Consider the following 85,171-nt stretch of genomic DNA (forward strand, 5'->3'; position numbering starts at 1 on the left):
TGCCCCGCGTCGGCGACGAGGAGGTCGGCGGCGTCGAGATCGAGCAGCAGGCCCGCTGCGCGGAGGCCATCGAGCACCTCGGCCACCTCGGCCGGGTCCAGTCCGTCGCGCGCGGCGTCCGCCAGCACCGCCCGCTGTGCCCGCCGGCCGTCGAGACCGCGCAGGAGCCCCCGCAGGCCCGCGTCGGCCGGGGCCACGAGCAGGCCGTCGGTGGAGTCCACGCCGCCGACACGGAGCGCGCCTCGGCCGTCCCGGAGCAGGGGGGTGGCGGCGGGCAGCAGGGGATGGGAGGTGTCACTCACCCGGGCAGGGTGGCAGCGCGAAGGCCGGGGGCGCTGTCGCCGTCCACAGGGCAGGCAGGGGGCGGAACGACGACGGCGGCGCCCCCACTCGGGGGCGCCGCCGTCGATCCGCTCGGGGGCTCAGGCCTTGCCGAGGATCCGGTTCATCTTGGTGCCGCACACGGGGCAGGTGCCCTGGGCCATGCGCCGTCCGGACTCGCTGACCTTGACCTCGCCGTCGAAGTCGCGCTTCTCCTTGCACTTCACGCAGTAGCCGTTGTAGCTCTCCGCCACGGGATCTCCTCGTTGTCGGGGCGCCGCGGCACGCACGCCGGTCGCCGTTGCGCAGGCACGCTACCCCCGTCGGTACCCCGCGGAACCGCGGGCGTCCCGCCCTCCGGCCGTCCGCCGCCCCCGGCTACCCACAGCCTGTGGACAGACCTGTGGAGCACGTGGGGACGGCGTGGCGTGTCCCTGTGTGCGGACCGGGGGAGGAGCCGTGGACAGTGCTCCGGAGGAACGAGCCGGCGGGCCTCCCAGCAGCGCGGATCCCCGGGCGGAGGGCTGTGGACGGCGCTCCCGCCGACATGGCGTCCCGCCGGAACACGGCCGTCGTGTCCACCGTCCGTGCGACCTGTACCCGAGTGGGTGCCTCCTCGGAGGCGCGGGGTCGCTGCCGTGCCTTACGGTGCCTGCGTGCCCGGATCGACGCCCGACGCCAACGCGTCCCCGAAGCCGGCCGGCCCTCCGCCGGGAACCGGCGGGGACGGGCGTGCGCGGACCGCTGCCCGTGGGACGCACGCCGGCCCCGGGGACGTCGCGGACACCGACGTCGTCGAGGTCCGCCGCAGTGCCCGGCGGCGGCGCACCGTGACGGCCTACCGCGAGCTGGGCCGGACCGTGGTGCTCATCCCGGCCGCGTTCAGTCCCGCGGAGGAGCGCCGCTGGGTGGCGCAGATGGTCGCCAAGCTGCAGACCCGCGAGGAGCGTCGTCGGCGGTCGCTCGGCGGCGACGACGAGCTGATGGCACGCGCACGCGCGCTCTCGGCCGCCCACCTCGACGGCGCGGCCGAGCCGGCCAGCGTCCGGTGGGTGGAGAACCAGCACCGCCGCTGGGGGTCCTGCACCCCGGCCGACCGCAGCATCCGCCTGTCGGGCCGGCTCCGGTCGATGCCGGAGTACGTCGTCGACTACGTGCTCGTGCACGAGCTGGCCCACCTGCTCGAGGCCGGCCACGACGAGCGGTTCTGGGCGCTCGTCGCCCGGTACCCGCGGGCGGAACGGGCCCGGGGATTCCTCGAGGGCGTCGAGCTGGCCAACACGGCCGGGGAAGCCGGCGGGTTCCACGCGCCCGACCACGTGGACTGACCGCCGTTCAGCCCTTCTCGCCGTCCTCCGGCTCGTCGGCGGGCTGCGCGGGCGGCTCGGCGTCGTCGGCCGTCAGTGCGGCGAGCTCGTCGTCCATCCCCTGACGGGCGACGAAGTCCAGCGGCTCGTCGAGGTCGTCGGACGTCGGCAGCAGGTCCGGGTGGCCCCAGAGGCGGTCGCGGTCGGTACTGCCGTGCTGCTGACCCATCGCCGCCCACACCGTGGCGGCGTCGCGCAGGCGGCGGGGCCGCAGCTGCAGGCCCACGAGGGTCGCGAAGGTCTGCTCCGCGGGGCCGCCCGAGGCCCGCCGCCGGCGCATCGTCTCGGCCAGCGCCGAGTGCCCGGGCAGCCGGTCCTTGGCCGCCTCGGCGACGACGGTGTCGACCCAGCCCTCGACCAGCGCGAGCAGCGTCTCCAGGCGGCGCAGCGCCATCTGCTGCTCGGGGGTCTCCTCCGGCTCCAGCACGCCGCTGCCCAGCAGCTGCTGGATGCTCTCGGGGTTGCTCGGATCGAGGCCGCCCTCCATCCCCGACATGGCCTCGGTGATGCCGCGCTCGATCGCCTCACGGTCGATGGTGATGCCGCGCGCGTAGGCGTGCACCGCGTCCTGGAGCTGCTGGCGCAGCCACGGGACGTGGGCGAAGAGCCGCTGCGAGGCCGCTTCACGCAGGGCGAGGAACAGCCGCACCTCGTCGGCCGGCCGATCGAGGCCGGCGGCGAAGTCGGCGACGTTCTGCGGCACGAGGACGCCGGTTCCGGCCGGCGCCAGCGGCAGGCCCACGTCGGTGCTGGTCACGACCTCGTCGGCGAGCTTGCCGAGCGCCTGGCCGACCTGCGCGCCGAACATCAGCCCGCCCATCCGGCCCATGATCCCGGCGATCGGCCCGAAGGACATCGCCGCTTCCTGGGGCAGCGCGCTGGTCATCGCCGCCACCACCTTCTCGGCCAGCGGATCGATCAGCGCGCCCCATGCGGGCAGGGTCAGCTCCACCCACTCCACCCGCGACCACGCAGCGGTCCGCTCGATCCCCGAGGGCAGCTCGGTGACCTGGTCGAGCCACAGGTCGGCCAGCCGGAGCGACTCCGCGACGGCGGTGCGCTCCGCCTCCGACGTCGGCTGGGTGCCGGTGGCGAGGGCACTGATGGCGCCCTGGCGGGCGAGGTCCCAGTTGACCGGGCCGCCGGACCAGTTCATCAGCTTCTGCAGTTCGGCGAACAGCGGCATCTTCCCGAGCAGGTCCTCGGGGGAGCCACCGCCGGCGACGCCGCCGAAGAGGGCACCGAGGCCGAAGGGGTCACCGGCGGGGTTCGGCCCGCCCGGCTCCCTGCGCTCGGGATCGCGGTCGGGGAGCCCGAAGCCGAACGGCGGCACGTCACTCATGCGTCCACGGTAGACGCGTGATCTTCGTGCTGCGGTCGCTCCTGCCCGGGAGGCGTTCGCTCTCCGCGTACCGCCCCGACCGGCCAGGACGCCCCCGACGCCCGCGCGCCGCGTCCCGATCCGGCCGCGCGACATAGGCTCGCCCATCGTGACCCGTCGGACCGCCGTCCTGACCGCCGGTGCGGTCCTCCTGCTGCTCTTCGGGTTGCTGGGGGCCACCGTGCCGGTTCCGTACGTCTCGCAGGTGCCGGGCCCCATCTACGACACCCTCGGCGACATCAAGGGCGAGCAGATCATCGAGGTCCAGGGCCGCTCGCCGAACGAGGTGAGCGGCGAGCTCAACCTGACCACGGTGGGCATCAGCGGTCGCGGGCTGAGCCTCGTGCAGGCGATCCGGGGCTGGTTCGACGACGAGGTGAGCGTCGTCCCCGAGGAGTCGGTGTACCCGCCCGATCGCAGCGAGGAGGAGACCCGCCAGGCCAACCTCGACGCGTTCCTGAGCTCCGAGCGGGCCGCGGAGACCGTCGCACTGGGCCATCTCGGCTACCCGGTGAAGGTCGTGGTGCAGGGCCTGGCGGAGGACTCCCCGGCCGAGGGGCAGCTGGAGGAGGGCGATGCGCTCGAGGCGGTCGACGGGCAGCCGACCCCGGACGCCGACACGCTCGACGACGTCCTGAGGTCGATTCCCGGCGGCTCCACGGTGACCGTGTCCTACACCCGGCTCGGCGAACCCGGCAGCACGGAGATCACCACGCGGCAGGCGGAGGACCGGAAGGGCTCGCTGCTCGGCGTGATGATCCTGGAGCAGCCCTCGGCACCCTTCGACGTCGACATCCAGGTGGGGAAGGTGGGCGGCCCGTCCGCCGGGCTGATGCTGACCCTCGGGATCCTCGACCTGGTCGGCGACGAGGACCTGACGGACGGCGCCGTCGTGGCGGGAACCGGGACCATCGACCAGGAGGGCAACGTCGGGCCCATCGGCGGGATCGCGCTGAAGATGGCGGCCGCCGAGGACATCGAGGCCGACCTGTTCCTCGTGCCCGCCGGGAACTGCACCGCCGCCCTGGCCGCTGCGGACCCGTCCTTCCCCCTCGCCCGGGTCGCCACGCTCGACGACGCGCTGCAGGCACTGGCCGACGTCCGGGCGGGCCGGGACCCGGCGGGCTGCTGACCCCCCCGGCCGCTCCGGCGCGCCCGGTCGACGTCCCCGCCCGCCGGTGGGGGAAGCTGTCGCCGGCGGGACGGCGGGGAACCCGGTGCCCCCCGGTGCGTTGTCCACAGTGAACCGGGGCTCGCGCCGGGTCCGTCGCACCCGGCACGTCCGCCGCGGTCGACCGACCCGTGGCTCCGAGTCTTGTAGTGCCACCCCGTAACTGAAGGAGACCGTTCGTGTCGATGCGGCCGCCCATGCCGGTGCCGACCCTGTCGCGGCGCGCGAAGCTGGTGCTCGGCGCCGTCGGCGTCCTGCTGGTGCTGTTCACGGCCATCGGGACGCTGACCAACGTCTACGTCGACTACCTCTGGTTCGACGAGACCGGCTACACCGAGGTCTTCTGGACCGAGCTCCAGACCCGGTCGCTGCTGTTCGCCGTGGCCGGCATCGCCGTCGGCGGCCTCACCGCCCTGTCGATCTACCTCGCCTACCGCTTCCGGCCGACGTTCCGTCCGATGTCGCTGGAGCAGCAGAACCTCGAGCGCTACCGGCAGTCGCTGGAGCCGCGGCGGGGTCTGGTGCTCACGGCGATCGGAGTGGTGCTGGGGCTCTTCGCGGGCTTCACCGCGCAGAGCAGCTGGGAGACGTGGCTGGGCTTCCGCAACAGCACCGAGTTCGGGAAGACCGATGACCAGTTCGGCATCGACCTGTCCTTCTTCGTCTTCGACTACCCGTTCTACCGGCTGGCGCTGGGCTTCGGCATCGCCGTCGTCCTGCTCTCGCTCATCGGGTCGCTGCTGACCCACTACGTCTTCGGCGGGCTCCGGCTTCAGACGCCGGGACAGAAGCTCTCGAGCGCGGCCCGCGTGCAGCTCTCGGTCCTGCTGGGCCTGTTCCTGGCGCTCAAGTCGGTGGCCTACTGGCTCGACCGCTACGGGATCGTCTATTCCGACCGCGGGGACGTCTTCACCGGAGCCAGCTACACCGACGTGAACGCGCTGCTGGTGCCGAAGATGATCCTCGTCTTCGTCGCGGCCGTGTGCGCGGTGGCGTTCTTCGCGAACATCTTCGTCCGCAACTTCCTGCTGCCGGCCGGTGCGCTCGTCCTGCTGCTCGTCTCCAGCCTGGTCATCGGCGTGGCCTACCCCGCGATCGTGCAGCAGTTCGTGGTCAAGCCCAGCGCCGACCAGAAGGAAGCGCCCTACATCGAGCGGGCCATCAACTCCACGCTCGCCGCCTACGGGCTCGACGAGGTCGACTACGTCAACTACGCCCAGGACGCCACGGGCGACGAGGTGGACACCGAGGCGGCGCAGGCGGAGCTGCGCAACGACACCGAGACCATCCCGAACGCCCGCCTGCTGGACCCCAACGTCCTCGCCGCCACGTTCACCGCCCGCCAGCAGATCCGCAACGTCTACGGCTTCCCCGAGAAGCTCGACATCGACCGGTACACGCTGCCCGACGAGAACGGGGTGCCGCGGACCCGCGACTACGTCGTCGCCGTCCGCGAGCTCAACAGCGCCGGGCTGTCGGAGAACCAGGACACCTGGATCAACCGGCACACCGTCTACACCCACGGCAACGGCTTCGTCGCCGCCCCGGCCAACGAGGTCGTCGCGGGCCAGGAGGGCGGCGAGCCGAGGTTCACCACCCGGGACCTGCCCACGACGGGCAACATCGACGTCGAGCAGCCGCGCATCTACTACGGCGAGCTGATCCAGCAGGGCGGTCAGGACGTCTACTCCGTCGTCGGCGCGCCCGAGGGTGCGTCGCCGCGGGAGTTCGACCGGCCCGAGGACGGCTCGGACGAGGGACAGATCAACAACGTCTACGACGGCGACGGCGGGGTCGAGATCGGCAGCTTCTTCCGCCAGCTCACCTTCGCCATCTACTACCGGGAGCGGAACTTCCTGCTCTCCGGCGCCGTCAACGACTCCTCGAAGGTGCTCTACGTCCGCGACCCCCGCGAGCGCGTCGAGAAGGCCGCCCCCTTCCTCGAGATCGACGGCGACCCGTACCCCGCGGTCGTCGACGGCAAGGTCACCTGGATCCTCGACGGCTACACGACCTCGGACGCCTACCCCTACTCCGAGCCCCGAGACCTGGGGACGACGGCGCAGGACTCGCTCACCGGCGCCGGGACGACGGCACTGCCGAACGACCAGTTCAACTACATCCGGAACTCGGTGAAGGCGACGGTCGACGCCTACGACGGCACGGTCACGCTGTACGAGTGGGACCAGGAGGACCCGGTCCTCCAGACGTACCGGAAGGCGTTCCCCGGAACCATCAAGGACCGCGAGGACATCCCCGAGGAACTGGTCAGCCATGTCCGCTACCCGGAGGACCTCTTCAAGCTGCAGCGGGACATCCTGACCCGGTACCACGTGACCGACCCGGGCAACTTCTACAGCCAGAACGACCGCTGGCAGATCCCGGCCGACCCCACGCAGGACACCGAGGACGCGCAGCCGCCGTACTACATCCTGGCCCAGCGGCCGGGGGACGACGAGGCGACGTTCCAGCTCACCAGCGCGCTGAACGCGTTCAACCGGGACAACCTCTCCTCGTTCATCTCCGCGTCCAGCGATCCCGAGACCTACGGGGACATCCAGGTGCTGCGGCTGCCGGGCAACACCCCGTTCCGCGGGCCACGGCAGGTGCAGCAGTCGTTCAACACGAACGACGACGTCGCCCGTGACCTGAACCTGTTCCGGGGTTCGGACTCGCAACCCGTGTTCGGCAACCTGCTGACCCTGCCGATCGGCGAGGACGGTCTGCTCTACGTCGAGCCGCTCTACGTCGAGGGCACCGGCCAGAACTCCTTCCCGCTGCTGCGGAAGGTGCTGGTCAACTACGGCGACCGCGTGGGCTACGCCGACACCCTGGAGGAGGCGCTCGACCAGGTCTTCGGCGCCGGGGCAGGGGAGTCGGCGACCGGCAGCGGCAGCACGCCGCCTCCCGGCGACGGGACGGCGACGCCCACGTCGCCGGCTCCGCCGACCACGCCTCCCGTCGGCGGCGGGACGCCGGCGAGCCCGGAGATGGCCGATGCCGCGGCCGACATCAGTGCCGCGATCGACGCCCTGAAGGCCGCCCAGCGCAACGGTGACTTCGAGGGACAGGGCCAGGCGCTCGCCGACCTCGAGGCCGCGGTCCAGGCCTACCAGGCCGCTCAGCAGGCCGCCGGGGCGTCCGCGACGCCGGCGGGCGCCACCCCGACGGGGTGAGCCGGAGGGAGGGCGCGGCAGCCCCGCGCCCTCCCTCGGTCCGCGGCTGGTAGGGTCGTCCGTACCGACGCGGGGTGGAGCAGCTCGGTAGCTCGCTGGGCTCATAACCCAGAGGTCGCAGGTTCGAATCCTGCCCCCGCTACCACGACGGGGCGGCCCTCACAGTCACTGTGAGGGCCGTTTCCGTTCGGGCGACCCTCGATCTCTCCCAGGTCCAGGGAGTCGCGTCCCGGAGCAGCCAGGCGGCCGTCTCCGCGCGACATCCATCGACCCGACCGCGGGACCGTGGGCGGAACTCCGCCGCGGCGACAGGAACGGGCATGCCAGAGGAGGAGTCCTTGGCTCGACGAGGCCAGCGCCAGGCAGGCGCTCGCCGTGCGGCCCCGCGGAACCAGCGACGCGTCCGCGAGGGCGACGACGTCATCACCGTGCTCGCCCGTACCGTCCGTGAGGTCGAGGCAGCCGCCCGGCGCGGCCCCGTGACGCCCGCCGTGCGCACCAAGTTCCAGGTGGTCGCCCAGCTGGTGCGCGAGGAGCACGCCCGGGTCCGGGCGGACGGGACCAGCAGCCAGAGCCACCGGGCCGAGCAGCTCAAGCGCCTCGACGGCATCGGGACGATCCTCGCCAAGACCGCCGTACGCGATCCCGCCCTCCTCTCGCTCCTCACCGGGGACGCCGTCGTCTCCGAGGCGGCCAGGTCTCTCAAGCGGGACATCCTGACCGCCGTCGGCATCGAGGCGGCCCCCGACGAGGCTCCGGCGGCACAGCCCGCTGCCGCCTCCGCCGCCCCCGAGCGCCGGGTCGTGCCGCAGTCGGTCGTCTCACGCCAGCTGGCCAACCCGTTCCTCGCCCCCGACTTCTCGTCCGCCCGGCCGACCACGACCCGTCCGCGCCGCCTCGCCGGGTGGGAGCTGCTCGGCCCGCTCCTCAGTTCCTTCGAGCGCGCCGGCAGCGGTGCCTCGACGTCCATGGCTCTGCCCACGCCGTCCTCCCTGCACGCGCCGGCCGGCCTCGAGCTGATGCCGCACCAGGCACAGGTCGTCGCCGCTGCCGCCGCCGGCCACCGGACCTTCCTGCTCGCCGACGAGCCGGGCCTCGGCAAGACGGCTCAGGCGCTGCTCGCCGCCGAGGCGGCGACCGCCTACCCGCTGCTCGTGGTCGTGCCGAACGTCGTCAAGACCAACTGGGCACGCGAGGCCGGCCTCTGGACGCCGCACCGCGCGGCGACCGTGATCCACGGCAACGGTGACACGATCGACGGCTTCGCCGACATCGTCGTCGTCAACTACGAGGTGCTCGACCGCCACGTGGGATGGATCGGCGACTTCGGCTTCCGCGGCATGGTCGTCGACGAGGCGCACTTCATCAAGAACAAGACGTCGCAGCGCTCGCAGCACGTCCTGGAGCTCTCCGAGCGGATCCGGTCCCGCATCGCGCGTCCCCTGCTGATGGCGCTCACCGGCACCCCGCTGATCAACGACATCGAGGACTTCCGGGCCATCTGGCAGTTCCTCGGCTGGATCGACGAGACGCAGCCCCTGGCCGAGCTGATGGACGCGCTCGAGGAGACCGGCCGGACGCCCGCCGACCCGGGGTTCTACCCGGCCGCCCGCCAGTGCGTGGTCGACCTCGGCATCGTCCGACGCCGCAAGGTCGACGTGGCCGCCGACATCCCCGCCCGGCGCATCGCCGACCTCCCCGTCGAGCTCGACGAGAAGGCCGGACGGTCGATCCGGGCGGCCGAGCGCGAGCTCGTCCGCCGTCTGGTGTCGCGGTACGAGGGCGCACTCGCGAGGCGCGCGTCCGGTTCCGTGGCCGAAGGCATCGACCACGACCTCGTGCGCAGGGTGGCCAGGTCGGAGCTCAAGGACACGACCACCAAGAAGACCGGCGAGAACGTGTTCGGCATGATGCGACGCATCGGCCAGGCGAAGGCCGAGCTCGCCGCCGACTACGCGGCCCAGCTGGCCCGGAGCGCGGGCAAGGTGGTCTTCTTCGCCAAGCACGTCGACGTGATGGACGCCGCCGAGGAGAGCTTCGCCCGGCAGGGGATCCGCTTCTCGTCGATCCGTGGGGACCAGACGTCGACGTCGCGGCAGAAGCACATCGACGCCTTCGTGAACGATCCGGACGTCGCCGTCGCGGTCTGCTCCCTGACCGCGGCCGGCGTGGGTCTCAACCTGCAGGTGGCCTCGAACATCGTGCTCGCCGAGCTCTCCTGGACCCACGCGGAGCAGACCCAGGCCATCGACCGCAGCCACCGCATCGGTCAGGGAGAACCCGTCACCGCGTGGCGCATCATCGCCGCGCAGACGATCGACACCCGGATCACCGAGCTGATCGACAGCAAGGCGGGACTCGCCGCCAGGGCGCTCGACGGCTCGGAGGAGGAGGTGTCCTCGTCGGCCGACGTGCAGCTCGAGGCGCTCGTCGGGTTGCTGACGGACGCGTTGTCGGCGTCGCCCTGACCACCCGCAGCCTCACCGGCCGGACCGACCGCTCCCGACGCGGGAACCGGCCGCGGTACGCGGGATCGGCAGGAGCGGAATGTCGCCGGTGGCGCCGTCCTCGGGCGCAGGGCTCCCGGAACGCACCGGCCGCAGCAGGACGACGAGGCCCAGGGCGGCGACCCACAGCCCCCAGCCGGTGCTGCCGATCAGGCCGCCCAGGTCCCAGACCGGGAATCCCGGGACGGCGGTGGCGAGGATGTCGCCCTGGTTGGTCAGGTAGAGCGCGCTGACGACGAGCCCGACGGCGCCGAGCCAGCGGGGCAGCACCCCGGTGCGCAGGATGATCACGCTCACGGTGACCGACCAGACGATCACCAGCAACTGGCCCAGGTGCTCACCGAGCAGCGCGCCGCCGAACTGGTGCTGCGCGACCCAGGCGGCATCCACCGCGGCCCGCGTGGCGGCGTCTCCGGTGACGTAGGAGTCGGCCAGCGGCGGCACGACGAACACCCAGCGCAGGAATCCGATGAGGCTGAGCACGACGGACGTGGCGCCCAGGTACGTGGCCACCCGCAGCGCCGGATCGCCGCGCCGGCCCAGGGCCCCGGGCAGCAGCAGGATCGGGACGACCAGGATCGCGTAGGTCCAGGCGGTGGCGAACCAGGTCCAGACGAGGCTCGTCCCGCCGGCGACGAAGGCCGGCAGCACCACATCGGCGGGTTCGCGGAGGATGTCCGGCCAGTCGAAGGTCGAGGAGAGCACCGTCGCCGCCCCGGCGAACGCGAGGGCGCCGGCCACGAAGAGTCCGCCGGTGGTGCGGCGGAGACCGCCGGTGGGGATGGACGTGGTCATCGAAGACCTCCTGTACGGCGTACAGAGTTTGTACGGCGTACAGGGAGCGTCTACCCTGTGCTGAGCCACGTCAAGGGGGAGCGCTCACCGATGTCCGAAGCCATGCCCGAGCCGGCCGAGCGGCGGCGTCCCGGTCCGCGACGGGCCCTCGCCGAGGCCGAGATCCTCGATGCGGCGCTGGGCCTGCTGGACGAGGGCGGACCGGATGCGGCGTCCGTGCGCGGTATCGCCGCGCGGGTCGGGGTCGCCCCGAACGCCGTCTACACCTACTTCCCCGACAAGGCCGCCGTGGTCAGGGCGCTCGTCGAGCGACTGCTGGGGGAGGTCGACCACGACGTCTTCGCCGACCGCGAGCAGCCGTGGCGGGAACGCGTGGAAGCCCTGGCCGTCGAGCTGCGGACACGACTGTCCGCACACCCGGGTGCCGTCCCCCTGATGATCGGCGGGCCGATGGACGGGCCGAACGCGCTCGCGCTCAACGAGCGGCTCCTGCAGCTGCTGTCCGACGCGGGACTCGACGGCGGTGACGCCGCGCGGGCGTCCTACCTGCTCCTCGTCTACGTGTTCGGGTCGATCGCCCTCGAGGTCGCCGACGTGCACGGGCCCGGCCCCCTGCCGCCGGAGGCGGAGCGGATCACCGTCCGTCGCGGTGTGTTCGCGGCGATCCCGGCCGACGCCTATCCCCGCAGTGCGGCAGCAGCGGCAACCATGGCCGGCTACATCTCCACCGAGCAGTACCTCTGGGGCCTCCGCCGGACGCTCGACGGCATCACCGCGCCGGGGGCGAGCCGGCGGACCCGCGCCCGGGACGTGGTAGGCCAGAACTGACCGCGCCGCGCGGGCGTCACCGCCGCAGTCAGACGGCGCTGAGGTACGCCTTGCGCCGTTCGGGGTGATCGGTGGTGAAGCGCCGCTCGGGCGAGCTCTCCGGAGCGGGCCGCCGGGCCGGCTCCCAGCGCGGGCGCTCGGGCTGCTCGCTGCGGCCCGGAGGCGGCGTGCGGACGTGCTCCGGCGACCGCGGGCGGGTGCGCAGACCGGCAAGGAGCACGTGCGGGCGGGTGGCGTCGGCCTCGTCGGGGATGGCCGTGGCCGGCAGGGAGTCGCCCACCGTGCGACGGGGCGGGTTGGCCGGGTCGGGGAGGCGCAGCTCCGCCAGGTCCTTCCAGGCCGAGTGGCGCAGGCGGTCGACGACGCAGCGGACCCGCGCGACCACGCGCCCGTCGGCGTCGTGCCGCCAGCCCAGCAGTTCGCCGGAGTACCAGATGCCGCGGTGGTGGATCTCCACCGGCTGCGGCTCACCGGCGAACGCCCTCGTTCCACCGTCCCCAGCCACGTGCCGGACTCTAGGCGGAGCGCCGCCGCCCGCAGGGGAAGGCGCGCGCGCCTGGGACTCGTGTGACGGGGCTGTCACACCGACCCCACCGGAGGCCCGTCCGGGGCCGTGTAGGCTGGTGCTACCGACGCGGGGTGGAGCAGCTCGGTAGCTCGCTGGGCTCATAACCCAGAGGTCGCAGGTTCGAATCCTGCCCCCGCTACTCGACACGGTCCGGGATCCGGTCCGTAGCGACGGGAACCGGCGCAATCGCGCCGGTTCTCGTCGTTTCTGCGGCCGGTATCCGTAGGTCTCACCTCGCGGCGGCCGCTGGTCAGCAGTGGGCCTGAGGCTGCTGGGCGGTTCGGGGTGGAGACACGGTAGCCGCGCCCCGACGATCCTCGACCTGTACCGGGACATCCGTCCTGACGCTCTACTCCCGGCCGCCCCCCGGCGGGAAGGCGTGGAACGACACGGTTTCACTCACCAGCATCCCCACGGAGATGAGGTTGGCGAGCGGCGCCCCGCCGGAGAGCGACACGACGGTTGCCGTGGCCGCTGCGGTGAGTCCCCCGGAGGAGATCTGCGAGGCGTACACCCACACGACCGTGGCCGCGATCAGCTGCAGGTCCGCCACGAGGCTGGTGGCCAGATGCACTGCACCGACATGAGTCCGGTCGCCGAACTTGAGACACGTGGCGATCAGGTTGATCACCACGGCTGCGAAGAGTTCGTACTCGTTGTGGACCGCGGGGTCGGAGATGTCACCGACGAAGAAGCCGAAGTTCATCGTCGCGGCGAGCAGTACGAAGAAGCCGAAGACGACCTTGCCGAGGTTCATGCGACTCCACCCGGCTCCGGAACTCGGCGCACGACGGCCGTCGAGCACGGTGCCCGCGTCGGGCCTTCGGCAGCAGCCCGGGCCGGCCCTGCGTGCCCGCCGCGCCCTTCTCGGGCCGGACGCGGCTCGCTCAACGGAGGATCCCAGCTCCCAGCAAGGCCAGGACGAGCCCGGCGACGAACAGGGTGGTCCGGATGATCACGTGTCTCGGGGCGTGTTCCGCGGGCAGGGCGACGTAGTGGAGGTAGCCCGCATAGGCCACGAGCGCCAGACCGGACGTCATCATCGCGATCGCGAGGAAGGCGCGAAGGCTCTCATCCACGTCGACGACCTCGCCCGAGGACGTCGTTCACTGCAGCTCCACGAAGCGTTCGACGTCGGCGGGGCGGCCGGCGATCACGATCTCGGCCCCGTAGGAGAGGACCGTCTCGTACCCGGCATGTGAGTACGACGTCTGGTTCTCCGGCTTGACCGAGACCACGGTGACGTGGTGCTTCTTGCGCAGGCCGGACTCACCCAGCGGCACGCCGACGAGCTCCTTCGGCGGCTTGGTCTTCGCGAACACCCACTGCGGATCGAGCTCCACCCAGTCCAGCAGCCTTCCGGAGACCAGGTGGGCGATCCGTTCCCCCATGTCCTGCTCGGGGAAGACGACGTGGTGAGCGCCCACGCGTTCGAGGATGCTGGCCTGCTGGCGGCTGACGGCCTTGGCCCAGATGTCGCGGATCTCCAGCTCGGCCAGCAGCGCGGTGGTGAGAATGCTGGCCTCCAGGTCGTTGCCGATCGCGACCACGGCCCGGTTGAAGTCGCCGATGCCGATTTCGCGCAGCGCGTCGGGGTCGGTGGAGTCGGCGACGACGATCTGGCCGAGCTGTCCGGAGAGCCGCTGAACGATGTCGGGGCGGCTGTCGACGGCGAGCACCTCGGTGCCGCCGCGGGCCAGTTCCAGGGCGAGCGCGGTGCCGAACCGGCCGAGGCCGATCACGGCGACGGGTTCCTTGTGGCTAGCCAACGATGGTCCTCTCCTCGGGGAGCTGGTGGCGGCGAGCGCGCTCGCGCAGCGCCAGCCCCGACGCCAGGGTGAGCGGCCCGATCCGGCCGATGTACATGAGCAGCACCAACAGAACTTGCGCAGTTGTCGGCAGGTCGGCGGTGATGCCGGTGGACAGCCCGACGGTGGCGAACGCGGAGATCACCTCGAACAGCACCTGGTCCAGGCTGAAGTCGCTGAGCGCCTCCATCAGGAACGTGGCGACGGCGACCAGGCCGATGCCGAGCAGCGCGATGGCCAGCGCCTGACGCTGGTTGGTGCCCGGCACCCGGCGGCGGCCCACCTCGACGTCGGGGTCACCGCGCATCTCCGCCCAAAGCACGTAGGCCAGCAATCCGAAGGTGGTGACCTTGATGCCGCCGGCGGTGCCGGCGGAGCCGCCGCCGATGAACATGAGGGCGTCGGTGAACAGCAGCGTCTCCGGCGCGAATGCGGCGATGTCGAGGTTGTTGAAGCCGGCGGTGCGGGGCATGACCCCGGCGACGAAGGCCGCCAGCAGGCGGTCCCCAGTCCCCAGCCCACCGAGCGTGTCGGGGTTGCGTCCCTCGAACACCAGCATCCCGGCCCAGCCGAGCAGGAGCAGGACGACGGTGACGACGACGGTGATGCGGGTCAGGACCGACCACGTCTTCGGCCGCCGCCAGTTGCGGGCCAGTTCGAACACCACCGGGAACCCCAGCCCGCCGACGATGACCGCCGCGGCGATCGGCAGGCTGATCCATGGATCGCCGGCGAACCCGATGAGGTTGTCCCTGTACGGGGAGAACCCGGCGTTGTTGAAGGCCGAGACGGAGTGGAACACGCCGTCGTAGAGCGCGGCCGACAGTGAATCGTGGTAGGCGAGCGCGAAGCGGACCGCCAGCACCGTCGCGATCACCGCTTCGGTGGCCAGGCTGAACATCACGACACGACCGACGACCCGGCGGACGTCCGAGGGGGACAGTGCCTTCGTCTCCGCCTGCGCGATCAGGCGCGCCCGCAGACCCAGCCGCCGCGAGAGCAGCAGCGCCAGCAGGGTGGCCAACGTCATGATGCCCAGCCCGCCGACCTGGATGCAGAGCAGGATCACGGCCTGCCCGAACCCCGACCAGTAGGTGCCGGTGTCCACGGTCACCAGCCCGGTGACGCAGACCGACGACGTGGCGTGGAACAACGCGGTCAGGAAGTCGGCTCGTCCGGGGCCGGCCGTGGCGATCGGCAGGGACAGCAGCCCGGTGCCGATCGCGACCGCCGCGGCGAACGCGGCGGCGATCACCCGCCCCGGGTGCCGAAAGCCCCTGGCGGTGCGGGATCGGCTGTCTCGACGGTGCAGCGCCTGGGTCACCGCGGTCCCGCGCGTGGCCTGCGGAACACGCTCAGCCGCCCACGTGAATGCCGGGACGGCACGCAGGGTCCGGCTCGACCTCGCGGATGACCTCGCGCACGACCGGTGGGGTGTCGCCGCGGCCCAGCAGCAGATAGCGGAACAGGTGCCCGACGGGGTTGCCTTCAGACCACTCGAAGTAGCAGTGCGGTCGCACCCCCGTCGCTTCCTGGAGTGCCAGCAGGATTGCCGCGATCGCGTTGGGGGCGGCCGGGGCGTCCGCGCGCAACACCCGGTGCCCGTCGATCTCGACACCGCGGACGCACAGCGCCCCACTGAACTCCGACGGGTCCACCACGTCGATCTCCAGGAAGAGGACGTCGGCCGCCCACGGGACGGGGTTCATCTCGCGCTGGGTCGCCTCCTTGTCGTCGTACTCCGCGCGGTCCCCGACCTGACGGCGATTGGCGACCAGGTGCAGCTGCCCGTCGTGCTCGAGGGAGTCGGTGACGAACCGGCGGGCGGTGTCGTCGAACTCGATGTGGTCTGCCCGGAGCTCCGTGGTGCGGGTGACCCGCGAGATCAGGGAGATGACCACGATTCCGAGGATGAAGAACATCGAGATGGTGAGGCCGTCGGGCTTCTCGATGACATTGGCGCTCAGTGCGTACAGCAGTATCAGGGTCAGCACGCCGAAGCCGATCGAGGCGGGCCGTCGCCGTCGGCGCATGGCGGAGATGGTGACCGCGACGGCACCGGAGACCATCATCGCCAGGATGCCGGTGGCGTAGGCGCCGGCCTGGGCGTTGACGTCGGCGCCGAATGCGATCGTGATGACGATGCTGACGGCCGTGTAGACGAGGACGACGGGGCGTACGGCGCGGCTCCATTCCGGAGCCATGCCGTAGCCGGGCAGGTACCGCGGCACGATGTTGATCAGGCCGGCCATGGCCGACGCGCCGGCGAACCACAGGATCAGCACGCTGCTGATGTCGTAGGCGGTGCCGAATCCCTCGCCGATGCGTTCGTGGGCGAGGTAGGCCATCGCCCGGCCGTTGGCCGCGCCGCCCTCCTCGAACTCGGCCGGCGGGATGAGAACGGTGGTGACGAAGCTGGTGGCGATCAGGTAGACGCTCATGATCAGCGCCGCGGCGGTGAGCAGTGCGCGGGTGTTGCGGATCCGGGCGGCGAGGCGCTCCTCGGGCGTGCGGCCGTCTGCGGAGACCAGCGGCATCATGCTGACGCCGGTCTCGAAGCCGGACAGCCCCAGCACGAGCAGGGGGAAGGCGGCGACCGCGGGGCCGATCACGCCTCCCAGCCCGCCGCCGGAGGTGAGCCGGTCGGTCCAGTCCGACAGCGCGCCCGGGTCGGCGAGGAGGTCACCGATCCCGACAGCGACGACCACCGCGTTGAGTGCCAGGAAGGCGCCCACGAGCGGGATGGCGACGACCACGGCCTCGCTGAAGCCGAGCAGGAACACGCCGCCCAGGACCAGCAGCAGCCCGACGGTCAGCGCAACGGCATGACCCTCCAGGAAGTCCGGGAAGAACGGGTTCTCGAGAACGTGGACCGACGCGTCGGCCGCCGAGAGTGTGATCGTGATGATCCACGAGGTGGCCACGAAGCCGAGCAGGACCAGGACGAAGATCTTGCCCTTCCAGAACGGCAGCAGCCGCTCCAGCATCGCCACCGAGCCCTGCCCGTTGGGACTCTCCTTCGCCACCCGCCGGTACATCGGCAGCACGCCGAGCAGGGTGAGGGCCACGATCAGCAGTGTGGCCAACGGCGAGAGCGCCCCGGCGGCGAGCGCCGCGATGCCGGGAAGGTAGGACAGCGTCGAGAAGTAGTCGACGCCGGTCAAGCAGAGCACCTGCCACCAGGGGTGGCCCTTCCCGTGTCCTGCGGCCGCGGCCGGCCCCTCCGGCGCTACCCGGTGCTCCAACAGCCAGCGGGCCAACCGGCCGGACGGTTCGCTACGTCTGCTCGGGCTGGGCACGCGCGCAGGGACGGCCAACTCGGACGACGCCGTGTGCTGGGTCCCGTGGCCGTGAGGACCGTCATCGGTGCGTGGGGCAGAGCCGGGCGCGTCCACCGTCAAACCCCTCCGCTGCTCGTCGATCGCCACGACACCGCTGGCCGACATGGCCCGCCGTGCATGTCCGCACGGTCACCGGCAGACGCGGGCCGTCGTAGGCAGACCCGGCTCACGATGCGCGCCCGAGGGCCGGGAAAGCTGCGGGCAGGCCGGATCTTGACGACTTCTTAGCGCCGGTGAGTCACCCCGACGGCACCGGATCGTGTTCTTGCGGGAGGAGCCGGGCCGGCCGTTCGCGTGGGTCTCACCGCACCGCGGCTGGGCGCTGCAGCCGTCGCTCGTCCCGTCGGCCTCAGGGGGTGAAGCGGTATCCCATCCCCGGCTCCGTCCGTAGGTAGCGCGGGTGGGCAGGGTCCGGTTCCAGCTTGCGTCGCAGTTGGACGAGGTAGACGCGCAGATAGTGGGTCTCTTTCTCGTAGGCAGGGCCCCACACCGAACGCAGCAACTGTCGCTGGCCGATCAACCTCCCTGGATGGCGGACCAGCGCGTCCAGAAGTGCCCACTCGGTCGGGGTCAGGCGGACCGGGGCACCGCCGACGGTGACCTGACGGGCGGTCAGGTCGACGGTGAAGTGGTCCGTCGTGACGATCGAGTCGGTCGCTTCGCTGGGCCCGCGGCGGAGCGCGGCGCGGAGCCGGGCGAGCAGCTCGCTCATGTCGCACGGCTTGGTCACGTAGTCGTCGGCACCGGCGTCCAGTGCGCGCACTTTGTCCTGGCTGTCAGCGCGGGCGGAGAGCACCAGCACGGGACCGGTGTAGGAGGGCCGGAGGCCGGCGAGCACCTCGGTGCCGTCGAGGTCGGGGAGTCCGAGGTCCAGCAGGATGAGGTCTGGGGGCAGCGCGGCGGCCTGGTGCAATGCGGTCCGCCCATCGGGGGCGGTGTCCACCTCGTGTCCGGCAGCGCGCAGCGTGATCCGCAGCGCGCGCAACAGCTGCGGATCGTCGTCGATCACGAGCACCCGGCTCATCGTGCTGCCGCGGTGACCGTCGCCGGAACGGCGCTCGAGGCGGCGTCGGCCACGGTGAGTGCCACCACCATCGTGACCCCGCCGCCCGGGGTGTCCTCGGCGGTAAGGGTGCCGCCCATCGCCTCGGTCAGTCCCCGAGCGACAGCCAGACCGAGCCCGACTCCCTGACCGGACGGTGAGTCACCCAGCCGCTGGAAGGCGACGAACACCTGCTCGCGGTCGGCGAGGGGAATCCCCGGTCCCCGGTCGGCCACCCGCAGCTCGACATGGCCGCCTACGGGCCCGGCCGACAGCGAGATCGGCCCGGTCGGTGCGTGCCGTGCCGCGTTGCAGACCAGGTTGGCGACCACGCGCTCGAGCAGACCGGGGTCCGCGGTCGCGGTGGGCAGGTCGTCCGACCAGTGCAGGTGCACGCGGTCCTGCTCGTCGGGATCCAGCCAGGTCAGCGCCCGGGCGACGACTTCGGGCAGGTCCGACGGGCTCAGCGCGGGAGTGACCGCGCCTGCCTGCAACCGGCTCATGTCCAGCAGGTTGTCCACCAGCGCAGCGAGCCGGTCGGCCGAGGCGTCCACCGTCTCCACCAGTTCCGCCCGGTCGGCCTCGGACAGCTGCAGGTCCGATGATCGGAGCGCTGAGGACGCCGCCTTGATGCCGGCCAGCGGTGTCCGCAGGTCGTGACTGACCGCCGCGAGCAGCGCGGTCCGCATGCTGTTGGCGGCGGCCAGCCGCGCGGCCTCGGCGGCCTGTGCCGCGAGCCGGCCTTGCTGGAGGGCGACCGCGGCCTGCTCGGCGAAGGCGACGAGCACCCGGCGGTCGCTCGCGGACAGCGGGCGCCCGCACAGTCGCAGCGCCAGGGCGTCGGTGATGGCGACCTCGTCGGTCGTCTCGGTGGTGGGATCGCCGCACGAGACGACTGTTCGCTGACCGGTCTCGGTGCGCTCCACCATGGACACGGATGTCAGGCCGAACGCCTCCCGGATCTGCTCCAGCAGCCTGGGCAGCCCGTGGTCGCCCGCGAGCACCGATCTGGACAGCGAGGCGAGCATCGCCGTCTCTGCGCGGGACCGGGCGGCGTCGGCGGCTCGGCGAGCAGACCGGTCCACGACGGTGGCCACCGCGATCGCGGTGAGCAGATAGGCGCCGAGCGCGATCAGGTTGTCGACGCGGTCCACGTGCAGCCGGCCGGTGGGTGGGGTGAAGAACCAGTTCACCGACAGCCCGCTGACAACTGCGGCAATCAGGGCCGGCCACAAGCCGCCGACCAGTGCGACGGCGAGCACCAGCAGCAGGAACACGAGCATCAGCCCGGCCAGCGAGAGAGCGCCGGAGGCGGCCAGGCACGCCGCTGTGAGCGCCGGGATTCCCACGACCGTCAGGCCCAGCCCCAACCACCGGCGGCGGGGATCGAGAGCCCCCGTCAGCGGCGGCAGCCGAAGCCCATGCCCGCCTGCGGCTGCATGCGTGACGATGTGCACGTCGATCTCACCTGAGCGCGCCACCACTTCCGCGCCGATTCCCGCGCGCAGCGCTCGGGCCAACCGGGAGCGCCGGCTGGTGCCGATCACCAGCTGCGTGGCCGCCACGGTCCGCGCGAACTCCAACAACGCCTGCGGGATGTCGGTCCCGACCACCTGGTGGAAGCTGCCCCCCAGGCTCTCCACCAGCTGCCGCTGCCGCTGCAGCGCGGTGGTCGACGCCCCGTCCGGCGCGTTCGCGGCCAGCACGTGCACCGCGAGGAGGTCGATCTCGCTGCCGCGGGCGGAGCGGGAGGCGATCCTCGCGCCGCGCCGGATCAGGGTGTCGCTCTCTGCGCCCCCCGTCAGGGCCACCACCACGCGCTCCCGCGCCTCCCAGATGTGGTCGATGGCGTGCTCGGTCCTGTACCGCCGAAGACCTTCGTCGACCTGGTCGGCCAGCCACAGCAGGGCCAGCTCACGCAGTGCGGTGAGGTTGCCGATGCGGAAGTAGTTCCGCGTCGCTGCGTCGATCTCCTCGGCGGGGTAGACGTTGCCGTGGGCCAGGCGGCGGCGCAGTGCCTCGGGTGACATGTCGACCAGCTCGATCTGGTCGGCCCGGCGAACGACCGCGTCGGGCACCGTCTCCCGCGGCGGTACACCGGTGATCTGTTCGACGACGTCGCTGAGGCTTTCCAGCTGGTGCACGTTCACCGTGGTGAGCACGCTGATGCCGGCGTCCAGCACCTCTGCGATGTCCTCCCACCGCTTGGCGTGGCGGCGACCGGGAGCGTTGGCGTGGGCGAGCTCGTCGATGACGACGACCTCGGGGCGGCGGGCGAGCACCCCGCCGACGTCAAGCTCCGTCACCGAGGCTCCATCGCGGGTGACCGCATCGCGGGGGAGTATCTCCAGGCCAGCCAGCTGTTCGAGGGTGTGGGCACGGCCGTGGGGATCGACCAGCCCGACCACCACGTCGGTCCCCCGGGACAGTCGCCGGTGCGCCTCACCCAGCATGGCGTAGGTCTTCCCGACACCAGGGGCGGCGCCGAGATAGATGCGCAGGATCCCGCGGGGCATGCGTCCATGATCGACCCGAGGGGGCCCGACGCGCCGCGGCAGCGGCAGGCCGCGTTGTCGGGTGACGGTGTCCGGCTGGGGTTTCTGTGGTGCCGCCAGTCGTGCCGGCGCGTCGAGGAGCCGCTGCACGGCCCGGGAGGCGCCGGCCAGGTGTGCGGTCACCCGCGTCGCCGCGGCGAGGTCCCGAGCGATCGGGCCCGACGTCGTCCCTGCCGTCGCCGGTGTTCTGCGTTCGATCGACCGCAGCATCGGGCGGTGGCGTCGCCGGATGCGGCTCTTGCGCTCTGCGTCGTCAGGATGCTGTACCTGACGGAACGTCGAAGGCGATGAGCGTGGCGTCGACGACGGAGTCGACGTAGCCGCGGGTGATGGGGTCGCGGGTGATCAGCAGCCGTGTCCAGATCGGGCCGATGAGCAGGTCGATGAGCAGTTCCTGGTCGACCGTCGGGGAGAGCTCGCCCCGGGCGATCGCGAGCGCCAGGACCCTCCGGTAGGCCTGTCGGCGGGTGTGGATGACGGTGAACAGCAGATCGTTGATCTCGGGGTGGTGCCCGGCCTCGCGCAGGAGCCGGGGGACGAACTGGCCACTACCGCGCGCGAAGGTCTCCGCAGCGCCGTGCAGCAGCGCGTGCAGGTCACCGCGCAAGGTGCCGGAGTCCGGCACGTCGACGCTCTGCAGGGCCAGCCGCTCGACTCCCGCCGCGGCGACCGCGGCCTTCGACGGCCACCGGCGAAGGATCGTCGTCTTGGCCACGCCGCTGCGTGCGGCCAGCTCGTCGAGGGTCAGGCCGGCGTAGCCGCGCGAGGCGAGCAGGGCGAGGACCTGCTCGAGGATGCGGGCGTCGAGGGTGGGGTCTCGTGGCCGTCCGGGGCCGGGCGCCGATGGGTCCTGGACGACGCTCATGCTGATCGACAACCCTTCGTCGCGAAACGTGCTGCGAGGAAGCAGCGACGCCCTCATCAGAGGGTCAACGCGTTGACGGCATTACGCAACTGGTGGTTGTGGAACGACCGATCGCGGGTCTACGGTGCGGTCAGCGCAGCCGCCTCAGCCACGGGCCGGCTCGCGACACTCAGGGAGGCGCGGCGTCCCGGGCGCCCGGCGTACCGCCGACCTCCCGACCCGGGCGGGTGTCTGCTCAGCACGATCCGGCAGCCGGCGGATATCGAGCACTCCCGCTGAGACGGTGCGGGCGCCGAACGGCTCGGGCCCGGATCACACGCTCGGGAGCCGCACCGCGCAGCAATGCCAGTCGCACGGGGTCAGCGAGCCCCGGTGGCCCGCGCACATCACGGGGGAACGGCACCTGCCTGTGAGGAGAAGACGTGACGGAGAACCGAACGCCCTACCCGGTCCGCGTGGACGCGTCGATGGACGCCCCTTCCCGTGCGCTGTGGCTCATCAAGTGGCTGCTGCTGATCCCGCACCTCGTCGTGCTCGTGTTCCTGTGGGTGGCCTTCGTGGTCGTCGGCCTGATCGCGTTCTTCGCGATCCTCTTCACCGGCAGCTACCCCCGGTCACTGTTCGACTTCAACGTCGGCGTGCTCCGCTGGTCCTGGCGGGTGCACTACTACGGCTACGGGGCGAACGGCACCGACCGCTACCCGCCGTTCTCCCTCGCCGAGGTGCCGGACTACCCGGCGCATCTGGACGTCGCCTACCCGGAACGGCTCTCCCGCGGACTGATCTTCGTGAAGTGGCTCCTGGCGATTCCGCACTATCTCGTGCTGGCGGTCTTCGTCGGTGGCGGACTGTGGCTGGGCACCCGCGGCGGAACCGACAACGGGTGGGACAACGGCTGGAGCGCCGGCGGCGGCCTGGTCGGCCTGCTCGTCCTGATCGCCGCGGTCGTACTGCTGTTCACCGGCCGCTATCCCCGCCCGCTGTACGACTTCGTCCTGGGGATGGACCGCTGGGCACTGCGGGTGGCGGCCTACACGGCGCTGATGACCGACCGCTACCCACCCTTCCGGCTCGACATGGGCGGCACCGACCCCGGCTCGTTCCCCGTCGGGCCCGTCGGACCGCCGCCGGTCGGGACGCCGACCGCGCCGCCGACCCCGGCCGCCCCCGTGCGCTGACCAGCCCCCACTGACGCTCCGCCACCGGGAGCCACCCCTCTCACGGAAGCCGGCCCGTCATGACGACCTCCGCGCACCCCACCGAACGACCGCAGATCTCCGCCGGCCCCGGCAGCGCCGGGCGCGGATCCCGCATCGGGGCCATCCGCCTCGTCATCGCCGGAGCGCTGGTGACGGGGCCGGTGGCTGCCGCCGTCCTCATCCTCGTGTTCGCCGGGGCCGGCGAGCACGCCGTCACCGGGTCGGCGCTGCTGGGTTTCGCGGTCGGCTGGGCGATGCTGGCGGTGCTCTCGATCCGGATGACCGGCCAGCCCCAGCGCTGGGCCCTGGTCCCGGCGGCCGGACTGGCCGCGACCGGGCTGGGGCTGCTGGCCCTCGCCCCGGACGACGGTGCGCTGACCGCCGCCGGCTGGGTGTGGCCACCGGCCCTGTTCGCGCTCGCGATCTGGATGGGGGTCCGCGTGCGCCGTTCGCTGGCCGCTGGCAGCGGCCGCTGGTTGCTGTACCCGGTCGTGACCGTCATGGCCGCCGCCGCGGTGGGCGGCGCGGTCGAGACGGTCGCGCTCGCTGCCGACGAGCGCCGCTACCCCATGCCCGGGCAGTCCTACGAACGTCGGCGGCTACGAGCTGCACCTCAGCTGCACCGGCTCCGGCGGCCCGACCGTCGTGCTGCTGAGCGGGCTCGGTGAGTTCTCGGCGTCCTGGGCTCGCATCGTCCCGGCCGTCGCAGGCACCACCCGGGTGTGCGCCTACGACCGTGCCGGGCAGGGCTGGAGCGAGGACGCACCGCAGATCCAGGACGGCCTGCGGGCCGCGGCCGACCTGCACACGCTGCTCGACCGTGCCGGTGAGGACGGCCCGTACGTGCTCGTCGGACACTCGTCCGGCGGCAGCTACGCGATGACCTACGCCTCCCGCTATCCCGAGCAGGTCGCAGGAGCGGTCCTGCTGGACGCTTCCGACCCCTACCGGGCGACGGCCGCCGACGGCGAGACCGAGCCGAGCGCCCCCGCCGAGCTCGCCGTGCTGCCCGGTCTCGCCCGACTCGGCATCGGGCAGCTCGTCCCGTCCACGTCCGGCCTTCCCGAGCCGGCCGGAGGGCAGGTCCGGGCCTTCGGCAGCAGCCCCCGCGGCTTCCAGAACATGGCCGACGAGGCGGCCGCCATGCCCGCGGTGTTCAGCCAGGCCCAGGCGCTCACCACCCTCGGCAGCACGCCGCTCGTCGTCCTCAGCGCCAGCGAGTCGATGCAGACGCTCGACGGATGGTCGGCCGCCCAGGACCGCATGGCCGCACTGTCCACCGACACCAGCCACCGGGTCGCGGACGCGACGCACGCCGGCCTCCTGGACGACGAGCGAGGCGCCGAGGCCTCCGCACGCGCTATCGCCGACGTCCTCGACGCCGTGCGCTCCGGTGACCCACTCCCGACCGACTGATCCCCGGGCTGGTTTCCGGTCGCGATCCATGGAGTGCCCCGGAACAGCGGCCGGACCCACGGGGTTGAGCGTCGGCATGGAGCCCACCGTCCGGGACGTCCCGGAAGCCGACCGCTTCGAGATCCGCGACGGCGAGCGCGTGCTCGGCGTCGCCGCGTACGAGCGCCGCGGCGACACCGTCGTCTTCACCCACACCGAGGTCGACCCCGACGCGGGTCGGTCCGGCCTGGGCGGCACCCTGGTGCGCGCCGCGCTGGACGACGTCCGCGCCCGTGGGGGCTCGGTCGTCCCGCGCTGCCCGTTCGTGCGCGGCTGGATCGACCGGCACCCCGAGTACGCCGACCTCGTCGTCACCACCGACCGGTGAGCGACCCCGTCGAGCACGTGCTGGGCAACCCCGACGCACCGGTCACCGTGCTCCAGTACGGCGACTTCGAGTGCCCGTACTGCGCGGCCGCCGCGCCGGTGCTGCGCCAGCTCGTCGAGGAGTCGCAGGGCCGGGTGAAGCTGGTGTTCCGGCACTTCCCGCTGGCCGACAACCATCCGCACGCGCTCACCGCCGCGCTGGCCGCCGAGGCAGCCGGTGCGCAGGGCGCGTTCTGGCCGATGCACGACCTGCTCTTCGCCCGGCAGGACCGGCTCAGTGACGTCGCGCTGCGGGCCTACGCCGAGGAGCTGGGTCTGGACGCCGGCCGGGTCGTCGGCGAGGCCGCCCAGCAGTTCGCCGCCAAGGTGGCGGCCGACTTCGCCGCCGGCCTGGAGGACGAGGTGGCCGGCACCCCGACGGTCGTCGTCGACGGCGAGCTCTTCGCCGGTCGCGTGGAGCTGGCCGCGCTGCGCCGGGCCGCCGGCCTCAACGGCTCAGGCGCGGACGGCGGGGTCCACCCAGGGCAGCGGCGGCAGCGTCGGTGGTCCCTCGGCGTCCGGCGTGCAGAGCGGGAACCGCTCGCCGAGCACCCGGAGGAGGACGACGCCGAGGAGCGCCGCGAGCACTGATCCGGCGAGGATGCCGATCGTCGCTTGGTCCTTGAGCGCGCCGTCGCCGAACGCGAGGTCGGCGATGAACAGCGAGATCGTGAAGCCGATGCCGGCCAGCGTGGCGCCGGCCATCAGGTGCGACCAGCGCACGCCGCCGGGCAGCACGCCCCATCCGGTGCGCAGCGCCAGGGCGGCGCCGGCCGTGATCCCGACCGCGTTGCCGACCACCAGGGCCACGCAGACGCCGATGGTGACCGGGGAGGTCAGCGCCGCCCGCAGGCTCTCGGCGCCCAGCGCGACCCCCGCGTTGGCCAGCCCGAACACCGGGACGACGGCGTAGGCGGTCCACCGGTGCAGCGCGTGCAGCAGCCGGGCGTTGGCCGGCACGGTCGCGGCCACGGCGAGGCCGGCCAGCCGGGCGCGCTCGGCGTCCGGCTGCTCGCGCAGCGCCCGCCCGTAGGTGCGGGTGCGCTCGACGTCCTCGGGGTCCGCCGGCCGCGCCGGCAGCAGCAGACCGAGGACGACGCCGGCGAGGGTGCCGTGGACACCTGACTCGTGCACCGCCAGCCAGAGTGCGATCCCGGTCAGCACGTAGGGCGTCAGCCGCCAGACCCCGGCCCACCTCAGGCCCAGGAGGACGGCGATCAGCGCCGCCGAGACCAGCAGCGCGGGCACGTGCAGCTCGCCGCTGTAGAACAGCGCCATCACCGAGATCGCGCCGATGTCGTCGACGATCGCGAGCGTCAGCAGGAACAGCCGCATCCGGTCGGGGCAGCGCGGTCCGAACAGCGCCAGCACGCCGAGGACGAACGCGGTGTCGGTCGACATGACGATGCCCCAGCCGGCGCTGGCCGGGCCCGAGGGGTTGACGGCCAGGTAGATCAGGGCGGGCACGACGAGACCGCCGAGCGCACCCAGGGCAGGGGCGGCGACGTTGCGCCGGTCGCGCAGCTCGCCGGTGGTGACCTCGCGGGTGACCTCCAGCCCCACCACCAGGAAGAACAGCGCCATGGCGGCGTCGTTCACCCAGTGCCGCAGGTCCAGCGACAGCGCCAGGTCGCCGATGCCGATGGACGCGGTAGTCGACCAGAACGAGTCGTAGCCGTCCGCCCAGGGCGAGTTCGCCCAGGCCAGGGCGAGGAGGGTAGCGGCCAGGAGCAGCGCCGAGCCGCCCGCCTCGGTGCCCATGTAGAGCCGGGAGGACGGCGAGAGCGTCGGCATCGACACCCGCGGCGCCGGCCCGGGGCGGGGAGGCTGGGTCACGTGTGGGCGCGCCTCAGAGGACGTGGTGGCCGTACATCTCGCCGAGCGGATCGGCGATCAGCTCGATGCGGGCGCCGTCGGGGTCCGTGAAGTAGACCGAGACGCCGCTGTGCACCTCGTGCGCCACCCCGGCCTCGGTCAGCCGCTCGACCAGCTTCTCCCAGCGGTCCGGGGCGACGCTGATCGCCATGTGGTGCAGCCCGCCGAGCACCTCGGCGTACGGGCCGACGTCGAGCCCGGGGAAGTCGAAGAAGGCCAGCAGGTTGCCGTTGCCGATGTCGAAGAAGAAATGCGAGGACCCCGGGTAGTCGCGGTTCTCGATGAGCTCGGTGAGCGGGAAGCCCAGGACATCCTGGTAGAAGCGCACCGTCCGCTCGACGTCGCTGCTGATCAGCGCCGTGTGGTGCAGGCCGCGAGCGGTGGACTCGGGGCGCTCGCCCGCGGGCCTGAGGTGCGCCTGCCGGATCCGCTCCCGCTCGGCCTCGATCGCGGCGAGGTCGGGGCTGTCGGTCGTGCTCTCGGTGGTGCTCACGGGGGGATCCTCTCGCTGGGTCCGGCTCCTGGCGACAACCCTGGTGCCCGGCCCATGCTTCCCGCGGGAGTTCTGGGGCTCAGACGACGACCACGGTCGCCTTGGGGAGGCCGTTGAACTCGCAGGCCGTCACGCTGGTGTAGGCCCCCATGAAGGGCGCCACCACCAGATCGCCGACGTCCCGGGCCGGCAACATCGCTCCGGTCGCGATGAGGTCGGTGCTGTCGCAGGTGGTCGCACAGAGTGGGCTCCGCGCAGGCGGGATGCAGCGGCTCAACGGGAAAAGGGGGACGGCACGTGACCGGGGTGCGATCCGGAGGATCACAGTGTCATTGCCTGGTCCAGGTCGGCGAGCAGGTCCTCGACGTCCTCGATCCCGACCGACAGCCGCACCAGGTCGCCGGGCACCTCGAGCGGCGAGCCGGCGGCGCTGGCGTGGGTCATCCGGCCGGGGTGCTCGATCAGCGACTCGACCCCGCCGAGGGACTCGGCGAGGGTGAACAGCTGCGCCCGCTCGCAGACCTTGAGGGCGGCCTCCTCGCCAGCGGCGAGGCGGAACGAGATCATCCCGCCGAACCCCGACATCTGGCGGGCGGCGATGCCGTGGCCGGGGTGGTCCGGCAGCCCCGGGTACAGCACCCGGGCGACCGCGGGGTGCCCCTCCAGGAAGTCGACGATCCGGGCGGCGTTGTCCTGGTGCCGGTCCATGCGCACGCCGAGGGTCTTGAGGCCGCGCAGGACCAGCCACGCGTCGAACGGGCCGGCGACGGCGCCCATCGCGTTCTGGTGGTAGGCCAGCCGCTCGCCGAGCTCCGCGTCCGCCACCACCAGTGCGCCGCCGACGACGTCCGAGTGTCCGCCGAGGTACTTCGTCGTCGAGTGGACGACGACGTCGGCGCCCAGGGTCAGCGGCTGCTGCAGGTAGGGCGAGGCGAAGGTGTTGTCGACGACCAGCAGGGCCCCGGCGTCGTGCGCCACCTCGGCGGTGAGTGCGATGTCGGCGATGTTCAGCAGCGGGTTGGTCGGCGTCTCGCACCAGATCACCCGGGTGGTCGGCCGGACGGCGGCCCGCAGGGCGTCGGCGTCGTTGAGGTCGGCCGGGGTGTGCTCGATGCCCCAGCGGGACAGCACCCGCGAGATGAGCCGGAAGGTCCCGCCGTAGGCGTCCCCGCCCAGGACGATGTGCGAGCCGGGCTCGCACACCGTGCGCAGCAGCGTGTCCTCGGCGGCCAGGCCCGAGGCGAACGCCATGCCGGTGGTGCCCTGCTCGAGCGCGGCCAGCGCCTCCTGCAGCGCGGTCCGGGTCGGGTTGGCGCTGCGGCTGTACTCGTAGCCGCCGCGCAGCCCGCCGACGCCGTCCTGCTTGTAGGTGGTGGTCAGGTGCACCGGCACGATCACGGCGCCGGTCGCGGCGTCGGGCTCCTGCCCCGCGTGGATGGCGCGGGTGTTGAAGCCGGGCAGCGAGTCCTTCATCGGGTCACCCCCGCGAGGTGGCCCAGCACGTCCTGGCGGGTGACCACGCCGGCCGGCTTGCCGTCGACGTGCACGAGCAGCGCGTCGGCCGCCCCGAGCGCGGTGACGGCGGCGCTCACCGGCTCGCCCGAGCCGATGATCGGCAGCGGCGCGGACATGTGCTTCTCGACCCGGTCGGCGAGGGTGGCGCGGCGCGCGAACAGCGCATCGAGCAGCACCTTCTCGTCGACGGCGCCGACCACCTCGCCCGCGGTCACCGGCGGCTCGGCCCGGACGACCGGCAGCTGGCTGACGCCGTACTCGCGGAGGATGTCGATCGCCTCACGGACCGTCTCGTTCGGGTGGGTGTGCACGAGCGTCGGCGTCTCCCCGCTCTTGGTGTGCAGCAGCTCGCCGACGGTCTCGCCGGTCGCCGACTCGAGGAAGCCGTAGTCGGCCATCCACTTGTCGCTGAAGATCTTGTTCAGGTAGCCGCGCCCGCCGTCGGGGAGCAGCACGACCACGACGTCGTCCTTCGTGAGCTCCTCCGCCGTCCGCAGCGCCGCGACCACCGCCATGCCGCAGGAGCCGCCGACCAGCAGGCCCTCCTCGCGGGCCAGCCGCCGGGTCATGGCGAAGGAGTCGCCGTCGGACACGGGGATGATCTCGTCCGCGATCTCGCGGTCGTACGTGGACGGCCAGAAGTCCTCGCCCACGCCCTCGACGAGGTAGGGCCGGCCGGTGCCACCGGAGTACACCGAGCCCTCGGGGTCGGCCCCGACGATGCGGACCTTCCCCCCGGAGGCCTCCTTCAGGTAGCGGCCGATGCCGCTGATCGTGCCGCCGGTGCCCATGCCGGTCACGAACGTGGTGATCCGGCCGTCGGTCTGGGCCCACACCTCCGGGCCGGTCGTCTCGTAGTGCGACTGCGGGTTCGCCGGGTTCGAGTACTGGTCGGGCTTCCACCCGCCCGGGGTCTCCCGCGCCAGGCGGTCGGACACCGAGTAGTAGGAGCGTGGATCGGCGGGGTCGACGGCGGTGGGACAGACGGCGACCTCCGCGCCGTAGGCCCGCAGCACGTTGATCTTCTCCAGACCGACCTTGTCGGGGCAGACGAAGATGCACTTGTACCCCCGCTGCTGGGCGACCAGCGCGAGCCCGATCCCGGTGTTCCCGCTGGTCGGCTCCACGATGGTGCCGCCTGGCTGCAGCGCGCCGCTGGCCTCCGCGGCGTCGACCATGCGCACGGCGATGCGGTCCTTCACCGAGCCACCGGGGTTGAGGTACTCCAGCTTGGCGAGCACGAGCGGCGCGTCGGGGCCGAGGTCGCGGGTCACCGAGGTGAGCCGCACGAGCGGGGTGTTGCCGACCAGGTCGACGACGGACTCGGCGTACTGCACGGGGCCTCCTCGCACGCCACCGACCATCGGTGTCGTACCGCCATCCCATCAGATGGACCGTCTGGCGGCCGCGGATCACGGCGGGGAAGGATGCGGGCATGACCTCACCGGTGGGAACCCGAACGCTGGGCCGCGACGGTCTGACCGTCTCCGCACTCGGGCTGGGCTGCATGGGGATGAGCCAGTCCTACGGCCCGGCCGACCGCGACGAGTCGATCGCGACGATCCACCGCGCGCTCGACCTCGGCGTCACGCTGCTCGACACCGCCGACCTGTACGGCAGCGGGCACAACGAGGAACTCGTCGGCGAGGCCATCGCGGGCCGGCGGGACGAGGTCGTGCTGGCGACGAAGTTCGCGATGTCCCGCCGTCCGGAGGGCGGAGCGAACAAGATCGACGGCCGGCCCGAGTACGTGCGGCAGTGCATCGACGCCAGCCTGCGCCGGCTGCGCGTCGACCACGTCGACCTGTACTACCAGCACCGGGTCGACCCGACGGTGCCGATCGAGGAGACGATCGGTGCGATGGCCGAGCTCGTGCAGCAGGGCAAGGTGCGCCACCTCGGCATGTCCGAGGCCAGCGCCGGCTCGCTGCGCCGGGCGGCGGCCGTGCACCCGATCACGGCCCTGCAGAGCGAGTGGTCGCTGTGGACCCGTGACCTCGAGGAGGAGGTGCTAGGGGTCGCCCGCGAGCTCGGGATCGGCATCGTCCCCTACAGCCCCCTCGGGCGCGGCTTCCTGACCGGCTCGATCACCAGCCGCGACCAGCTGCCCGAGGACGACTTCCGCTACACCCACCCCCGCTTCCAGGCCGACACGCTGCCGGCGAACCTGCGGCTCGTGGCGGCCGTGCGCGAGATGGCCGAGGACAAGGGTGTGACCGCCGCCCAGCTGGCGTTGGCCTGGGTGCTCGCCAAGGGTCCGGACGTCGTCCCGATCCCGGGCACCAAGCGCCGGTCCTACCTCGAGGACAACGTCGCGGCGGCCGCGATCGAGCTCTCGGACGACGACCTGGCACGCCTCGAGGCGATCGCCCCGCCCGGCGTCGCCGCCGGTGGCCGCTACCGCAACTCCACGCCCGGCTACGGCGAGAGCCCCGAGAAGGTCGCATGAGTGCCGATCCGAACTGCGGCGTCGCGCACGGGGACGGCCCGGCCGACGGTCCGGCGGACCGCCTGCTGGTCGCCGTCTTCGCCTCGCCGGTGTCGGCGTTCCTGCTCCGCTACGGCGCCGACCTCGGCTTCCGCACCGCGCTGGTGGAGCCCGACGCCGCACGGGTGCCCGCCGGTCAGGCCGCGGTCCGGAGCTTCGACGACCTCGCGGACGAGCTGGCGGGCGGGTTCGCGGACGTCGTCGTCACCGACCACCACCGCGACGAGCTGGGCGAGCTGCTGCGGGACGCGCTGGCCCGCCCCGCCCGCTGGGTCGGCGTGATGGGCAACCCGCGGCACGAGGGACCGCACGTCGCGGCGCTGACCGCGCTGGGGGTGCCCGCCGAGGAGATCGCCCGGGTGCAGCGGCCGATCGGTCTGGACATCGGCTCCCGCGCCCCGGCGGAGATCGCCGTCTCCACGCTCGCCGGGCTGCTGGCCGACCGCAACGGCCGCACCGGCGGCTTCGCGCACGCGCGCTGACGCAGGGCGCCGGTGTCCGATCTGCTGCTCGGCGCCGACCTGGGCACCAGCGGTCTCAAGCTGGTCGCCCTCGACGAGGCGGGGACGACGGTCGCCGAGGCGGAGGCGGCCTACGAGCCGGCCCGACCGCAACCGGGGTGGGCCGAGAGCGACGTCGGTACCTGGCGGACGGCGCTCGAGGAGACCTTCACCGCGGTCGCACCGGCGCTGAGCGGCCGTCGCGTGCGGGCGCTGGGGCTGTCGGGCCAGATGCACGGCGCCGTCCTCGTGGACGCGCGCGGCGCCGCGCTGCGGCCGGCACTGCTGTGGCCGGACGGCCGGGCCGCGGGGGAACTCGCGCGATGGCGGACGCTCGGGGCCGCCGACCGTGCCGCGCTGGCCAATCCGCTGGTCGCGGGGATGACCGGCCCGATGCTGGCGTGGCTGGTCCGCTCCGAGCCGGCCACCCTCGCCCGGGCCGCGGCGGTCCTCCTGCCGAAGGACGCCCTCCGGGCGGCGCTCGTGCCGGGTTCCGGTCCGGGGATCACCGACCGGAGCGACGCGTCCGCGACCCTGCTGTGGGACGTCTCCGTAGACGGGTGGTCGCCGGCCGCGGTCGCCGCGGCCGGCATCCCTCCGGAGCTGCTGCCGGAGATCCGGCCCGCTGCCGAGGTCGTCGGCACGAGCCGCGACGTCCCCGTGGTGGTCGGCGGCGCCGACACCCCGCTGGCGCTGCTCGCGGCGGGCTCGGCGGCCGGCCTGCTCGTCAACGTCGGCACCGGCGTCCAGGTGCTGCGCCCCGGCGCGCCGCCGCGGCCGGTCGAGGACCCGGTCGTGCACTGCTACGCCGACGTCGAGGACGGGTGGTACGCCATGGCCGCCCTGCAGAACGGCGGCTCGGCGTGGGCGTGGGTCCGCGGCGTGCTCGGCCTGTCGTGGGGCGAGCTGTTCGAGGCGGCTGCGGCGGTTCCGCCGGGCGCCGGGGGAGTGGCCTTCCGGCCGTTCCTCGCCGGGGAGCGCGGCGGCGTGGCCGGACCCGCGGACCGGGGTGGGTGGACCGGCCTGCAGCCCGGGACCACCCGCGCCGACCTCGCCCGCGCCGCCGTGGAGGGAGTGGTCTTCGCCGTCGGCGCGGCGGTCGGCCTGCTGGAGGCGCCCGACGACGGCGGGCCCGTGGTTCTCACCGGCGGTGGCGCGCGCTCCGCCGTCGTCCAGCAGTTGCTCGCCGACGTGCTGCGGCGACCCGTCCGGCACCTGCGGCAGCGCAGCGCCTCGGCGGTCGGGGCGGCGGTGCTGGCCGGTCGCGGGATCGGTCTCGACGTCCGCCCACAGCGGGACCTGGGCCCGCTCCTGGAACCGCGACCGGGCGCCGGGCTGGACGACGCCTTGGAGCGCTGGCGCTAGAGGTCAGTCCTCGTCGGGCAGGCGGACGTGGCCGAGCGCCGCCTCGTGCAGGGTGCCGTTGCTCGCCAGGGCGCTGCCGCCGCCGGGCCCGGGGTTGCCGGAGAGGTCGGTGAACCGGCCGCCGGCCTCCCGCACGATGACGTCGAGGGCGGCGAGGTCCCAGACGGAGACCTCCGGCTCGCAGGCGACGTCGACGGCGCCCTCGGCGACCAGGACGTAGCTCCAGAAGTCGCCGTAGGCCCGGGTACGCCACACCGAGCGGGTGAGGTCGAGGAAGCCGTCGAGGCGGCCCCGCTCCTCCCAGCCCGAGAGGCTCGAGTAGGACAGGCTCGCGTCGGAGAGCTCCCTGACGTCGGAGACCCGGCAGCGGGTGGCGTTCTCCAGCCGCCGCCCCGTCCACGCGCCGACGTCCTTGGCCGCCCACCACCGGCGGTTCAGGGCGGGCGCGGACACCAGGCCGACAACGGGCTCGTCCCCGTCGAACAGGGCGATCAGCGTGGCCCACACGGGCACGCCGCGGACGAAGTTCTTGGTCCCGTCGATCGGGTCGAGCACCCAGCGGCGGGGGCCGTGGCCGGTCGTCCCGAACTCCTCGCCCATGACGGCGTCGCGCGTCCGGGCCCGGCTGAGGGTGATGCGCAGCATCTCCTCGACCGCCCGGTCGGCGTCGGTCACCGGGGTCAGGTCGGGCTTGGTGTCGACCTTCAGATCCTGGGCCCGGAACCGGTCCAGGCTGATCGAGTCGGCCTGGTCGGCCAGCACGTGGGCCAACCGCATGTCCTCGGAAAAACCCCGGCCGGATGTCATGGACACCGAACCTACTGTGGGAACCGCCCAGGACCGCTGAACCGGAGCCGTTCGGGCGCCGATACCGTCGCGGAGTGGACGCCGCGACGATCGTGGGGCTGCTCGCCGACCCCGCCCGGCTGAAGGTCGTCGCCGCGCTGGCACTCGGCGCCGGGACCATCGAGGACGTCGCACAGGCCTCGGGTCTCCCGCTCAAGGACGTGGCCCTGGCCGCGCGCCGGCTGGGCCGCGCCGGGCTGGTGCACCGCGACGGCCACGCCCTGGCGCTGCACGCCGAGCTGTTCGGGGTGGCTGCGCGGGCGGCCGCGGCGGCGGCCCCGCCGCCCGAGCCGCTGTCCGACGACCCGGCGGAGGACGCCGTCCTGTCGGCGTTCGTCCGGAACGGCCGGCTGACGTCCATCCCGGCGCAGCGCAGCAAGCGGCTGGTGGTGCTCGACCACCTCGTGCGGGTGTTCGAGGCCGGGATCCGCTACCCCGAACGGGAGGTCAACGCGCTGCTCGCGGTCTGGCACCCGGACGTCGCGGCGCTGCGCCGTTACCTGGTCGACGAGGGGCTGCTCACCCGCGAGGCCGGCGTGTACTGGCGCACCGGGGGCTGGGTCGACGTCTAGCGCGCGGGCACCGCGTCGCGTCGGACCGCGCGCCAGGGTCGCGCGACCGCGACGAACACGAGAACACCGACGGCGACGGGGAGCCAGCCCACGCTCGAGGAGATCGAGAAGCCGTCCGCCAGCGGCGCGTACTCCATGGACGACCCCGGGAGCAGCGTCACCGAGCCGCGGACCGGCTCCGTCGGGTCGGCGCTCATGACGCCGTCCGCCCAGGCGGTGCCGGCCAGCAGTGCGACGACGAGGGTTCCCATCAGCGCGGTCAGTCCGCTGTAGATCCCCACCGCCCAGCGTGGCCTGGTCGGGTCGGCCAGGACGGCGTCGGCGGCCATCTGCCGGGTGCTGCCGAGCGCGGCCACGGCTGCCCTCGCCCCGGTGTGCGCCGCGGCCTCGCGCACGTTCGCCCGCAGTTCGCGGCGCAGCTCCCGGCGTCGTCGCGCGGGGGTGCCCCGCAGGTCGAGCCACCAGTCGTAGGAGAGCACGGCCCGCTCGATCCGGACCCGGTCCAGGACGTTCATCGTTGGTTCCTCGCTGAGGTCGCGGGGGACAGGACGGAGTGCACGGTGCGGGCGAGGGACTCCCACGCCGACACCCCGCCGGAGAGCTCTGCGGCCCCGGCGGGAGTGATCTCGTAGTACTTGCGTGCCGGCCCGGTGGTCGACGGGACGAGCCGGGAGCCGAGCAGCCCCCGGCTCTCCAGCCGGCTGAGGGCCGGGTAGACCGTGCCCTCGTTCAGGTCGGCCAGGCCGAGCTCCTGCAGCCGGAGGACCAGCGAGTAGCCGTAGTCCTCGGCGTCGGAGACCAGGCGCAGCAGCAACAGGGGGAGCACCCCCTTGAGCATCTGCGGGTCGTGGCCGGACACCGCAGCAGTATGTGACCCGGTACCTGGCAAAGTCAAGTAGCTGCCCAGGCGGGTCGTGCCCGTCAATACGCTCGGATCGAGGCGGCGGTCAGTAGCCGGGGCCGAGCTGACCGACCGCGCCGAGCAGCACCCGCAGCCCGGCGAGCTGCTGCTGGCGGGCGGCCGGTCCGGTCGCCGCCCAGGCGTCGAGCGCGCACTCCGGATCGGCGGTGGTGTGGCCGCACCCGGGCGGGCAGTCGACGGCGGCCTCGGCGATCTCCTCGAAGGCCGCCAGGACGTCGTCCGCGGTGACGTGCGCCAGGCCGAACGACCGGATCCCCGGGGTGTCGATCACCGTGCCGCCGGCCGGCAGGTCGAAGAGCACGGCCGAGGACGACGTGTGCCGTCCTTTGCCGATCTTGCTCACGTCAGCGGTGGCCCGGAAGGCGTCGGGGACCAGCCGGTTCACCAGCGTCGACTTGCCCACCCCGGACTGCCCCACGAACACGCTCATCCGCCAGGCGAGCCGGTCCAGCAGCGGGTCGAGAGGCGCCTCCCGCGACATCGGCACCGCATCGATGCTGAGCCCGGCGTAGCGGTCCAGCAGCGGCTGGGGACTGGCCAGGTCGGTCTTCGTCAGGCACAGCAGGGGCTGGAGACCCCCGGCGTACGCGGCGACCAGGCAGCGGTCGAGGAAGCCCCATGCCGGCTCGGGGTCGGCGACGGCGGTGACGATCACCAGCTGGTCGGCGTTGGCGACGACGATCCGCTCGGTGGGGTCGGTGTCGTCGGCGGTGCGCCGCAGGGAGGTCGTCCGCTCCTCGATGGAGACGATGCGGGCGAGGGAGTCGGTGCGCCCGCTCGTGTCCCCGACGAGTCGCACCTGGTCCCCGACGACGACGCCGTGCTTGCCCAGCTCCCGCGCGCGCATCGAGGTCACGTCGACGTGGCCGCCGTCCGGCCCCTCGACCCGGACGGTCATCCGGCCGCGGTCGACGGCCACGACCAGGCCGGGGACGGCGTCGGCATGTGCGGGGCGGGTGCGGGTGCGTGGGCGGGAGCCGCGGCGGCTCGGCCGGACCCGCACGTCGTCCTCGTCCGAGCGGCTGTCGTGCCGTCGGCCGCTCATGCGTGCGCGCTCAGGAGCCGGCTCCGACCGGGTCTCCGACGAGGCCGGCCCAGCGGTCGACGAAGTCCGGGAGGGTCTTGGTGACGGCGTCGGCGCCGGTGACCTCGACGCCGTCGATCGCGAGCCCGAGAACCGCGGCGGCGTGGACCATGCGGTGGTCCGCGTAGGAGTCCAGCCGGGCGGCGCGGTGGGGGCCCGGCTCGATGACCAGGCCGTCCGGCAGCTGCTCCACCCGGGCGCCGACCGCCGTCAGCACCTCGTCCAGCGCCTGGAGCCGGTCGGTCTCGTGACCGCGCAGGTGGCCGATCCCGGTCAGCCGGGACGGCCCGTCGGCCAGCGCGCAGAGCGCGGCGAGGACGGGGGTCAGCTCGCCCACCTCGCCGAGGTCGGCGACGAGCGGGTGCACGGTGCCCGCGCCGGTCACCTGCAGGCCCTTGGCGGTGCGGGCGACGTCGGCGCCCATCTCCGCGAGCAGCCGGTCCAGCTGGGCGCCGGGCTGGGTGGTGACGTCCGGCCAGTCGCGGACCGTTACCCGCCCACCGGTGGCCAGCGCCGCGGCGAGGAAGGGAGCGGCACTGGACAGGTCGGGCTCCACGACGCGGTCGAGTGCGGCGATCGGGCCGGGGGACACCCGCCAGCCGCCGTCGGTGGCCGCGACCTCGACGCCGTGCTCGTGCAGCGTGGTCACGGTCATCTCCACGTGCGGCATCGACGGCACGCCGCCGGTGAGCGAGAGGTCGATCCCCTCGTCGAAGCGGGCCGCCGCCAGCAGCAGGCCCGAGACGATCTGCGAGGACTCGCTCGCGTCGACGGCGACGGTGCCCCCGCGCACCCGCCCGGTCCCGTGCACCGTGAAGGGCGCCCGGCCGCGGCCGCCGTCGTCCACCTCGACGCCCAGGTCCCGCAGCGCGGCGAGCAGGCCGGCGTTGGGGCGGTCCCGCAACCGCGCATCGCCGTCCAGGCGGACCGGGCCGGTGGCCAGCGCGGCCACCGGCGGGAGGAAACGGAGCACCGTGCCGGCCAGCCCGGCGTCGACCTCGGCCGGCCCGCGCAGCTCCCCGGGGGTGACCAGCCAGTCCGGGTGGGCGGGGGAACCGATCGCCTCGATGCGGACGCCGAGGGCCCGGAGGCCGCCGGCCATCAGATCGGTGTCGCGGGCGCGCAGCGGGCGCACCAGCCGGCTCGGCCCGTCAGCGATCGCCGCCAGGATCAGGGCGCGGGCCGTGAGGGATTTCGAGCCGGGCAGCGCGACGACGGCATCGACCGGTGCCGAGCGGTGCGGCGTCGTCCAGACCGGATTCACGGGCTCATTCTGCCCGGTCGGAGTTGCCGCACCGCTCGCGCACCGCTCAGCCGGCCTGCGGCTTCTGCGCCTTCTTGGCAGGGAGCACCCGCGTCAGCTTGCGGTTGGCGAACTCGAACATGCCCAGCTCGGAGAGCTCCCGCCCGTAGCCCGAGCGCTTCACCCCGCCGAAGGGCAGCTCGGGGGACGAGCCACTGGGCTGGTTGACGAAGACCATCCCGGCCTCGAGCCGATCGGCCACCGACCGGGCCTTGTCGAGGTCGCTGGAGAAGACGGCGGCGCCGAGGCCGTACGTCGTGTTGTTGGCCAGCTCGATCGCCTCGTCCTCGTTGCTCACCTTGTAGACGACGGCGGCCGGGCCGAAGAGCTCCTCCGAGTAGGCCCGCATCTCCGGGGTGACGTCGGTGAGGATCGTCGGCTCCACGAACGCGCCGGGGTGGTCGGGGCGGCCGCCGCCGGTGACGACGGTCGCGCCCTTGTCGATCGCGTCCTGGATCTGCGCGTGCAGGTCCTTGGCCGCCTGCTCGCTCGACAGCGGGGCCAGCGTCGTCGACGGGTCGCTCGGGTCGCCGGGGGAGAAGGTGGAGAACGCCTGCTTCAGGCCCTCGACGAACGGCTCGTAGATGTCCTCGGGGACGATCATCCGCTTGGCGGCGATGCAGGCCTGGCCGCTGTTCTGCATCCGGCCCATCGTGGCGGCCTTGACCGTCCGGCCCAGGTCCTCGGTGTCGAGGACGATGAACGGGTCGCTGCCGCCGAGCTCGAGCACCGACTTCTTGAGGTGCTTGCCGGCCAGCGAGGCGACGGCGCTGCCGGCCCGCTCGCTGCCGGTGAGGGTGACGCCCTGGACGAGCGGGTGCGCGATCACCTGCTCGACGTCGGGGATGGCGAGGAAGACGTTGGTGTAGACGCCCTCGGGGACGCCGGCGTCGAGGAAGCACTTCTCGATGGCCAGCGCCGTCTGCGGGTTGAGCTCGGCGTGCTTGAGCAGGATCGCGTTGCCGAGGACGAGGTTCGGCCCCGCGACGCGGACGACCTGGTACAGCGGGTAGTTCCAGGGCTCGATGGCGAGGATGACGCCGATCGGCTCGTTCTCGACGACCGCCTCGCCCTGCATCACCTCGATCTGCCGGGGCTCGAGGAAGCGGGGGCCGTTCTTCGCGTAGTAGTCGAGGATGCTGGCGGCCAGTTTCACCTCACCGCCGGCCTCCTGGATCCGCTTGCCCATCTCGCGGGTGACCAGGGCGGCGAACTCGTCCGCGCGCTCCAGCATCAGTTCGGCGGCGCGGCCGACGATCTGCGCCCGCTCCTCGACCGGTCGGCCGCGCCACTCGAGGAACGCGGCGTGGGCCTTCTCGACGACGCCGTCGATGGCGTCGGTGGCGAGGAAGGGGAACTCCTTCTCGACCTCGCCGCTGTACGGGTTGAGCGTCCGGTACGGGCGGGCGCCGGTGTCACTGGCGGTCTTCGGGTGCTCTGTGGGTGCGTTCTGTGTCGCGGTCACGGGGTGATCCTCGTCTCTCGGCATCGGAGTCCGTCAAGGGCCCCTACCCATCGCCCCGGACGCTCGCACGGGCGCCGGGCTGTCACACCGCCCACCTAGAGTTCGAGGCACGCCAGCCAGGGAGGACGCACCATGTGCGGTCGCTACGCCGCCAGCCGTCGCGCGGAGGACCTCGTGCTCGAGTTCGAGGCCGTGCGCGCCGAGGGCCAGGGGCCGCTGCCCGCCGACTACAACGTCGCGCCGACCAAGGACGTCCACGTCGTGCGGCACAAGAAGGAACGCGACGCCGAGGGCGCGCCCACCGGCGGCGGGCACCGGGAGCTGCGCACTGTCCGCTGGGGCCTGGTGCCCTCCTGGGCCAGGGACGTCTCGGTCGGCAACCGGATGCTCAACGCCCGCGTGGAGTCGCTCACGGAGAAGCCGGCGTTCAAGAAGGCCGCCGCCTCCCGCCGCTGCCTGATCCCGGCCGACGGCTGGTACGAGTGGGCCAAGCGGCTGGATTCCCCGACCAAGCAGCCGTACTTCATCACCCCGGAGGACGGCTCCGTCCTCGCCTTCGCCGGCCTGTGGGAGGTGTGGGGCCGCGGTGAGGACCGCCTGTACACCTGCACGGTCGTGACGGCGCCCGCGACCGGCGCGCTCACCGAGATCCACGAGCGGATGCCGCTGGTGCTTCCCCGGGACCGCTGGGCAGCCTGGCTGGACCCGGCCCGGGAGGACGTCGGGGAGCTGGCCCTGCCCACCCCGCCGGAGGTCGTCGAGACGCTCGAGATCCGGCCGGTCAGCACCGCGGTCAACAACGTGGCCAACAACGGTCCGGAGCTGACGGCTCGCGCCGAGTCGGTCAGCGAGCCCGTCGACCAGCCTGCGCTCTTCTGACGGTGGCCGCACCCGTCCCCACGCCGCTGCCGAACCCGGTCGCCGCGGCGGTCACCTTCCTGTGCTCCGGCGCCGTGCTGGTGCTGGAGATCGTCGGGCTGCGGCTGATCGCGCCGTACGTCGGCGTGACGCTGCAGACCAGCACCGCGATCATCGGGTTCGCGCTCGCGGCGATCGCGCTGGGCGCCTGGACCGGGGGCGCGACGGCCGACCGCACCGATCCCCGCCGGCTGCTGGCGCCGCTGATGGTCGCCGGCGGAGCGCTGGTCGTGGCCGTCCTGCCGCTGGTCCGCTTCACCGGCTCGCTGCTGTCCGGCGCCGACGCGGGTGGCGTGCTGCTGCTGGCCGCCGTCGCCGTGGTGGTGCCCGCGGCGCTGCTGTCCGCCGTCCCCCCGATGGTGGTGAAGCTGCAGCTGGCCAGCCTGGCGGAGACCGGCGCGGTGGTCGGCCGGCTGTCCGGGATCGGCACGCTCGGTGGCATCGCGGCCACCTTCGTCACGGGTTTCCTGCTGATCGCCGTCCTGCCGAGCAGCGTCATCCTCGTCGGCACGGGCGGGGTGACCGTGGTCGCCGGGATCGTCGTCGGCGTGCTGCTCCGGCGGCGGACCGCCGGCGGCGCGGGCCGGGTGCCGGTGGGGCTGCTCGTCCTCGCGGTCGCCGGGGCGGGTCTGGCGGCCGTGGCGCCGACGCCGTGCGAGGAGGAGACCGCGTACCACTGCGCACGCGTGGTGGCCGACCCCGCGCGGGACACCGGCCGGGTGCTCATGCTCGACACCCTCCGGCACTCCTACGTCGACCTGGCCGACCCGACGCATCTGGAGTTCGAGTACGTGCGGGCGGTCGCGGCGGTCACCGACGTCGTCGCGCCCGCCGGGCGGGCGCTGTCCGCGCTGCACGTCGGCGGCGGAGGGCTGACCGTGCCCCGCTACCTCGCCGCCGTCCGTCCGGGCACCGACAGCCTGGTCATCGAGGTCGATCCCGGCGTGGTCGCGATCGACCGGGAGCAGCTGGAGCTGGAGACGTCCAATTCGCTGGCGGTGCGGGTCGCCGACGGGCGGGTCGCGCTGGCCGAGGAGCGCCCGGGTCGGCGCGACCTGGTGGTGGGCGACGCCTTCGGGGGACTGTCGGTGCCGTGGCAGCTCACCACCCGGGAGGCCCTCGAGCTGGTGGATGCGGCGCTGGCGGACACCGGTGTGTACGCGGTCAACCTCATCGACCACCCGCCGCTGGGCTTCGTCCGCGCGGAGCTGGCGACGTTGCGCGAGGTGTTCCCGCACGTGCTCCTGCTCGCCCGGGCGCCGGTGCTGGCAGGGGAGGACGGCGGCAACCTCGTCGCCGTGGCGTCTCGCTCGCCGCTGCCGGTCGAGGGAATCGCCGGCGCCCTGACCGGCCACGACCTGGCCTGGCATCTCGCGGAGGGTGCCGAACTCGACGCCTTCATCGGCGACGCCGCGGTGCTGACCGACGACTACGCGCCGGTCGACCAGCTGCTCACCCCCTACGGCTGAGGGCTCACAGATCCCGGCGTCGCGTCGCGCCGCGGCGTGGTGCAGACCTGTCGACGGACGCCGTAGGGCCTCGCCCGGAAGGCGGTCGCAGGGACACCTGGCAGTCGACCGGAGTGGCACCGGGTGGCCCGTTCGTGCGTCCGGGGGGCACCGCAGGTGGAAACCGTCGACCCCCGGGTGGAGGTCATCGCCACCCAGGGTGGCTGGTGACGGAGCGAGCGGCCCTCGACATTGGTGGCAGGCCGTCTCCGGGTCGTCCGGGCCCGGGCAGCCTGACGGAGAGGACCACCCACATGTCGCTTGCATTGTCAGGACCCTCGATGGCACTTCCGGCGTCGCGCGGTTCATCCCCGATCGAGAACGGCTCCTCAGGGGCCTTCCCGCACGCGGAGGAGCACCTCGCCGTGCGCAGCGGTCGGCTCCGCGACCACCTGCTCCACGAGCACATGCTCCACGAGCACGGCCGAACCGGACGGGAGCTCAACGGCCTGCCACTCGCGGACCTGCACCACTTCGAGCATGTCGAGCAGGTGATGGGCCTGAACGACCTCGGCCACCGGCACCGGGCGGACGTGGGGACCCACCCGCATGTCCCCGCGGAGCCGGACGGAGCCCCGATCGCTGAAGTCCTGGCGGCCGCAGAGGGCTACCTGCCGCGCTCGGAGGCATGGTCCGTCCCTGTCTGATGCCGCGTCCGCGGGGGGTGAGGGCGCCGAAGCCGCAGCGGACTCACACGGTCTTCGGAGCGCGCACTCAGTGGGTCATCAGGCACGGCGACGAATGTCGGGAATGCACAGACCAGGAGGCGACCCATGACCGCGCTCGTCATCGTCGTACTGATGGTGTTCCTGGCCGTGCTCACGATCGCGGATCTGCTCCCGGGACTCGTCCAGCCGCCTGCGCTGCCTGGCCACAGCACCCAGCCCGGACAGCTCGCGTCCTCGAGTGGGCCGCGTGGAGACGGCCCGCCGTGCGTCCTGTCCGGCGGGCAGGACGCGGTCGCGGCCCCGGTCGCACGTCGGCTGCTTCGCTGATCCGATCGCTCCCGGTTCGAATGGCCTGTGCCGTGACCAGCGAGAACTGTCATACCCGTGCCGTAGCTTCGCTCACATGTTCGAAGGCGGTGGCTTCGGGGTCGGGCTGACGGTGAACCAGCTCGACGGTCCGGACTGCCCCGACGGAGCGCCGGTTCCTCCCGACCCGGACCGGCATCCCACGCGCCTCGGGGAGCTCATGCCCGTCGCCGCACGCAACGACGCCGCACTGGCCGAGGAGATGCGGCGCTCGAACATCGCCGACAGCCGGCTGTGGGCCTATCGCGTCGAGATGATCGTGCAGCTGGCCTACCGCCGTCGCGACGACCGCGACCGCCCGGCCGGTACGCCCGGCGCGGCGTCACCCTCCTGGTCGGGCACGAGTCGGGTGCCGGAGGGCGTGTCCGAGTTCTTCCCGGACGAGGTCGCCATGATCATGAACTTCTCGCGGGGTGAGGCGACCACGCTGACCGCGGTGGCGTGGACCCTGATCCATCAGCTCCCCGACACGTGGGCAGCACTGGCCGACGGCGAGCTCAGCTGGTCCCGGGCCCGTGCGATGGCCCAGGAGATCGGCCGGTACGGGCCCGAGCTCGATCCGCATGTCGTGCGCACCGTCGAGGCGGTGGTGCTTCCCCAGGCGGCCGAGCTGTCGGTCACCCGGCTGAGGTCCCTCATCCGCACCGAGGTCGTCCGCTACGACGCCGAGGCCGCCGAGCGCCGGCGTCGGAAGGCCGAGGCAGCCGCCGACGTGTTCCTCCGCCGGTCCGCACTCGAGGGCATGTCCGAGGTCGTCACCGTCGTGCCCCAGCCGGTGGCCGCCGCCATGTTCCGCATGGTGGACGCGTGCGCCCGGCAGGCCAAGGACGACGGCGACCTCCGGCCGATCGGGCAGATCCGCGCCGAGGCGATGGCCGCGATGGCCCTCCGACCGTGGGACGACGACAGCCCAGCCGTCACCGCCGAACTCCGGGTGTTCGCGCCGCTGAACTCCCTGCTGCCCGATCCAGCCGTACCGGGGACCGGTGGCCGCCCGGCGGGCGTCGCGGAGGTCGACGGGGAGCCCGTCACCGCGACGCACCTCCGGGCCCTGCTCACCGCGCTCGACGCCGTCTGCCCCGGCGGCCTGCAGGCGCCGACCGGTGGCTCGCTGCACCTGGACCTGCTCGGTGCCGGCGGCGGCCTGCTCGCCACGCTCACCCGCCGCGAACTCGAACAGGCGGTGCGCCGTGGCTGCCCGCAGCACCCGGACGGGGACTGTCGATGTCCGGTCGTGCAGCGGCCCCCACAGACCGCGAGCTATTCGCCCACCGCGGCCCAGCGCCGCTGGGGCAGGGCCCGTGACCACGGCTGCCGTCATCCCGGCTGCCGCAACCGGTCCGGCTGGGCGGATCTCGACCACGTCGTCCCGCACGCCGAAGGCGGGCCCACCGACTGCGACAACCTGTGCTGCCTCTGCCGCCGGCACCACCGGCTCAAGACCCATGCACCCGACTGGAGCTTCGACCTCGACGCCGACGGCGCCCTGCTGGTCACCACTCCGAGCGGCGTCACCCGGATCAGCCGGCCGCCGGGCAGCTACCTCCTCCAGCCATTCGAGTTGGGTGCTCCACTGCCCGATGCCGTCCTCGTCGACGTCGCGCCTTTCTGAGCCACTTCGAACTGGTGCGTGGAGTGCTCAGCGCCCGATCGGGGCCGCCCCGGCTCGAGTGAGGCAAGCAGGGTCGGCTGGTAACCCCCTGGGAGCCCCGGCAGGTCACCCTTCACGGCTGAGAAGTCGCTCCTCCGAACGACGTCGGGATCTGGACCGAGGTGCCCGGTGCGTGTCGGGGAGGCGACAGCCGACGCGTCAGCCAGCCGACACAGAGTTCGTGGCGATCACCACAGGATCGGTACCGACGGCAGACGCCGCACACCGACTGAAGGGATACAAAATGTTCACCCGGCTGCTCAAGGTGCTTTCCGCCCTCCTGTTCGCGCTTGTCGCAGGCATCACCCTCGCGGCGCCCGCGCAGGCGTTCTCCACCGATGACGCCTTTGAGACCCGAGCGCGTCACAACACCGCCCAACCGGTCATGGCGCTGGTGGACTACGTCGGCACGACGCGCGTGGACGTCCGGATGTACTTGTCGGACCGTCCGGGTGACGCGTACTGCGCCGCTGGCTACGCCAAGCTGCTGAACGCCCAGTTCCAGCAGCTCGGGAACACCATCACCATCGGGACGGTCTGCTCGGGCCGCACGGCGTGGACGCCGGACAAGGTCATCACGACGGGAGCCGGTCAGATCGAGTACGTGGAGGTGTTCTTCGACAATGCGCTGTCGCACGGTCGCTGCATCCGCGGGAGCGACGGCCCGGAGGTCTGCCGCTGATCTAAGGCAGAGCCGGCATGGGTTGTGGCGAACGCAGCGCCCAGGATCTCGTCAGCGGCCGATCGGGGCAGTGCGGGCGCGGGTGAGCCGGACCAGCTCGGCCGGGGCAAGCTCGACCTGCAGGCCGCGGCGTCCCGCACTGACCAGCACGGTGGGAAAGCCCAACGCGGAGTCGTCCACCACGGTGGGCAGCGCCTTCTTCTGCCCCAGCGGGCTGATCCCGCCCAGCACGTAGCCGGTCGTGCGCTCGGCATCGGCGGGTTCGGCCATGACCGCCTTGCGCCCGTCGACCGCTGAGGCGAGGGCCTTCAGGTCGAGGGTGCCGCTCACCGGGACCACCGCCACGGTCAGGACGCCGTCCACGCGCGCCACCAGGGTCTTGAACACCTGCCGGGGATCGGCGCCGAGCGCCGCCACGGCGGCCTCACCGTGGCCCTGGTCGGAGGCGTGCTCCGGGTCGTAGGGGTGCAGGGTGTGCGCCACCCGCGCGTGCTCGAGGACCCGCACCGCGGGGGTGGCCGCCACGGCGCCGGAGCCTAGCTGCGGAACGGCGACCTGCCCGACCGGGAATGCCGGCCGTCCTGGCCGCGGTTGGACGAGCCGTGAGCAGCACCGTCTCCAGTGCCCGATCGCGGGCCGCGCACCGCCGGCCCCCGGGCCGCCCCGATGCGCCGCGACTAGGATCGACCGATGTGGCGCCCCGCGTCCGGGGGCCTCGGAGAGGACGGTCGGTGCCTGAGCAGTCTGCGGACGAGACCCCCGCGATGGATGCCCCTGCGGGTCCGGTGGAGACCCCGGAGGCCCGAGCGGACGGCAGTCGGGCCGAGCTTGCCGAGTCCCGCGCCCAGCGCGACGCCCGCTTCGAACGCGACGCGCTGCCCTTCCTCGACCAGCTGTATCCCGCCGCACTGCGGATGACGCGCAACCCGGCCGACGCCGAGGACCTCGTCCAGGAGACCTTCGTCAAGGCCTACTCGGCCTTCCACCAGTTCGCCGAGGGCACCAACCTCAAGGCGTGGCTGTACCGGATCCTGACGAACACCTACATCAACAGCTACCGCAAGAAGCAGCGCCAGCCGCAGCAGTACCCCACCGACCAGGTGCAGGACTGGCAGCTCTACGCCGCCGAGGAGCACACCTCCAGCGGGTTGCGGTCGGCCGAGATCGAAGCCCTGGACCACCTGCCGGACTCCGACATCAAGGAGGCCCTGCAGCAACTGCCCGAGGACTTCCGCCTGGCCGTCTACCTGGCCGACGTCGAGGGCTTCGCCTACAAGGAGATCGCCGAGATCATGGGCACGCCCATCGGCACGGTGATGTCCCGGTTGCACCGCGGACGGCGGGGACTGCAGAAGCTCTTGGCCGACTATGCCCGTGAGCGCGGCTTCGTCCGCGCCGGATCCGGTGAGGAGGCCAGCCACTCATGAGCAACGACGCTCCAGGGGCCGGCGAACCGATCGAGATCAACTCGTGTGACGACGTCCTGTCCCACGTGTTCGAGTTCCTGGACCACGAGACCGACGACTCCCGCCGTGCCGTCATCGCCGAGCACCTCGAGGACTGTTCCTCGTGCCTGCGCGAGTTCGGGATCGAGGCCGAGTTCAAGGCGCTGGTCCGCCGCCGGTGCGGCGGGGACGCGCCGCCGTCGGGCCTGCGGGATCGCATCAAGCTCCAGCTGACCACCGTCTCCTTCGAGGAGGACGGCACCCAGGTCAGCGTGCAGCGGGTGTCGAGCGAGCTGGTCACCGACGCAGAAGAGCGCCCCACCTCCGCCTGAGCGGATGCGGGGCGCTCTTTACGCGCTCACGTCAGGCGTTGGGCCGCTTGCCGTGGTTGGCGCCGTTCTTCTTGCGGGAGCGCCGCTTGCGTCCACGCTTGGACATCGCTGCCCTCCTCTCGCGGTGCCGGTGGGCCTGCACTGACCCGGGTGTCGCGGGCCGGGGACAGGGCGCACGTATCGTGCGCGGCGTCGCCGGGACCGCCAAGCTGACCCGGTAAGCCTCTCACGAGGCGGTCCCGCTCCCGACACGCGTAGGGCGCCGGGCGGGGGAGCGCAGGAAGGACGGCCGTGGCACAGCTGGGGATCGAGAGCGTGCTGGTCGCCGGCCGCGGCCCGGCGGCCTGCGCCGTCATCACGGCCTTGAACCGGCTGGGGGTCAAGGCGGTCGCCGTGCACTCCGAGGCCGAGCGGTCGGCGCGGCACGTACGCCTGGCTGACGACGCCGTGCTGCTCGGGCCGGCCCCCGCCGCGGAGTCCTACCTCGCGGTGCACCGCATCGTCGAGGCCGCCGCCCGGAGCGGGGTCTCGGCCGTCCTCCCCGTGCCACCGCCGCTGGCGGGCAACGCGCGGCTGGCGGCCGCTGTGAGCGATGCCGGCCTCATCTGGGTCGGTCCCGGTGCAGACGTCCTGGAGCGTCTCGGCGGGGACGGCGTCGAGCCCGCCAGTGAACGCGGGCTGCTCGCCTGGGTCACCGCCGACGGCCTGCGCTTCCCGACCCCGGTGACCCGTGACCGGGCCGCAGGCATCGCCCGGGTGTCCTGGACCCCGGACGGGCCGCCGGACATCCCCACACGGGCCCAGCGGCTGGCCGACATCGGCTGGCGCGGGCTGGTCACCGTCGGCATCTCGCCCGACGGGGAGCTGGCGGAGGTCGCCGCCGGGTTCTCCCTGGACATCGCCGTCCTCGAGCGCTCGCACGGTGTGGACGCCGTCGAGCTCGCCCTGCGGAGCGCCGTCCAGTCCGCCTCCGGTGGGCCCGCGCCCACCGGACGGGAGCCCCGGGCCGCCGTCACCGTGCAGCTCCGGTCCACCCTGCCGCCGGGCGAGGCCGGCCGCGTCGCCGGCCGGCTGCCCGGGACCGGCCCGCTCCAGCGTCGGGACGCGGGCGTGGACGTGGTCGCGGTCAGCGGCTACGAGCCCGGCGACCGCCTCGACGGCTGGTACGACGCACTCCTGGCCACCGTCAGCGCCGGCGCCCCGGACACGGCCTCGGCCGCGCGGCTGGCCGTCGAGGTCCTCGCCGCGATGCCGGACACCGGCGTGCCGCACGACGGACCCGCCGTGCTCGCCGTGCTCGAGCGCCTGGCCAGCGGTTCCCCGGTCTCCGGCGCCTGACCCGCTCCGCGTTTCATGATCGTCCCGCCGTCCTGAGCCCTGCCCGTCGTGCTTGGATGAGGCGACCGGGGCGGGTTCGGCGGAAGGGGTTCGGTGGCGGTCGAGGAGATCCACGCGGAGATGGTGTCCAGCGTGTGGAAGGTCCTCGTCGAGCCTGGCGCGCAGGTCGCCGCCGGCGACACGCTGGTCATCCTCGAGTCCATGAAGATGGAGATCCCGGTCCTCACCGAGCGGGCCGGCACCGTGCGGGAGCTGCACGTCGTCGAGGGCGAGGTGCTCCAGGAGGGCGACCTCATCGCCACCGTCGCCGCAGGCTGAGCGGGTCAGAGCTCGCGGGAGTAGACCAGCAGGTCGATGTCGGGAACCGGTGACCAGTCCCGCTCCGGCAGCCGGGTGAAGCCCAACCGCTCGTACAGCCGCTGGGCGGCGAGCATCCGGGTGCCGGTGGAGAGCACCATGCGCCGCTTGCCGGCCATCCGGGCCCGCTCGAGGCAGGTGGTCACGAGCAGCCTCCCCACGCCCTGCCCGCGCACCGCGGGGTCGACCACGAGCATCCGGAAGGCCGCCTCCTCGTCGGACTCGGTGACCTCCCCGAAGTCGCCGGAGAGCACGAGAGCCACGCTCCCCACCACTCGGTCGTCGTCCCGGGCGACGAGCAGCTCCGCCCGGGAGGCGCGCCCGGAGACGTCGGCCAGCTCCGGCGTGTACCCGTCGTTGGCGAGCCCGCCGTCGACGTAGACCCGAACCGTGAGGTCGGCGATCCGCTCGAAGTCCTCCGGTCCCGCAGAATGGATCGAGACGGGCGAGGGTTGCACCACGTCCGCAGGGTAGGTCAGGATCGCCGGCCTCCGGATGTCGAGGTGTCCCATGACCGTGGCCGTCGTCCTCGCGCTCCTCGCCGTCGCCGCGGTGGCTCTGGGGCTCACGCTGCGCCTCCGTGAGCGGCGCGATGCTGCTGCGGTCCTGCGCCTGCTGGCGGTCCTGTTGGCGGTCGTCGGCGCGGCGGTCGTCTTCCCGGCCGCAGCGAGCGACTCCGGTGCCTTCGCGATCTGGGGGGTCGGACTTCCGGCGCTGATGACGCTCGCGCCGCTACTCGCGGCCCGGTCGCGGCTCGGTCCGGCGGTCACCGCGATGGCAGCGGGCTTCCTGCTCCTGTGGTCGGTGCTGCTCGCCCTCGGAGTGGGCCTGGCCCTGCTGCCGGCCGCGCTCGCGGAGACAGCCGCCGCGGTGGCGCAGCGGCGGCCACGGTCCCTCGCACGGAACGTGACCGCGGCACCGTCGGGCGGGTGAGCCGGACGCTCATCGTGCCCCGACCTACGCTCAGGGCACGATGAGCAGCCTCTCGGAACGACTCAGCCGGGGCGCGGCGAGCCCCACGCAGGTCGACCACGCCCGCCGGCTGGTCGCCGACTGGCAACTGCTCGCCGACCTCGCCTTCGCCGACCTCACCCTCTGGGTCCCGCTACCGACGGGCGCGTGGTGGTGCGTGGCGCAGGTCCGGCCGCTCACCGCGCCGACCAGCCGGCCGGAGGACCTCGTCGGCTCGGAGGTCGACGGCGTGGTGGCCGGGCCCTTCGTCGTGGCGCAGCGCGAGGGCCGGCCGGTGACCGAGGGGGAGCCGGACTGGTCGGGGGCGGCCCCGCGGCGGCGGGAGGTCATCCCGGTGCGGCACGACGGCGTCGTCGTCGCGGTCCTGGCCAAGGAGACCAATCTGGCCGTCACCAGGTCGCCGTCGACGCTGGAGCTCACCTACCTCGACATCGCCGCCGACCTCTGCCTCATGGTCTCGGCCGGCACCTTCCCGCCGCAGAAGCTGCAGGACGCCGAGATGAGTCCCCGGGTCGGCGACGGACTCGCCCGGCTCGACGGCCGGGGACGGGTCACCTACGCCAGCCCCAACGCGCTGTCGGCCTACCGGCGGATCGGCGTCGCGGGTGACCTGGTCGGCGCCGACCTCGCCGACCTCACCCGGGGCGCGTCGGCCGAGCGCGTGGCGGGCGAGGCGGCCGCCGCCGGGATCGCGGCCGCGCTGGCGGGACGCTTCCCCGATCCGATGGACGTCGAGGGGGTGTCCGCGACGATGTTCGTCCGGGCGCTCCCGCTGCAGGCGCCAGGGGGAGAGGCCGGGGCGCTCGTTCTCGTCCGGGACGTCACCGACGTCCGCCGTCGCGACCGCGCCCTGCTGACCAAGGACGCCACCATCCGCGAGATCCACCACCGGGTGAAGAACAACCTGCAGACCGTCGCGGCGCTGCTGCGGCTCCAGGCGCGGCGGATGACCGAGCCGGCCGCGCGAGCGGCGCTGGAGGAGTCCGTCCGGCGGGTGGCCTCGATCGCGGTCGTGCACGAGACGCTGGCCGGCAGCCGGGAGGACGTCGTCGCGGTCGACGACGTCCTGGACCAGGTGCTGCCGATGCTCGGCGACCTCACCTCCATCGGCCCCGCCGCCCGCACCCGCCGGACCGGATCGTTCGGAGAGCTGCCCGCGGCGGCCGCCACGCCCCTGGTCCTGGCGGTGACCGAGCTGCTGCACAACGCCGCGGAGCACGCCTTCCCCGACGGGGAGCCCGGGAGCATCGAGCTCGTCGTCGAGCGGGACGGGGACGACCTCGTCGTCCGGGTGCGGGACAACGGCCGCGGGCTGCCGGAGGGCTTCGATCCGGCCACCAGCGAGGGGCTGGGCCTGCAGATCGTGCGCACGCTGGTCACGAGCGAGCTGGGTGGGAGCCTGGACATGGGGCCGGGCCCTGATCGGTGCGGGACCGAGGTCGTGCTGACCATCCCCGAGGCGGGCCGACCCCGCCGGTGACACGGCCGAGGCCGGCCCGGGAGTTCCCGGACCGGCCTCGTGGCCGAACGTCGTGCTGCTTGTTCAGGTTGGGCGGTGACTCAGGCGGTGCGCACCCGGGTGCGAGCCTGACGCCGCTTCAGCGCGCGTCGCTCGTCCTCGGAGAGACCACCCCAGACACCGGAATCCTGGCCCGAGCTGAGTGCCCAGTCCAGGCACGGCTCAACTGCGGGGCAGCGGCGGCACACGGCCTTCGCCTGCTCGATCTGGACAAGGGCCGGGCCGGTCGTCCCGATGGGGAAGAACAGCTCGGGGTCCTCGTCCCGGCAGAGCGCGCGGTGGCGCCAGTCCATGGCTTCGTACTCCTCGGTGTCGTCTGTCGGTAGGTACGTGCGTCGCCGGCCTCGGACCGCAGTGCAGGGCCGACACCGGTTGCCCAGCGCCTTGACTCAGCGACTTCCTGCGTTCACTCGCCGGCTGGGATTGTTACCGGCAAGTTGCGTTCGTTCGCGATGTTTTCACGAGACGGACGCGTGTCAAGCAGATCGGGGACATCGTTGAACCCCTCGTGAGCAAGCTCACCACGGGCATGCTAGGCGCGCCACTCGACCGAACCACACGCCGTTCCCGGACGTTGACAACGCGCTGCCGACCTGCGTGAGGGACAGCCGCCGCCCAGGGGCTCCGCGTCAGGCGACGACGCGCAACGCGGCGGGCACGGAACGGATCCGCAGCCCGGTCGCGGTGCCCAGGTGGTCCCCGTCGACCTGCCAGCCCTGCGGGCGGCTCGCGGTGAGGGACAGCTCCTCGAGGTCGTGCCACCGGCGGACGGCCCGGCCGCGCGGGTCCGGACGCCGGGCCAGCGTCTGCCGGAGGTTGTTCAGCATCCGCATCGCGCCGAGCCGGCGCATCGCGAAGACGTCCAGCCCGGTGTCGAACGAGGCCTCCGGGCTGACGACGACGGGGCGGTCGCCGAGGTAGGTCCACGGGCTGACGTTGGACACCAGGCAGAGGAACAGCCCGTCGCGGGGCTCCTCGCCGGGCACGTGGAGCGTCATGGCCGGCCGGCGACGTCCCGGGCCGACCAGGAAGGTGCTGACGGCCTGCCGGACGTAGAGGGGGCCCGTGGAGCGCCGGCCCCGGGCGCGATGGGCCTCGACCCGGGCGATGACGTCGGCGTCGAAACCGAGCCCGGCCGCGAACACGAACCAGCGCGGGGGCGTCCAGTCCGAGACGTGCGCGGCCGCGTCGGCCTCCGCGGCGTCCTCGGCGGCCGCCGGGTCGATGCCGGAGACGGGTGCCGTGCTGGTCCCGGACGCGCTCGCGGTGCCCAGGGACACCAGGCGGGTGCGGCCGGCGCGCAGCGAGGTGAGGATCTCCGCGGTCGCCTCCACCGGGTCGCGGGACCGGCCCAGGGCGCGGGAGAAGACGTTGGTCGAGCCCCCGGGGATGACGCCGAGCATGGGCAGATGGGGGGCGGGACCGTTCTCCAGCAGCCCGTTGACGACCTCGTTCACCGTGCCGTCCCCACCCACGGAGATCACGACGTCCATGCCGTCGGCGGCCGCCTCGGCGCCGAGCTCGCGCGCGTGGCCGCGGTGCGCGGTCTCGACGACGTCGATCTTGAGCTCGCCGCCCAGGGCACCGACCAGGACGTCGCGCATCCCGGGAGTGGTGCTGGTGGCCGCCGGATTGACCACCACGAGCGCGCGCATGACGGTCAGGTTAACTGCGGGCCAACTCCCCACCCGGCACGTGGCGCCGGACGGGGCCGCCGGCCCGCATCCGGCGCCTCGGCACGCGCACGGACGCCTGGCGACGTTCCCCGCGTAATCTCGCCGTCGTGACGGAGCCGAGTGGGACGCGCCCGGCCCGGCAGCGCCGCGCCGAGCGGCTGTTCGGCGCCCCGGCGGAGCCGTCGGCGCCGCGTCCCGCGCGGGTGCGGCCGGGGGCGCCGCGGTCGCTGCGCTGGGCCGCGGTCGTCGTGGGGATCGAGGCGGCGGCGATCGCCGTCGGCGCGCTCGTCCTGCTGTGGCTGACTTTCACCAGCACCGCCGACAGCCTGGGCCGCGCGCTGGCCGAGGTGGTGATGGTCGGCGCCGGGGCGGCTCTGCTGGCCGTCGCGGCGGTCGGGCTGTGGCGCGTGTCGGCGTGGGCGCGCGGACCGGTCATCGTGCTGCAGCTGCTGCTCGCCGCGCTGGCCTACACGACCGCGTTCGAGGCCGGGCAGCCGCTGATCGGCGTCCCCGTGCTGGTGCTCGTGGCCACGGAGCTCTACCTGCTCGCCACTCCCGAGGCCCGGCTGGCCTACCTCGAGAGCTGAGCGGGGCTCAGACGAGGTCGATGACGTCGGCGATCGAGTCCAGGATCCGGCTCGGCCGGAACGGGAAGCGGGCGACGTCGGAGGCGGCGGTCGACCCGGACAGCACCAGCACGGTCTCCAGGCCGGCCTCGATCCCGGCGACGACGTCGGTGTCCATGCGGTCGCCCACCATGATCGTTGATTCCGAGTGCGCCTCGATCCGGTTCATGGCGCTGCGGAACATCATCGGGTTGGGCTTGCCGACGAAGTAGGGCTCGGCGCCGGTCGCGCGGGTGATCATCGCGGCCACCGACCCCGTCGCCGGCAGCGGCCCCTCGGGGGAGGGGCCGGTGACGTCGGGGTTGGTCGCGATGAAGCGCGCACCGCGCCCGATCAGCCGGACGGCGCGCGTGATCGCCTCGAAGGAGTACGTCCGGGTCTCCCCGAGGACGACGTAGTCGGGATCGGTGTCGGTGAGGGTGTAGCCGACCTCGTGCAGCGCGGTGGTCATGCCCGCCTCGCCGATGACGTAGGCCGAGCCGCCGGGGAGCTGGTTCGACAGGAAGTCGGCCGTCGCCAGCGCGGAGGTCCAGATCGACTCCTCGGGCACGTGCAGCCCGGTGCGGGCCAGCCGCGCGGCGAGGTCCCGCGGCGTGAAGATGGAGTTGTTGGTCAGCACGAGGAACCGGCGCTGCTTCTCGACCAGGCGCTCGAGGAACTCGGCCGCGCCGGGCAGCGCCTTCTCCTCGTGGACCAGGACGCCGTCCATGTCGGTGAGCCAGCACTCGATCGGCCCGCGCTCGGTGGTCATCGCTCGCTCCGGTTCTCCGCGAAGTCGGACAGGGCGTCGTCGGTGAGGCGGAAGACCGTCCAGCCGTCCATGGGGACGGCTCCCGCGGCCTTGTAGAAGTCGATCGACGGGGTGTTCCAGTCGAGCACCGACCACTCCAGCCGGGAGTAGCCGCGCTCCACGCAGACGCCCGCCAGCGTGCGCAGCAGCTCCTTGCCGAGGCCTCGGCCACGGTGCCCGGACTGGACGTAGAGGTCCTCGAGGTAGATGCCGTGGGTGCCGCGCCAGGTGGAGAAGTTGAGGAACCACAGCGCCATGCCCACGACGACGCCGTCGTGCTCGGCGACGTGGCCGAAGAGGGCGGGGGAGTCGCCGAACAGGACGCCGGCCAGCTGCTCCTCGGTGAGGCGGGCCTCGTGCAGCGACTTCTCGTACTCGGCGAGCTCGCGGACCAGGGAGACGACCGCGGGCACGTCGTCCGGCCGGATGGGCCGAACCGTCATTCGAGAACCTCCTTGAGCTTCGCCGGCAGCAGCTTCCCCAGCGGCGAGACGATCGGAATCAGCACCGGCGCGAGCAGGTAGCCGTAGGCGAGGAGGATGCCGGTCCACACCGGGAGAACGGCGAAGCCCACCACCAGCAGCAGGGCGGCGGCGATCAGCCCGTAGGGCCGGCCGCTCTTGGGGCTGACCAGGGAGCGGAACGACCGGAAGCGGATGTTGGTGACCATGAGGACCGCCGGGACGGCGACGATCAGCGCCACCCACAGCCGGTCGCGCCCCTGCATCTGGTCGCCGAAGGCGAACACCGAGGCCAGCACCACGCCCGCGGCACCGGGGCTGGGCATCCCGATGAAGTACCTCTTGTCGGCGGTCGGGTCGATCGTGGTGTTGAAGCGGGCCAGCCGGATCGCCGCACAGGCCACCCAGAGGAAGCACACCACCCAGCCCAGCGGGTCCCACTCGTCGCGGCCCTGCGAGAAGAGGGTGAAGGCCACCAGCGCCGGCGCCAGGCCGAAGGAGACCAGGTCGGCCAGGGAGTCGAACTGGAGGCCGAAGGGCGTCACGGCGCCGACCAGCCGGGCCACCGCGCCGTCGGTGATGTCGAAGACCACCGACAGCCCGATGAGCACGGCGGCGAGCTCGTGGTCCCCCCGGATCGACACGAGGATCGCGAAGAAGCCGCAGAACATGTTGCCGAGGGTGAACAGGCTGGGCAGGGTGGCGAGCGCCCGACGGCGGGTGCCGCGGACGGATCCTCGGACGAACTCGACGGTGACCGTGCGACGTGTCGGCGGCATCGCGGCCCTCAGCCGGCCGAGGGCCAGCGCGCGATGACGGTCTCGCCGCCGATGACGCGCTGCCCCCTGCGGACGGTGACCGTGCACTCCGGGGGGAGGAAGACGTCCATGCGGGACCCGAACTTCATCAGCCCCATCCGCTCGCCGGTGGCCAGGACGTGACCGGGACCGGTGCGGGTGACGATGCGCCGCGCGAGGACACCGACGATCTGCCGGAAGACGACGGTGCGGTCGCCGTCGCGGAGCCAGAGCTCGCTGCGTTCGTTCTTGTGCGCGGACTCCCTGCGGTACGCGGCCAGGAAGCTGCCCTTGCGGTAGGAGCTCTCGACGACCTCCCCGCGGTACGGCGACCGGTTCACGTGCACGTCGACCACGGAGAGGAAGACGCTCACCTGCTGCCAGTCGCCCTCGGGAGCCACCCCGGGCTGTGGTTCCCCGGCGACCATCACCATGCCGTCGGCGGGGGAGAGGACCTCGTCGGGTCCGGGTGGGATGACGTCGCAGCGGCGGTCGGGGTCGCGGAAGAACAGCGCCATGTAGGCCGAGAGGCCCAGGAACGGCCACATCGCGCGGCCCGGCCAGCGCCGGCCGGTGGCTCGGCCGGTGGCCGCGAGCACGGCTGCGGGAGCCAGGGGTCCGGTGATGAAGGGCCACCCGGCCGGGTCGATGCGCATCGTGAGCAGACCGTACCGGCCCGGCTGCGGCTCAGTCCCGAGGAGAGCGAGGAGCGGGCGACGAGGCCCGTCCGGGGTCTGCTCCCTGCTCGCTGTACCGGCGGCGGGGCGGGCCCCCGTACCAGTCGAGGCAGACCATCGTGGCGTCGTCCCGCAGGTCCCCGCCGGTCTCGCTGAGGATCGCGGCGCCCAGTTCCTGGACCACCTCGCGCGGATGCAGCGCCGCGCTGGCGGCCAGTGCCTTCGTGACGTCGAGGTCGACGGCGTTGCGCTCCTGCATCCCGTCGGTGAGCAGGATGATCCGGTCGCCCGGTTCGAGCGGGAAGCGCTGGATCTCGAAGGTCTTGCCGGGGACCACCCCGAACGGCGGTTCGACGCGGAGCTCGAGCTCCTCGACCCGGCCGTCGCGCAGGCGCAGGGGGAGCGGGTGCCCGGCATTGATGATGCCGGCCGAACGGGTCTCGAGATCGACCCGCAGGAGCTGGCCGGTGACGAACTGCCCCGCGGCCGCGTTCTCGGCCAGGCAGTCGTTGGCGTACGCGGCCTGCCCGGCGAGATCGAGGCCCTTCCGCCGCCCGTTGCGCAGGCCGCCGACGAGGAGGGTGGCGAGCAGCGCCGCCGCGACCTGGTGACCGACGGCGTCGGTGATCGACACCTGGAGAGAGCTCCGGTCGAGGGTGTAGTCGAACGTGTCGCCACCGACGGAGGCGGCCGGCTCCAGCCAGCCGGCCAGGGTGAACTGCCCCGCCTCGCACGTGTAGGACGCCGGGAGCAGCCGCCGCTGGATCTCCGCGGCCAGCGAGAACGGCGTGCTCCGGTGTCCCCACTCGAACACGTCGGTGTGCCGCCGGGCCGCGATGACGACGTAGGCCAGGGCGTGCGCGGCGCTGGAGACGTCGTCGATCTCGGTCGCGTCGGGATACCGCGGCAGCGTCATCTCGAGCAGCCCGATCGCGTCCCCGCGGTCGGTGACGGGGACGGTCAGACGGGCGCCCTCGCCGACCCGGCCGACGTCGATCTGCTGGGTCCGCAGGACGCGCTCGTAGACCGTGCCCTCCAGCTGGAGGGTCTCCGCCTGCTCGACGCCGTGGCTCCGCGCTCCGTTCACCCGCCCGGCCGACGTCAGCCGGACGACGGCGCGACCACTGAAGTCGGCGATCAGGAAGGTCACCTCGTGCGCGTCGACCATCTCGCGGAGCGCGGTCGCGACCGCCTCCACCGCATCGATGGGTGCCGCGGCTTCGACCTTCTCCAGAAGTGCGCCGACGTCGATCACAAGCTTCTCCGACCCGCGCATGGCAAGACCCTAGGCGCAGGCGCGGATCGCCGGGATCGTCGAGCTCGGACATGGAAGCGCTGCCGGGCCGCCGCGAAGGGCAGCCCGGCAGCACCGGGGAAAAGGGAAGATCAGGCGGCTGCCTTCGTCTCCCAGAAGATCTTGTCGATCTGGGCGATGTAGTCGAGGAGCTTCTGCCCCTCGGCCGGGTCCATGCTGCCCTTGCCGCCGGACGCACCGGCCTGCTTGGTGGCCTTGTTGAACAGCTCGTGCAGCTCGGGGTACTTCTCGAAGTGCGGGGGCTTGAAGTAGTCGGTCCACAGCACCCACAGGTGGTGCTTGACGAGGTCCGAACGCTGCTCCTTGATCAGGACGGCGCGCTGACGGAAGACCGGGTCCTCGTTGCCCTGGTACTTCTCCTGGATGGCCTTGACGGACTCGGCCTCGATGCGGGCCTGAGCCGGGTCGTACACGCCGCAGGGGAGGTCGCAGTGCGCGGTCGCCGCCACGGTGGAGAACATGCTGCTGAAACGCATGGACGTGCCTCCGGATGAGAGTCTGTCGGGTCGTCTGCGACCCTACTCGCGGTGATCGACGGCGACAGGACGGGCAATCCTCGCCCTGCGGCGCCCACGGCCTGGATGCTGGCCCGCGTGACGGGGCCGTCGATGTCGCCCACCGTGCGCTCGGGCGACCGGTTGCTCGTCCGCCGGGTCCGCTCGCCGGGCGCCGTCCGGGCCGGCGACGTCGTCCTCGCGCGCTTCCCGTCCCGCCCCGATCTCCTGGTGGTGAAGCGGGTCCGCCGCGCCGTCCGGGGCGGGCACTGGGTGGAGGGTGACAACCCGTTCGGCACCGACGACAGCCGGTCGTACGGGGTCGCGATCGTCGTCGGCCGGGTGGTGGGCCGGATCTGGCCGCGTCCGGGGAGGCTGGGACCCCCACCTCCCGATTAGGCTGCCGTGTCCATGGACGGCAACCAGGTTTCCGGGCTCGTGGAGACGACCGATCGCTTCGCTGACGACCCCGCGTTCGCGGTGCACGAGGGCGGCAAGATCTCGGTGACGCCGACGCGGTCGATCGACTCGATCGCCGACCTCGCGCTCACCTACACACCGGGGGTCGCGCGGGTCTCCAGCGCCATCGCCGCCGAGCCGGAGCTGGCCCGCAGGTTCACCTGGGCGCCCCGCGTCGTCGCGGTGGTCTCCGACGGGACGGCCGTGCTGGGCCTGGGCAACATCGGTCCGGCGGCGTCCCTCCCGGTGATGGAGGGGAAGGCCTGCCTCTTCAAGGAGTTCAGCGGGCTCGACTCCGTGCCGATCGTGCTGTCGACCACCGACGTCGACACGATCGTCGAGACCGTGGCCGCCATCGCGCCCTCCTTCGGCGGCATCAACCTCGAGGACATCAGCGCTCCCCGCTGCTTCGAGATCGAGGCGCGGCTCCGGGAGCGGCTCGACATCCCGGTCATGCACGACGACCAGCACGGGACGGCGATCGTCGTGCTCGCCGCGCTGCGCAACGCGGCGAGGGTCGTCGGCCGCGAGCTGGGCGATCTGCGCGTGGTCGTCGCCGGAGCCGGGGCGGCGGGTGTCGCGACCACCAAGATCCTGCTCGGGGCGGGGATCGGTGAGATCGCGGTCGCCGACTCCCAGGGGGTCCTGCACGCCGGGCGCGAGAACCTGAACCCGGTGAAGCAGTGGCTCGTCGAGCACACGAACCGTTCGGGGTTCGCCGGCACCATGGTGGGCGCGCTGAAGGGCGCCGACGTCTACGTGGGCCTGTCGGGAGGGTCGGTGCCGGAGGAGGCGATCGCCTCGATGGCGCCGAACTGCATCGTGTTCTCCCTGGCCAATCCGACGCCGGAGGTGGACCCGGTCATGGCGGCCCGCTACGCCGCCGTGGTCGCGACCGGGCGCAGCGACCTGCCCAACCAGATCAACAACGTGCTGGCCTTCCCGGGCATCTTCCGCGGCGCGATCGACGTGCGCGCGACCGCCATCACCGAGGAGATGAAGCTCGCCGCGGCGACCGCCATCGCCGACGTCGTCGGCGACGACGTCCGCGCCGACTACGTCGTCCCGAGCCCGCTGGACCGCAGGGTGGCCACCGCCGTCGCCGAGGCGGTGGCCGCCTGCGCCCGGGAGCAGGGCATCACGACCTGACGGTCAGTCGCCCTTCACGTTGACCAGTTGCCGGAGTGTGTGCCGGACCTCGACCAGGTCCTTCGCGTCCTCCATGATCCGGTCGATCGGCTTGTAGGCCGACGGGATCTCGTCGAGGAAGACGTCGCTGTGCCGCCACTCGATGCCGGCCATCGCCTCCTCCAGCTGAGCGCGGGTGAACGTCTTCCGGGCCCTCGTGCGGGAGTAGGCCCGACCGGCGCCGTGCGGGGACGACTCGAGGGAGTCCGGGTTGCCGAGGCCGCTCACGACGTAGCTCGCCGTCCCCATCGACCCGGGTATGAGCCCGGCCTGCCCCTTCGTCGCCTGGATGGCGCCCTTGCGGGACACCCACAGGTCGACGCCGAAGTGCCGCTCCTGCTGGGTGAAGTTGTGGTGGCAGTTCAGCCGCTCGAGCTCGGGCGTCGCGTCGGCGCGCATGTGCCGGGCCAGGCAGTCGGCGACCCGGTCCATCATCTCCTCGCGGTTGAGCAGCGCGAAGTGCTGCGCCCACCGCAGCTCGGCGATGTACCGGTCGAACGCCGGCGTCCCCTCCTCGAGCCAGGCCAGGTCGCGGTCGGGCAGGTGGAGGCGCTCGCGCTCGGCCCGCTTGGCGGCGATCGCGATGTGCCGCATGGCGATCTTGTTGCCGACGCCGCGGCTGCCGGAGTGCAGGAACAGCCAGACCCGGTCCTGCTCGTCGGCGGTGACCTCGATGAAGTGGTTGCCCGACCCGAGGCTGCCCAGCTGGAGCGTCCAGTTCGGGGTCGCGCCGACCACGGCCGGGAGCACGTGGTCGCCGAGTTCGGCCGCCAGCTTCTCGAGGTCGTCGACCCTGGTCAGGGCCGACTCGGTGAGCTGCTTGTTGTACTTCCCGGCCGACAGCGGCACCGCCCGCTCGATGTCGCCCCGCAGCGGCGCCAGGGGTCCGCGCGCCCGCACCTCGGCCACCGACCACGGCGTGCGCACGGCGATCATCCCGCAGCCGATGTCCACGCCGACCGCCGCCGGGATGATCGCGCCGCGGGTCGGCAGCACGGAACCGACGGTGGCGCCCTTGCCGAGGTGGGCGTCCGGCATGAGCGCCACGTGAGGGTGGACGAACGGCAGCGACGCGGTGCGCTCGGCCTGCCGCAGGGTCTCGACGTCGAGGATGGAGGCCCAGTTCAGCAGCTTGTCGGAGAGTCGTTCCACCCCGCGAGTCTGCGTGGCGAGGTCTCCGGCGGCGACCGGGTTTCCGGTCAGCCGAGGGCGAGGAGGCCCGTGACGAGCGGTTCGACGGCGGGGCCGGCCGCCGTGTTGAGGTAGATGAAGACGATCGTCGCCAGCAGGAACGCCGGGGCCAGGACGGCCTTCTCCAGGGTCGCGCCGGTGCGCAGCGGGAAGAAGGCCAGTCGGCCGCCGTGGAGGATCCACAGCAGCGGGAAGGGCACGCCGCCGCAGGTGAGCGCGTCGCCGACGATGTGGACGAGCACGCCCAGCGCGACCGCATAGGGCAGCCACACCGGGCTCGGGATGTGCGACAGCAGCCACCAGGCGCCGCCCCAGGACAGGATGACGTTCCCGATCACGGTGTTCTCGGCCCGGCCAGGAATGACGAAGTGCAGCGCCCGCAGCGCCAGGCCGATGGCCAGGGCGAGCACGAGGAGGCTCGACCAGAGGTACCAGGACGCCGCGTAGGCCAGCAGTCCGAAGGCGACGGGGGCGAGGACGGCGTCGTGCGTTCCGGCCCGGTGTCCCCGGGCGATCAGGCCGACGGCACCGGCGGGGGCGTCGGTCAGCGGGCCCCACATCCGGGAGATGGTCGAGCCGCGCTGGTCGAGGTCGGGGAGCATCGCGAAGCCGCCGGCCGCGGCGATCCAAGCCGCCTGGCCGGCGCTGCCGGTGACCGGTGCCCAGGGCAGGGTGGCAGCCCCGGCGGCGAGACCGGAGAGCGCATGCGAGTGACCAAGCATGCACACAGCGTCCCGCCGTCTAGGCGCGCCGCGGGGGAGGCGCGCAGGGACGGCAGATCAGTCGAGCTCCTCATCGGGGTCGGCGCCGCCGCGCGCCAGCCAGGTGGCCAGGCGTTCGACGGGCACCTCGAAGTCGGGGAACTGGTCGACGAACGCCTGCATCTGGTCCGCCAGCCAGGCGAGGGTCACCTGCTCCTCGCCCCGCCGGTCGGCCAGCTCCTCGAGCCCGCGATCGGTGAAGTACATCGGTTCGTTCGCGGCGCTCAGGAGGAGAGGGCCTCGGCGACCAGCGAACGCTGCTCCACCTCGTGCACCTTCGCCGAGCCGACGGCCGGACTCGCCGACGCCCGGCGGCTCACCCGGCGGAACGTGCGGCCGGCGGGGAGGTGCTCGGGGAGGTTGACGGCCATGAACTGCCAGGCCCCCATGTTCATCGGCTCCTCCTGCACCCACACGACGTCGTCCGCGTTCGGGTAGCGCTCCAGCTCGGCCAGGATCTGCGCGTCCGGCAACGGGTAGAGCTGCTCGACCCGGACGACGGCGACGTCGGCGATCCCCTCGGACTCGCGCTGCGCCATCAGGTCGTAGGCCACCTTGCCGCTGCACAGCAGCACGCGGCGCACCGCCGCGTCGTCGAGCGGCTCGCCGCCCACGCCGGTGTCGGGCAGCACCGGCCGGAAGTTCTGCTCGGTGAAGTCCGCGACGGCGCTGATCGCGGCCTTGGCCCGCAGCAGGGACTTCGGCGTGAAGACCACGAGCGGGCGGTGCACGTCGGAGAGCGCCTGGCGGCGCAGCAGGTGGAAGTAGTTGGCCGGCGTCGTGCAGTTGGCGACGGTCATGTTGTTCTCCGCCGACAGCTGCAGGAAGCGCTCGATCCGGCCGCTGGAGTGGTCGGGACCCTGTCCCTCGAGCCCGTGCGGCAGCAGCATGACCACACCGGAGCGCTGGCCCCACTTGGCCTCACCGGAGCTGATGAACTCGTCGATGACCATCTGCGCGCCGTCGACGAAGTCCCCGAACTGCGCCTCCCACAGCACCAGGGCCTTCTGGTTGGCCACCGAGTAGCCGTACTCGAAGCCCAGCGCCGCGTACTCGCTGAGCAGCGAGTCGTAGACGAAGAACTTGGCCTGGTCGTCGGTGAGGTTGCCCAGCGGCGTGTACTCCGCGCCGGTCTCCCGGTCGATGAGCACCGAGTGCCGCTGCACGAAGGTGCCGCGGCGGGAGTCCTGCCCGGCGAGCCGGACCGGCACGCCCTCCATGAGCAGCGACCCGAATGCGAGCAGCTCGCCCATCGCCCAGTCGATGTTCCCCTCGAGGGCCATCGCGGCGCGCTTCTCGAGCATCTTCTGGAGCTTGGGGTGCGGCGTGAAGTCGGTCGGGAAGGAGACGTGCGCGTCGCCGATCGCCTTGAGGACCTCGGGCGTGATGGCCGTCTCGACCGTGGCCTCCTGCGGCGTGCGGGGGTCCATGACCGGTTCGGGCTTGGAGGAGTCCTGGGCGTCGTGGGTCTCGGCGAAGGCCCGCTCGAGCTGCCCGCGGTAGTCCTTGAGGGCCTCCTCGGCCTCTTCCAGCGTGATGTCCCCGCGGCCGACGAGCGCCTCGGTGTACAGCTTCCGGACCGAGCGCTTGCGGTCGATGATGTCGTACATCAGCGGCTGGGTCATCGACGGGTCGTCGCCCTCGTTGTGCCCGCGGCGGCGGTAGCAGACGAGGTCGACGACGACGTCCTTCTTGAACGCCTGCCGGTACTCCACGGCCAGCCGGGCCACGCGGACGCAGGCCTCGGGGTCGTCGCCGTTCACGTGGAAGATCGGGGCGTTGACCATCCGCGCGACGTCGGTCGAGTAGAGGCTGGACCGGGCGGCCGTCGGGCTGGTGGTGAAGCCCACCTGATTGTTGATGACGACGTGCACCGTGCCGCCGGTGCGGTAGCCGCGCAGCTGGGAGAGGTTCAGCGTCTCGGCGACGACGCCCTGGCCGGCGAACGCGGAGTCGCCGTGCAGCAGCACGGGCAGGACGGTGAAGCCCTGCTCGCCCTTGTCGATCATGTCCTGCTTCGCGCGGACGATGCCCTCGAGGACGGGGTTGACCGTCTCCAGGTGCGAGGGGTTGCTGGCCAGCGACACGGCGATCTCGGTGTCGGGCTTGAAGGGGTTCGCGAACGTGCCCTCGGCGCCCAGGTGGTACTTGACGTCACCGGACCCCTGCACGCTCCCGGGGTCCATGTTGCCCTCGAACTCGCCGAAGATCTTGGCGTAGCTCTTGCCCAGCACGTTGGCCAGGACGTTGAGCCGGCCGCGGTGGGCCATGCCGATCGCGACCTCGTCGAGGCCGTGGTCGGTGCCGGCGATCAGCACCTCGTCCAGGATCGGGATGACCGACTCGCCACCCTCGAGGCTGAAGCGCTTCTGGCCCACGTACTTCGTCTGCAGGAAGGTCTCGAACGCCTCGGCGGCGTTCAGCCGGCCCAGGACGTGCTTCTGCTTCTCACGGTCGGGCTGCTCGTGCTTGACCTCGATCCGCGCCTGGAGCCACTCGCGCTCCTCGGGATCGGTGATGTGCATGTACTCCACGCCGACGGTGCGGCAGTAGGAGTTGCGCAGGACGCCGAGGATGTCCCGCAGCGCCATGAGCCGCTCGCCGGCGAATCCGCCCACGGGAAACTTGCGGTCGAGGTCCCACAGCGTCAGGCCGTGCTGGAGGATGTCCAGGTCGGGGTGGGTGCGGACCTTGAACTCGAGCGGGTCGGTGTCGGCCATCAGGTGGCCGTTGCGCCGGTAGGACTCGATGACCTCGATGACCCGGGCTTCCTTGTCGATCTGCCCCTCGCGCGTGATCCGCACGTCCGGCATCCAGCGCACCGGCTCGTAGGGGATCCGCAGCGACTGGAAGACCTTGTCGTAGAAGCCGTCCTCGCCGAGCAGCAGGGCGTGCAGGCGGCGCAGGAAGTCGCCCGACTCGGCGCCCTGGATGATCCGGTGGTCGTAGGTCGAGGTCAGCGTGATGATCTTCGAGACGGCCATCTCGGTGAGCGCGTCGGGGTTCATCCCCTGGAACTCGGCCGGGTACTCCATCGCGCCGACGCCGATGATCGCGCCCTGGCCGGCGGTCAGCCGCGGCACCGAGTGGTTGGTGCCGATGGTGCCCGGGTTGGTGAGGCTGATCGTCGTGCCGGTGAAGTCCTCCATCGTGAGCTTGTTGACGCGGGCCCGGCGGATGACGTCCTCGTAGGCGGCCCAGAAGCGGGCGAAGTCCATCTCCTCGGCGCCCTTGATGTTGGCCACCACGAGGGACCGGGAGCCGTCGGGCTTCTGCAGGTCGATGGCGAGGCCGAAGTTGACGTGCTCGGGCTGCACCAGCACGGGCTTGCCGTCGATCTCCGCGTAGGCGCTGTTCATGTTCGGGAAGTCGTCCAGCGCCCGGACCAGCGCGTAGCCGATCAGGTGGGTGAAGGAGACCTTCCCGCCGCGGGAGCGGGCCAGGTGGTTGTTGATGACGATGCGGTTGTCGGCCAGCAGCTTGGCCGGCACGGCGCGCACGCTCGTGGCCGTCGGCACGGTGAGCGAGACGTTCATGTTCTTGACGACGCTGGCGGCCGCACCGCGCAGCGGCGACTGCTTGCCGGCGGCGATCGGGGTGGCCGGCTTGGCGGCGGGTGCCTTCGTGTCGGGCGTCGCGGTCGCGGGCGCCTTCGTCTCGGGCGCCGGGGCCTCGACTGCCTTGGCCGCGGGCGCGGGCGACGGAGCGGCAGCAGGGGCCGCCTTCTCGGGCGCCTTCGCCTCGGGAGCCTTCGCCTCGGGAGCCTTCGCCTCGGGAGCCTGCTGCGCCGGGGCCGCCGGCGCCTTCTGCTCGGGCGCCTTGGCCGGGGCGGCTTGCTGACCGTTGGCGGCCGCGTCCCCGCCGCCCAGCGGGCTGCCCGGCCGGTAGTCGGCGAAGAACTCGTGCCAGGCCTGGTCGACGCTGGAGGGATCGGCGACGTACTGCTGGTACATCTCCTCGACCAGCCACTCGTTGGTGCCGAATCCCGCCACCGGGGAGGCGGAAGTGGAGGAGGGCCGGGAGGAGCTCACGCTTGACACGGGGTCGAGTGCCTTCTTCGTCTCTGGGCAAGTGTCTGGACAACACGCCTACGGGCATCGCTGGACCGGGTGTCGAGTCTACGCCCGACGTTCCTGCGCCGACGCGGTGTGACCGGACGCGAGAGGGAGCGAGCCCCCCGCGGCACCCCAGGCGCTATCCGGTGGCGCCGTGGGCCACGAGCAGCTCGGCCAGGGCGTCGTTCGCGGTCGCCCGACCCGCGTCGGCGCGCCGGTGCCGGGCCGCCGCCACCCGGCTGATGTCGAGCGCGCTCGCGCCGTCGCTGGTCGTGGCCTCCACGTTCGCGCCGGCCTCCAGCAGGACCCGGACGATCTCGGGCGCGTCGCCGCCCGGGCCGGCCGCCACGGCGGCGTGCAGCGCTGTCCGGCCGGTGTGCGGATCGCGGCGGTTCACGTCGGCCCCGGCGGCCAGCAGCAGCCGGACCAGCTCCAGCCGGGCCCCGCCCGAGGCGGCGTGCAGTGCTCCGCCGTCCGGGTCGGCGCCTCGCGCCAGCAGGAGCCGGGCGGTCGCCACCGCGCCCCCGAGGGCTGCCCAGGAGAGCAGGTCGACCCCGGAGAGGGGATCGGTCAGCCGCGCGCCGTCGTCCAGCTGCCGGGTGAGCTCGTCGACGTCGTCGAGAAAGGCCGCGCTGGGGGCGTCGAGGGCTGCGCCCAGGTGCAGCAGCAGGGGCACCAGGGCGGGGCGGAACTGGAGTGCGACGTGCAGTGGGGTCCGGTGGTGCTCGGTCCGGGCGCCGAGGTCGGCACCGGCCTCGACCAGGATCTCGACGATCTCGGCGTGCCCCTCGGCCACGGCGAGGTGCAAGGGGGTCCAGCCGCCCTGGTCGGCCCGCTCGACGGTCCGGCCGAGCAGACCGGGCGAGGCGGTCACGGCCGCGCGCACGGCGTCGGCGTCGCCGGCTGTGACGAGCCGGCCAAGGCGCTGGGCTGTCATCCGGGTGGTCACGCGTGTGTCTCCGCTCTCGGGTCGCTGGGAGGGACGAGCCGGGGTCAGACGACGTCACAGTCTGACTCCGCGCCCCGGTCCGCTCCTCACTCGTTCCTCGCTGCGATGCTCCCGCGGCTGTCGTCAGACGACGTCGCGCCGGACGGCCAGCACCGTGCCGAGGAAGGCGGCGAACAGACCGTAGCCGAGCAGCAGCAGGCCGCCCTGCCAGGCGCTGAGGAGGTCGGGGCCCCGGAAGCCGGGCGTTCCCCCGGCCGTGGCGGTCAGGGCCTCCACCGCCCCACCCGGCATCCACTTGAACGCGCCCGAGATCGCCCCGATGGAGGCGACGATCGACTCGACGACGAACAGGTAGACCAGGGCGCCGACGATGGCGCCGACCTGGTTGCGCAGCAGGGCGCCGATGCCCACCCCGATCACCGCGTAGATGACCAGGACCAGCCCGGAGCGGCCGAGCACCTCCAGGTTGTCGCCGGTGAAGGACGGCGCCGCGCCCCGGGCGCCCGCGTAGACGGTCACCGTCAGCACCGCCACCGCCATGACCACCAGCGCCAGCGGTACCGCGGCGAGCGCGTAGGCGACCAGCTTCGCGACGACCACGCGCCATCGGCGGGGCGTCGTCAGGAAGGTCGGGGTCGCCGTGCGGTGCCGGTACTCCTGGGTCATCCCGATGATGCCGAGGATCAGGAAGAGCACCGCGGTGTCGGCCGCCACGGCGAACGCGAGCTGCTCGAAGACGGGGTCACCGACCGGCGGCAGCCCGGGCTGCCCGTTCTGGGTCTCGCCGGCGAACGCGGTCAGCAGTGCCGCGAACCCGGCGGCCATGACGCAGGCGCCGGCCAGCAGACCGATCCAGACCCGGGTGGTGAACAGCTTGGTCCACTCGGCACGTACCAGCCGGGTCATCGTGCGGTCTCCTCGAGGATGGTCGAACCGGGGGACGGGGCGGCGAACTGCTCCTGGCCCGCGGTGAGCTGGAAGTAGATCTCCTCCAGACCGCTGGTCCTCGAGCGCAGCTCGTGCAGCTCGATCCCGGCGGCGAAGGCCCGTCGCCCGACCTCGGCGGGCGTGGACCCGGTGATGCTGAGCGCGCCGCCGTCCTCGGCCGTCACCGCGATCCCCCCGGTGCGCAGCACGTCGGCCAGGCGGACGGACTCCGGACTGCGCACGAGCACGATGCCGGCCCCGTCGGCGCCGGAGCGCAGCTGCTCGATGGTTCCCTCGCGGACCAGTCGCCCGGCCCCGACGATGACCACCCGGTCGACGGTCTGCTCGACCTCCGAGAGGAGGTGGCTGGAGACCAGCACGGTGCGCCCCTGTTCGTGGGCGAGGTGGCGCAGGAAGCCGCGCAGCCACTGGATCCCCTCGGGGTCCAGCCCGTTCGCCGGCTCGTCCAGCACGAGGACGGCGGGATCCCCGAGCAGGGCTCCGGCGAGCGCCAGCCGCTGCCGCATGCCGAGGGAGTAACCCCCGGCGCGGCGGCGCCCGGCGTCGGCGAGGCCCACCTGGACGAGGACCTCGTCGGCCCGGGAGACCGGCAGCCCGGCGGCGCGGCAGTAGACGCGGAGGTGGTTGCGGCCCGACCGCCCGGGGTGGAATGCCGTCTCGAGGACCGCGCCGACGGTCCGCACGGGGTCGGGCAGTGCCGCGTACGGCGTGCCGTCGAACGTCGCCGTCCCCACGTCGGGATGCAGCAGGCCGAGGAGCATCCGGAGGGTCGTCGTCTTCCCCGCGCCGTTGGGGCCCAGGAAGCCGGTGACCGAGCCGGGCTCCACGGTGAAGCTGAGGTCGCTGACCGCCTGGACCGCTCCGAAGTGCTTGGTGAGCCGGCTGACCTCGACCCGGACCGGGTGCGCGGGGCCGGTGTTGCCGATGGCCCTGCCGGTGGTTCCCGTGGAAATGGTGGTTCTCCTCGCTCGTCGCGGACGCCCCATCCAATCGCACCGGGGTTGCCGTACGGAGACGTTCCGGAGTCGTGCAGGTGCCGTTTCCCAGCCGCTACCTGCGCGTTCGCGCCTCCGGACGAGCCGGGCCCCCGCGTGTTGATCTCGGCGTGACCCTCGGCACACCGTCACATAGAGTCCCCGCCGTGGACGAGACGGCGCGCGCCTATCGGACGGTCGTCGTCGGGACCGACGGCTCGGAGTCGTCCCTGCGCGCCGTCGCGCGCGCGGGTGCGCTGGCCGGGGCGTGCGGAGCGGCCCTGGTCATCGCCTGCGCCTACCTGCCCGGCGAGGACGACGACCGCGAGCTGGCCGCGGCGCAGGACGCGCTACGGGACGACGCGTACCAGGTGGTCGGGTCGCACCCCGCGGAGGACACCGTGCGCACGGCGCACGAGCGCGCGCTGAAGTCCGGTGCCGGCACGGTCCGCACCGTGGCCGTCCTGGGGTCCCCGGTCGAGACCCTGCTGGACGTCGTGCACCGCGAGAGGGCCGACCTGCTCGTCGTCGGCAACCGGGGGCTGGCCGGCATCAAGGGCCGGCTGCTCGGCTCGGTGCCGGCGGATGCCACCCGTCGCTCCGAGTGCGACGTGCTCGTCGTCCACACCACCGGCTGAGCCCGCCCCCCGGCATGGACGAACCGGGAGCCGACCCGGCAGCGGATGCCCGGGAAGCGCTGGATCGGCTGCTGCTCGGCGGTCCCCGGCGCTACACCCGCCTGCAGGTGGCCGAGCTGGCCGGGATGCTGCCGGAGCGCACCCAGCGGCTCTGGCGGGCGCTCGGCTTCCCCGACGCCGCGGACGACGACCCGGCGTTCACCGACGCCGACGTCGAGGCGCTGGACGTGCTGTCGAGGCTCATCGACTCCGGCTTCGTCGGACCGGAGACCGAGGCCTCGATCGCGCGGGCGATTGGGCAGTCGCTGTCCCGGCTCGCCGACTGGCAGACCGACATGCTCGCCGACGTGCTGACGCGGGGGGTCGCGGAGGGGGATCGCAAGCCCGCCTCGGCGGACGACGCGGTGGAGGCCGCCCGGGTCCTCCTGCCCCGCCTGCGGCACGTGCAGAACTACGTCTGGCGTCGCCACCTCGCGGCGAACGCGGACCGGCTGCTGGCCGCGACCGGCCCGGGCGACCGCCGTGAGCTCGCCGTGGGCTTCGCCGACCTGGTCGGCTACACGTCCCGCAGCCGCGGCATGGGCGGCCGCGAACTGGGCGCCATGGTGGAGGACTTCGAGAGCATCGCGGCCGAGGTCATCGCCCGCCATCACGGTCGCGTCGTGAAGACGGTCGGGGACGGCGTCCTCTTCACCGCCGCGGGTGCCGTGGATGCGGTCGAGATCGGGTTGCAGCTCCCGGAGGCGTGGGACGCCGAGGAGCGTCCGCCGCTGCGGGTCGGTGCCGCCTACGGTGCGGTGCTGACCCGCCTCGGTGACGTGTACTCGCCGGTGGTCAACCTGGCCAGCCGGCTGACGTCGCTGGCCCGCCCGGGGACGACGCTCGTGGACCGTGAGCTGGCCCAGCGGCTGCGCGGCCTGTCCGACTACCGGGTGCGGCCGCTGCGGCGTGTGTCGGTGCGCGGCTACGACCACCTGCAGCCGTGGCTCGTCCGTCGCCGGCCGGCCGGCGAGGACGACATCGCCTTCGAAGCCATGCTGGACGAGCTGGCCGACGACGTCCTGGGCGAGCCCGAGGACGGGGACACCCCCGCGAGTTGATCATCGGACGCCTGCACGATCTCGCGGCGCGTCGCACCGTGTCGCGGCACCACGACGATGATCAACAAGCGGATGGCACCCTCAGCACAGTGAGCGCAACCCTCGTCGCCCGCGGTCTCGCGGCCGGCCACGGCGCCCGTGTCCTCTTCTCCGGCCTGGATCTCGTCGTCGCCCCGGGCGACGTCGTTGGTCTGGTCGGGGTCAACGGCGCGGGCAAGTCCACCCTGCTGCGCACCCTGGCGGGCGAGCTGCCGGCCGAGGCCGGGTCGATCGCCCTCAGCCCGCCGACCGCGACGCTGGGCTACCTGCCGCAGGAGCACGAACGACGGCCGGGGGAGACGGTGCTGGCCGCGCTGGCCAGGCGCACGGGCGTGGCGGCGGCGCAGGCGAGCCTGGACCGGGTGACCGAGGAGCTCACCGCCGGCATCGACGGCGCCGACGACGCGTACGGGGACGCGCTGGAACGGTGGCTGGCGCTCGGGGGCGCCGACCTCGAGGAGCGGGCGGCGGAGGTCGTCGCCGGGATCGCTCCCGGGGTACCGCTCGACACCCCGATGACCGGGCTCTCCGGCGGCCAGGCCGCCCGGGTCGGGCTCGCCAGGCTGCTGCTGTCCCGCTACGACGTCCTCCTGCTCGACGAGCCGACCAACGACCTGGACCTCGAGGGGCTGGAGCAGCTCGAGCGCTTCGTGGCCGGATCGCGGGCGGGCATCGTCGTCGTCAGCCACGACCGCGAGTTCCTCGCCCGGACGGTGAGCCGCGTCGTGGAGCTGGACCTCCCCCAGCAGCTGGTCCGGGTGCACGACGGCGGCTACGACGCCTATCTCGTCGAGCGCGAGGTCGCCCGGCGGCACGCCCGCGAGGAGTACGAGGAGTTCGCGGAGACGAAGGCGGACCTCGAGGGCCGGGCCCGCATGCAGCGCAACTGGATGGCCAAGGGCGTCCGCGACTCGATCAAGAAGTCCAGCGACGGTGACAAGCACATCAAGGCGAAGAACCGGGCGTCCTCGGAGAAGCAGGCCGCGAAGGCCCGGCAGACCGACCGCCGGATCGAGCGGCTGGAGGTGGTCGAGGAGCCCCGCAAGGAGTGGGAGCTGCGCATGGAGATCGCCGCCGCCCCCCGCGCCGGCGCGGTGGTGGGGACGCTGCGCGGCGCGGTCGTCCGCCGCGGCGAGTTCCGGCTGGGGCCGGTAGACCTGCAGGTCGACTGGGGGGACCGGATCGCCATCACCGGCGCCAACGGGTCCGGCAAGTCGACGCTGCTGGCCGCGCTGCTCGGGCGGCTGCCGGTCGACGAGGGGGCGGCGTCCCTCGGTCCGTCGGTGCGGATCGGCGAGATCGACCAGGCCCGAGGCCGGTTCTTCGGCCCGGAGCAGCTCCTGGACGCGTTCGGGACCGAGGTGCCCGACTGGCCGACGGCGGAGGTGCGGACCCTGCTCGCCAAGTTCGGGCTCACCGCCGACCACGTGCTGCGACCGGCCGAGACGCTCTCGCCCGGTGAGCGCACCCGGGCGGCCCTGGCGCTCCTGCAGGCGCGGGGGGTCAACGTGCTGGTCCTCGACGAGCCCACCAACCACCTCGACCTGGCGGCCATCGAGCAGCTCGAGGAGGCCCTCGACGGCTACGCCGGCACGCTCCTGCTGGTCACCCACGACCGCCGGATGCTCGAGGCGGTCGCGACCACCCGCCGGCTGGAGGTGTCCGAGGGGCAGGTCACCGAGCGCTGAGCCGGCTCACTGGGAGGCGAGCTCGTCCGCGATCCCGACCGTGTCCATGCCCGACCACGTCTGCCCCACGTGGTGGGCGAGCACCATCAGGTCGCGCAGCTGGCCGCTGCGGTCGCGGATGTGGTCGACGAGGAGCGCCTCGCCGCTGAAGCCGAGGTCGGTGAACAGGGCGAGCACGGCGGTCTGCTCGGCGACGACCTCCACCACGAGCTTGGTCAGGCCCGTGACGACGGCCTCCACGAGCGCGCGGCGCGCCAGCTCCCGGCCGAGCCCCTGACCCCGCCGGGACGGCGAGACCGCCAGCCGCACCTCGCCGACGTGGTCGGACCAGCCGGGCAGCGGCCGGACGGCAACGTAGCCGGTCACCTCGCCGTCGTCGTCCACCGCCACCCAGCGCCCGCCCGCGGTGGTCCACGACCGCACCGTCTCCGGGTCGGTCACGTCCTCCTTGATGAAGGTCAGGTCGCCCTCGGGCAGGTTCGAGAAGAACCGGACGACGGCGTCGCAGTGTTCGGGAGCGAGTTCGACCACGGACATCTCAGGCTCCCTGGCTCACGGTGGTGGCGGTGGTGTCGTCGGCCCCGAGGGCGTCGCTGCGGCGGCGGACGAAGTCGATGATCTTCGGCACCGTGGTCTTCGCCGCGGTGCGCCCGACGACCAGCCCCATGTGCCCGGCGTCCAGGACCAGCTCGTGCTTGTCCTCGGACCCGACCAGGTCGATCAGGGGAGCGGTGGCCTCCGCCGGCACGATGTGGTCGCGTCCGCCCCGGACGGTCAGGAACGGGACGGTGATGTCGCTCAGGTGGACGACGTCGCCGGCGACGGTCAGCCGGTCGGTCATCATCCCGTTGTCGTGGACCAGCATCTGCACCGTCTCGCGCGCGGCCGCGCCGGGGAAGGGCACGTGGTCGTCCGACCAGCCGGTCATCGCCTGGTAGGAGGCCACGTACTCGTCGTTCCAGAGCCGCTCCCACAGGTTGACGTACCGGGTCACCTCGCCGGTGGGGGTGAGCGTCCGGAACCCCTGGACGACGAACGACGGGGGCACGTTCCCGTCGGACCCGAGCACGGCGTCGACCGTCATGCCGCCCACCGTGAAGATGTCGGCCAGCGGCCCCATGTGCCGGAAGTCCACGGGGGTGGCCAGGACGGTCAGGCTGCGCAGCGGGGCGTCGGGATGGTGCGCCGCGTAGAGCAGCGTGAGGTTCCCGCCGAAGCAGTAGCCGAACAGGTTGACCTCCTCGGCGCCGGAGAGCTCGAGGATGCGGTCCACCGCCGCGGGGATGTAGTCGTCGACGTAGTCCTCGAGGCGGTTGCCGGCGTCCCGCTCGTCGGGCTCGCCCCAGTCGAGCATGTAGACGTCGAAGCCCGCCTCGACCAGCGCCTCGATGAAGCTGCTGCCGGGCCGGAGGTCGAGGATGTAGCTGCGGCTGACCAGGCTGAAGACGATGAGCAGCGGTGGACCGTACCGCACCTTCTCGCTGCGGTAGTGCCAGAGCTGGCACCGGCCGCGCTCCCAGACGACGTCCTTCGGCGAGAGCCCCACCCCCGGCCGGTCGAGCCCGCTGACCAGCTTGATGCCGTTACGGGCGCGGAGGGCGTTGCGTTCGACGTCGCGCCGGACGCGGTCCAGGACCGCCTGCGGGCTGGGCACCGTCGGCATCGGGATCCTCCGTCGAAGTGGGGCGGGCCGGGCGGGCGGCGCGGCGCTGCTCGGCCTCCAGTTGCAGGCTCAGCCGCCGGACCTCGCGGTCCAGCGACCCGATCTGGGCGCGGAGCCGGCTGACGTCGCTCCCGGCCGGCAGGTTGATCAGGTGCCACGCCCGCGCGGTGAGGCCACGGGCCGATTCCTTCGCGAGCGTCTGGGCGCGGCGCACCAGCGCGGCGCCGACGTGGAATCCCTCCGTCCGCACCAGGTTCTCCGCCCGCGGCGTGACGGCCCGCTCCGCCGCGTCGAAGGCCTGCCGCCACAGCGGCGGGTCCGGCGGCTTCGGCTTGTCCGGCTTGGGCTTCTCCGGTGTGGATTCGCTCATCGCCTGCCCACCTCCTCCGGCACCTCGACGGCGCGGCGCAGGATCTTGCCGGTGGGGCCCTTGGGCAGGGCGTCGACCAGCCAGAGCTGCCGGGGGTATTTGTAGGCAGCCACCCGCTCCTTCACGAAGTCGCGCAGCTCGTCCACCTCGGCGCTCGCCCCCGGCTTGAGCGCCACCGCCGCCGCGACCTCCTCGCCGAGCTCGGGGTGGGCGATCCCGATGCACGCGGCCTCGGCGACGGCCGGGTGCTCGTAGAGCGCCTCCTCGATCTCCCGCGGGTAGACGTTGTAGCCGCCGCGGATGATCATCTCCTTCTTGCGGTCCACGATGAAGAAGTAGCCGTCGTCGTCCTGGCGGGCAAGGTCCCCGGTCCGGAACCAGCCGTCCGGGATGGCTTTCTCCGTGTCCTCCGGCTTCTGCCAGTACCCCTGCATGACGTTCGCGCCGCGGATAGCGATCTCGCCGACGTCGCCGGGCCGGACGTCCTTGCCGTCGTCGTCGACCAGGCGCATCTCCACGCCGGCGATCGGCGTGCCGATGGAACCGGGCTTGCGCTCGGCGTGCGGGTGGTTGAACGAGGCCACCGGGGAGGTCTCGCTGAGCCCGTACCCCTCGAGGATGATGCAGCCGAACTTCTCCTCGAACGACCGCATGACCTCCACGGGCATCGCCGAGCCGCCGGAGACGCACAGCCGCAGGCTCGAGACGTCCGGCCGGCCGGCGTCGGGGGAGTGCAGCATCGCGGAGAACATCGTGGGGACGCCCTCGAAGATCGTGACCTTGTCGCGCTCGATGACCGACAGCGCCTTCGTGCCGTCGAAGCGGGGGATCAGCGTCAGCGTGGACCCGCGGAGGACCGTGGTGTTGAGGCCGCAGGTGAGCCCGAACACGTGGAACAGCGGGAGGCAGCCCATGATCACGTCGTCGGGCGAGTTCTCCAGCAGGGTCTCGGCGGTGGTGCGCGCGTTGCCGGCCAGGTTCGCGTGGGTCAGCTCGGCGCCCTTCGGCTGCCCCGTCGTCCCGGACGTGTAGAGGATGACCGCCAGGTCGTCGTCGGCCCGCTCCACCGCACCGTCCAGGGCCTCGCCGCCCATCAGCTCCTCCGGCAGCGCCGGGGACACGGTCACCGCGTCGATCCCGACGGTGCCCGCCGCCTCCACCACGGCGTCGGCCGAGGACGCCAGCGCGACGACGATGCGGGCCCCGGAGTCGCGCAGGTAGTACTCCACCTCGCGGGCCTTGAGCAGCGGGTTCATCGGGACCACCGCGGCACCGGCCAGCAGTGCCCCGTAGAAGACGACCGGGAACGACGGGACGTTGGGCAGCACCATGCCGACGCGGTCACCCGGCTGCACGCCGCGCGCCCCCAGGCCGGCGGCCACCTTCAGTGCCGCGTCGCGGAACTCGCCGAAGGTGAGGACGGCGTCGTCCATCCGTATCGCGGGATGGGACTCGTCCCGCGCGGCGGTGTCGAGCAGGTTCTTTCCGAGGTTGCTCACGATCGGGTCCTCACCGTCGGCGCTGGTCAGGCGGGCCTACCCGCCCGGACGGTGACCTACCCCACGTCTTGGCTACGGTCCTCGGAACGACCGGCCATTGATGAACCGACGAAGGGGAGCCACCGGTGAGTGACAGCACGATCCTGGACATGTTCCGGCTGGACGGACGCGTGGCGGTGGTGACCGGGGCGTCCTCGGGGCTGGGGGTCGTGTTCGCTCGCGCCCTCGCCGAGGCCGGGGCCGACGTCGTGCTCGGCGCCCGGCGCGTGGAGCGGCTCGCCGACACGGAGAAGGCGGTGGAGACCGCCGGCCGCCGGGCGCTGTCGGTGCGCACGGACGTGGCGCTGCCCGAGGACTGCCAGGCGCTCGTCGACGCGGCGATGGCGGAGTTCGGCCGGGTCGACATCCTGGTGAACAACGCGGGTGTCGGGACGGCGGCCCCGGCGACCCGGGAGACCCCCGAGCAGTTCCGGCAGGTCATCGACATCAACCTCAACGGCTGCTACTGGATGGCCCAGGCGTGCGGGCGGGTCATGCAGCCGGGCAGTTCGATCGTGAACATCTCCAGCGTGCTGGGGCTGACGACGGCGGGACTCCCGCAGGCGGCGTACGCGGCGAGCAAGGCCGGCTTGATCGGGCTGACCCGCGACCTGGCTCAGCAGTGGACCGGCCGCAAGGGCATCCGGGTGAACGCGCTGGCGCCGGGCTTCTTCGAATCCGAGATGACCGACACCTACCCGGAGGGCTACCTGGACTCGCAGATGCCCCGCGTCCTCGTCGGCCGGAAGGGCGACCCGATGGAACTGGCGGCTGCGCTGCTGTTCCTCGTCAGCGACGCCGGCGGGTACGTGACCGGCACGACCCTGCCCGTCGAAGGCGGGATGCTGACCAGCTGATCGCGGTCGGTGTGGTCCGGAAGGGTGCCCCCGGCAGGATTCGAACCTGCGCCCCTGCCTCCGGAGGGCAGTGCTCTATCCCCTGAGCTACGGGGGCTTCCCGGTCGTGCTCAGGCAGGTTATCAGTCAGCGGACCCCGGCCCGACGGCGGTGCGTCAGGGCGCGGGCAGGGGGGTGCCGCCCCGCTCGGTGAGCAGGTCGGTCATGGTCGTGGTCTCGGCCGTCTGGGTGTCCGCGATCGTGGCGGCCAGCCTGCGGACCGCCGCAACGTCGGCGTGCTCCGCCGCGTACTCGGCCATCTCCAGGCCGCCCTGGTGGTGCCGGATCATCAGCCGCAGGAACTCCACGTCGAAGGCCGTCCCGGACAGCTCGCGCAGCCCGGCGAGCTCCTCCTCGGTCGCCATCCCCGGCATCAGCGTGCCCTCGCCCATGTCCATGCCGCCCATGTCCATCGAGTGGCCGGCGTGCCCGCCGTCGTCGGTCATCCAGGCCATGACCTCGCCGCCGGACTGCGGCAGGTCCCAGAGGGAGAGCCAGCCCTCCATGCGGCCGGCCTGGTTGGTCTGGATCGAGGAGATGTCGAACGCGAGCGGCCGGATCTCCGGGTCCTCGCTGCGCTCCAGGGCGACGTTGGCCATCTCGACGCCCTGCAGGTGGTGCCGCGACATGTCCCGGGCGAAGCCGGCGTCGACCGAGTCCGCGCCCGGGACGGTCTCCCGGCCGATGCCGAACGCCACCGCCAGCCCGCCGCCGAGCAGCACCAGCCCGACGGCGATGACCGCGAGCAGGACGGTCCGGAGGGGGCCCCGGCTCCCGGTCGCTGCGGGCACGTCGTCCCCCGGAGGTTGCGCGGCGATCAGGGCGCCGGGGTCCCGGGCTCGCCCGCGAGCGGCGGGTCGGCGATGAAGTCGGGCCGCTCGCAGCTGGCGCCGACCTCGGGGTGCTCGTCGGGGTTGCGGGTCAGGAAGTCCGCGAACTGCTCGATCCTCGGGTCGTCGACCGAGTCCACCTTCAGCTGGTGGCCCCACGACTGGAGGCTCACGGGGGAGTCCAGGCCGACGTAGGGCGAGAGCATGCGGCCCGTCTCGCCGTCGACGAGCGCGGCCAGCTTCTCGATGTCGGCGGCCGAGACCTCGTCGGGGTTGTAGGTGATCCAGACGGCGCCGTGCTCGAGGCTGTGGACGGCGTTCTCGTGCCGGATGTCGACGTCGTAGACGGTGCCGGTGCAGTCGGCCCAGACGGGGTCGTGCTCCCCGCCGATCGGGGGCGACTCGGCGTAGGCCACCGTGGTGGCCACGTGCTGGCCCGCCTCGTACTCCTTCGACGTGATGCCGGCGATCTCGTCGACCGACTCGATCCGGTTCGCGTTGGCCTCGTTGACCTTGACCACCGCGTAGCCGATGACCGCGACGGCGAAGACGACGACGGCCACCGCGGCCGCGATGAGCCCCCACGGCCGCTGCGGTGCGACCACGTTGGCCGGTGGCCGGGTGCGCCCGCCCTTGCCGCCGCTCTTCGGGCGGGTCACGTCGGACGTCCGGTCCTTGGCCAAGGCCTCTCCTCTTGCTGGCGGGCTCCCTCGGTACAGGGGTGCCCGGTGCGGTGCTGCTGGCCGCCGAGTCTAGGTCGGCTCCCTGTGCGGATCCCGGACGCAGGGCCGACCGCCGGGGCGGGCCGCCGGGCGGGCGCAGGGCGGTCAGTACGCTTCCCCGGTGACACCCGAGCAGTTGCGCGACGTCGTCCGGACCGCTGTGAGCGGCGCCGTCGCACGCGGGACCCTTGCCGTCGAGGTGCCCGAGGACGTCGTCGTCGAGCGGCCCAAGAACCGCGCCCACGGCGACTACGCCACCAACATCGCGATGCGGCTGGCGAAGACGGCGGGCATCCCGCCGCGTGCCGTGGCCGAGGCCCTGGCCGAGGAACTGCGTGCGCAGCCCTCGATCGCCGCCGTCGACGTCGCCGGGCCGGGCTTCCTGAACATCACCCTCGCCGAGGGTGCGCTGGGGAGGATCGCGGTCCAGGCGGTGTCCGCCGGCGAGGACTACGGCCGCACCGACGCGCTGGCCGGGCAGCGGATCAACCTCGAGTTCGTGTCGGCCAACCCGACCGGGCCGGTGACCCTCGGGTCGACCCGGTGGGCCGCGGTCGGGGACGCGATCGCCCGGCTGCTGGAGGCCAGCGGCGCCGACGTGAGCCGCGAGTACTACGTCAACGACGCGGGGGCGCAGATCGAGCGGTTCGCCCGCAGTCTCCAGGCGGCCGCGCTCGGCCGGCCGATCCCGGAGGACGGCTACCAGGGCGACTACATCGAGCCGGTGGCGCAGCGGGTGCTCGCCGACACGCCGGGGCTGCTCGACATGCCCGAGCAGGAGCAGGTCGCCGTCTTCGCCGAGAAGGGCGTCGCGGCGATGGTCGCCGACATCCGCGCCACGCTCGAGGGCTTCGGAGCGCACTTCGACACCTTCTTCTCCGAGCGGAGCCTGCACGAGTCCGGTGCCCTGGAGAAGGCGCTCGCGACGCTGCGCGAGCAGGGGCACGTGTTCGAGCGCGACGGCGCCGTCTGGCTGCGGACGACCGACTTCGGCGACGACAAGGACCGCGTGCTGGTGAAGGCGGACGGCGAGCCGACCTACTTCGCCGCCGACTGCGCCTACTACCTCGACAAGCGGCGCCGCGGCTTCGACAAGGTCGTGATCCTGCTGGGCGCCGACCACTCCGGCTACGTCGGGCGGTACAAGGCGCTGGTGGCGGCGGCCGGGGACGACCCCGCGACCCACCTGGAGATCCAGATCGGTCAGCTGGTCAACCTGGTGCGCAACGGCGAGCCGGTGCGGATGAGCAAGCGGGCCGGCAACTTCGTGCTGCTCACCGACCTGGTCGAGGCGGTGGGCATCGACGCGGCCCGGTACGCCCTTGCCCGTGCGTCGGTCGACCAGCAGATCGACATCGATGCCGAGCTGTGGAGCCGGAAGACCAACGACAACCCGGTCTTCTACGTGCAGTACGCCCACGCCCGCATCTCTTCCGTGCTGCGCAACGCGGCCGAGCTGGGGCTGTCCCTCGGCGAGGCGGGCGACGTCGACGTCAGCCAGCTGGGGCACGAGCGGGAGAACGACCTGCTGCGGGCGATCGGGGAGTTCCCCCGCGTGCTCACCGCCGCCGCCGAGCTGCGCGCGCCCCATCGGGTCGCCCGCTACCTGGAGGAGCTGGCCGGCACGTACCACCGCTTCTACGACTCCTGCCGCGTCCTCCCACGCGGCGACGAGGTGGCCGGCCCGCAGACCACGGCCCGGCTGTGGGTGTGCGCGGCCACCGCCACGGTCCTGCACAACGGGCTGACCGTCCTCGGTGTGCACGCCCCGGAGCGGATGTGAGGGCGCACCCGGCGGGGCCGCTGCACGGGAACATCTCCCAGCCGACGGCAGCGGGCGCGCCTCCGGCCGACCTCGGCGCGCTCGACCCGCACGTCTGGCCGCGGTCGGCGGAGCGGATCGACGGCGAGCTGCACCTCGGCGGCCGGTCGGTCACCGAGCTGGCCCGCGCCCACGGCACGCCGCTGTTCGTCCTGGACGAGGACGACCTGCGTGGCCGGGCCGCGGACTTCACCGCCGCCTTCGACGGCGCCGACGTGCACTACGCCTCGAAGGCGTTCCTCTGCGGGCAGGTCGCCCGGTGGATGGCCGAGGACGGCCTGCACCTCGATGCCTGCAGCGGCAACGAGCTCAGCCTGGCGCTGGCCGCCGGGTTCCCCGCCGAGCGGATCGCGCTGCACGGCAACAACAAGTCGGTCGTGGAACTGAAGCTGGCGGTCGACGCCGGGATCGGGCACATCGTCGTCGACTCGTTCGACGAGATCGACCGCCTGCTACCCCTGGCGGAAGCCCGGGTGACGGCGGGCGGCTCGCCCGTCCCGGTGCTCATCCGGGCGACCGTCGGGATCGAGGCGCACACCCACGAGTTCATCGCCACCGCCCACGAGGACCAGAAGTTCGGGTTCTCGCTGGCCACCGGCGACGCGCTGACCGCGGCCGTCCGGATCACCCGTGAGCCGCACCTCGAGCTCACCGGGCTGCACAGCCACATCGGCTCCCAGATCTTCGACACGGCCGGCTTCGAGGCCGCGGCGCACCGGGTCGTCGGGCTGCTGGGCCAGCTCCGGCAGGCGACCGGCGAGGTGCTTCCCGAGCTGAACCTGGGCGGCGGGTTCGGTATCGCCTACCTGTCCGAGGACGACCCCGTGAGCCCGGCCGACGTGGCGGCGCGGCTGCAGAAGGTCGTCGCCGCGGAGTGCGCCGAGCTCGACCTGCCCGTGCCCCGGCTGGCGGTGGAGCCCGGCCGCGCGATCGCCGGCCCCGGGACGATCACCCTCTACGAGATCGGCACCATCAAGCCGGTCCGCCTGGGCGCCAGCGGCGCGCCCGGCACCCCGCTGGTGCGCAACTACGTCTCGGTCGACGGCGGGATGAGCGACAACATCCGCACCGCCCTCTACGACGCGAACTACACCTGCGTGCTGGCCAACCGCGGCTCCGACGCCCCGCCGGCCCTGTGCCGCGTGGTCGGCAAGCACTGCGAGAGCGGCGACATCCTCGTGCGCGACCTCTGGCTGCCCGCCGACGTCGCACCGGGTGACCTGCTCGCCGTCGCCGCCACCGGCGCCTACTGCTGGTCGATGGCCAGCAACTACAACTACCTGCTCAAGCCGCCGGTCGTCGCCGTGAAGGACGGCGCGGCGACCGAGATCGTGCGGCGGCAGACGCTGTCCGACGTCTTCGCCCTGGACGCCGTGCTCGCCGACGTGCCCGCCCCCTCGCCGGCGCCGTCCCAGCCGGCACCGGAGCACCCGGTGGGAGCCCGCTCATGACGAAGCCCCTGCGGGTCGCCCTGCTGGGCTGCGGCACCGTCGGCAGCCAGGTGCTCCGCCTGATCGCCGAGCAGGCCGACGACCTGACCGCCCGGATCGGCCGACCGGTCGAGGTGGCCGGGGTCGCCGTCCGCCGCCCCGACCACCACCCCGACGTCCCGGCGCACCTGCTCACCACCGACGCCCAGGCGCTGGTGACGCGGGAGGACGTGGACCTCGTCGTCGAGGTGATCGGCGGGATCGAGCCGGCCCGCACGCTGCTGCTCGCCGCCATCGGCGCGGGCAAGTCGGTGGTCAGCGCGAACAAGGCGCTGCTGGCCGACGACGGCGTCGCGCTGCACGCCGCCGCCGCCGAGGCCGGGGTGGACCTGTACTACGAGGCCGCCGTCGCCGGGGCGATCCCCTTGCTCCGGCCGCTGCGCGAGTCGCTGGCCGGCGACCAGATCCGCCGCGTCGTCGGCATCGTGAACGGCACGACCAACTACATCCTGTCCCGCATGGCCGAGACCGGCGCCGGGTTCGCCGAGGCGCTGGCGGAGGCGACCGACCTCGGCTACGCCGAGGCCGACCCGACGGCCGACGTCGACGGGTTCGACGCCGCGGCGAAGGCGGCGATCCTCGCGTCGCTGGCCTTCCACACCCCGGTCACCGCCGCCGACGTGCACCGCGAGGGCATCTCCTCGATCACGGCGACCGACGTCGCGCGGGCGGCCGAGATCGGCTGCACCGTCAAACTGCTGGCGATCTGCGAGCGCGTGGGGAACGGCACCACCGACACCGTCGCGGTCCGTGTGCACCCGGCGATGATCCCGACCACGCATCCCCTCGCCGCGGTCGGCGGTGCCTTCAACGCCGTCTTCGTCGAGGCCGAGGCGGCCGGTCAGCTGATGTTCTACGGCCAGGGCGCGGGCGGGGAGCCGACCGCCAGCGCCGTCCTGGGCGACCTGGTCGCCGTGGCCCGGAACCGGCTCGCGGGCGCGTCCGGCCAGGGCCCGACCGGGTACGCCAAGCTCGCCGTCCGGCCGATCGCCGAGACGCCGACCCGCTACCACGTGAGCCTCGACGTCGCCGACAAGCCGGGCGTGCTGGCCACGGTCGCGCAGGAGTTCGCGCGGCACGAGGTGAGCATCTCGACCGTCCGCCAGGACGGGCACGGCGACGCCGCCACGCTGGTGATCGTCACCCACAGCGCGCCCGACGCGGCGCTGTCGGCGACGATCGCGGCGCTGCGCGACATGGCGGCCGTCCGGGCCGTGACCAGCGTGCTGCGCGTGGAGGGACTCTCATGAGTGTGTCGCCGGTCTGGCCGGGGCTGATCGAGGCCTACCGGTCGCGGCTGCCGGTGAGCGACAGCACCCCGGTCGTCACGCTGCAGGAGGGCGCGACGCCGCTGCTGCCCGCTCCGGAGCTGTCCCGCCGCACCGGCTGCGAGGTCTACCTCAAGGTCGAGGGCGCCAACCCGACCGGGTCGTTCAAGGACCGCGGGATGACGATGGCGATCAGCAAGGCGGTCGAGGAGGGCTCGAAGGCCGTCATCTGCGCCTCGACCGGGAACACGAGCGCGAGCGCCGCGGCCTACGCCGCCCGCGCGGGGCTCACCTGTGCGGTGCTCGTCCCGCAGGGCAAGATCGCGATGGGCAAGCTCGCCCAGGCGCTGGTGCACGGGGCGCAGCTGCTGCAGGTCGACGGCAACTTCGACGACTGCCTGGCGCTGGCCAGCAAGCTGGCGATCGACTACCCGGTGAGCCTGGTCAACAGCGTCAACCAGTTCCGCATCGAGGGACAGAAGACGGCGTCGTTCGAGATCGTCGACGTCCTCGGCGACGCCCCGGACATCCACTGCCTGCCGGTCGGAAACGCCGGCAACATCACCGCCTACTGGCAGGGCTACCGCGAGTACTCCGGCGACGGGCTCGCCACGCGGACCCCGCGGATGTGGGGCTTCCAGGCGGCCGGCGCCGCGCCGATCGTGACCGGGCAGGTGGTCGAGAACCCGAGCACCATCGCCACCGCCATCCGCATCGGCAACCCCGCCTCGTGGACGAAGGCGCTCGCCGCGCGCGACGAGTCGGGCGGCCGCATCGACGCCGTCACCGACCGGGCCATCCTTACCGCCTACCGCCTCCTGGCCCGCAGCGAGGCGGTCTTCGTCGAGCCGGCGTCGGCGGCCTCCGTCGCCGGCCTGCTCCAGGTCGCCGCGGCCGGCGAGCTGGAGCCAGGGCAGCGGGTCGTCTGCACCGTCACCGGCAACGGGCTGAAGGACCCGGAGTGGGCCATCTCGGGTGCGCCGGCGCCGAGGACAATCCCGGTGGACGCCGCCGCGGCCGCCGCGCAGCTGGGCCTCTGACGGCGTGAGCGTGCTGTCCCGGACGGTCGCCAGCGTCCGCGTGCCCGCGACCAGCGCCAACCTCGGTCCGGCCTTCGACTGCGCGGGCCTGGCCCTGACCTGCCACGACGTCGTCGAGTTCGCCGTCGTCCCCGAGGGGCTGTCCGTCGAGGTGCGGGGTGTCGGCGCCGGTGACCTCCCCACCGACGAGACGCACCTCGTCGTCCGCGCCTTCCGGGCCGCGTGCGACGAGCTCGGCTGGACGCCGTCCGGCCTGCGCGTCGTCGCGGACAACGGGATCCCGCAGGGGCGGGGGATGGGCTCCTCGGCGGCCGCCGTCGTCGCCGGTGTGGTCGGTGCCTGGTCGCTCTGCCCGGGCGTCGAGTCCGTCGACGGCAACGCCGTCCTGCAGCTGGTCACCGCGCTGGAGGGACACCCGGACAACGTGGCGGCGTGCCTCTTCGGCGGAGCGACGCTGAGCTGGACGAGCGAGCGCGGCACGTTCGCCGACACGCTGCCGGTCTCTCCGGAGGTGCTGCCGGTGGTGCTCGTGCCCCAAGGAACGCTCTCGACGCACGCCGCCCGTCGCCTGCTGCCCGACGTCGTCCCGCACGCCGATGCCGCCTTCAACGCCAGCCGGGCCGCGCTGCTCGTGCACGCCCTCATCGGCGAGCCCGGGATGCTGCTGGAGGCGACCGAGGACCGGCTGCACCAGCGCCAGCGCACCGCCGCGATGCCCGAGACGCTGGCGCTGATCGACCGGTTGCGCGCCGAGGGGCATGCCGCCGTCGTCTCCGGGGCCGGGCCGAGCGTGCTGGTGCTGACGCGGCGGCATCCGGAGGACCGGGCGGTCGACCCCGCAGGCGCCGTCCGCGTGCGGGAGGTGGCGGATCTCACCCCGACGGGGTGGTCGGTCCTCCCACTCGAGGTGGACCTGCGCGGTGCCACGGTTTCCCGGCCTGTCCAGCAGGTATCGTCTTCGTAACGAGGAACACGCTGGAACAGACCGGTGTTGTCCAGGGCATGGGTCGCGTCTAGGCTCACGGCGTAGCCGCCCACTCGGGCGAGCCTCGCGCGGGGCCGAAGCAGACGATCTCTCTTCGCCGCTGATCCGCCTCGCAAATTCTCCACCCCGTTTCCTTTTGCGCCCCGCCTCCGGGCCGGGTCCGACAGGGACCGGGCACCCCCTGCGCTAATAGAGGCGCAGGTCACCGCAGGGAAGGACCTGTACGTGAGTGAATCCACCGACCTCGTCACGAGCGGCGCGCAGGACGCAGCCGGCCCGGGCGAGGCACCTGCCGCTTCTGGGACGGCGGGCAGCTCCCGCCGCCGCGGCAACGGTCTGTCCGGGATGCTGCTCCCCGAGCTGCAGCGACTGGCGGCCGAACTGGGCATCTCCGGCACCGGCAAGATGCGCAAGGGCGACCTCGTCGCCGCCATCTCCGACCGCCAGGTCGGCGGCTCGGCGAACGAGCGCCCCGTGCAGGACGCCCCGGTGTCCGGCGGGATCGCCGCGACGGCCGCGCCCCTCGAGGCCCCGATCAGCGGCGGCGCCGGCGGAGGCCCCGTGACCGAGCCCGCCCAGGACGCCGCCGACGGAACCGAGCGGCCGGCCTCCGGACGCCCCGCCGTCCGGTCGCGCCGCGGCGCCAGCCGGCCGGCCGGCTCCCCGGTCGTCGACTCCGCTCCCGCCGAGACCACGACCGCCCCCGCCACCGGCGACGGCAGCGACGCCGCACCGACCGAGGGCGAGCAGCGCACCGAGGGCGAGCAGCGCGGCGAGGGCGACCGCCCGCAG

General features: G+C 72.9%; 83 protein-coding genes, 3 tRNA genes and 2 pseudogenes. 40 read left to right on the forward strand and 48 right to left on the reverse strand.

Translation table 11 applies throughout. The features are described from left to right. Both E4P39_RS19265 and E4P39_RS22455 read right to left on the reverse strand, forming a co-directional pair. A pseudogene (locus tag E4P39_RS19265) lies at nt 1-302 on the reverse strand (thiamine biosynthesis protein ThiF); the annotation flags it as partial. Nucleotides 303-422: 120 nt separating this feature from the next. Then, entirely contained in the window at nt 423-575 is a 153-nt protein-coding gene (locus E4P39_RS22455; RefSeq protein ID WP_012950213.1) for a DUF5679 domain-containing protein, read from the reverse strand. A 402-nt stretch (nt 576-977) separates the two neighbouring features. On the opposite strand from E4P39_RS22455, the gene E4P39_RS19270 reads away from it, so the two are divergent. Next, entirely contained in the window at nt 978-1,649 is a 672-nt protein-coding gene (locus E4P39_RS19270) for a M48 family metallopeptidase (protein ID WP_135138211.1), read from the forward strand. A gap of 7 nt (nt 1,650-1,656) precedes the next feature. Here the strand turns inward: E4P39_RS19270 and E4P39_RS19275 are convergent, their stop codons facing one another. Further along, complete coding sequence (locus E4P39_RS19275) at nt 1,657-3,030, reverse strand: zinc-dependent metalloprotease (protein ID WP_135138212.1); 1,374 nt, start codon at nt 3,028-3,030, stop codon at nt 1,657-1,659. 148 nt (nt 3,031-3,178) lie between these two features. Between E4P39_RS19275 and E4P39_RS19280 the strand changes: the two genes are divergently transcribed. From E4P39_RS19280 to E4P39_RS19295, 4 genes are all read left to right on the forward strand, one after another. After that, entirely contained in the window at nt 3,179-4,201 is a 1,023-nt protein-coding gene (locus E4P39_RS19280) for a PDZ domain-containing protein (protein WP_135138213.1), read from the forward strand. Between the two features lie 224 nt (nt 4,202-4,425). Next, nucleotides 4,426-7,416 (forward strand): UPF0182 family protein, encoded by a 2,991-nt coding sequence (locus E4P39_RS19285; RefSeq protein WP_245159972.1) that lies wholly within the window; start codon nt 4,426-4,428, stop codon nt 7,414-7,416. Nucleotides 7,417-7,484: 68 nt separating this feature from the next. Next, nucleotides 7,485-7,561 (forward strand) — tRNA-Met (locus E4P39_RS19290). Between the two features lie 193 nt (nt 7,562-7,754). Then, on the forward strand, nt 7,755-9,884 hold the full coding sequence (locus E4P39_RS19295; protein WP_135138215.1) for a DEAD/DEAH box helicase: 2,130 nt from the start codon (nt 7,755-7,757) through the stop codon (nt 9,882-9,884). 12 nt (nt 9,885-9,896) lie between these two features. On the opposite strand, the gene E4P39_RS19300 is transcribed toward E4P39_RS19295, so the two are convergent. Continuing rightward, complete coding sequence (locus tag E4P39_RS19300) at nt 9,897-10,718, reverse strand: DUF4386 domain-containing protein (protein ID WP_135138216.1); 822 nt, start codon at nt 10,716-10,718, stop codon at nt 9,897-9,899. A gap of 90 nt (nt 10,719-10,808) precedes the next feature. On the opposite strand from E4P39_RS19300, the gene E4P39_RS19305 reads away from it, so the two are divergent. Beyond that, complete coding sequence (locus tag E4P39_RS19305; RefSeq protein WP_135138217.1) at nt 10,809-11,546, forward strand: TetR/AcrR family transcriptional regulator; 738 nt, start codon at nt 10,809-10,811, stop codon at nt 11,544-11,546. A gap of 28 nt (nt 11,547-11,574) precedes the next feature. Here the strand turns inward: E4P39_RS19305 and E4P39_RS19310 are convergent, their stop codons facing one another. Beyond that, the gene (locus E4P39_RS19310) at nt 11,575-12,051 is read right to left on the reverse strand and encodes a hypothetical protein (protein WP_135138218.1); all 477 of its coding nucleotides are present in this window, start codon (nt 12,049-12,051) and stop codon (nt 11,575-11,577) included. A gap of 128 nt (nt 12,052-12,179) precedes the next feature. On the opposite strand from E4P39_RS19310, the gene E4P39_RS19315 reads away from it, so the two are divergent. Beyond that, a tRNA-Met gene (locus E4P39_RS19315) sits at nt 12,180-12,253 on the forward strand. Between the two features lie 210 nt (nt 12,254-12,463). Here the strand turns inward: E4P39_RS19315 and E4P39_RS19320 are convergent. The 8 genes from E4P39_RS19320 to E4P39_RS19355 all read right to left on the reverse strand — a co-directional run bounded on the left by E4P39_RS19320 (nt 12,464) and on the right by E4P39_RS19355 (nt 21,725). After that, the gene (locus E4P39_RS19320) at nt 12,464-12,871 is read right to left on the reverse strand and encodes a DUF6394 family protein (protein ID WP_135138219.1); all 408 of its coding nucleotides are present in this window, start codon (nt 12,869-12,871) and stop codon (nt 12,464-12,466) included. A 130-nt stretch (nt 12,872-13,001) separates the two neighbouring features. Next, nucleotides 13,002-13,193: a hypothetical protein gene (locus E4P39_RS19325; protein ID WP_135138220.1), complete on the reverse strand. Its 192-nt coding sequence runs from the start codon at nt 13,191-13,193 to the stop codon at nt 13,002-13,004. A gap of 27 nt (nt 13,194-13,220) precedes the next feature. Further along, nucleotides 13,221-13,883, reverse strand: coding sequence for a TrkA family potassium uptake protein (locus E4P39_RS19330; protein ID WP_135138221.1), 663 nt, complete (start codon nt 13,881-13,883; stop codon nt 13,221-13,223). After that, nucleotides 13,876-15,246, reverse strand: a complete 1,371-nt coding sequence (locus E4P39_RS19335) for a potassium transporter TrkG (protein ID WP_348633826.1) — start codon at nt 15,244-15,246, stop codon at nt 13,876-13,878. The genes E4P39_RS19330 and E4P39_RS19335 overlap by 8 nt, the downstream gene beginning before the upstream one ends. Nucleotides 15,247-15,277: 31 nt before the next feature. Continuing rightward, on the reverse strand, nt 15,278-17,095 hold the full coding sequence (locus E4P39_RS19340; protein WP_245159965.1) for an amino acid transporter: 1,818 nt from the start codon (nt 17,093-17,095) through the stop codon (nt 15,278-15,280). Nucleotides 17,096-17,612: 517 nt separating this feature from the next. Continuing rightward, nucleotides 17,613-18,287: a response regulator transcription factor gene (locus tag E4P39_RS19345; protein ID WP_135138224.1), complete on the reverse strand. Its 675-nt coding sequence runs from the start codon at nt 18,285-18,287 to the stop codon at nt 17,613-17,615. Continuing rightward, nucleotides 18,284-20,821 (reverse strand): DUF4118 domain-containing protein, encoded by a 2,538-nt coding sequence (locus tag E4P39_RS19350; RefSeq protein WP_135138225.1) that lies wholly within the window; start codon nt 20,819-20,821, stop codon nt 18,284-18,286. Before E4P39_RS19350 ends, E4P39_RS19345 begins: the two co-directional genes overlap by 4 nt. A 292-nt stretch (nt 20,822-21,113) precedes the next feature. Beyond that, nucleotides 21,114-21,725, reverse strand: a complete 612-nt coding sequence (locus E4P39_RS19355; protein ID WP_167761979.1) for a TetR/AcrR family transcriptional regulator — start codon at nt 21,723-21,725, stop codon at nt 21,114-21,116. Nucleotides 21,726-22,147: 422 nt separating this feature from the next. On the opposite strand from E4P39_RS19355, the gene E4P39_RS19360 reads away from it, so the two are divergent. From E4P39_RS19360 to E4P39_RS23045, 5 genes are all read left to right on the forward strand, one after another. Continuing rightward, nucleotides 22,148-22,903 (forward strand): DUF4389 domain-containing protein, encoded by a 756-nt coding sequence (locus E4P39_RS19360; protein WP_135138227.1) that lies wholly within the window; start codon nt 22,148-22,150, stop codon nt 22,901-22,903. A gap of 59 nt (nt 22,904-22,962) precedes the next feature. Continuing rightward, nucleotides 22,963-23,592 carry a hypothetical protein gene (locus E4P39_RS22460; protein ID WP_167761981.1) on the forward strand — a complete coding sequence of 210 codons (630 nt, stop codon included), beginning with the start codon at nt 22,963-22,965 and terminating at the stop codon, nt 23,590-23,592. Then, the gene (locus tag E4P39_RS19365) at nt 23,570-24,340 is read left to right on the forward strand and encodes an alpha/beta fold hydrolase (protein ID WP_167761983.1); all 771 of its coding nucleotides are present in this window, start codon (nt 23,570-23,572) and stop codon (nt 24,338-24,340) included. The genes E4P39_RS22460 and E4P39_RS19365 overlap by 23 nt, the downstream gene beginning before the upstream one ends. A gap of 76 nt (nt 24,341-24,416) precedes the next feature. Continuing rightward, nucleotides 24,417-24,707 carry a GNAT family N-acetyltransferase gene (locus E4P39_RS19370; protein ID WP_135138229.1) on the forward strand — a complete coding sequence of 97 codons (291 nt, stop codon included), beginning with the start codon at nt 24,417-24,419 and terminating at the stop codon, nt 24,705-24,707. Beyond that, on the forward strand, nt 24,704-25,336 hold the full coding sequence (locus E4P39_RS23045) for a DsbA family protein (RefSeq protein ID WP_245159966.1): 633 nt from the start codon (nt 24,704-24,706) through the stop codon (nt 25,334-25,336). Before E4P39_RS19370 ends, E4P39_RS23045 begins: the two co-directional genes overlap by 4 nt. 24 nt (nt 25,337-25,360) lie before the next feature. Here E4P39_RS23045 and nhaA read toward each other — a convergent pair. From nhaA to E4P39_RS19400, 4 genes and pseudogenes are all read right to left on the reverse strand, one after another. Continuing rightward, nucleotides 25,361-26,539, reverse strand: a pseudogene (nhaA, locus tag E4P39_RS19380) (Na+/H+ antiporter NhaA); the annotation flags it as partial. Nucleotides 26,540-26,594: 55 nt separating this feature from the next. Next, nucleotides 26,595-27,113 carry a VOC family protein gene (locus E4P39_RS19385; protein WP_135138231.1) on the reverse strand — a complete coding sequence of 173 codons (519 nt, stop codon included), beginning with the start codon at nt 27,111-27,113 and terminating at the stop codon, nt 26,595-26,597. Nucleotides 27,114-27,434: 321 nt separating this feature from the next. Beyond that, nucleotides 27,435-28,586 (reverse strand): cystathionine gamma-synthase, encoded by a 1,152-nt coding sequence (locus E4P39_RS19395; RefSeq protein WP_135138233.1) that lies wholly within the window; start codon nt 28,584-28,586, stop codon nt 27,435-27,437. Further along, nucleotides 28,583-29,965, reverse strand: coding sequence for a cystathionine beta-synthase (locus tag E4P39_RS19400; protein ID WP_135138234.1), 1,383 nt, complete (start codon nt 29,963-29,965; stop codon nt 28,583-28,585). Before E4P39_RS19400 ends, E4P39_RS19395 begins: the two co-directional genes overlap by 4 nt. Nucleotides 29,966-30,063: 98 nt before the next feature. Between E4P39_RS19400 and E4P39_RS19405 the strand changes: the two genes are divergently transcribed. Genes E4P39_RS19405 through E4P39_RS19415 form a run of 3 tightly spaced genes read left to right on the forward strand, consistent with a single transcriptional unit; the run spans nt 30,064 to nt 32,981 of the window. After that, nucleotides 30,064-31,077 (forward strand): aldo/keto reductase, encoded by a 1,014-nt coding sequence (locus E4P39_RS19405; protein WP_135138235.1) that lies wholly within the window; start codon nt 30,064-30,066, stop codon nt 31,075-31,077. Further along, nucleotides 31,074-31,598, forward strand: coding sequence for an XdhC family protein (locus E4P39_RS19410; protein WP_135138236.1), 525 nt, complete (start codon nt 31,074-31,076; stop codon nt 31,596-31,598). The genes E4P39_RS19405 and E4P39_RS19410 overlap by 4 nt, the downstream gene beginning before the upstream one ends. A 12-nt stretch (nt 31,599-31,610) precedes the next feature. Further along, complete coding sequence (locus tag E4P39_RS19415; RefSeq protein WP_135138237.1) at nt 31,611-32,981, forward strand: FGGY family carbohydrate kinase; 1,371 nt, start codon at nt 31,611-31,613, stop codon at nt 32,979-32,981. Between the two features lie 3 nt (nt 32,982-32,984). Here E4P39_RS19415 and hisN read toward each other — a convergent pair whose 3' ends face one another. Next, nucleotides 32,985-33,758: a histidinol-phosphatase gene (hisN, locus tag E4P39_RS19420; protein WP_348633827.1), complete on the reverse strand. Its 774-nt coding sequence runs from the start codon at nt 33,756-33,758 to the stop codon at nt 32,985-32,987. Nucleotides 33,759-33,862: 104 nt separating this feature from the next. On the opposite strand from hisN, the gene E4P39_RS19425 reads away from it, so the two are divergent. After that, a complete protein-coding gene (locus tag E4P39_RS19425; protein WP_135138238.1) occupies nt 33,863-34,399 on the forward strand; it encodes a DUF2087 domain-containing protein in 537 nt (178 codons plus the stop codon). Here E4P39_RS19425 and E4P39_RS19430 read toward each other — a convergent pair. From E4P39_RS19430 to E4P39_RS19450, 5 genes are all read right to left on the reverse strand, one after another. Then, a complete protein-coding gene (locus tag E4P39_RS19430) occupies nt 34,396-34,914 on the reverse strand; it encodes a hypothetical protein (RefSeq protein ID WP_135138239.1) in 519 nt (172 codons plus the stop codon). The genes E4P39_RS19425 and E4P39_RS19430 overlap by 4 nt on opposite strands. Next, nucleotides 34,911-35,258 (reverse strand): PadR family transcriptional regulator, encoded by a 348-nt coding sequence (locus E4P39_RS19435; protein WP_209306629.1) that lies wholly within the window; start codon nt 35,256-35,258, stop codon nt 34,911-34,913. The genes E4P39_RS19430 and E4P39_RS19435 overlap by 4 nt, the downstream gene beginning before the upstream one ends. A gap of 88 nt (nt 35,259-35,346) precedes the next feature. Then, a complete protein-coding gene (gene rsgA, locus E4P39_RS19440) occupies nt 35,347-36,366 on the reverse strand; it encodes a ribosome small subunit-dependent GTPase A (RefSeq protein ID WP_135138240.1) in 1,020 nt (339 codons plus the stop codon). Between the two features lie 10 nt (nt 36,367-36,376). Beyond that, a complete protein-coding gene (aroA, locus tag E4P39_RS19445) occupies nt 36,377-37,669 on the reverse strand; it encodes a 3-phosphoshikimate 1-carboxyvinyltransferase (protein ID WP_135138241.1) in 1,293 nt (430 codons plus the stop codon). A 46-nt stretch (nt 37,670-37,715) separates the two neighbouring features. Then, entirely contained in the window at nt 37,716-39,173 is a 1,458-nt protein-coding gene (locus E4P39_RS19450) for an NAD-dependent succinate-semialdehyde dehydrogenase (RefSeq protein WP_135138242.1), read from the reverse strand. 132 nt (nt 39,174-39,305) lie between these two features. Between E4P39_RS19450 and E4P39_RS19455 the strand changes: the two genes are divergently transcribed. Together E4P39_RS19455 and E4P39_RS19460 are read left to right on the forward strand one after the other, a co-directional pair. Continuing rightward, complete coding sequence (locus E4P39_RS19455) at nt 39,306-40,052, forward strand: SOS response-associated peptidase (RefSeq protein WP_135138243.1); 747 nt, start codon at nt 39,306-39,308, stop codon at nt 40,050-40,052. Between the two features lie 2 nt (nt 40,053-40,054). Beyond that, nucleotides 40,055-41,560, forward strand: a complete 1,506-nt coding sequence (locus E4P39_RS19460; protein WP_245159967.1) for a fused MFS/spermidine synthase — start codon at nt 40,055-40,057, stop codon at nt 41,558-41,560. Between the two features lie 368 nt (nt 41,561-41,928). On the opposite strand, the gene E4P39_RS19465 is transcribed toward E4P39_RS19460, so the two are convergent. Further along, nucleotides 41,929-42,123, reverse strand: coding sequence for a hypothetical protein (locus E4P39_RS19465; protein WP_135138245.1), 195 nt, complete (start codon nt 42,121-42,123; stop codon nt 41,929-41,931). Nucleotides 42,124-42,372: 249 nt separating this feature from the next. Between E4P39_RS19465 and E4P39_RS19470 the strand changes: the two genes are divergently transcribed. The 3 genes from E4P39_RS19470 (at nt 42,373) to E4P39_RS19480 (ending at nt 44,966) form a co-directional block, all read left to right on the forward strand. Further along, nucleotides 42,373-42,594: a hypothetical protein gene (locus E4P39_RS19470; protein ID WP_135138246.1), complete on the forward strand. Its 222-nt coding sequence runs from the start codon at nt 42,373-42,375 to the stop codon at nt 42,592-42,594. Nucleotides 42,595-42,670: 76 nt separating this feature from the next. After that, entirely contained in the window at nt 42,671-44,245 is a 1,575-nt protein-coding gene (locus E4P39_RS19475; protein WP_135138247.1) for an HNH endonuclease signature motif containing protein, read from the forward strand. A gap of 283 nt (nt 44,246-44,528) precedes the next feature. After that, the gene (locus tag E4P39_RS19480; RefSeq protein WP_167761986.1) at nt 44,529-44,966 is read left to right on the forward strand and encodes a hypothetical protein; all 438 of its coding nucleotides are present in this window, start codon (nt 44,529-44,531) and stop codon (nt 44,964-44,966) included. Nucleotides 44,967-45,017: 51 nt separating this feature from the next. On the opposite strand, the gene ybaK is transcribed toward E4P39_RS19480, so the two are convergent. Next, a complete protein-coding gene (gene ybaK, locus E4P39_RS19485; RefSeq protein ID WP_135138249.1) occupies nt 45,018-45,491 on the reverse strand; it encodes a Cys-tRNA(Pro) deacylase in 474 nt (157 codons plus the stop codon). Between the two features lie 206 nt (nt 45,492-45,697). On the opposite strand from ybaK, the gene E4P39_RS19490 reads away from it, so the two are divergent. The 4 genes from E4P39_RS19490 to E4P39_RS19505 all read left to right on the forward strand — a co-directional run bounded on the left by E4P39_RS19490 (nt 45,698) and on the right by E4P39_RS19505 (nt 48,399). Further along, nucleotides 45,698-46,393: a sigma-70 family RNA polymerase sigma factor gene (locus E4P39_RS19490; protein WP_135138250.1), complete on the forward strand. Its 696-nt coding sequence runs from the start codon at nt 45,698-45,700 to the stop codon at nt 46,391-46,393. Next, a complete protein-coding gene (rsrA, locus tag E4P39_RS19495) occupies nt 46,390-46,743 on the forward strand; it encodes a mycothiol system anti-sigma-R factor (RefSeq protein ID WP_135138251.1) in 354 nt (117 codons plus the stop codon). The genes E4P39_RS19490 and rsrA overlap by 4 nt, the downstream gene beginning before the upstream one ends. A 291-nt stretch (nt 46,744-47,034) precedes the next feature. Next, nucleotides 47,035-48,081 (forward strand): biotin carboxylase N-terminal domain-containing protein, encoded by a 1,047-nt coding sequence (locus E4P39_RS19500; RefSeq protein ID WP_135138252.1) that lies wholly within the window; start codon nt 47,035-47,037, stop codon nt 48,079-48,081. A 93-nt stretch (nt 48,082-48,174) separates the two neighbouring features. Next, nucleotides 48,175-48,399: a biotin/lipoyl-binding carrier protein gene (locus tag E4P39_RS19505; protein ID WP_135138253.1), complete on the forward strand. Its 225-nt coding sequence runs from the start codon at nt 48,175-48,177 to the stop codon at nt 48,397-48,399. 5 nt (nt 48,400-48,404) lie between these two features. On the opposite strand, the gene E4P39_RS19510 is transcribed toward E4P39_RS19505, so the two are convergent. Further along, on the reverse strand, nt 48,405-48,899 hold the full coding sequence (locus E4P39_RS19510) for a GNAT family N-acetyltransferase (protein ID WP_245159968.1): 495 nt from the start codon (nt 48,897-48,899) through the stop codon (nt 48,405-48,407). A 49-nt stretch (nt 48,900-48,948) separates the two neighbouring features. Between E4P39_RS19510 and E4P39_RS19515 the strand changes: the two genes are divergently transcribed. Both E4P39_RS19515 and E4P39_RS19520 read left to right on the forward strand, forming a co-directional pair. Then, the gene (locus E4P39_RS19515) at nt 48,949-49,371 is read left to right on the forward strand and encodes a hypothetical protein (RefSeq protein WP_135138255.1); all 423 of its coding nucleotides are present in this window, start codon (nt 48,949-48,951) and stop codon (nt 49,369-49,371) included. A 40-nt stretch (nt 49,372-49,411) separates the two neighbouring features. After that, a complete protein-coding gene (locus E4P39_RS19520; RefSeq protein ID WP_135138256.1) occupies nt 49,412-50,890 on the forward strand; it encodes a sensor histidine kinase in 1,479 nt (492 codons plus the stop codon). Between the two features lie 80 nt (nt 50,891-50,970). Here the strand turns inward: E4P39_RS19520 and E4P39_RS19525 are convergent, their stop codons facing one another. Beyond that, a complete protein-coding gene (locus E4P39_RS19525; protein WP_135138257.1) occupies nt 50,971-51,222 on the reverse strand; it encodes a WhiB family transcriptional regulator in 252 nt (83 codons plus the stop codon). Between the two features lie 336 nt (nt 51,223-51,558). Next, nucleotides 51,559-52,584, reverse strand: coding sequence for a diacylglycerol kinase family protein (locus E4P39_RS19530; protein ID WP_135138258.1), 1,026 nt, complete (start codon nt 52,582-52,584; stop codon nt 51,559-51,561). A 128-nt stretch (nt 52,585-52,712) separates the two neighbouring features. Between E4P39_RS19530 and E4P39_RS19535 the strand changes: the two genes are divergently transcribed. Next, nucleotides 52,713-53,192, forward strand: coding sequence for a hypothetical protein (locus E4P39_RS19535; protein WP_245159969.1), 480 nt, complete (start codon nt 52,713-52,715; stop codon nt 53,190-53,192). Nucleotides 53,193-53,199: 7 nt separating this feature from the next. Here the strand turns inward: E4P39_RS19535 and E4P39_RS19540 are convergent, their stop codons facing one another. The 6 genes from E4P39_RS19540 to sodN form a co-directional block, all read right to left on the reverse strand. Then, the gene (locus tag E4P39_RS19540) at nt 53,200-53,982 is read right to left on the reverse strand and encodes an HAD-IIA family hydrolase (RefSeq protein WP_135138259.1); all 783 of its coding nucleotides are present in this window, start codon (nt 53,980-53,982) and stop codon (nt 53,200-53,202) included. Next, the gene (locus E4P39_RS19545) at nt 53,979-54,464 is read right to left on the reverse strand and encodes a GNAT family N-acetyltransferase (protein WP_135138260.1); all 486 of its coding nucleotides are present in this window, start codon (nt 54,462-54,464) and stop codon (nt 53,979-53,981) included. The genes E4P39_RS19540 and E4P39_RS19545 overlap by 4 nt, the downstream gene beginning before the upstream one ends. Further along, nucleotides 54,461-55,261 carry a CDP-diacylglycerol--serine O-phosphatidyltransferase gene (pssA, locus tag E4P39_RS19550; RefSeq protein WP_135138261.1) on the reverse strand — a complete coding sequence of 267 codons (801 nt, stop codon included), beginning with the start codon at nt 55,259-55,261 and terminating at the stop codon, nt 54,461-54,463. The genes E4P39_RS19545 and pssA overlap by 4 nt, the downstream gene beginning before the upstream one ends. Nucleotides 55,262-55,269: 8 nt before the next feature. Further along, nucleotides 55,270-55,935: a phosphatidylserine decarboxylase gene (locus E4P39_RS19555; RefSeq protein WP_135138262.1), complete on the reverse strand. Its 666-nt coding sequence runs from the start codon at nt 55,933-55,935 to the stop codon at nt 55,270-55,272. 31 nt (nt 55,936-55,966) lie between these two features. Then, on the reverse strand, nt 55,967-57,232 hold the full coding sequence (locus E4P39_RS19560) for a PP2C family protein-serine/threonine phosphatase (RefSeq protein ID WP_135138263.1): 1,266 nt from the start codon (nt 57,230-57,232) through the stop codon (nt 55,967-55,969). A gap of 110 nt (nt 57,233-57,342) precedes the next feature. Further along, complete coding sequence (gene sodN / locus E4P39_RS19565; protein WP_135138264.1) at nt 57,343-57,747, reverse strand: superoxide dismutase, Ni; 405 nt, start codon at nt 57,745-57,747, stop codon at nt 57,343-57,345. A gap of 51 nt (nt 57,748-57,798) precedes the next feature. On the opposite strand from sodN, the gene E4P39_RS19570 reads away from it, so the two are divergent. Together E4P39_RS19570 and E4P39_RS19575 are read left to right on the forward strand one after the other, a co-directional pair. Further along, complete coding sequence (locus E4P39_RS19570; RefSeq protein ID WP_245159970.1) at nt 57,799-58,164, forward strand: S26 family signal peptidase; 366 nt, start codon at nt 57,799-57,801, stop codon at nt 58,162-58,164. 12 nt (nt 58,165-58,176) lie between these two features. After that, nucleotides 58,177-59,373: an NADP-dependent malic enzyme gene (locus E4P39_RS19575; protein WP_135138265.1), complete on the forward strand. Its 1,197-nt coding sequence runs from the start codon at nt 58,177-58,179 to the stop codon at nt 59,371-59,373. A 3-nt stretch (nt 59,374-59,376) separates the two neighbouring features. Here the strand turns inward: E4P39_RS19575 and E4P39_RS19580 are convergent, their stop codons facing one another. The 7 genes from E4P39_RS19580 to E4P39_RS19610 all read right to left on the reverse strand — a co-directional run bounded on the left by E4P39_RS19580 (nt 59,377) and on the right by E4P39_RS19610 (nt 68,302). Further along, nucleotides 59,377-60,564 (reverse strand): RtcB family protein, encoded by a 1,188-nt coding sequence (locus E4P39_RS19580; protein WP_135138266.1) that lies wholly within the window; start codon nt 60,562-60,564, stop codon nt 59,377-59,379. A 47-nt stretch (nt 60,565-60,611) separates the two neighbouring features. Continuing rightward, the gene (locus E4P39_RS19585) at nt 60,612-61,325 is read right to left on the reverse strand and encodes a metal-dependent hydrolase (RefSeq protein WP_135138267.1); all 714 of its coding nucleotides are present in this window, start codon (nt 61,323-61,325) and stop codon (nt 60,612-60,614) included. Between the two features lie 57 nt (nt 61,326-61,382). After that, a complete protein-coding gene (locus E4P39_RS19590; RefSeq protein ID WP_135138268.1) occupies nt 61,383-61,571 on the reverse strand; it encodes a DUF6104 family protein in 189 nt (62 codons plus the stop codon). A gap of 17 nt (nt 61,572-61,588) precedes the next feature. After that, nucleotides 61,589-65,395, reverse strand: a complete 3,807-nt coding sequence (locus tag E4P39_RS19595) for a multifunctional oxoglutarate decarboxylase/oxoglutarate dehydrogenase thiamine pyrophosphate-binding subunit/dihydrolipoyllysine-residue succinyltransferase subunit (RefSeq protein ID WP_245159971.1) — start codon at nt 65,393-65,395, stop codon at nt 61,589-61,591. Between the two features lie 163 nt (nt 65,396-65,558). Beyond that, complete coding sequence (locus E4P39_RS19600; RefSeq protein ID WP_135138270.1) at nt 65,559-66,368, reverse strand: ankyrin repeat domain-containing protein; 810 nt, start codon at nt 66,366-66,368, stop codon at nt 65,559-65,561. A gap of 123 nt (nt 66,369-66,491) precedes the next feature. Next, nucleotides 66,492-67,274, reverse strand: a complete 783-nt coding sequence (locus tag E4P39_RS19605) for an ABC transporter permease (RefSeq protein ID WP_135138271.1) — start codon at nt 67,272-67,274, stop codon at nt 66,492-66,494. Next, a complete protein-coding gene (locus E4P39_RS19610; RefSeq protein WP_135138272.1) occupies nt 67,271-68,302 on the reverse strand; it encodes an ATP-binding cassette domain-containing protein in 1,032 nt (343 codons plus the stop codon). The genes E4P39_RS19605 and E4P39_RS19610 overlap by 4 nt, the downstream gene beginning before the upstream one ends. A 155-nt stretch (nt 68,303-68,457) precedes the next feature. Between E4P39_RS19610 and E4P39_RS19615 the strand changes: the two genes are divergently transcribed. From E4P39_RS19615 to E4P39_RS19625, 3 genes are all read left to right on the forward strand, one after another. Further along, the gene (locus E4P39_RS19615; protein WP_135138273.1) at nt 68,458-68,928 is read left to right on the forward strand and encodes a universal stress protein; all 471 of its coding nucleotides are present in this window, start codon (nt 68,458-68,460) and stop codon (nt 68,926-68,928) included. Between the two features lie 14 nt (nt 68,929-68,942). Beyond that, nucleotides 68,943-70,028 (forward strand): adenylate/guanylate cyclase domain-containing protein, encoded by a 1,086-nt coding sequence (locus E4P39_RS19620; protein ID WP_135138274.1) that lies wholly within the window; start codon nt 68,943-68,945, stop codon nt 70,026-70,028. Nucleotides 70,029-70,117: 89 nt separating this feature from the next. Further along, nucleotides 70,118-71,755 carry an ABC-F family ATP-binding cassette domain-containing protein gene (locus tag E4P39_RS19625; protein WP_135138275.1) on the forward strand — a complete coding sequence of 546 codons (1,638 nt, stop codon included), beginning with the start codon at nt 70,118-70,120 and terminating at the stop codon, nt 71,753-71,755. Nucleotides 71,756-71,761: 6 nt separating this feature from the next. On the opposite strand, the gene E4P39_RS19630 is transcribed toward E4P39_RS19625, so the two are convergent. Genes E4P39_RS19630 through E4P39_RS19645 form a run of 4 tightly spaced genes read right to left on the reverse strand, consistent with a single transcriptional unit; the run spans nt 71,762 to nt 75,287 of the window. Beyond that, nucleotides 71,762-72,292 (reverse strand): GNAT family N-acetyltransferase, encoded by a 531-nt coding sequence (locus E4P39_RS19630; RefSeq protein ID WP_135138276.1) that lies wholly within the window; start codon nt 72,290-72,292, stop codon nt 71,762-71,764. Nucleotide 72,293: 1 nt separating this feature from the next. Next, the gene (locus tag E4P39_RS19635; RefSeq protein ID WP_135138277.1) at nt 72,294-73,418 is read right to left on the reverse strand and encodes an alpha/beta fold hydrolase; all 1,125 of its coding nucleotides are present in this window, start codon (nt 73,416-73,418) and stop codon (nt 72,294-72,296) included. Further along, nucleotides 73,339-73,788 carry a hypothetical protein gene (locus E4P39_RS19640; protein WP_135138278.1) on the reverse strand — a complete coding sequence of 150 codons (450 nt, stop codon included), beginning with the start codon at nt 73,786-73,788 and terminating at the stop codon, nt 73,339-73,341. Before E4P39_RS19640 ends, E4P39_RS19635 begins: the two co-directional genes overlap by 80 nt. Continuing rightward, entirely contained in the window at nt 73,785-75,287 is a 1,503-nt protein-coding gene (locus tag E4P39_RS19645; protein ID WP_135138279.1) for a long-chain fatty acid--CoA ligase, read from the reverse strand. The genes E4P39_RS19640 and E4P39_RS19645 overlap by 4 nt, the downstream gene beginning before the upstream one ends. A gap of 125 nt (nt 75,288-75,412) precedes the next feature. On the opposite strand from E4P39_RS19645, the gene E4P39_RS19650 reads away from it, so the two are divergent. Further along, complete coding sequence (locus E4P39_RS19650; protein ID WP_209306630.1) at nt 75,413-76,183, forward strand: SDR family oxidoreductase; 771 nt, start codon at nt 75,413-75,415, stop codon at nt 76,181-76,183. A 25-nt stretch (nt 76,184-76,208) separates the two neighbouring features. Here the strand turns inward: E4P39_RS19650 and E4P39_RS19655 are convergent. The 3 genes from E4P39_RS19655 to E4P39_RS19665 all read right to left on the reverse strand — a co-directional run bounded on the left by E4P39_RS19655 (nt 76,209) and on the right by E4P39_RS19665 (nt 77,735). Beyond that, nucleotides 76,209-76,280: transfer RNA gene (locus tag E4P39_RS19655), tRNA-Arg, on the reverse strand. 58 nt (nt 76,281-76,338) lie between these two features. Then, the gene (locus E4P39_RS19660) at nt 76,339-77,013 is read right to left on the reverse strand and encodes a DUF305 domain-containing protein (protein ID WP_135138280.1); all 675 of its coding nucleotides are present in this window, start codon (nt 77,011-77,013) and stop codon (nt 76,339-76,341) included. Between the two features lie 26 nt (nt 77,014-77,039). Beyond that, on the reverse strand, nt 77,040-77,735 hold the full coding sequence (locus tag E4P39_RS19665; protein ID WP_135138281.1) for a DUF3105 domain-containing protein: 696 nt from the start codon (nt 77,733-77,735) through the stop codon (nt 77,040-77,042). 160 nt (nt 77,736-77,895) lie between these two features. Between E4P39_RS19665 and argS the strand changes: the two genes are divergently transcribed. The 6 genes from argS to E4P39_RS23295 form a co-directional block, all read left to right on the forward strand. Further along, entirely contained in the window at nt 77,896-79,557 is a 1,662-nt protein-coding gene (argS, locus tag E4P39_RS19670; protein ID WP_135138282.1) for an arginine--tRNA ligase, read from the forward strand. After that, nucleotides 79,554-81,047, forward strand: coding sequence for a diaminopimelate decarboxylase (gene lysA, locus E4P39_RS19675; protein WP_135138283.1), 1,494 nt, complete (start codon nt 79,554-79,556; stop codon nt 81,045-81,047). Before argS ends, lysA begins: the two co-directional genes overlap by 4 nt. Then, on the forward strand, nt 81,044-82,336 hold the full coding sequence (locus tag E4P39_RS19680) for a homoserine dehydrogenase (protein WP_135138284.1): 1,293 nt from the start codon (nt 81,044-81,046) through the stop codon (nt 82,334-82,336). The genes lysA and E4P39_RS19680 overlap by 4 nt, the downstream gene beginning before the upstream one ends. Continuing rightward, nucleotides 82,333-83,394: a threonine synthase gene (gene thrC / locus E4P39_RS19685; RefSeq protein ID WP_167761987.1), complete on the forward strand. Its 1,062-nt coding sequence runs from the start codon at nt 82,333-82,335 to the stop codon at nt 83,392-83,394. The genes E4P39_RS19680 and thrC overlap by 4 nt, the downstream gene beginning before the upstream one ends. Nucleotides 83,395-83,398: 4 nt before the next feature. Further along, nucleotides 83,399-84,358, forward strand: a complete 960-nt coding sequence (gene thrB, locus E4P39_RS19690) for a homoserine kinase (protein ID WP_135138285.1) — start codon at nt 83,399-83,401, stop codon at nt 84,356-84,358. 246 nt (nt 84,359-84,604) lie between these two features. Beyond that, on the forward strand, nt 84,605-85,171 hold a 567-nt coding region (locus E4P39_RS23295), incomplete at its 3' end, for a Rho termination factor N-terminal domain-containing protein (RefSeq protein WP_209306631.1).

The organism is Blastococcus sp. CT_GayMR19, assembly GCF_004570385.1.
GTDB lineage: Bacteria > Actinomycetota > Actinomycetes > Mycobacteriales > Geodermatophilaceae > Blastococcus_B.

What these genes read in the sequence shown, in the direction of transcription:
- E4P39_RS19395 (WP_135138233.1), bottom strand. Translation starts at nt 28,586, where the DNA reads ATGAAGGACTCGCTGCCCGGCTTCAACACCCGCGCCATCCACGCGGGG.
- E4P39_RS19350 (WP_135138225.1), bottom strand. Translation starts at nt 20,821, where the DNA reads ATGCCCCGCGGGATCCTGCGCATCTATCTCGGCGCCGCCCCTGGTGTC.
- E4P39_RS19525 (WP_135138257.1), bottom strand. Translation starts at nt 51,222, where the DNA reads ATGGACTGGCGCCACCGCGCGCTCTGCCGGGACGAGGACCCCGAGCTG.
- E4P39_RS19355 (WP_167761979.1), bottom strand. Translation starts at nt 21,725, where the DNA reads ATGAGCGTCGTCCAGGACCCATCGGCGCCCGGCCCCGGACGGCCACGA.
- pssA (WP_135138261.1), bottom strand. Translation starts at nt 55,261, where the DNA reads ATGCCGCCGACACGTCGCACGGTCACCGTCGAGTTCGTCCGAGGATCC.
- E4P39_RS19680 (WP_135138284.1), top strand. Translation starts at nt 81,044, where the DNA reads ATGACGAAGCCCCTGCGGGTCGCCCTGCTGGGCTGCGGCACCGTCGGC.
- E4P39_RS19285 (WP_245159972.1), top strand. Translation starts at nt 4,426, where the DNA reads ATGCGGCCGCCCATGCCGGTGCCGACCCTGTCGCGGCGCGCGAAGCTG.
- hisN (WP_348633827.1), bottom strand. Translation starts at nt 33,758, where the DNA reads ATGCGGTTGGCCCACGTGCTGGCCGACCAGGCCGACTCGATCAGCCTG.
- E4P39_RS19455 (WP_135138243.1), top strand. Translation starts at nt 39,306, where the DNA reads ATGTGCGGTCGCTACGCCGCCAGCCGTCGCGCGGAGGACCTCGTGCTC.
- E4P39_RS19560 (WP_135138263.1), bottom strand. Translation starts at nt 57,232, where the DNA reads ATGCGCGGGTCGGAGAAGCTTGTGATCGACGTCGGCGCACTTCTGGAG.
- E4P39_RS19555 (WP_135138262.1), bottom strand. Translation starts at nt 55,935, where the DNA reads ATGCGCATCGACCCGGCCGGGTGGCCCTTCATCACCGGACCCCTGGCT.
- E4P39_RS19470 (WP_135138246.1), top strand. Translation starts at nt 42,373, where the DNA reads ATGACCGCGCTCGTCATCGTCGTACTGATGGTGTTCCTGGCCGTGCTC.
- rsrA (WP_135138251.1), top strand. Translation starts at nt 46,390, where the DNA reads ATGAGCAACGACGCTCCAGGGGCCGGCGAACCGATCGAGATCAACTCG.
- E4P39_RS19545 (WP_135138260.1), bottom strand. Translation starts at nt 54,464, where the DNA reads ATGACGGTTCGGCCCATCCGGCCGGACGACGTGCCCGCGGTCGTCTCC.
- E4P39_RS19480 (WP_167761986.1), top strand. Translation starts at nt 44,529, where the DNA reads ATGTTCACCCGGCTGCTCAAGGTGCTTTCCGCCCTCCTGTTCGCGCTT.
- E4P39_RS19590 (WP_135138268.1), bottom strand. Translation starts at nt 61,571, where the DNA reads ATGTACTTCACCGATCGCGGGCTCGAGGAGCTGGCCGACCGGCGGGGC.
- E4P39_RS19610 (WP_135138272.1), bottom strand. Translation starts at nt 68,302, where the DNA reads ATGGGGCGTCCGCGACGAGCGAGGAGAACCACCATTTCCACGGGAACC.
- E4P39_RS19520 (WP_135138256.1), top strand. Translation starts at nt 49,412, where the DNA reads ATGAGCAGCCTCTCGGAACGACTCAGCCGGGGCGCGGCGAGCCCCACG.
- E4P39_RS19585 (WP_135138267.1), bottom strand. Translation starts at nt 61,325, where the DNA reads ATGCTTGGTCACTCGCATGCGCTCTCCGGTCTCGCCGCCGGGGCTGCC.
- rsgA (WP_135138240.1), bottom strand. Translation starts at nt 36,366, where the DNA reads ATGAGCGGCCGACGGCACGACAGCCGCTCGGACGAGGACGACGTGCGG.
- E4P39_RS19605 (WP_135138271.1), bottom strand. Translation starts at nt 67,274, where the DNA reads ATGACCCGGCTGGTACGTGCCGAGTGGACCAAGCTGTTCACCACCCGG.
- E4P39_RS19320 (WP_135138219.1), bottom strand. Translation starts at nt 12,871, where the DNA reads ATGAACCTCGGCAAGGTCGTCTTCGGCTTCTTCGTACTGCTCGCCGCG.
- E4P39_RS19635 (WP_135138277.1), bottom strand. Translation starts at nt 73,418, where the DNA reads ATGCCGACGGTGCCCAGCCCGCAGGCGGTCCTGGACCGCGTCCGGCGC.
- E4P39_RS19640 (WP_135138278.1), bottom strand. Translation starts at nt 73,788, where the DNA reads ATGAGCGAATCCACACCGGAGAAGCCCAAGCCGGACAAGCCGAAGCCG.
- E4P39_RS19475 (WP_135138247.1), top strand. Translation starts at nt 42,671, where the DNA reads ATGTTCGAAGGCGGTGGCTTCGGGGTCGGGCTGACGGTGAACCAGCTC.
- E4P39_RS19370 (WP_135138229.1), top strand. Translation starts at nt 24,417, where the DNA reads ATGGAGCCCACCGTCCGGGACGTCCCGGAAGCCGACCGCTTCGAGATC.
- thrC (WP_167761987.1), top strand. Translation starts at nt 82,333, where the DNA reads ATGAGTGTGTCGCCGGTCTGGCCGGGGCTGATCGAGGCCTACCGGTCG.
- E4P39_RS19630 (WP_135138276.1), bottom strand. Translation starts at nt 72,292, where the DNA reads ATGTCCGTGGTCGAACTCGCTCCCGAACACTGCGACGCCGTCGTCCGG.
- E4P39_RS19530 (WP_135138258.1), bottom strand. Translation starts at nt 52,584, where the DNA reads ATGCGCGCGCTCGTGGTGGTCAATCCGGCGGCCACCAGCACCACTCCC.
- E4P39_RS19540 (WP_135138259.1), bottom strand. Translation starts at nt 53,982, where the DNA reads ATGACCACCGAGCGCGGGCCGATCGAGTGCTGGCTCACCGACATGGAC.
- E4P39_RS19410 (WP_135138236.1), top strand. Translation starts at nt 31,074, where the DNA reads ATGAGTGCCGATCCGAACTGCGGCGTCGCGCACGGGGACGGCCCGGCC.
- E4P39_RS19405 (WP_135138235.1), top strand. Translation starts at nt 30,064, where the DNA reads ATGACCTCACCGGTGGGAACCCGAACGCTGGGCCGCGACGGTCTGACC.
- E4P39_RS19345 (WP_135138224.1), bottom strand. Translation starts at nt 18,287, where the DNA reads ATGAGCCGGGTGCTCGTGATCGACGACGATCCGCAGCTGTTGCGCGCG.
- E4P39_RS19305 (WP_135138217.1), top strand. Translation starts at nt 10,809, where the DNA reads ATGTCCGAAGCCATGCCCGAGCCGGCCGAGCGGCGGCGTCCCGGTCCG.
- E4P39_RS19275 (WP_135138212.1), bottom strand. Translation starts at nt 3,030, where the DNA reads ATGAGTGACGTGCCGCCGTTCGGCTTCGGGCTCCCCGACCGCGATCCC.
- E4P39_RS19575 (WP_135138265.1), top strand. Translation starts at nt 58,177, where the DNA reads ATGGACGGCAACCAGGTTTCCGGGCTCGTGGAGACGACCGATCGCTTC.
- E4P39_RS19515 (WP_135138255.1), top strand. Translation starts at nt 48,949, where the DNA reads ATGACCGTGGCCGTCGTCCTCGCGCTCCTCGCCGTCGCCGCGGTGGCT.
- E4P39_RS19300 (WP_135138216.1), bottom strand. Translation starts at nt 10,718, where the DNA reads ATGACCACGTCCATCCCCACCGGCGGTCTCCGCCGCACCACCGGCGGA.
- sodN (WP_135138264.1), bottom strand. Translation starts at nt 57,747, where the DNA reads ATGCGTTTCAGCAGCATGTTCTCCACCGTGGCGGCGACCGCGCACTGC.
- E4P39_RS19620 (WP_135138274.1), top strand. Translation starts at nt 68,943, where the DNA reads ATGGACGAACCGGGAGCCGACCCGGCAGCGGATGCCCGGGAAGCGCTG.
- E4P39_RS22460 (WP_167761981.1), top strand. Translation starts at nt 22,963, where the DNA reads ATGACGACCTCCGCGCACCCCACCGAACGACCGCAGATCTCCGCCGGC.
- E4P39_RS19430 (WP_135138239.1), bottom strand. Translation starts at nt 34,914, where the DNA reads ATGAACGTCCTGGACCGGGTCCGGATCGAGCGGGCCGTGCTCTCCTAC.